At 70.0% G+C, this 113,488-nt stretch carries 99 protein-coding genes and 5 pseudogenes (2 of these 104 running past the window's edge); 40 read left to right on the top strand and 64 right to left on the bottom strand.

Annotated elements, in window-relative coordinates; translation table 11 throughout:
• The 3 genes from efeB to map form a co-directional block, all read right to left on the bottom strand.
• A protein-coding gene (gene efeB, locus LNW72_RS13280) for an iron uptake transporter deferrochelatase/peroxidase subunit (protein WP_250975598.1) crosses the window boundary here: on the bottom strand, window positions 1–821 show its 5' portion. Its footprint begins 502 nt before the window's first position; only the first 821 of its 1,323 coding nucleotides appear in the window; its start codon is at window positions 819–821; its stop codon lies beyond the left edge, outside the window.
• Between the two features lie 11 nt (window positions 822–832).
• Window positions 833–1,963: an iron uptake system protein EfeO gene (efeO, locus tag LNW72_RS13275; protein WP_250975597.1), complete on the bottom strand. Its 1,131-nt coding sequence runs from the start codon at window positions 1,961–1,963 to the stop codon at window positions 833–835.
• Window positions 1,964–2,131: 168 nt separating this feature from the next.
• A complete protein-coding gene (map, locus tag LNW72_RS13270; protein WP_250975596.1) occupies window positions 2,132–2,989 on the bottom strand; it encodes a type I methionyl aminopeptidase in 858 nt (285 codons plus the stop codon).
• Between the two features lie 67 nt (window positions 2,990–3,056).
• Here map and LNW72_RS13265 point away from each other — a divergent pair, with 67 nt between their 5' ends.
• Entirely contained in the window at window positions 3,057–3,305 is a 249-nt protein-coding gene (locus tag LNW72_RS13265) for a hypothetical protein (protein WP_138353788.1), read from the top strand.
• Window positions 3,306–3,365: 60 nt separating this feature from the next.
• Here LNW72_RS13265 and LNW72_RS13260 read toward each other — a convergent pair whose 3' ends face one another.
• On the bottom strand, window positions 3,366–4,682 hold the full coding sequence (locus LNW72_RS13260) for an MFS transporter (protein ID WP_250980136.1): 1,317 nt from the start codon (window positions 4,680–4,682) through the stop codon (window positions 3,366–3,368).
• A 188-nt stretch (window positions 4,683–4,870) separates the two neighbouring features.
• Window positions 4,871–5,554: a hypothetical protein gene (locus LNW72_RS13255; protein ID WP_250975595.1), complete on the bottom strand. Its 684-nt coding sequence runs from the start codon at window positions 5,552–5,554 to the stop codon at window positions 4,871–4,873.
• A gap of 98 nt (window positions 5,555–5,652) precedes the next feature.
• Here LNW72_RS13255 and npdG point away from each other — a divergent pair, with 98 nt between their 5' ends.
• Window positions 5,653–6,414 carry an NADPH-dependent F420 reductase gene (gene npdG / locus LNW72_RS13250; RefSeq protein ID WP_250975594.1) on the top strand — a complete coding sequence of 254 codons (762 nt, stop codon included), beginning with the start codon at window positions 5,653–5,655 and terminating at the stop codon, window positions 6,412–6,414.
• A gap of 89 nt (window positions 6,415–6,503) precedes the next feature.
• On the top strand, window positions 6,504–6,704 hold the full coding sequence (locus tag LNW72_RS13245) for a hypothetical protein (RefSeq protein WP_250975593.1): 201 nt from the start codon (window positions 6,504–6,506) through the stop codon (window positions 6,702–6,704).
• Here LNW72_RS13245 and LNW72_RS13240 read toward each other — a convergent pair.
• Entirely contained in the window at window positions 6,674–7,444 is a 771-nt protein-coding gene (locus LNW72_RS13240; protein ID WP_250975592.1) for a site-2 protease family protein, read from the bottom strand. The two genes, LNW72_RS13245 and LNW72_RS13240, sit on opposite strands and share 31 nt — an antisense overlap.
• A 68-nt stretch (window positions 7,445–7,512) precedes the next feature.
• Here LNW72_RS13240 and LNW72_RS13235 point away from each other — a divergent pair, with 68 nt between their 5' ends.
• Window positions 7,513–10,872, top strand: coding sequence for a BTAD domain-containing putative transcriptional regulator (locus tag LNW72_RS13235; RefSeq protein ID WP_250975591.1), 3,360 nt, complete (start codon window positions 7,513–7,515; stop codon window positions 10,870–10,872).
• A gap of 49 nt (window positions 10,873–10,921) precedes the next feature.
• On the opposite strand, the pseudogene LNW72_RS13230 reads toward LNW72_RS13235, so the two are convergent.
• The 6 genes and pseudogenes from LNW72_RS13230 to panB form a co-directional block, all read right to left on the bottom strand.
• Window positions 10,922–11,751: pseudogene (locus tag LNW72_RS13230) on the bottom strand (ABC transporter permease).
• Window positions 11,748–12,815, bottom strand: a complete 1,068-nt coding sequence (locus tag LNW72_RS13225) for an ATP-binding cassette domain-containing protein (protein ID WP_250975590.1) — start codon at window positions 12,813–12,815, stop codon at window positions 11,748–11,750. Before LNW72_RS13225 ends, LNW72_RS13230 begins: the two are co-directional and overlap by 4 nt.
• A gap of 132 nt (window positions 12,816–12,947) precedes the next feature.
• A complete protein-coding gene (locus tag LNW72_RS13220; protein WP_250975589.1) occupies window positions 12,948–13,739 on the bottom strand; it encodes a zf-HC2 domain-containing protein in 792 nt (263 codons plus the stop codon).
• Window positions 13,736–14,329 carry a sigma-70 family RNA polymerase sigma factor gene (locus LNW72_RS13215; protein WP_374117233.1) on the bottom strand — a complete coding sequence of 198 codons (594 nt, stop codon included), beginning with the start codon at window positions 14,327–14,329 and terminating at the stop codon, window positions 13,736–13,738. Before LNW72_RS13215 ends, LNW72_RS13220 begins: the two co-directional genes overlap by 4 nt.
• Entirely contained in the window at window positions 14,329–14,874 is a 546-nt protein-coding gene (locus LNW72_RS41620; RefSeq protein WP_308401934.1) for a hypothetical protein, read from the bottom strand. Before LNW72_RS41620 ends, LNW72_RS13215 begins: the two co-directional genes overlap by 1 nt.
• A gap of 148 nt (window positions 14,875–15,022) precedes the next feature.
• Window positions 15,023–15,886, bottom strand: coding sequence for a 3-methyl-2-oxobutanoate hydroxymethyltransferase (panB, locus tag LNW72_RS13205; protein WP_250975588.1), 864 nt, complete (start codon window positions 15,884–15,886; stop codon window positions 15,023–15,025).
• Window positions 15,887–16,046: 160 nt separating this feature from the next.
• Between panB and LNW72_RS13200 the strand changes: the two genes are divergently transcribed.
• From LNW72_RS13200 to LNW72_RS13190, 3 genes are all read left to right on the top strand, one after another.
• On the top strand, window positions 16,047–17,639 hold the full coding sequence (locus LNW72_RS13200; RefSeq protein WP_250975587.1) for an MFS transporter: 1,593 nt from the start codon (window positions 16,047–16,049) through the stop codon (window positions 17,637–17,639).
• Window positions 17,636–18,238, top strand: a complete 603-nt coding sequence (locus LNW72_RS13195; RefSeq protein ID WP_250975586.1) for a TetR/AcrR family transcriptional regulator C-terminal ligand-binding domain-containing protein — start codon at window positions 17,636–17,638, stop codon at window positions 18,236–18,238. Before LNW72_RS13200 ends, LNW72_RS13195 begins: the two co-directional genes overlap by 4 nt.
• Window positions 18,239–18,484: 246 nt before the next feature.
• Window positions 18,485–19,402 carry an endonuclease/exonuclease/phosphatase family protein gene (locus tag LNW72_RS13190; protein ID WP_374117407.1) on the top strand — a complete coding sequence of 306 codons (918 nt, stop codon included), beginning with the start codon at window positions 18,485–18,487 and terminating at the stop codon, window positions 19,400–19,402.
• Window positions 19,403–19,414: 12 nt separating this feature from the next.
• On the opposite strand, the gene LNW72_RS13185 is transcribed toward LNW72_RS13190, so the two are convergent.
• From LNW72_RS13185 to LNW72_RS13150, 8 genes are all read right to left on the bottom strand, one after another.
• Complete coding sequence (locus LNW72_RS13185) at window positions 19,415–21,178, bottom strand: NAD+ synthase (protein WP_250975584.1); 1,764 nt, start codon at window positions 21,176–21,178, stop codon at window positions 19,415–19,417.
• A 117-nt stretch (window positions 21,179–21,295) separates the two neighbouring features.
• Entirely contained in the window at window positions 21,296–23,011 is a 1,716-nt protein-coding gene (locus LNW72_RS13180; RefSeq protein WP_374117232.1) for a glycoside hydrolase family 13 protein, read from the bottom strand.
• A gap of 66 nt (window positions 23,012–23,077) precedes the next feature.
• On the bottom strand, window positions 23,078–23,968 hold the full coding sequence (locus tag LNW72_RS13175; RefSeq protein WP_250975582.1) for a carbohydrate ABC transporter permease: 891 nt from the start codon (window positions 23,966–23,968) through the stop codon (window positions 23,078–23,080).
• A gap of 15 nt (window positions 23,969–23,983) precedes the next feature.
• Window positions 23,984–24,961 (bottom strand): carbohydrate ABC transporter permease, encoded by a 978-nt coding sequence (locus tag LNW72_RS13170; RefSeq protein ID WP_250975581.1) that lies wholly within the window; start codon window positions 24,959–24,961, stop codon window positions 23,984–23,986.
• A gap of 110 nt (window positions 24,962–25,071) precedes the next feature.
• On the bottom strand, window positions 25,072–26,472 hold the full coding sequence (locus tag LNW72_RS13165; protein ID WP_250975580.1) for an extracellular solute-binding protein: 1,401 nt from the start codon (window positions 26,470–26,472) through the stop codon (window positions 25,072–25,074).
• A gap of 265 nt (window positions 26,473–26,737) precedes the next feature.
• Window positions 26,738–27,787 carry a LacI family DNA-binding transcriptional regulator gene (locus LNW72_RS13160; protein WP_138353768.1) on the bottom strand — a complete coding sequence of 350 codons (1,050 nt, stop codon included), beginning with the start codon at window positions 27,785–27,787 and terminating at the stop codon, window positions 26,738–26,740.
• A 114-nt stretch (window positions 27,788–27,901) separates the two neighbouring features.
• Entirely contained in the window at window positions 27,902–29,515 is a 1,614-nt protein-coding gene (locus LNW72_RS13155; RefSeq protein ID WP_250975579.1) for a multicopper oxidase family protein, read from the bottom strand.
• Window positions 29,516–29,606: 91 nt separating this feature from the next.
• A complete protein-coding gene (locus LNW72_RS13150; protein ID WP_250975578.1) occupies window positions 29,607–30,023 on the bottom strand; it encodes a DUF6153 family protein in 417 nt (138 codons plus the stop codon).
• Window positions 30,024–30,297: 274 nt separating this feature from the next.
• Between LNW72_RS13150 and LNW72_RS13145 the strand changes: the two genes are divergently transcribed.
• A complete protein-coding gene (locus LNW72_RS13145; protein ID WP_250975577.1) occupies window positions 30,298–31,659 on the top strand; it encodes a glutamine synthetase family protein in 1,362 nt (453 codons plus the stop codon).
• 76 nt (window positions 31,660–31,735) lie between these two features.
• Here LNW72_RS13145 and xerC read toward each other — a convergent pair.
• The 11 genes and pseudogenes from xerC to LNW72_RS13090 all read right to left on the bottom strand — a co-directional run bounded on the left by xerC (window position 31,736) and on the right by LNW72_RS13090 (window position 40,780).
• Window positions 31,736–33,000 (bottom strand): annotated as a pseudogene (gene xerC / locus LNW72_RS13140) (tyrosine recombinase XerC).
• Window positions 33,001–33,072: 72 nt separating this feature from the next.
• Window positions 33,073–33,309, bottom strand: coding sequence for a helix-turn-helix domain-containing protein (locus LNW72_RS13135; protein ID WP_250975576.1), 237 nt, complete (start codon window positions 33,307–33,309; stop codon window positions 33,073–33,075).
• 221 nt (window positions 33,310–33,530) lie between these two features.
• The gene (locus LNW72_RS13130) at window positions 33,531–35,351 is read right to left on the bottom strand and encodes a DnaB-like helicase N-terminal domain-containing protein (protein WP_374117231.1); all 1,821 of its coding nucleotides are present in this window, start codon (window positions 35,349–35,351) and stop codon (window positions 33,531–33,533) included.
• 88 nt (window positions 35,352–35,439) lie between these two features.
• A complete protein-coding gene (locus LNW72_RS13125) occupies window positions 35,440–35,802 on the bottom strand; it encodes a hypothetical protein (RefSeq protein ID WP_250975575.1) in 363 nt (120 codons plus the stop codon).
• A 1-nt stretch (window position 35,803) separates the two neighbouring features.
• The gene (locus LNW72_RS13120) at window positions 35,804–36,412 is read right to left on the bottom strand and encodes a hypothetical protein (RefSeq protein WP_250975574.1); all 609 of its coding nucleotides are present in this window, start codon (window positions 36,410–36,412) and stop codon (window positions 35,804–35,806) included.
• A 17-nt stretch (window positions 36,413–36,429) separates the two neighbouring features.
• On the bottom strand, window positions 36,430–36,624 hold the full coding sequence (locus LNW72_RS13115; RefSeq protein WP_250975573.1) for a hypothetical protein: 195 nt from the start codon (window positions 36,622–36,624) through the stop codon (window positions 36,430–36,432).
• Entirely contained in the window at window positions 36,615–36,917 is a 303-nt protein-coding gene (locus tag LNW72_RS13110) for a hypothetical protein (protein WP_250975572.1), read from the bottom strand. Before LNW72_RS13110 ends, LNW72_RS13115 begins: the two co-directional genes overlap by 10 nt.
• Before the next feature lie 140 nt (window positions 36,918–37,057).
• Window positions 37,058–39,226, bottom strand: a complete 2,169-nt coding sequence (locus tag LNW72_RS13105) for a cell division protein FtsK (protein ID WP_250975571.1) — start codon at window positions 39,224–39,226, stop codon at window positions 37,058–37,060.
• 74 nt (window positions 39,227–39,300) lie between these two features.
• On the bottom strand, window positions 39,301–39,687 hold the full coding sequence (locus LNW72_RS13100) for an RRQRL motif-containing zinc-binding protein (RefSeq protein ID WP_250975570.1): 387 nt from the start codon (window positions 39,685–39,687) through the stop codon (window positions 39,301–39,303).
• Window positions 39,687–40,517 carry a DUF2637 domain-containing protein gene (locus LNW72_RS13095; protein WP_250975569.1) on the bottom strand — a complete coding sequence of 277 codons (831 nt, stop codon included), beginning with the start codon at window positions 40,515–40,517 and terminating at the stop codon, window positions 39,687–39,689. Before LNW72_RS13095 ends, LNW72_RS13100 begins: the two co-directional genes overlap by 1 nt.
• Window positions 40,514–40,780: a DUF6284 family protein gene (locus LNW72_RS13090; protein ID WP_250975568.1), complete on the bottom strand. Its 267-nt coding sequence runs from the start codon at window positions 40,778–40,780 to the stop codon at window positions 40,514–40,516. Before LNW72_RS13090 ends, LNW72_RS13095 begins: the two co-directional genes overlap by 4 nt.
• Before the next feature lie 372 nt (window positions 40,781–41,152).
• Here LNW72_RS13090 and LNW72_RS13085 point away from each other — a divergent pair, with 372 nt between their 5' ends.
• The 4 genes from LNW72_RS13085 (at window position 41,153) to LNW72_RS41610 (ending at window position 44,331) form a co-directional block, all read left to right on the top strand.
• Window positions 41,153–41,536: a winged helix-turn-helix domain-containing protein gene (locus LNW72_RS13085; RefSeq protein ID WP_250975567.1), complete on the top strand. Its 384-nt coding sequence runs from the start codon at window positions 41,153–41,155 to the stop codon at window positions 41,534–41,536.
• Window positions 41,537–41,723: 187 nt separating this feature from the next.
• Window positions 41,724–43,142, top strand: coding sequence for a helix-turn-helix transcriptional regulator (locus LNW72_RS13080; protein ID WP_250975566.1), 1,419 nt, complete (start codon window positions 41,724–41,726; stop codon window positions 43,140–43,142).
• 44 nt (window positions 43,143–43,186) lie between these two features.
• On the top strand, window positions 43,187–43,870 hold the full coding sequence (locus LNW72_RS41615) for a dihydrofolate reductase family protein (protein WP_308401933.1): 684 nt from the start codon (window positions 43,187–43,189) through the stop codon (window positions 43,868–43,870).
• Window positions 43,867–44,331 carry a deaminase gene (locus LNW72_RS41610; RefSeq protein ID WP_308401932.1) on the top strand — a complete coding sequence of 155 codons (465 nt, stop codon included), beginning with the start codon at window positions 43,867–43,869 and terminating at the stop codon, window positions 44,329–44,331. The genes LNW72_RS41615 and LNW72_RS41610 overlap by 4 nt, the downstream gene beginning before the upstream one ends.
• 58 nt (window positions 44,332–44,389) lie before the next feature.
• Here the strand turns inward: LNW72_RS41610 and LNW72_RS13070 are convergent, their stop codons facing one another.
• Entirely contained in the window at window positions 44,390–47,146 is a 2,757-nt protein-coding gene (locus tag LNW72_RS13070) for a hypothetical protein (RefSeq protein ID WP_250975565.1), read from the bottom strand.
• A 722-nt stretch (window positions 47,147–47,868) separates the two neighbouring features.
• Here LNW72_RS13070 and LNW72_RS42065 point away from each other — a divergent pair.
• Window positions 47,869–47,955: pseudogene (locus tag LNW72_RS42065) on the top strand (glutamine synthetase); the annotation flags it as partial.
• Window positions 47,956–48,035: 80 nt separating this feature from the next.
• On the opposite strand, the gene LNW72_RS13065 reads toward LNW72_RS42065, so the two are convergent.
• From LNW72_RS13065 to LNW72_RS13055, 3 genes are all read right to left on the bottom strand, one after another.
• Window positions 48,036–49,415 (bottom strand): FAD-binding oxidoreductase, encoded by a 1,380-nt coding sequence (locus LNW72_RS13065; protein WP_250980133.1) that lies wholly within the window; start codon window positions 49,413–49,415, stop codon window positions 48,036–48,038.
• 259 nt (window positions 49,416–49,674) lie between these two features.
• Window positions 49,675–50,697: a TolB-like translocation protein gene (locus tag LNW72_RS13060; RefSeq protein WP_250975564.1), complete on the bottom strand. Its 1,023-nt coding sequence runs from the start codon at window positions 50,695–50,697 to the stop codon at window positions 49,675–49,677.
• 20 nt (window positions 50,698–50,717) lie between these two features.
• Entirely contained in the window at window positions 50,718–51,602 is an 885-nt protein-coding gene (locus LNW72_RS13055; RefSeq protein WP_285370286.1) for an alkaline phosphatase family protein, read from the bottom strand.
• A 337-nt stretch (window positions 51,603–51,939) separates the two neighbouring features.
• Between LNW72_RS13055 and LNW72_RS13050 the strand changes: the two genes are divergently transcribed.
• Window positions 51,940–54,903: a bifunctional [glutamine synthetase] adenylyltransferase/[glutamine synthetase]-adenylyl-L-tyrosine phosphorylase gene (locus LNW72_RS13050; protein WP_250975562.1), complete on the top strand. Its 2,964-nt coding sequence runs from the start codon at window positions 51,940–51,942 to the stop codon at window positions 54,901–54,903.
• A gap of 66 nt (window positions 54,904–54,969) precedes the next feature.
• On the opposite strand, the gene LNW72_RS13045 is transcribed toward LNW72_RS13050, so the two are convergent.
• The 6 genes from LNW72_RS13045 to LNW72_RS13020 all read right to left on the bottom strand — a co-directional run bounded on the left by LNW72_RS13045 (window position 54,970) and on the right by LNW72_RS13020 (window position 62,200).
• Window positions 54,970–55,842: a phosphatase PAP2 family protein gene (locus tag LNW72_RS13045; RefSeq protein WP_250975561.1), complete on the bottom strand. Its 873-nt coding sequence runs from the start codon at window positions 55,840–55,842 to the stop codon at window positions 54,970–54,972.
• Between the two features lie 37 nt (window positions 55,843–55,879).
• Window positions 55,880–56,971 carry a LacI family DNA-binding transcriptional regulator gene (locus tag LNW72_RS13040; RefSeq protein WP_250975560.1) on the bottom strand — a complete coding sequence of 364 codons (1,092 nt, stop codon included), beginning with the start codon at window positions 56,969–56,971 and terminating at the stop codon, window positions 55,880–55,882.
• 34 nt (window positions 56,972–57,005) lie between these two features.
• Window positions 57,006–58,700 (bottom strand): glycoside hydrolase family 13 protein, encoded by a 1,695-nt coding sequence (locus tag LNW72_RS13035; protein WP_250975559.1) that lies wholly within the window; start codon window positions 58,698–58,700, stop codon window positions 57,006–57,008.
• Between the two features lie 82 nt (window positions 58,701–58,782).
• Window positions 58,783–59,694, bottom strand: coding sequence for a carbohydrate ABC transporter permease (locus LNW72_RS13030; protein ID WP_250975558.1), 912 nt, complete (start codon window positions 59,692–59,694; stop codon window positions 58,783–58,785).
• A gap of 12 nt (window positions 59,695–59,706) precedes the next feature.
• Window positions 59,707–60,633, bottom strand: a complete 927-nt coding sequence (locus LNW72_RS13025; protein WP_250975557.1) for a carbohydrate ABC transporter permease — start codon at window positions 60,631–60,633, stop codon at window positions 59,707–59,709.
• A 271-nt stretch (window positions 60,634–60,904) separates the two neighbouring features.
• A complete protein-coding gene (locus LNW72_RS13020; protein WP_250975556.1) occupies window positions 60,905–62,200 on the bottom strand; it encodes an extracellular solute-binding protein in 1,296 nt (431 codons plus the stop codon).
• 340 nt (window positions 62,201–62,540) lie between these two features.
• On the opposite strand from LNW72_RS13020, the gene pulA reads away from it, so the two are divergent.
• The 3 genes from pulA (at window position 62,541) to LNW72_RS13005 (ending at window position 68,585) form a co-directional block, all read left to right on the top strand.
• The gene (gene pulA / locus LNW72_RS13015; protein WP_250975555.1) at window positions 62,541–67,952 is read left to right on the top strand and encodes a pullulanase-type alpha-1,6-glucosidase; all 5,412 of its coding nucleotides are present in this window, start codon (window positions 62,541–62,543) and stop codon (window positions 67,950–67,952) included.
• Window positions 67,953–68,070: 118 nt separating this feature from the next.
• Window positions 68,071–68,421 (top strand): type II toxin-antitoxin system Phd/YefM family antitoxin, encoded by a 351-nt coding sequence (locus LNW72_RS13010; protein ID WP_250975554.1) that lies wholly within the window; start codon window positions 68,071–68,073, stop codon window positions 68,419–68,421.
• The gene (locus tag LNW72_RS13005) at window positions 68,418–68,585 is read left to right on the top strand and encodes a hypothetical protein (protein WP_250975553.1); all 168 of its coding nucleotides are present in this window, start codon (window positions 68,418–68,420) and stop codon (window positions 68,583–68,585) included. The genes LNW72_RS13010 and LNW72_RS13005 overlap by 4 nt, the downstream gene beginning before the upstream one ends.
• A gap of 177 nt (window positions 68,586–68,762) precedes the next feature.
• Here LNW72_RS13005 and LNW72_RS13000 read toward each other — a convergent pair whose 3' ends face one another.
• A complete protein-coding gene (locus LNW72_RS13000) occupies window positions 68,763–69,293 on the bottom strand; it encodes a GNAT family N-acetyltransferase (RefSeq protein ID WP_250975552.1) in 531 nt (176 codons plus the stop codon).
• Here LNW72_RS13000 and LNW72_RS12995 point away from each other — a divergent pair.
• Window positions 69,292–69,846 (top strand): GNAT family N-acetyltransferase, encoded by a 555-nt coding sequence (locus LNW72_RS12995; RefSeq protein WP_250975551.1) that lies wholly within the window; start codon window positions 69,292–69,294, stop codon window positions 69,844–69,846. The two genes, LNW72_RS13000 and LNW72_RS12995, sit on opposite strands and share 2 nt — an antisense overlap.
• Here LNW72_RS12995 and LNW72_RS12990 read toward each other — a convergent pair.
• The gene (locus LNW72_RS12990; RefSeq protein ID WP_250975550.1) at window positions 69,843–71,816 is read right to left on the bottom strand and encodes a hypothetical protein; all 1,974 of its coding nucleotides are present in this window, start codon (window positions 71,814–71,816) and stop codon (window positions 69,843–69,845) included. The two genes, LNW72_RS12995 and LNW72_RS12990, sit on opposite strands and share 4 nt — an antisense overlap.
• 119 nt (window positions 71,817–71,935) lie before the next feature.
• Here LNW72_RS12990 and LNW72_RS12985 point away from each other — a divergent pair, with 119 nt between their 5' ends.
• Window positions 71,936–72,466 (top strand): DUF1203 domain-containing protein, encoded by a 531-nt coding sequence (locus LNW72_RS12985; RefSeq protein ID WP_250975549.1) that lies wholly within the window; start codon window positions 71,936–71,938, stop codon window positions 72,464–72,466.
• 18 nt (window positions 72,467–72,484) lie between these two features.
• Here the strand turns inward: LNW72_RS12985 and LNW72_RS12980 are convergent, their stop codons facing one another.
• Both LNW72_RS12980 and LNW72_RS12975 read right to left on the bottom strand, forming a co-directional pair.
• Complete coding sequence (locus tag LNW72_RS12980) at window positions 72,485–73,006, bottom strand: hypothetical protein (protein ID WP_250975548.1); 522 nt, start codon at window positions 73,004–73,006, stop codon at window positions 72,485–72,487.
• A gap of 54 nt (window positions 73,007–73,060) precedes the next feature.
• Window positions 73,061–73,708 carry a response regulator transcription factor gene (locus LNW72_RS12975; protein WP_250975547.1) on the bottom strand — a complete coding sequence of 216 codons (648 nt, stop codon included), beginning with the start codon at window positions 73,706–73,708 and terminating at the stop codon, window positions 73,061–73,063.
• A 263-nt stretch (window positions 73,709–73,971) separates the two neighbouring features.
• On the opposite strand from LNW72_RS12975, the gene LNW72_RS12970 reads away from it, so the two are divergent.
• Window positions 73,972–74,175, top strand: a complete 204-nt coding sequence (locus LNW72_RS12970) for a hypothetical protein (protein ID WP_250975546.1) — start codon at window positions 73,972–73,974, stop codon at window positions 74,173–74,175.
• A gap of 50 nt (window positions 74,176–74,225) precedes the next feature.
• Here LNW72_RS12970 and LNW72_RS12965 read toward each other — a convergent pair whose 3' ends face one another.
• The gene (locus LNW72_RS12965) at window positions 74,226–75,515 is read right to left on the bottom strand and encodes a sensor histidine kinase (protein WP_250975545.1); all 1,290 of its coding nucleotides are present in this window, start codon (window positions 75,513–75,515) and stop codon (window positions 74,226–74,228) included.
• Between the two features lie 216 nt (window positions 75,516–75,731).
• On the opposite strand from LNW72_RS12965, the gene LNW72_RS12960 reads away from it, so the two are divergent.
• Window positions 75,732–77,951, top strand: a complete 2,220-nt coding sequence (locus LNW72_RS12960) for an MMPL family transporter (protein ID WP_250975544.1) — start codon at window positions 75,732–75,734, stop codon at window positions 77,949–77,951.
• Window positions 77,952–78,032: 81 nt separating this feature from the next.
• On the opposite strand, the gene glnII is transcribed toward LNW72_RS12960, so the two are convergent.
• Window positions 78,033–79,052 carry a glutamine synthetase gene (gene glnII / locus LNW72_RS12955; protein WP_250975543.1) on the bottom strand — a complete coding sequence of 340 codons (1,020 nt, stop codon included), beginning with the start codon at window positions 79,050–79,052 and terminating at the stop codon, window positions 78,033–78,035.
• Window positions 79,053–79,185: 133 nt separating this feature from the next.
• Window positions 79,186–79,827 (bottom strand): rhomboid-like protein, encoded by a 642-nt coding sequence (locus LNW72_RS12950; RefSeq protein WP_250975542.1) that lies wholly within the window; start codon window positions 79,825–79,827, stop codon window positions 79,186–79,188.
• A 30-nt stretch (window positions 79,828–79,857) separates the two neighbouring features.
• Between LNW72_RS12950 and LNW72_RS12945 the strand changes: the two genes are divergently transcribed.
• The 3 genes from LNW72_RS12945 (at window position 79,858) to LNW72_RS12935 (ending at window position 81,686) form a co-directional block, all read left to right on the top strand.
• Window positions 79,858–80,217, top strand: a complete 360-nt coding sequence (locus LNW72_RS12945; RefSeq protein WP_250975541.1) for an isomerase — start codon at window positions 79,858–79,860, stop codon at window positions 80,215–80,217.
• Window positions 80,214–81,101 (top strand): Gfo/Idh/MocA family protein, encoded by an 888-nt coding sequence (locus tag LNW72_RS12940; protein WP_250975540.1) that lies wholly within the window; start codon window positions 80,214–80,216, stop codon window positions 81,099–81,101. Before LNW72_RS12945 ends, LNW72_RS12940 begins: the two co-directional genes overlap by 4 nt.
• A gap of 150 nt (window positions 81,102–81,251) precedes the next feature.
• Complete coding sequence (locus LNW72_RS12935; RefSeq protein ID WP_250975539.1) at window positions 81,252–81,686, top strand: hypothetical protein; 435 nt, start codon at window positions 81,252–81,254, stop codon at window positions 81,684–81,686.
• A gap of 17 nt (window positions 81,687–81,703) precedes the next feature.
• Here LNW72_RS12935 and LNW72_RS12930 read toward each other — a convergent pair whose 3' ends face one another.
• Together LNW72_RS12930 and LNW72_RS12925 are read right to left on the bottom strand one after the other, a co-directional pair.
• On the bottom strand, window positions 81,704–82,195 hold the full coding sequence (locus LNW72_RS12930) for a group II truncated hemoglobin (RefSeq protein ID WP_250975538.1): 492 nt from the start codon (window positions 82,193–82,195) through the stop codon (window positions 81,704–81,706).
• Entirely contained in the window at window positions 82,192–82,506 is a 315-nt protein-coding gene (locus tag LNW72_RS12925; RefSeq protein ID WP_250975537.1) for an antibiotic biosynthesis monooxygenase family protein, read from the bottom strand. Before LNW72_RS12925 ends, LNW72_RS12930 begins: the two co-directional genes overlap by 4 nt.
• A 221-nt stretch (window positions 82,507–82,727) precedes the next feature.
• Here LNW72_RS12925 and LNW72_RS12920 point away from each other — a divergent pair, with 221 nt between their 5' ends.
• On the top strand, window positions 82,728–83,753 hold the full coding sequence (locus tag LNW72_RS12920; protein ID WP_250975536.1) for an NADPH:quinone reductase: 1,026 nt from the start codon (window positions 82,728–82,730) through the stop codon (window positions 83,751–83,753).
• Window positions 83,754–83,872: 119 nt separating this feature from the next.
• Here the strand turns inward: LNW72_RS12920 and LNW72_RS12915 are convergent, their stop codons facing one another.
• Both LNW72_RS12915 and LNW72_RS12910 read right to left on the bottom strand, forming a co-directional pair.
• Window positions 83,873–84,922 (bottom strand): S66 peptidase family protein, encoded by a 1,050-nt coding sequence (locus tag LNW72_RS12915; protein ID WP_250975535.1) that lies wholly within the window; start codon window positions 84,920–84,922, stop codon window positions 83,873–83,875.
• Window positions 84,919–85,917 carry a DMT family transporter gene (locus LNW72_RS12910; protein WP_250975534.1) on the bottom strand — a complete coding sequence of 333 codons (999 nt, stop codon included), beginning with the start codon at window positions 85,915–85,917 and terminating at the stop codon, window positions 84,919–84,921. The genes LNW72_RS12915 and LNW72_RS12910 overlap by 4 nt, the downstream gene beginning before the upstream one ends.
• Before the next feature lie 65 nt (window positions 85,918–85,982).
• Between LNW72_RS12910 and LNW72_RS12905 the strand changes: the two genes are divergently transcribed.
• The 3 genes from LNW72_RS12905 to LNW72_RS12895 all read left to right on the top strand — a co-directional run bounded on the left by LNW72_RS12905 (window position 85,983) and on the right by LNW72_RS12895 (window position 88,963).
• Window positions 85,983–86,714 (top strand): helix-turn-helix domain-containing protein, encoded by a 732-nt coding sequence (locus tag LNW72_RS12905; RefSeq protein ID WP_250975533.1) that lies wholly within the window; start codon window positions 85,983–85,985, stop codon window positions 86,712–86,714.
• Between the two features lie 138 nt (window positions 86,715–86,852).
• Window positions 86,853–87,590, top strand: a complete 738-nt coding sequence (locus LNW72_RS12900) for a hypothetical protein (RefSeq protein ID WP_250975532.1) — start codon at window positions 86,853–86,855, stop codon at window positions 87,588–87,590.
• A 38-nt stretch (window positions 87,591–87,628) separates the two neighbouring features.
• Entirely contained in the window at window positions 87,629–88,963 is a 1,335-nt protein-coding gene (locus LNW72_RS12895; protein ID WP_250975531.1) for a HAMP domain-containing sensor histidine kinase, read from the top strand.
• A 116-nt stretch (window positions 88,964–89,079) separates the two neighbouring features.
• Here the strand turns inward: LNW72_RS12895 and LNW72_RS12890 are convergent, their stop codons facing one another.
• The gene (locus LNW72_RS12890) at window positions 89,080–90,324 is read right to left on the bottom strand and encodes an MFS transporter (protein WP_250975530.1); all 1,245 of its coding nucleotides are present in this window, start codon (window positions 90,322–90,324) and stop codon (window positions 89,080–89,082) included.
• Window positions 90,325–90,412: 88 nt separating this feature from the next.
• Here LNW72_RS12890 and LNW72_RS12885 point away from each other — a divergent pair, with 88 nt between their 5' ends.
• The 6 genes from LNW72_RS12885 (at window position 90,413) to LNW72_RS12860 (ending at window position 95,983) form a co-directional block, all read left to right on the top strand.
• Window positions 90,413–91,426, top strand: coding sequence for a DUF5937 family protein (locus LNW72_RS12885; RefSeq protein WP_250975529.1), 1,014 nt, complete (start codon window positions 90,413–90,415; stop codon window positions 91,424–91,426).
• 193 nt (window positions 91,427–91,619) lie between these two features.
• A complete protein-coding gene (locus tag LNW72_RS12880) occupies window positions 91,620–92,774 on the top strand; it encodes a GDSL-type esterase/lipase family protein (protein WP_250975528.1) in 1,155 nt (384 codons plus the stop codon).
• Between the two features lie 377 nt (window positions 92,775–93,151).
• Complete coding sequence (locus LNW72_RS12875; RefSeq protein ID WP_250975527.1) at window positions 93,152–93,523, top strand: hypothetical protein; 372 nt, start codon at window positions 93,152–93,154, stop codon at window positions 93,521–93,523.
• Window positions 93,524–93,686: 163 nt separating this feature from the next.
• Window positions 93,687–94,964 carry a daptide biosynthesis intramembrane metalloprotease gene (gene mpaP, locus LNW72_RS12870; protein WP_308401931.1) on the top strand — a complete coding sequence of 426 codons (1,278 nt, stop codon included), beginning with the start codon at window positions 93,687–93,689 and terminating at the stop codon, window positions 94,962–94,964.
• Window positions 94,965–95,060: 96 nt separating this feature from the next.
• Entirely contained in the window at window positions 95,061–95,231 is a 171-nt protein-coding gene (locus LNW72_RS12865; RefSeq protein ID WP_250975520.1) for a hydrophobic protein, read from the top strand.
• Between the two features lie 227 nt (window positions 95,232–95,458).
• Window positions 95,459–95,983: a hypothetical protein gene (locus LNW72_RS12860; RefSeq protein WP_250975525.1), complete on the top strand. Its 525-nt coding sequence runs from the start codon at window positions 95,459–95,461 to the stop codon at window positions 95,981–95,983.
• Between the two features lie 131 nt (window positions 95,984–96,114).
• Here the strand turns inward: LNW72_RS12860 and LNW72_RS12855 are convergent, their stop codons facing one another.
• A complete protein-coding gene (locus tag LNW72_RS12855) occupies window positions 96,115–96,756 on the bottom strand; it encodes a hypothetical protein (RefSeq protein WP_250975524.1) in 642 nt (213 codons plus the stop codon).
• Window positions 96,757–97,231: 475 nt separating this feature from the next.
• Here LNW72_RS12855 and LNW72_RS12850 point away from each other — a divergent pair, with 475 nt between their 5' ends.
• Window positions 97,232–98,353, top strand: coding sequence for an NADAR family protein (locus tag LNW72_RS12850; protein ID WP_250975523.1), 1,122 nt, complete (start codon window positions 97,232–97,234; stop codon window positions 98,351–98,353).
• 548 nt (window positions 98,354–98,901) lie between these two features.
• Here LNW72_RS12850 and LNW72_RS12845 read toward each other — a convergent pair.
• Complete coding sequence (locus LNW72_RS12845) at window positions 98,902–99,144, bottom strand: hypothetical protein (RefSeq protein ID WP_250975522.1); 243 nt, start codon at window positions 99,142–99,144, stop codon at window positions 98,902–98,904.
• A 1,176-nt stretch (window positions 99,145–100,320) separates the two neighbouring features.
• On the opposite strand from LNW72_RS12845, the gene LNW72_RS12840 reads away from it, so the two are divergent.
• Together LNW72_RS12840 and LNW72_RS12835 are read left to right on the top strand one after the other, a co-directional pair.
• Window positions 100,321–100,662 (top strand): MerR family transcriptional regulator, encoded by a 342-nt coding sequence (locus LNW72_RS12840; RefSeq protein WP_250975521.1) that lies wholly within the window; start codon window positions 100,321–100,323, stop codon window positions 100,660–100,662.
• A gap of 189 nt (window positions 100,663–100,851) precedes the next feature.
• The gene (locus tag LNW72_RS12835) at window positions 100,852–101,022 is read left to right on the top strand and encodes a hydrophobic protein (protein ID WP_250975520.1); all 171 of its coding nucleotides are present in this window, start codon (window positions 100,852–100,854) and stop codon (window positions 101,020–101,022) included.
• 301 nt (window positions 101,023–101,323) lie between these two features.
• Here LNW72_RS12835 and LNW72_RS12830 read toward each other — a convergent pair whose 3' ends face one another.
• Entirely contained in the window at window positions 101,324–102,712 is a 1,389-nt protein-coding gene (locus tag LNW72_RS12830) for a sporulation protein (protein ID WP_250975519.1), read from the bottom strand.
• A gap of 277 nt (window positions 102,713–102,989) precedes the next feature.
• On the opposite strand from LNW72_RS12830, the pseudogene LNW72_RS41175 reads away from it, so the two are divergent.
• Window positions 102,990–103,388, top strand: a pseudogene (locus LNW72_RS41175) (asparagine synthetase B); the annotation flags it as partial.
• 50 nt (window positions 103,389–103,438) lie between these two features.
• On the opposite strand, the gene LNW72_RS12820 reads toward LNW72_RS41175, so the two are convergent.
• The 3 genes from LNW72_RS12820 to glnA form a co-directional block, all read right to left on the bottom strand.
• Complete coding sequence (locus LNW72_RS12820; RefSeq protein WP_285370280.1) at window positions 103,439–103,771, bottom strand: CPCC family cysteine-rich protein; 333 nt, start codon at window positions 103,769–103,771, stop codon at window positions 103,439–103,441.
• Between the two features lie 363 nt (window positions 103,772–104,134).
• Window positions 104,135–105,307 carry a DUF6215 domain-containing protein gene (locus LNW72_RS12815; RefSeq protein WP_308401929.1) on the bottom strand — a complete coding sequence of 391 codons (1,173 nt, stop codon included), beginning with the start codon at window positions 105,305–105,307 and terminating at the stop codon, window positions 104,135–104,137.
• A gap of 391 nt (window positions 105,308–105,698) precedes the next feature.
• Window positions 105,699–107,108, bottom strand: a complete 1,410-nt coding sequence (gene glnA / locus LNW72_RS12810) for a type I glutamate--ammonia ligase (protein ID WP_250975517.1) — start codon at window positions 107,106–107,108, stop codon at window positions 105,699–105,701.
• A 213-nt stretch (window positions 107,109–107,321) separates the two neighbouring features.
• Between glnA and LNW72_RS12805 the strand changes: the two genes are divergently transcribed.
• Window positions 107,322–107,789 carry an RDD family protein gene (locus LNW72_RS12805; RefSeq protein WP_250975516.1) on the top strand — a complete coding sequence of 156 codons (468 nt, stop codon included), beginning with the start codon at window positions 107,322–107,324 and terminating at the stop codon, window positions 107,787–107,789.
• A 219-nt stretch (window positions 107,790–108,008) separates the two neighbouring features.
• On the opposite strand, the gene LNW72_RS12800 is transcribed toward LNW72_RS12805, so the two are convergent.
• The 4 genes from LNW72_RS12800 to lipB all read right to left on the bottom strand — a co-directional run bounded on the left by LNW72_RS12800 (window position 108,009) and on the right by lipB (window position 111,322).
• On the bottom strand, window positions 108,009–108,689 hold the full coding sequence (locus LNW72_RS12800; protein WP_250975515.1) for a DUF4191 domain-containing protein: 681 nt from the start codon (window positions 108,687–108,689) through the stop codon (window positions 108,009–108,011).
• Between the two features lie 182 nt (window positions 108,690–108,871).
• Window positions 108,872–109,114 (bottom strand): hypothetical protein, encoded by a 243-nt coding sequence (locus LNW72_RS12795; RefSeq protein WP_250975514.1) that lies wholly within the window; start codon window positions 109,112–109,114, stop codon window positions 108,872–108,874.
• Between the two features lie 203 nt (window positions 109,115–109,317).
• A complete protein-coding gene (gene lipA / locus LNW72_RS12790) occupies window positions 109,318–110,307 on the bottom strand; it encodes a lipoyl synthase (RefSeq protein WP_250975513.1) in 990 nt (329 codons plus the stop codon).
• Window positions 110,308–110,542: 235 nt separating this feature from the next.
• Window positions 110,543–111,322, bottom strand: coding sequence for a lipoyl(octanoyl) transferase LipB (gene lipB / locus LNW72_RS12785; protein ID WP_250975512.1), 780 nt, complete (start codon window positions 111,320–111,322; stop codon window positions 110,543–110,545).
• Between the two features lie 327 nt (window positions 111,323–111,649).
• On the opposite strand from lipB, the gene LNW72_RS12780 reads away from it, so the two are divergent.
• Window positions 111,650–113,170 carry a regulator gene (locus LNW72_RS12780; RefSeq protein ID WP_250975511.1) on the top strand — a complete coding sequence of 507 codons (1,521 nt, stop codon included), beginning with the start codon at window positions 111,650–111,652 and terminating at the stop codon, window positions 113,168–113,170.
• A 33-nt stretch (window positions 113,171–113,203) separates the two neighbouring features.
• On the opposite strand, the pseudogene LNW72_RS12775 reads toward LNW72_RS12780, so the two are convergent.
• Window positions 113,204–113,488 (bottom strand): annotated as a pseudogene (locus tag LNW72_RS12775) (NAD(P)/FAD-dependent oxidoreductase) (its annotated part continues 1,035 nt past the right edge of the window); the annotation flags it as partial.

Here is a 113,488-nt window from a genome sequence, read left to right as displayed (position 1 = left end):
TCGTCCTGCGTGGCCCGGTCGCTGCCCGCGACGTTGTGCGTACCGTCCTTGAACCCCATCAGGTTGCGCGGGGTCTGCTCGTCCGGCGTCGTCGAGGACGTCTTGCCGAAGCCCAGCTGCGACCAGCGCACGGCGACCTTGCCGAAGCCGATGCGCGCCAGGTTGCGGATCGCGTGCACGGCCACCTGCGGGTCGTCCGCGCACGCCTGGACGCAGATGTCGCCGCCGCTGCGGGTCGCGTCCAGGTTGTCGTGCGGGAACGCCGGCAGGTCGACGAGAGCGGTGGGACGCAGCGCCTTGAGGCCGAAGCGGTCCTTGCCGTCCTTCTCGAACAGCGTCGGGCCGAAGCCCACGGTGATGGTCAGCCGGGAGGACGGCAGGCCGAGCGCCTCGCCGGTGTCGTCCGGCGGGGCCTCGGGCAGACCGCCGACGGCGCCCGCGCCGACCGGCTTGCCGGCCGTCATCGCGGCGGCCGCCGCCGTCCACTCCTTCAGCAGCGCGACGAGTTCCGCGCGGTCGTCGGTCTTCACGTCGAAGGCAGCGAAGTGCAGCCGGTCCTGGACCGGGGTGGTGATCCCGGCCTGGTTCGTGCCGTGGAACGCGATGACATTGCCCGCGGAGGCGGCCGGCTGGACGTCGTTGCCGGTGCGCACCGCCGCCGCGGCACCACCCGCGGCGGCCGCGCCGAGCGCGATGCCGGCGCCGGTCCAGCCGATGACGGCCCGCCGGGAGACCGGGCCCCTGGCCCGTTCCGCCGTGCTGTCCCGGTCCGCCCCGTCCTGCTGGGGGGCGCCCGCTTCGGTGGTGTTCTCGTCAGCCATGGGGGACTCCGTTACTTCGCGACGGCCGCGGCGAGCTTGGAGAGCGGCTCGGCCAGCGCGTTGACGCCGTCCGAGAGCTCCTTGCGCTGGGCCGCGTTCACGGTGTCGTACGAGACGAAGGTGGCGCCGGTCCGGTACTTGTCGAGCAGCGTGTTGATCGCGGTGAACTGCTTGTCCAGTTCCTTGGCCAGCTCGGGGTTGTTCTGCGAGGCGACCGGCTTGAGCAGCTCATAGGCCTTCTGCGCGCCGCCGACGTTGGCCTTGAAGTCCGACAGGTCGGTGTGGCTGTAGCGGTCCTCCTCACCGGTGACCTTGCCGGTGGCGACCTCGTCCAGCAGCTCCTTGGCGCCGTTGGCCATGCTGGTCGGGGTGATCTCCGCCGTGCCGACGCGCTTCTGCCAGCCGGTGAGGTCGGTGAGGAGCTGCGCGGCGAGCGCCTTGTCGTCCGCGGAGATCGACTTGGTGACCCACAGGGACTTCTCGAGCTTGTGCCAGCCGGTCCACTTCTGGCCGGGCTCCAGGCCGTCCTCGCGGGTGTCCGTCTTCGGGTCGATGTCACCGAAGGACTCGGCTATCGGCTCGGTGGACTCCCAGCCGGTGCGGGACGGGGCGAAGGCCGCCTTCGCACCCTCGACGTCGCCCTTGATGACCGCGTCGGTGAAGACCTTGACCTTCGGGATCGTGGCGTCGGCCTCGCTCTGCGCCCACTTGCGGTACTCGGCGACGGCCGTGTCCAGCCGCGGGTCGTTCTTCTTCGGCGCGCCGGCGCCGGTGGCGCTGACCTTGGTGCGCAGGCCGTCGCCCTTCATCCCGGGCTTGCAGGTGACCTCGTAGTCGCCGGCCTTGAGCTCGGCGGAGATGTCGGCCTTGGTGCCGGGGCCGATGTTCTCCCGCTCGGTCACGATCTTGTCGCCCGGGGCGTAGACGTACAGCTCGTTGACCTTGGAGCCCTTGTTCTCGAACGCGAACTTCACGTGCCCGGCCGGGAAGCTGGTCTTCGAGACCTTGCAGGAGTCGTCGGTCGCGGTGACCTGGATCGCGTCGGACGCCTTGGCGTCCGTCTTCTCGGAGCAGCCGCTGACAGCGGCGAGCGCGGCGACGACCGCGACAGCGGTGACGACGGAGAGACGGGCTGCGGACATACGTGGCTCCAGGCTGCTCAAGGACGCTCAAGATGGGGATTGGCCGGTGAGGCTGGCCTAACTTATCTGAGCCTTGCCTTTGTAGTACCCGCGGGGTCGCATGAAGTCCAGTGATTCGGGTCTCACCGGTCGCATGCGGGGGCGCGCCGCGGCGCGCCCCCGCTCCCGTCAGGGCAGCGTGAGCACCTCTGCGCCGGTTTCGGTGACGACCAGGGTGTGCTCGAACTGGGCGGTGCGCTTGCGGTCCTTGGTGACCACCGTCCAGCCGTCCGCCCAGATCTCGTAGTCGTGGGTGCCCAGCGTGAGCATCGGCTCGATGGTGAACGTCATCCCCGGCTTGATCACGGTGGTGGCGTGCGGGGCGTCGTAGTGCGGCACGATCAGCCCGGAGTGGAACGACGTGTTGATGCCGTGCCCGGTGAAGTCCCGCACCACCCCGTAGCCGAAGCGCTTGGCGTACGACTCGATGACCCGCCCGATCACATTGATCGCCCGGCCGGGCTTGACCGCCTTGATCGCCCGGTTCAGCGACTCCTCGGTGCGCTCGACCAGCAGCCGGGACTCCTCGTCGACGTCACCGCACAGGTACGTGGCGTTCGTGTCGCCGTGCACCCCGTGGATGAACGCGGTCACGTCCAGGTTCACGATGTCGCCGTCGCGCAGTTCGGTCGAGTCCGGGATGCCGTGGCAGATGACCTCGTTGATCGACGCGCACAGCGACTTCGGGAAGCCCCGGTAGCCGAGATCCGACGGGTAGGCGCGGTGGTCGCACATGTACTCGTGCGCGACACGGTCCAGCTCGTCCGTCGTCACCCCCGGAGCGATGTGCTTGGCGGCCTCGACCATCGCCCGCGCGGCGATCTGCGACGCGATCCGCATCTTCTCGACGGTTTCGGCGTCCTGCACCTCCGGCCCGGTGTACGGAGTGGGCGCGGGCTTGCCCACGTACTCGGGCCGGGGGATCGAGGAGGGTACCGGGCGCGGCGGGGAGAGCTTGCCGGGAACGAGAAGCGACTGACCAGACATGCCGACGAGTGTATCGGCGGGCGATCGGGCAGGCTGGCGGCAGGTACTCGTACATCAGGAGGCAGTCATGGCGCTGTTCAGGGCGAAGAAGCCGGCCGGCAAGCCGGGCGAATGGTTCTACTGCCTGGAGCACAAGAAGGTCGAGGAAGGGCCCGACTGCCCGGCCAAGGACCGGTTCGGCCCCTACGCCACCCGTGCCGAGGCCGAGCACGCGATGCAGACGGCCGCCGACCGCAACCTCCAGTGGGAGACGGACCCCCGCTGGCACGACAAGGAGGCGGGCCCGGACGACGAGCCCGGCCCGTCCGGTCCCTGAGGTCCCGGCCACCCGGTGTCCCGGGGCCGGGATTCCGGGCCGCGGACTCCGGGCCCCGGGTCAGAGCGCCGAGGCCGCCGCGGACGCCGGCGACCCGGCGGGCGTGGCGGGCGTGGCGGCGGGTGCGGCCCGGGCCTTCCGCATCCGCACGGCGTGCTCGTTGGTGCGGGCGTCGTACGACAGCAGCTTCGGAAGGGCCAGGGCCAGCAGCCCCACCGCCGCCACACAGGCCACACCGCCGCTCCAGACCGAGGCACGGGCGCTGGTCAGCGCCGCCATGCCACCGGCCCTGACCTGGCCGAGCTGCGGCCCGACCGAGTACGACAGCAGCTCGATGCCGGCCAGCCGGCCGCGCAGCTCGTCCGGGATCGTCTGGTTCCACATCGTCATCCGGCCGAGGGCACTGACCATGTCGCAGCCGCCGGCGACCGCCAGCATCAGCAGGACCAGCCAGATGTTCCCCATCCATCCGGCGACCGCCATCGCCAGCCCCCAGCCGATCGCCGAGATCACCACCAGCCGGCCGTGCCGGTGGATCCGCGACGTCCAGCCGCTGGTCATGCTGACCACGAGCGAGCCGACCGACCCGGCCGCGTACATCAGGCCCAGCGCCCACGGCGCGTGCAGGTCGTCGGCGAGGAACGGGAAGATCGCGGTGGGGAAGGCGAAGAACATCGCCGCCATGTCGATCGCGTACGTGCCGAGCAGTTCCTTACGGCTCCAGGCGTAGCGCGCGCCCTCCGCTATACCGCGCAGCGACGGCTTGTCCGCGTCGCGCGCCGGGGGCGAGGGCCGCAGCCCCACGGTCAGGCCGACCGAGACGGCGAACGTCCCGATGTCGATCGCGTACGCCCACGACAGTCCGGCGAAGGCGATGAGCACCCCCGCGAGCGACGGTCCCGCGATGGCGCCGACCTGCCAGCGCAGCGCGTTCAGCGACGCCGCGGCCGACAGCTGGTCGTGCGCGACGATCCGCGGCACGATCGCGTCCAGCGCCGGACGCTGCAGCCCGGTCAGGGCGCTCGACATCGCCGCCACCACGTACAGCGGCCACACCATCGGATGCGGCAGCAGGGTGTTGGCCAGCAGCAGCGCCGACAGCAGGCCGAGCGCGGCCTCGCTGTACAGGATCAGCTTCCGGCGGTCCATGGCGTCGGCGAGCGCGCCCCCGTACAGCCCGAACACGATCAGCGGCACCAGCTCGACGGCGCCGATCGCACCGACGGCGACCGCCGACCCGGTCAGCTCCTTGATCTGCACCGGCAGCGCGACGAAGGTGAGGAAGGTGCCGAAGACCGTCACGACTCCGGCCATCCACATGAGGCGGAAGTCGCGGGAGGAGCGCCACGGGGCCAGGTCGGGGAGCAGCGCTCGCAGCCGGGACGGGGGCGGGCCGGGGTCGGGTTCGAGGTCGGGTTCGGGTTCGGGGTCGCGGCCGGGGCCGGGGCCGGAAAGGCTGTCGTTCACGGGTGTGCATGCTCCGCTTCCGGGCCGCGCGGGGCAAATGGTTTTGGGCCCGGTCCGGATCTTCGCGGGCGGTGCTCGAGGACCGCTGCCGTGCTCCGCTACCAGCGGGCCGGCGGCGGTGACGTCAGCTGATCTGCCAGCCGCGCCAGCCGGTCGCGGAACGAGCCGTGGCGGCGGGCGGCCGGCAGGCTGTTCTCCCCGGCCGCGGCGGCCACCAGGTGCTGCAGCAGGTCCATCCCCATCGGCGCGGTCTCCCTCGGTGGATCCGCTTCCGGGCGGGGCCCGGCGTCCGGTTCCGGCTCTGCTTCCGGAGCGCGGACCGCTGCCGCTTCCAGCGGTACGGTCAGCGCGTCGTGCGCCAGCTCGTGCAGTCCGGGGTCTCCGGCGTCCATCGCCAGCACCGTCGCGCCGGCCCGGCGGGCGTCCGCCACCCGCTCCAGGAGCGCGGCCCCCGGCGCCTCCGGGCTGACCACGAACACCGTCTCCCCGCGCCGCGCGGCCTCCAGCCGCCGCAGTCCCACGGCCAGATGCGCGGGCGCCCCCGCCGGAATCCGGAACCGCACCAGCGTCGGGGACAGCCCGGTCAGCCCGCTCCACGCCGCCTCGTCGTCCAGGTGCGCCGCCAGATGCCAGGGCTCGTAACCCCGGGTCCCCACCAGCAGCAGTCCGCCGGGCCGCCGGTGCACCGAGGCCCGCAGCGACCCCGCGAAGGACCGGGTGGTCTGGAGCCACTCGGTCCCCGCCAGTACTTCCCGCAACAGCGCCACCCGTACCGCGTCCATGCCGGGCATCCTGCCGGACCGGCGGCACAGCGCGGGTCAGCTCGCCGCACTTCCCCCGTAACGAGTGGCGGTTCGCGGGGCGTGGCAGGATCGCCCGCATGACTTCCCCTGACGATGTGAACAGCACCCCCGGGACCGCTCCCGCCGCCCCCGCGCCCGCCAAGGCACCGGCCAAGGACCCCTGGGACCTGCCGGACGTGTCCGGCCTGGTGGTCGGCGTCCTCGGCGGCACCGGCGACCAGGGCCGCGGGCTCGCGTACCGGCTGGCGAAGGCCGGGCAGAAGGTGATCATCGGATCGCGGAACGCGGAACGCGCGCAGACCGCCGCCGACGAGCTGGGGCTCGGCGTGGAGGGCCTGGACAACGCGGAGTGCGCCCGGCGCAGCGACATCGTGATCGTGGCGGTGCCGTGGGACGGGCATGCCAAGACCCTGGAGTCGCTCCGTGCGGACCTGGCGGGCAAGCTCGTCGTCGACTGCGTCAACCCGCTGGGCTTCGACAAGCAGGGCGCCTACGCGCTGAAGCCCGAGGAGGGCAGCGCCGCCCAGCAGGCCGCCGCGCTGCTCCCGGAGTCCCGGGTGACCGCGGCCTTCCACCACCTGTCGGCGGTCCTGCTCTCCGACCCGGAGATCGCGGAGATCGACACCGATGTGATGGTGCTGGGCGAGGTCCGCGCGGACACCGACCTGGTCCAGGCACTGGCCGCCCGCATCCCGGGGATGCGCGGCGTCTTCGCGGGCCGGCTGCGCAACGCGCACCAGGTCGAGTCGCTGGTCGCCAACCTGATCTCGGTGAACCGCCGCTACAAGGCCCACGCCGGGCTGCGCGTCACCGACGTCCAGGCCGTGTCGTCGAAGTAGCGCGACGGGCGGGTCGTGGGGCACGGCGGGGTGTGGGGGACAATCGTCAGGACCGTATGTCACCGGTTTCCGGACAGGAGCTCCTCCCCATGCCCCGCCTCGCCGTCTACGCCCTCGCCGTGTTCCTGCTCACGGTCGCCGCGGCCGTCGTCTCCTTCGCGAACGGCAGCTGGACCGGCATCGTCTGGATCCTGCTGGCGGGCCTGTCCAGCAACATGTGCTGGTACTACGTGCGCAAGGCGAAGGCCGACGCCAGGGCTCAGGACGACCAGAACCTGAAGAGCGTGTAGCCGTACCTGATCGCGCCCTCCGGGACGTCGAACCAGCCCATCACGGTGTAGACGAAGTCGAAGAACGCCACGTTCACCTCGGGGATCCACAGGCACCCGAAGACCGCCAGCAGACCGAACTGCGCGAACGGCTCCACCTGCCGGCGGAAGTCGTACGACAGCCACGGCTCGATGATCCCGTAGCCGTCGAGCCCCGGCACCGGCAGCAGGTTCAGCACCGCCGCCGTCACCTGGAGCATCGCCAGGAACGCGAACGCCGCCAGGAAGCCGACCGGCCACGAGTCCGTCGCGCCGAAGGCGAACGGCAGCATCAGGACGATCGCGAAGAGCACGTTCATCAGCGGCCCGGCCGCCGAGATCAGACTGTGCTTCCAGCGCCCCTGGATCCGGCCCCGCTCGATGAAGACCGCGCCGCCGGGCAGCCCGATGCCGCCCATGATCACGAAGAGCACCGGCAGCACGATGCTGAGCAGCGCGTGCGTGTACTTCAGCGGGTTGAGGGTCAGATAGCCCTTGGCGCCTATCGTGATGTCGCCGCTGTGCAGCGCCGTGCGGGCGTGGGCGTACTCGTGCAGGCACAGCGAGACGACCCACCCGGAGACCACGAAGAGGAAGACGGCGAAGCCGGGGCTCGACGAGAAGCCGCTCCACACCGCCCAGCCGGATACGGCCATGACCGCCGCGATCCCCAGAAAGATCGGGCTGATCCGGTGGTCACTGCGGGTGTCTGTGCTGCTCATACGGGGATCATGTCGCCGGGCGGCCGTAATTTACAAGCCTGTCCCGTGATTGAGGGCAAGATGGGGGCGTGCGTTACGCGATCCTCGGCACCACTCAGGCATTCCGCGACGACGGTACCCCCGTCCCGCTCGCGGGGCTGCGCCTGCGCGCGCTGCTGACCGCGCTGGCCCTGCGCCCCGGGCGGCTGATAACCGCAGAGGCCCTGATCGACGAATTGTGGGCGGACGATCCGCCGGCGAACGCGTCCGGAGCGCTCCAGGCGCTGGTCGCGCGGCTGCGCCGGGCCATCGGCCATGACGCCATCGGTTCCGCCGACGGCGGGTACCGGCTGTGCGCCGCTCCCGAGGCGGTCGACGCGCACCGCTTCGAGCGGCTGGTGGACGAGGGCGGCCGGGCGCTGGCCGACGGCGACCCGGTGAAGGCCTCCGACCTGCTGGAGGACGCCCTCGCACTGTGGCGGGGAGCGGCGTTCGCCGATCTGCCCGACCGGGACACGCTCGCGGTGCGCTGCGAGGAACTGCGGCTGGAGGCGGTCCGGCTGCGCCTCACCGCGGGGCTCGCGCTCGGCCGCGCGGCCCAGCAGCTGCCCGAACTCGCCGGCCTCGCCGCCGCCCATCCGCTCAACGAGTCGCTCCGCGCCCTGCACATCCGGGCGTTGCGCGACGCCGGCCGCACCGCCGACGCGCTCACCGCGTACGAGGACGTCCGCCGTGACCTCGCCGACGAGCTGGGCACCGACCCGAGCGCCGAACTGCGCGCGCTGCACACCGAACTGCTGAACCCGGCGCAGGACAGTGGCCGGGAACCGGCGCTCCCGGCGGGTGCCGAGCCCGCTCCCGGGCCGCCGCCCGTGCCCGCCGCCCGCCGCTCCGGCAACGCCCGCGCCCGCCTCACCAGCTTCGTCGGCCGGTCGGCCGAACTCGACGCGATCCGCGAGGACCTGGCCGCGGCCCGGCTGGTCACCCTCACCGGACCCGGCGGCACCGGCAAGACCCGGCTGTCGCAGGAGACCGGCGACCTGCTCCGCGACCGCTGGCCCGACGGCGTCTGGTACGCGGAACTCGCACCGGTCAGCGATCCGCGGACGGTCCCCGAGGCGGTGCTCACCTCGCTCGGCCTGCGCGAGACGCTGCTGCACCCCGCCAGCGTGACGGAGCAGGCGCTGGGTGCGGAGGGCAAGACCAAGGACCCGGCCAGGATGCTCGCGGAGTACTGCGCGAGCCGCAGCCTGCTGCTGGTGCTCGACAACTGCGAACACGTCATCGGCGCGGCCGCCGCCCTCGCGGAGCAGCTCCTCGCGCACTGCCCGGACGTCACGATCCTCGCCACCAGCCGCGAACCGCTGGGCGTCCCCGGTGAACGGCTCAGGCCGCTGGACCCGCTGCCGGACCCGTTCGCCCTGCGGCTGCTCGCCGACCGGGGCGCCGCCGCCCGGCCCGGGTTCACGGTGGAGGACGACCCGGTCGCGTGCGCCGAACTGTGCCGCCGGCTCGACGGGCTGCCGCTCGCCATCGAACTGGCCGCCGCCCGGCTGCGCAGCCTCACACCGCGCCAGCTCGCCAACCGGCTCGACGACCGGTTCCGGCTGCTCACCGGCGGGAGCAGGACCGTACTGCCGCGCCAGCAGACGCTGCGCGCGGTCGTCGACTGGAGCTGGGACCTGCTGGACCCGGCGGAACGGAGCCTGCTGCGCCGGCTCGCGGTCTTCGCGGGCGGCTGGACGCTGGAGGCCGTCGAGGAGGTGTGCTCCGGCGACGGGATCGACGCCGCCGACGCCGCGGCGCTGCTCGGGTCGCTCGTCGACAAGTCGCTGGTCCTCGCCGACCTCACCGACGACGGCGCCCGCTACCGGATGCTGGAGACCATCGCCGAGTACGCGGCCGAGCGGCTCGACGAGTCCGGTGAGCGCGCGGTCGTCGAGGGCCGCCATCTGCGCTGCTTCCGCGAGTACATCCGCATCGCCGACCCGAAGCTGCGCGGCTCCGAGCAACTGCTGTGGCTGGCACGGGTGGAGCGCGAGCACGAGAACCTGCGGGTCGCGCTGCGCCGCGCCGTCGAGCTGGGCGACGAGCAGGAGGCGCTGTACCTGCTGCTGGCCTGCGGCTGGTTCTGGGAGATGCGCAACTACTACACCGAGCAGCTGACCTGGCCGGCCGCCGTTGCGGCACTGGGACCCGACCCCTTCGACGAACCGCCCGTGCTGGAACCGGTGGAGCGCGGGCCGCTCGAGACGCCGCCGCCGATGGGCCGGGAGCAGCTGGACGAGGCGCGGCGCTGGGTGCGGATGATGCGGTTCGTCACCAACGAAGGCGGCATGGAGACCCGTTGGGGCGAGCCCGAGGTCGCCAGGATCGGCCGGGCGATCATCGAGGCCTATCCGCCGCACCTGCCGCAGACCGCCCGGCGGCCGGGACTGATGAGTCCCTTCGCGGCCTTCCTGTCCGGGGAGTTCGAGCGGCTGCCGGAGCTCGCGGACAACCTGGTGCTGAGCTGCCGCGAGTTCGGCGGGCCCTGGGAGCTGGCGTTCGCCCTGCAGATCCGGGCCAAGACGCTCAACGACGTGACGGAGAAGCTCGACCAGTCGATGGCCGACGTCCGGGAGAGCCGGGAGCTGTTCGCGCAGGTCGGCGACCGCTGGGGGATGACCGAGGCGCTCGCCGCCGAGGCCGAGGCGTGCTCGAACAGCGGTCAGTGGGAGCGCTCGGCCGAGTGCTGCCGCGAGGCGATCACGATGGCCCGGGAGCTGGGTTCGCACCAGCAGGTGCCGCTGCTCAAGGTGCGGCTCGCCGACATGATCGTCAACATCGGGGACGCCGAAGCGGGCGAGACGATGCTCCGGGCGGCGATCGAGGACGCCGACGAGATCGGTCCCGCCGCGGGCGGCTCCGCCTTCTACGGGCGCGTCCTGCTCTGCGCGATGCTGGCCCGCCGGGGGGACCTCGACGAGGGCCACGCCCTGGTCGACGAGATGCTGGCCGTCCCGCCGGTCGGCGTCCCGACGTTCATCCAGGGAATGCTGCGCGGGATCAAGGGCTGGCTGACCTGCCGGAGCGGCGACCCCGACGGGGGCCTGGCGCTGCTGCGCGAGGGGCTCGAGGAGTTGGGCAGCAGCACGCTGACCGAGGTCATCGCGCCGCGGATCGGCATGCTGCTGGTGCCGGTGGCGGAGGCGATCCTGGTCGCCAAGGCGTCCTCGGCGGCCACCCCGCAGGAGTCGGCGGCGTTCGCCGGCCGGGCCGCGACCATCCTCGGCGCGCACGACCGGCTGCGGCCCACCACCCCCTCCCCGCTGGAGCGGCTGGAACTGGCGGAGGCCGAGCAGGCCCTGCGGGCGCTGATCGGCGATGCCGCGTACGACGTCGCGTACGCCGAGGGCGATGGCCTCTCCGCCATGGAGACCATCGCCCTGATGCGTGCCGAGGACTGACACGGGTTCTGCCACGGGTGCCGGCCCGGACCGGGCCGGCGGGTGCCGGTCAGGTCTTGGTGCGGAACTTGCGGATGGCCAGCGGCGCCGTCACCAGCGTGATGCCGACCGACCAGGCCAGGGTGACCAGGACGGAGTGGGCGACGGGCCCGCCGTTCATCAGGTTCCGCGCGGAGTCCGCCAGGTTCGACAGCGGATTGACATCGGTGAAGTTCTGCAGCCAGCCCGGCATCGTCGTCGTCGGTGCGAAGATCGACGATCCGAACTGCAGCGGCATCAGGACGAGCATGGCCACCCCTGTACGGCCTGCGCGGTCTTCATCGTCAGCCCGAGCAGGATGAAGATCCACATGAGTGAAGCCCCGAAGACCATCGAGAGCGCGACCGCGGCCAGCAGGTGGAACACGGACGTGGAGATCGACAGGCCGAGGATGAATCCCATGATCAGCAGAATCGTGGTGGCGACCAGCATCCGGCCGATCTCCACGACGATCTTGGCGATCAGCACCGAGGAGCGGGCGATCGGCATGGTGCGGAAGCGGTCCATCACACCGGTGTTGAAGTCCTGGTTGACACCGCTGCCGACGGCCATCGAGATGTTCATGCCCATCATCGCCATCAGGCCGGGGACCACGTAGTTCACGTACTCCTGCTGATGGCCCTTGCCGGAGATCGCGCCGCCGAAGACGAAGACGAACAGCAGCGTGAAGATGATCGGCATCAGCACGGCGTCGAACATCGACTCCGGGTCTTCCTTGATCTGCAGCATGTTGCGGCGCGCGAGCGCCCCGATGTGCCGCAGATTGGCCCGGAACCCTATCCGGCCCTCGTGTGACTGCGCCTTGGCGGGCGCGGTGGTGGTGATGACTGCGGCGCTCATGCCGCTACCCCCTGTTCTGCGTCGGACTTCTCGGTGACGGACCCGGACTGCTCGCCGGGAACGGCCTGCCCGGCGCTGCCGGACGGCCCGTCCTGGTCCGGCTTCTGGCCGGTGATGGAGAGGAACACCTCGTCCAGGCTGGGGAGATGGGTCCCTATCCCGGCGATGCCGAAACCGCGGGTGCCCAGCAGCCCGACCACCGCGGTCAGTTGCTCGTCGCTGAGGATCGGCACATTGAGCACGCCCTCCGCGTGGTCGACGGTGGCGCCGGCCACCCCGTCGAGACCCGCGTCGGCGAGCGCCGCCGACATCGCGGGCAGCGTCAGCGTGTCGCTCGGCCGGATCTGCAGGGTCCGCCCGCCGACCTTGGCCTTGAGCTCGGCCACCCGGCCGTTGGCGATCACCCGGCCGCGGTCGATGACCGTCAGCTCGTCGGCGAGCTGCTCGGCCTCCTCCATGTACTGCGTGGTCAGCAGGACCGTCGCGCCCTCGGCGACCATCCGCTTGACCTCGGCCCACACCTCGTTGCGGGTGCGCGGGTCCAGGCCCGTCGTCGGCTCGTCCAGATAGAGCACCGACGGGTTGCCGATCATGGAGGCCGCGAGGTCGAGCCGGCGCCGCATGCCGCCGGAGTACCCGCTCGCCGGCCGCTTGGCGGCCTCGGTGAGCGAGAACCGCTCCAGCAGCCCGTCGGCGCGGGACCGCGCGTCCTTGCGGGACAGATCGAGCAGCCGCCCGATCATGTAGAGGTTCTCCCGGCCGGAGAGCTTCTCGTCCACCGAGGCGTACTGCCCGGTCAGACCGATCACCCGGCGCAGCTGCCGCGGCTGCCTGAGTACGTCGTATCCGGCGACCCGGGCACTGCCCGCGTCCGGCTGGATCAGGGTGGACAGCACCCGTACCAGCGTCGTCTTTCCGGCCCCGTTCGGCCCCAGCACACCGAGCACGGTGCCCTGCCGAACGTCGAGGTCGACACCGTCCAGGGCTTTCGTCTCGCCATAGTGCTTGACCAGCCCCCGTACCTCGACGGCGGCGCCCAACTTGTCACTCTGTCGCGTCGTCATGTGTCAACCATGGCGGGCCTCACTGACAGCGGACCGACATGCCACCGACACCGCCCCCACCGGGCTGACACCGCGATCACACGGCGATGACACGGTGATCGGCCGGCCGTCGGACCGGCGACCACACGGCCGTCAGGTGGTCGGAACGGTGACCAGGTGCTGCCCGGAGGAGGTGACGACGTCGAAGCCGGTGATGTCGGTGGGGGAGAGGGCCGCCGCACCCTGGACGGTGAGCGGCTCGGGCTGCGCGGTGGTGCCGTACCCGGCGGCCGGAACCGACCAGGTGGCGACGGTCTGCCGGCTGCCGTCCCGGCCCACGGCCACCAGACTGCAGGTCAGCGGGCCGTTGACGCCGGAGAGCTTGAGGTCCACCTGGGTGCCCCACTTCTTGCCGGTGACACCGACCGTGGCACTGGCCCCGGTCGCCGGGTCGCCCGCGGTGAACTGCGCGGCCGCCGCCGGCGCCCCGCCGTCCTGCTGGGTGACGAGGACCGCGACGGCCGAGCCGCCGAGGGCCAGCACTCCGCAGGCCGCCAGTGCGAGCACCAGCCGCCGGCCGCGGCCGGGCCGCCGCCTGGGACGGTGTGTCGCGATCTGCTGGGCCGGCTGTACGGTCCGCTGGGCGTAGGGCTGCGCGGCGGGCTCGGGGAACGGCTGCGGGAACGGCTGCGCAGGCGGCCGCGCGGACGTCGCGCCGGACGGCCACTCCCGCACGGGCTCCGGTACGCCGCCGCTCTGCCGCAGCTCACCGAGGAGCGGTACGAGTCCGCTCAGCTCGTCCAGCTGCCGTCCGCACTCCTCGCAGCCCGCGAGGTGCTGCTCGAAGCGCGTCATCGCGTCGTCGTCCAGCGCGCCGATGAGGTAGGCGCCGACGTCCAGGTGCGGGTCGGGGGGTGCCCCCGGTCCGGGTGCGTACTCCGTCATGAGGTGGTCACCCCTCTCTCCTCCAGTGCGTTCCTGAGCGCCCGCAGGGCGTAGAACACCCTGGAGCGCACCGTGCCGGGCGGTACGCCCAGCTCGTCCGCCGCCTCGGTCACCGTACGGCCCGCGAAATACGTCTCGATCAGCACCTGCCGGTGCGCCTCGGTCAGATCGCCGAGTGCGTCGGAGATCGTCATGAGCCGCAGCGACCGGTCGAGTTCGTCCTCGGCGGGCAGCTGGTCGAGTGCGGCCGGTGGTGCCTCCGGCGGACGGGACTGCCGGCTGCGATGGCCGTCGATCACGATACGTCGCGCGACGGTCACCAGCCAGGGCCGCAGCGAACGGGCCGCCGGATCCAGCCGTCCCGCGCTCTTCCAGGCCCGCAGCAGCGTCTCCTGGACGACGTCCTCCGCCAGATACCGGTCACCACCCACCAGGTTCAGCACAAAGCCGAGCAGCGCGCCCGCGTGTTCGCGGTACAGCGCGCGCATGAATTCCTCTTCCGGGAGCGGCCCGGTGGGATCCCCGTCCACGGCGGCATCCTGTCGTACCCGGCGCCGCGGCGCGAGTGTCGGCGATGAGTGGTTCTGCATCAGTACCCGTTCGACCCGGTATCGGACGGTGCGGGCGACTGCGCCGTACCGCCGGCCTTCGTGCCGTCGGGAGCCACCGCGAACCAGGTGCCGCCGACGCCCTGACCATGCGTGTCGCCGGCCTTGGCGTCACCGCTGTAGCGATACAGCGGCCAGCCGCCGAGAGTGGCCTGCTTGCTGCCGTCCGGGCGGGTGACCGTGCCGACGAGGTGCAGGTCGACGCCCTTGACGGTGCTGACCGCGGCGACAGCCGGCCAGATGGCCGCGCACTGTCCGGCGCAGTTGGACGTCGGCGGGGCGGCCTTGTCCTTGTCGAACCGGTAGAGCGTGAAGCCCTGGGCGTCCGTGACGATCGCGCCGAGCTTGGCGTCCTGCGCCGCCGCCAGCCCCGCGCCGGCCGTGGTCGACGAGGACGAGGCCGGCGGGGGCGGGGTGGTGTCGCCACCGCTGCCGGAATTCGAGGATCCGCATGCGCTGAGTGCCAGCAGCGCCGCGGCGGCGAAAGCTCCGGCCGCCGCCGTTCTGCTGGTGAGGGTGATAGGCATGATGACTTCCCGTACTGTGCGGGGTTCGCCGCCGCTGGCGGCGCTCACCCTGTAGTACGCATCCCGGGCCCGGACGACTCACCCGCCGGCGAACGAGTCGTCCGGATCCGGAACGGCCCTGCCTTACCCCGTCCTGCTGAGCCACGGCTTAGTGGAAGCTGTGCTCCTCGGCCGGGTACGCCCCGCCCGTCACGTCCTCGGCGAACGCCTTCGCCGCGTCACCGAGCGCCGAGCGCAGCTGCGCGTACTGCTTGACGAAGCGCGGCACGCGGTCGCCGGTCATGCCCGCCATGTCGGTCCACACCAGCACCTGGGCGTCGCACTCCGGGCCGGCGCCGATGCCGATGGTCGGGATGTGCAGCGACCGGGTGACCTCGGCGGCCAGTCCGGCCGGCACCAGCTCCAGGACGACCGCGAAGGCGCCCGCGTCCTGCGCCGCCTTGGCGTCGCGCAGCAGTTGGTGGGCGGCCTCGTCGCCGCGGCCCTGGACCCGGTAGCCCATGGCGTTGACGGACTGGGGGGTCAGGCCCAGGTGCGACATGACCGGGATGCCGGACTGCACGATCAGCTCGGTCTGGGCCAGCGAGCGCTCGCCGCCCTCCAGCTTGACCGCCTGCACCCCGGCCTCCTTGACCAGCCGGGTCGCGCTGCGCAGCGCCTGGACCGGGCCTTCCTGGTAGGAGCCGAACGTGAGGTCGCCGACGATCAGGGCACGGCTGGTGCCGCGCACGACGGCCGCGGACAGCATCGTCATCTGGTCCATGGTGACCGGGACGGTGGTGTCGTAGCCCAGGTGGCAGTTGCCCATCGAGTCGCCGACCAGCAGCACCGGGATCCCGGCCTCGTCGAAGACGGAGGCGGTCACCGCGTCGTAGGCGGTGAGCATCGGCCACTTCTCGCCGCGGTCCTTGGCGGCGGTGATGTCGCGGACGGTGATGCGGCGCGTGCCCGTGCCCCCGTACAGCGCGCGGACGCTGTCGGATTGCTTCTGGGCAGCCGGAATCTGCGTCATGGCAACGGCTCCTTCAGTCATCTCGAGGCACCCTGACGGCGTCCCCGGATCCCTTCCATGCTGGCACGTGCGGCCGCCTACGCAAAGAGCCCCCCTGTTTTTACCCCTGCTTTACGATACGAGACGGTCCCGTATCGGAAATGCGGGCTAGCGTGGAGCCATGTCCATATCCTCGAGTCAGTCCCGAGCCATCCCCGAGGCGATCCACCGCCGCAGGTGGGCGATTCTCACCGTCCTGCTGTTCAGCCTCCTGGTGGTGGTGCTGGACAACTCGATCCTCAATGTGGCGATGAAGACGATCGCCCAGCCCGCCCCCACCGGCCTCGGGGCGACCCAGAGCCAGCTCGAATGGGCGATCAACTCCTACACCCTGGTCTTCGCCGGGCTGCTGTTCACCGCGGGCCTGCTGGGGGACCGGCTGGGCCGCAAGAAGGTGCTGCTCTTCGGCATGCTGGTCTTCGGCATCGGCTCCGCGCTCTCCGCGGTGTCCGACTCGTCGGGGCAGCTCATCGCCTTCCGCGCGCTGATGGGCTTCGGCGGCGCGTTCATCATGCCCGCGACGCTCGCGATCATCATGAACGTCTTCGAGCGCGACGAGCAGCCCAAGGCCATCGGCATCTGGACCGGCGTGGTCGGCCTGGCCATCGCGATCGGCCCGATCACCGGCGGTGCGCTGCTGGAGCACTTCTGGTGGGGCTCGGTCTTCCTGATCAACGTGCCGATCGTGGCCGTCGCCCTGGTCGCGATGGTCATCCTGGTGCCCGACTCGAAGGACCCCAACCCGGGCCGTCTCGACCCCGTCGGCGTGCTGCTCTCCGTCGTCGGCCTGGTCGTGCTGATCTACGGGATCATCAAGGGCGGTCAGCTCGGCGACTTCACCCAGCCCAAGGTCTGGCTGACGATCCTGGCCGGTCTCGTGGTGATCGCCGGCTTCGTGCTGTACGAGAAGCGCAGCGACCACCCCGCCTTCGACGTCAACTACTTCCGCAACCGGCAGTTCTCCGCGTCGGTCGCCGCCATAGGACTGGTCTTCTTCGCGCTGATGGGCGTGACGTTCTTCGTCGTCTTCTACACGCAGAGCGTGCGCGGCTACAGCGCCCTGGAGTCCGGCGTGCTGCTGCTGCCGCTCGCCGCCGCCCAGATGATCTTCGCGCCGCGCGCCCGGCTGGTCGTCGACCGGTTCGGCCCGCGTGCGGTGTGCGCGACGGGCCTGGCGCTGACGGCCGTCGCGTTCCTCGGCTTCCTGCTGCTCGACCAGAACACCCCGATCTGGATCCTGGAAGTGATCTTCTTCCTGATGGGTACGGCGATGGCACACGTCATGCCGCCCGCCACCGTCATGATCATGTCGTCGCTGCCGCGCGAGAAGGCCGGCTCCGGATCCGCCGTCAACAACACCTTCCGGCAGGTCGGCGGCGCGCTCGGGGTGGCCATCCTCGGCTCGCTGCTCTCCACCACCTACCGGAACGGCATCGACGGCCACCTCGCCGGTCTCCCGGCGCCCGCCCGGCACGCGGCCGGTGAGTCCATCCAGGCGACGCTCGGCGTCGCGGAGAATCTGGGGCCCGCCGGCAAGGCCCTCGTCCAGCCCGCGAACAACGCCTTCATCCACGCCATGCACATCACCGCCATCGGGTCCGCGTCCGTCGCGGTGGTCGGCACCCTCGTGGTGCTGGCCTTCCTGCCGCGCAAGGACGCCGTGCCGGAGCAAGGCGGAGAGCGGGCCCCGGAGGCGGTCGGAGCGGAGCGATGAGCGACGCCGGGAGCGACGCCGCACCGCGCGGCCGCCCGCGCAGCGCCGCCGCCGACAGCGCGATCACCGAGACGGTGCTCCGGCTGCTGGAGGAGGGCGTCACGATCGGGGAGCTGTCCATCGAGGGCATCGCCCGTGACGCCGGGGTCGGCAAGGCCACCGTCTACCGGCGCTGGCCGGGCAAGAACGCTCTGTTGATGGACGTACTCAACTCGATCGACGAGCCGACGCCGGCACTGGCGGGGACATCGGTACGGGACGACCTGGTCACCATGATCGACGCCATCCGGCGGCGCGGTCTGGCCAAGCGCTCCTCGGCCGTGATGCGCAACATCCTCCTGCAGTTCCAGCAGGTCCCCGAGTTGTGGAAGCAGTACCACGACACCGTGGTCGTCACCCGGCGGGACGCCATGCTCGCGGTGCTGGAGCGCGGGGTGCGAACCGGCGAGATCCGGGCCGGACTCGACCTGGAACTGCTCGGCGACATCTTCGCCGGCCCGATGCTGAGCCGGGCCATGATGCGGCCGGGCGCGTCGCTGGAGGACGGGCTCTCGGAGCTGATCGTCGACACGGTTCTGGAGGGCGCGTGCCCGCGTTGACCGCGTTGACCGATATGTACGCGTCTTGTCACAGGGGACGGTGGCGGCGGGTTCCGGTGGAACCCGCCGCCCCTTCCGGCCCGTCGGTTCTTATGTCGATCCCTTAGGGTCGGCATTGCAATCGGCAAGGCAGTGAGGACCCCCCATATGACCCAGGCGCACATGACCGACGCGACCACGGACGGCCCCGAGCCGAACCGTTCGGCCTCAGGAGCGCGACGGCGCTTCGGCTGGCAGCGCGACGGCATGTGGCGCAGAGGCATCATCACCGCCGCGCTCGCGGTGATCCTGGCCCTGCTGTTGTCCTTCCACTCCGACGTACCGAACCGGATCGGCAACCTCGGCAGCCTGTTGGAGACGTTCCTGCCCTGGCTGGGCCTGGCCGTTCCGGTGCTGTTGGTGGTGGCACTGGTGCGCCGCTCGGCGACGGCGCTGATCGCCCTACTGCTGCCGGTCCTGGTGTGGTTCAACCTCTTCGGCGGACTGCTCACCGACAACGAGAAGTCCGGCGGCAACCTGACGGTGCTCACGCACAACGTGAACGCCGACAACCCCGACCCGACCGGCACCGCGAAGGACGTCATCGCCGCCGGCGCCGACCTCGTCGCGCTGGAGGAACTGGCGGCCGGTCAGGTCTCCACGTACCGGGCGGCGCTGGCCGGCGCCTACCCCTACCACTCGGTGCAGGGCACCGTCGGGCTGTGGAGCAAGTACCCGATCCAGGGTGTGCACGCGGTCGACATAAGGCTCGGCTGGACGCGCGCCATGCGGGCCGCCGTCTCCACCCCGCAGGGCCAGATCGCGGTCTACGTCGCGCACATGCCGTCGGTGCGGGTGAAGTTCAACGCGGGCTTCACCGCCGGGCAGCGCGACAGCGCGGCCGACGCGCTCGGGCAGTCCATCGCGCAGGAGTCGCTGACCAAGGTCGTGCTGCTCGGCGACCTCAACGGCACCATGAACGACCGCTCGCTGGCGTCCGTCACCTCACAGATGCGCTCCACGCAGGGCGCGGCGGGCAACGGCTTCGGCTTCAGCTGGCCGGCCGACTTCCCGATGGCCCGGATCGACCAGATCATGGTCAGGGGCATCGAGCCGATGTCGTCCTGGACGCTGAAGAAGACGGGCAGCGACCACCTGCCGGTCGCCGCCCGCCTGCAGATGTGAGCCGGGGGAAGGTCAGTTCTCCGCGCGGCCGGTCTCGCGCCACCGCGAAGTGATCGGCAGCCGCCGGTCCTTGCCGAAGCCCTTGGCCGAGATCTTGGTGCCCGGCGGGTACTGCCGGCGCTTGTACTCGGCCGTGTCGGTCAGCTTCAGGATCCGGGTCACCAGCTCCGGGTCGAAGCCCGCGCCGATGATCGCGTCCCGGCCCTGGTCCCGGTCGACGTAGAGCTCCAGCACCCGGTCGAGCACGTCGTAGTCGGGCAGTGAATCGGTGTCGACCTGGCCGGGGCGCAGTTCGGCGCTGGGCGGCTTGCTGATCGAGTTCTCCGGGATCGGCGGGGTCCCGCCCTTCGCCGCGGCCGACGCGTTCCGCCAGCGGGCCAGCCGGAAGACCGTCGTCTTGTAGACGTCCTTGATGGGCCCGTACGCGCCGACCGAGTCGCCGTACAGGGTCGAGTAGCCGACGGCCAGCTCGCTCTTGTTGCCCGGTGCGAGCACGATGTGGCCCTCCTGGTTGGAGATGGCCATCAACGTGGTGCCGCGCAGCCGGGACTGCAGGTTCTCCTCGGCGAGGCCGGTGAGCCCCAGCGCCGCCATGTACGCGTCGAACATCGGCGCGATGGGGACGGTCCTGAGGTTCAGCCCGGTGCGGCGGGCCAGTTCCTCGGCGTCACCGATCGAGTGCTCCGACGAGTACCGGGACGGCATGGCGACGCCGTAGACGTTGGCGGCTCCGAGCGCGTCGCAGGCGATGGCGGCCACCAGCGCGGAGTCGATGCCGCCGGACAGCCCGATCAGCACCGACCGGAAGCCGTTCTTCGTGACGTAGGCGCGCAGGCCCGTGACGAGGGCGGTGTAGACCTCCTCGTCGTCGGTCAGCCGCTCGGCGTAGCCGCCGGCCACCTCCGGCTCGTAGCGCGCGACCGGCTCGGTGGAGAGGATGACGTGCTCGATCTCCAGGCCGTCGTCCAGGACGCCGGACGGCACCGCGCCCGCGGCGGGCAGCTCCAGGTCGACCAGTACACAGCCCTCCTCGAACTGCGGGGCGCGGGTGATCACTTCGCCGGCCGCCGAGACCACGATCGAGTCCCCGTCGAAGACCAGCTCGTCCTGGCCGCCCATCATCGCCAGATAGGCGAGGGTGCAGCCGGCTTCCTGGGCGCGCTTGCGCACCAGCTCCAGACGCGTGTCGTCCTTGTCCCGCTCGTACGGCGAGGCGTTGACCGACAGCAGCAGCCCGGCGCCGGCGGCGCGGGCGGCGGGCACCCGGCCGCCGTCCTGCCACAGGTCCTCGCAGATCGCGAGCGCGACGTCCACCCCGTGCACCCGGATCACCGGGAGGGTGTCACCGGGGACGAAGTAGCGGAACTCGTCGAAGACGCCGTAGTTGGGAAGGTGGTGCTTGGCGAAGCGCAGCGCGATCCCGCCGCGGTACAGCACCGCCGCCGCGTTGCGCGGCGACCCGGCGGGCTGCCCGTAGCGCGGCTGGGCCTTCTCGCTGCGGTCCAGATAGCCGACGACGACGGGCAGTTCCCCGAAGCCCTCGGCGGCCAGCCGGCCGGCGAGCTCGGCCAGCGCGGACCGGCTGGCCTCGACGAAGGACGACCGCAGCGCGAGGTCCTCCACGGGGTAGCCGGTCAGCACCATTTCTGGGAACGCCACCAGGTGGGCTCCACGCTCGGCCGCATGCCGGGTCCAGTGCACGATCGACTCGGCGTTCCCGGCGATGTCACCGACGCAGGAGTCGATCTGATTCAAGGCGAGGCGAAGTTGAGGCACCCCTCCACTGTAATCGTCACACCGACGCGATGTCCTGGCCGAGAGGCGTGTCCGGCAGCACATCGCGTCGGCCCGACACGTCCCGCACCCGTGTCCCGCAGGGCTCGCCAGGTCCCGTCAGGCGTCGGATTCGTCCCTGGTCCGCAGCCAGACGGCGGTGTCCGACGGCAGCAGATCGCCGGTGAGCGGGCCGCTGGCCAGCAGGACGGCGGTGTCCACCGGTAGCGCGACGGCCTGGTCGGAGAGGTTGACGACACAGGTGAAAGCGTCCGTCCGGCGGAACGCCAGCACCCCCGCGGCACTCCCCAGCCAGCGGATCGGACCGTCCCCGAGACCGGGCTCGGTCGCCCGGAGCCGCAGCGCGAAGCGGTAGAGCTCCAGCATCGAGCCGGCGTCACCGGTCTGCGCCCCGGCCGTGCGGTCCGCCCAGTCGGCGGGCTGCGGCAGCCACGGCGGCCGCGCCGCACCGTCGGGACTGAAGCCGAACGGCGACTCCTTCCCCGACCACGGCATCGGGACCCGGCAGCCGTCCCGCCCCGGCACGGTGCCGCCGGAGCGCAGATACATCGGGTCCTGCAGCCGCTCGGCCGGTATGTCCTCGACCTCGGGCAGCCCCAGCTCCTCACCCTGGTAGATGTAGACCGAGCCGGGCAGCGCCAGCGTCAGCAGCGCGGCGGCGCGCGCCCTGCGGGTGCCGAGCACCAGGTCGGTCGGGGTGCCGTGCGCCTTGGTCGCGAAGTCGAAGCCGGTGTCGGAGCGGCCGTAACGGGTCACCGTGCGGGTGACGTCGTGGTTGGCCAGCACCCACGTGACGGGCGCGCCCACCGGCTCGTGCGCGGCGAGCGTCGTGTCGATGGACGCGCGGAGCAGACCCGCGTCCCAGGGGCACGACATGAAGTCGAAGTTGAAGGCGGTGTGCATCTCGTCGTGCCGCAGATACCGCGCGAACCGCTCCGCGTCGGGCATCCACACCTCACCGATCAGCGCGCGGCTGCCGGGATAGGAGTCGGCGATCCGGCGCCAGGAGCGGTAGATGTCGTGCAGCTCGTCGCGGTCGTCGTAGGGGTGCGGGCCGGCCCGGTCCTCGGTCAGGTCCGGCAGGGCCGGGTCCTTGACGGGCAGGCTCGCGGAGTCGATGCGCACCCCCGCCGCGCCCCGGTCGAACCAGAAGCGCAGCACGTCCTCGTGCTCGCGCCGCACGTCCGGGTGCTCCCAGTTCAGGTCCGGCTGCTGGCTGTCGAACAGGTGCAGATACCAGTCGCCGGGGGTGCCGTCCTCGTTCACGGTCCGCGTCCAGGGCACCCCGCCGAACTGGGACGGCCAGTTGTTGGGCGGCAGTTCGCCGTGCTCGCCGCGGCCGGGCCGGAACCAGAAGCGTTCCCTGGCCGGACTGCCGGGGCCGGCCGCCAGCGCCTCGACGAACCACGGGTGCGCCGACGAGACGTGGTTGGGGACGATGTCGATGATGCTGCGGATCCCCAGGTCCAGCGCCTCGGAGATGAGCTTCTCGGCCTCGGCCAGGGTGCCGAACACCGGATCGATGTCCCGGTAGTCCGCGACGTCGTAGCCGCCGTCGAACATGGGGGAGGGGTACCAGGGGTTGAACCAGAGGGCGTCCACGCCCAGCTCGCCGAGGTACGGCAGCTTGGCCCGGACACCGGCGAGGTCTCCGATCCCGTCGCCGTTGCCGTCGGCGAAACTACGCGGGTACACCTGGTAAATGACCGCGTTGCGCCACCAGTCGCCCGCAGCGGGGTGGTGGTCGGAGACGGGCGGGCGGGTGTCTGCCACGGAGACGTCCTTTCGGGCAGGAGGGACCCCGCCGCCGGCCATTCAGCGGGGATGGGGCATGGGACCGGCGGCGGAGTTCTGAGGGGTTCAGTCCTGGTGAAGCGCTGGTCAGCCCTTGAGGCTGCCCGCGGTCAGACCGGACATGATGTTGCGCTGGAAGAGCAGGAAGATGGCGATCGTCGGCAGGGCGGAGATGGCCAGCGCGGCGATGAGGACGTTCTGCGGCACGCCCTGCGACAGGGAGTTGATCCCGATGTTGATCGGCTGCTTGTCCGTGTCGGGCTGCACCAGCATCGGCCAGAGGAAGTCCTTCCACACGTTGACCACCGCGAAGATGGACACCACGCCGAGGATCGGTCTGGACATCGGCAGCACGATCGACCACAGGGTCCGCAGCGGGCTCGCCCCGTCGATCGCCGCCGCGGACATCAGGTCCTCGGGGATCGAGTCGAAGAACCGCTTCAGCAGGAAGATGTTGAACCCGTTGGCGACGGTGGGCAGCCAGATCGCCCAGGGCGTGCCGATCAGATTGATGTGCAGCAGCGGCAGGTCGAGCACGGTCAGGTACTGCGGCACGATCAGCACGGCGGCCGGGATCATCAGCGTGGCCAGCATCATGCCGAGGATCAGATTCCCCAGCACCGGCCGCAGCTTGGAGATCGCGTAGGCCGCGGCCACGTCGAAGACCAGCTGGAAGGCGAGTGCGCCGAAGGCGTAGTACATCGTGTTGAACAGCAGCCGGGCGATCTTCAGCTGGCTCCACGCGGTCTTGTAGGTGCCCGGCTTCGGGTCCTTGGGAAAGAGCGTCGGCGGATTCTGGAGCACTTCCTGCGCGGATTTGAAGCCGCCGGAGACCATCCAGTAGAGCGGCCCCAGGAAGACCAGGGTGAAGACCACGACGGTCAGCGAGAGAACGGTCCAGTAGATGAATTTCCCGCGGGGCCTGTTCAGCGCGGCCGCGGATATCAGGGTGCGCTGCTGCGGTTGGTTCGCTGCCATGTCCTTCTCCCCGTCCTAGTCGCTGTCGCGGCTGAGCCGCGCGTACAGGCCGGAGAATCCGCCGAGTACCACCAGCATGATGAGTCCGAGCGCCGAGGCGCTGCCGAAGCTGTCGTAGCGGAACGCGTACTGGTACACCATGTAGACCACGGTCCCGGTGGAGTTCTCGGGGCCGGCGCCGCCGGTGAGCAGATAGACGTTGGTGAACTCCTGCATCGTCGCCACGATCTGGAGCAGCAGCATCAGCGACAGGACCGGCCTGGTCTGCGGGATGGTGATGTGCCAGATCTTGCTCAGCAGCCCGGCACCGTCCAGGTCGGCGGCCTCGTACAGCTCACCGGGCACGTTCTGCAGGGCGGCCAGGTAGATGAGGGTGGCGCCGCCGGCGCTCATCCAGGTGGCCGCGATCACCACGGAGATCATCGCGGTGCTCGACGAGTCCAGCCAGGCCTGTTCCGGCAGGTGCAGGAAATGCAGGATGTGATTGAAGAGGCCGTATTCCGGGTTGTAGAAGTACTTGAAGAGCAGCACCCCGGCGACCGGTGGCAGCATCACCGGCAGATACACCAGGATGCGCAAGTACGCCTGGGCGTGCCGGAATTCGTTGAGGACGATGGCGATGACGAACGGCACCGCGAATCCGATCACCAGCGCGTACAGCGTGAACTGCATCGTGTTGCGCCAGGCCGGCCAGAAACCCGGGTCGTTCCAGACCGTTTCGAGGTTCTTCCAGCCCACCCAGGTGGTCTCGCCGCGCTTGGTCTTCTGGAAGCTCATGATGACTTCGCGGACCATCGGATACCAGGAGAAGAATCCGAAGCAGAGCACCGCGCCGATCATGAATGCATGCGCCTGCAGATCGCGGCGCAGTCTCCGGCCGAACCCCGCGCGGGCGTTCCCGTCCGGAAGTCCCGGACGGCGCCGGGAACCTCTCGGCGACGCATGCCCGGAACCGCGTTCTGCCTTGTTGTGGGAGACGGTGGTCGCCGTCATGAGAACTCCTCGACTGGGGCCGGGGGCATCCCCGGTGGGCGCAGCTGCTGATCGGCGGACGGTTGCCGCGGTGCGGGGGCCGGCGCTCCGGCCGGCCCCCGCGCTCGCTGCTACTGGCTGGCGGCCAGCAGCGTGTTGACCTGCGTCTCAGCGGTGGAGAGGAGCTTGCCGACGTCGGCGTTCTTGTTGGTCAGCGCACCCGACATCGCGTTGTCCAGGACCGTGTAGATCTTCTGGGCGTTCGGCGGCTCGGGCTTCACCGGGACCTGGGCGGCCACGTAGGTGGCGAAGTTCTCGACCGGTACGGTCGCGCTCGCGGTCTTGGTGGAGGTGTCCTTGTCCTTCGACGCGCCGGTGAAGAAGAACGGCTGCGGCAGTCCGACCGGGATGCCGTCCGTCTTGTTGCGGGCGTAGTTGAACTGGCCCTTCTCCAGGGTCAGGAACTTGAAGTTGACCCAGGCGATGCCGGCCTTGATCTGGTCGGGTGTGGACGACTTCTTGAACATGTAGTCGGCGCCGCCGAACAGCGAGGTCTTGCCGCCGGGGATCGGCGCCATGCCGAGGTCCTCGAACTTGGCCTGGTACTGCTGGACGACGAGCGGGATGTCGTCAGGAGCACCGACGTACATACCGACCTTGCTGGTGCCCATGGCCTTCTGGACGTCGCCCCACGCGAGTCCTGGGGTCGCGGGCAGGCTGTTGTCGGTGAAGCGCATGTCGTGCAGGGTCTGCAGGAGGGTCTTGCTCTCGTCGGTGTTGAAGGCGGCCTTCTTGCCGTCCTCGGAGGTCACCTGGCCCCCGAGCCCGTAGAGCTCCGAGGTGAAGTGCCAACCGCCCTGGTTGCCGCCGGCGTTCTCGATGAAGCCGTGGATGCCCTGGCTGCCCAGCTTGTCCTGGATGGTCTTGGCCGCGGCCCGCACGCCTTCCCAGGTGGTCGGGGGCTTGTTGGGGTCGAGCCCGGCCTGGGAGAAGATCTTGCGGTTGTAGATCAGGCCCATCTGGTAGTTCGAGGTGGGCAGGCCGTACAGCTTGCCGCCGTCCTTCAGCACGTTCATGACGTTGGGGTCGATGTCGTTGAGGTTCGGGACGGTCTCCGGCGTGACGTACGGAGTGATGTCAGCGGCCTGACCCGCGTCCAGAACCTGGTCCTTGTCGGTCATGTACGTGTAGAAGGTGTCTGTTTGCGTTCCGCCCTTCATCATGGCCGTGAACTTGGCCGGATCCTCGCAGGGGAATCCGTCCTTGCTGTTCACCGTGACGTTCGGGTACAGCACCTTGAACGCGGCTATGTCGTCGGTCCACTGCTTGCGCTCGGCCGCCTTCGTGGTGGGCGGCATGCAGTCGACGCTGATGGTGACCTTGGTGCTGGGATCCAGCTTGGCGCTCGCGCTCTTGTCGCCTGAGCCGGGGTCCTTGGCAGTGTCCTTGCTGTCGGAACACGCCGCGGCGGTCATACCGACGCCGGCGACGAGCACGATGGCCACCAGCGTCCGGTAGCGGTTTGTCTTCATTGATCAACCCTTCCCCTGAACCACTGCGCGACGATGCTCCGCGCTCTGAGATCTGCGAACCCTGCGCGGTTGCGTGGCGCGGGGTGTGCGCCGCCGTCTCGGGTGGGCTCAAGGTACTGAACCCGATAGATGTCCGCAAGATTTCGCGCGAAGCTCGCAAAGACACGACTTGATTACGAAGCCGTTTCCCAGTCAGTGGTGTCGGGGAGGGTTGCCAACGAGATTGCCAACGAGATTGCCAACGACTGCCGGAGCCGGACCGGCGCTACCTGCTGGTCGCTTCCACCCCCGGCTGCTGGGGCTGTGCGGCCCGCGGCGCGGGACCCGTGGAGCCGCGTACGACGAGCTCGGGCTCGAAGAGCAGCTCGTCGTGGTCGACCGGAGTGCCGCTGATCTGACCGCTCAGCAGGTCGACGGCGGCCCGGCCCATGGCTTCGATGGGCTGGCGCACGGTGGTGAGCGGCGGATCGATGCAATTCATGAACATCGAGTCGTCGTAACCGATGACGGAGAAGTCCTGGGGCACCGACAGCCCGCGGCGGCGGGCGGACCGGATGGCGCCCAGGGCGATCGGGTCGCTCGCGCAGATGACGGCGGTGACGCCGCGCTGGATCAGCCGGCTGGCCGCGGCCTGCCCGCCCTCCAGGGTGAACAGCGCGTGTTCGACGGCGGTGTCCGGGAGTTCGCCGCCGCGCTGTCCGATCCAGCGGCGGGCCGCGGCGAGCTTGCGGCGCGACGGAACGTGGTCGGGCGGGCCCAGGATCAGGCCGATCCGCTCATGGCCGAGCGATGCGAGATGGGTCATCCCCTGTTCCACGGCGACCGCGTCGTCGCAGGACACCCTCGGGAAGTCGAGATCGTCGATGGCGGCGTTCATCAGCACGGTGGGCAGATTGCGCTCGGCGAGCCGGGCGTAGTGCTCGTGCGACGACTCGGCCTGGGCGTACAGGCCGCCGAAGAAGATCGCCCCGGAGACGTGCTGCTGCAGCAGCAACTCCACGTAGTCGGCCTCCGACACCCCGCCGACGGTCTGGGTGCAGAGCACGGGTGTGAACCCCTGCTGTGCCAGGGCGCCCCCCACCACCTCGGCGAAGGCCGGGAAGATCGGATTGGAAAGCTCCGGGAGAACGAGCCCGACAAGCCGGGCACGCTCCCCGCGCAGCTGGGTCGGTCGTTCGTAACCGAGCACATCGAGTGCGGTCAGCACTGCGGCTCTGGTCGCATCGGAGACTCCGGGCTTCCCGTTCAGCACTCGGCTGACGGTCGCCTCGCTCACCCCGACCTTCTTTGCCACCGTGGCAAGTCGTCGTGTCATGACGTCAACTCTAGTACAGGTTTCGCAAGTTTCTTGCAGGAAATTTGCGCCAATCCTGCAAGGTTCCGCGTCCGGTCCGGTGTCCGGGGGAGCACCCCGGACACCGGGGATCCGCTACTGCCGGTAGCCGAGGACCGTCATCATGCCCGCCTCCGCGTGGTAGACGTTGTGGCAGTGGATCATCCACAGTCCTGGATTGTCCGCGTCGAGATCGACGCTGAGTGTCCGTCCGGGCAGCACGATAGCGGTGTCCTTGCGGGCGCCGCCGTCGGTCAGCGAAAAGGTGTGCCCGTGCAGATGCAGGGGATGCCACATCCGGGTGTTGTTCGCGATCGTCACCCGGACCCGTTCGCCCTGCCGCACGTCATGGCGGACCGCCGGATCGTAAGCCGCCCCGTCGAAGGCCCAGTTGTAGTTGGCCATGCTGCCGGTCAGCCGCAGCTCGACCGTGCGGTCCGGCGTCCGGCCGGGGTCCCGCAGCGCCACCGACGGGTCGGGCCGCAGATCGCCGGCCTGGAGGAGCTGCCCGGACAGCTCCTTCGGGCGGTCGGCGGCGGTCGGCGCCGTTCCGCCGCCGGTGCGCAGCACGTCCAGCGCCGCCGCGTCCTTCCCCTCGGCGAGGGCGACCAGCGGGAAGACCCCGTCACCCGCCGTGACCAGCACGTCGTACCGCTCGCCCATGCCGATCAGCAGCGCGTCGGTCGCGGCGTGCACCACGGGGTAACCGTCGGTGTGCGTGATGGTCATCCGGTGCCCGCCGAGCGCGACACGGAAGGCGGTGTCGCCGCCCGCGTTGACGAAACGGATCCGGATCCGGTCACCGGGCTTGGCGGTGAAGCCGCGCGGGGCTTGCGGGGTGCGCCCGTTGACGAGGTAGTACGGGTACTTCACATCGCCCGGGTCGCCGCCGAGCAGCTCACTGGTGGCGCCCGTCAGCATCCGGCTGGGCCCGGCCGGGTCCCCGCTCGCCGGGCCGTCCATCCCTTCCATGCCGTCCATGCCGCCCATGCCGGAGTGGTCCGTCCCGCTCTGGCCGCTGCCGTCGGCGGCCGTGGTGCTCGCGCCCTTGGTGAGCTCGGCGAGGACCGCGTCCGGGGTGCTGCCGTCGACCCCGTCCACCCAGTCGTCCAGGACGACGACCCACTCCAGGTCGTACTGCAGCGGCTCCTTCGGGTCCTCGACGATGAGCGGCGCGTAGAGCCCGCGGTCCAGCTGCACACCGGTGTGCGGATGGAACCAGTACGTGCCGGGCCGGGCGACCGCGAAGCGGTACGCGTAGTCGGCGCCGGCCTTGATGGCGGGCTGGGTCAGCCCCGGTACGCCGTCCATGTCGTTGCGCAGGGCGAGGCCGTGCCAGTGCGCGGACGTGGCCTGCGGCAGATGGTTGGCGAGCGTCGCGGACAGCGTGCCGCCCGCCGTCACCCGGATCTCCTTGCCGGGCAGTTCGCCGTCGTACGTCCAGGTCTTGACCGTGGGCCCGCCGAGGTCCACGACGCCTTCGACGGCGGTCAGCCGGACCTCGCTGACCGGACCGCTCCCGGCTCGCGCCTTCTCGGCGGCGACGACCTCGGGGCCGTCGGGCGCGAGGTATCCGTCGCCCGCGGACTGGGAGTTGCCGTGCCCGGGATGTCCTGACGTGGCGGCTCCGCCGGAACAGGCGGCGAGCAGGCCGCCTCCGGCGACGGCGATTCCCGCGCCGAGCACGGCGCGGCGGTGGTAGGTACGCATGCTGAATGCACCTCATGGGTGTCGATGAGTGGGCAGGACGGACCGCGTGACCGGTCCCGGGGCGCAAACCCCGGGGCGGCCGGGCGGCGTCCTATATGCGCAGCACCGGCAGACGGGAGAGGGGTATCCGTGGGGGCGGCGGCCACGGCCACCTGCCCCGGGGGAGAAGGGAGCGGGCCGCCGCGACGGAGCCGGGCAGCGGGCCGGCGAGCAGGCCGAGGGCGGCGAGCAGGACGGCGAGCAGGACGACGGCGGCGGTGCCGAGCACGGCCAGGCAGACCGTCAGCGGGCTCGTGTCGTGCGCGGGCCGGTGCGCGGGTGCCGGCTCGTGCCGGTCGGCACCCGTTTGCGCCATTCCCATGGCATGAGGAGAGGCGCCATGCTGGGAGGCCCGGTCCACCGCGGCGGACCGCGTCCCCTGATGGTCGCCGCCCGCCGGATGGCCCACCGTGTGCATGGCGAATATCCCGAGGAGGAGAGCGGCGAACAGCAGCATCCGGCGCGTCATCGCATACCCCTCTCCGGTATCGGAACCTGACAGGACCCTACACAAGCGCACCGACAACCGGGCGTTGGTCCCCACAGGTGTCCGACGGATCACCGGCGCCCGTTACGCAGGGCGCAAAACAGCAGGCAGTATGGGCACAGCAGTACGCCCCCACCGGCTCGTGCGTTCGGACGAGGTCCGAAACGTGCCAGAAACCGTGTGGTGGGATGCTCATGTGCCCCGAGGTGCCCCGCGGCGCGGGAGCAGGCAGCCTGATCAGCGAGGATGGGTGGAAATGGATAAGCAGCAGGAGTTCGTGCTCCGTACGCTCGAAGAGCGCGACATCCGCTTCGTACGGCTGTGGTTCACCGACGTGCTCGGCTATCTGAAGTCGGTCGCCGTCGCCCCCGCCGAACTCGAGCAGGCCTTCGACGAGGGCATCGGCTTCGACGGCTCGGCGATCGAGGGCTTCGCCCGGGTCTACGAGTCGGACATGATCGCCAAGCCCGACCCCAGCACGTTCCAGATCCTGCCGTGGCGCGCCGAGGGCCCCGGGACCGCGCGGATGTTCTGCGACATCCTCATGCCGGACGGCTCGCCCTCGTACGCCGACCCGCGCTACGTCCTCAAGCGCGCACTGGCCAAGACCTCCGACCTCGGGTTCACCTTCTACACCCACCCCGAGATCGAGTTCTTCCTGCTCAAGGACAAGCCGCTCGACGGCAGCATCCCCACCCCCGCCGACAACTCCGGCTACTTCGACCACACTCCGCAGAACGTCGGCATGGACTTCCGCCGCCAGGCGATCACCATGCTGGAGTCGATGGGCATCTCGGTGGAGTTCTCCCACCACGAGGGCGCGCCCGGCCAGCAGGAGATCGACCTCCGCTACGCCGACGCCCTGTCCACCGCCGACAACGTCATGACGTTCCGGCTGGTGATGAAGCAGGTCGCGCTGGAGCAGGGCGTGCACGCGACCTTCATGCCCAAGCCGTTCTCGGACTTCCCCGGCTCGGGCATGCACACCCACCTCTCCCTCTTCGAGGGCGACCGCAACGCGTTCTACGAGTCCGGCTCGGAGTTCCAGCTCTCCAAGGTCGGCCGCTCCTTCATCGCCGGCCTGCTCAAGCACGCCGGCGAGATCTCCGCGGTCACCAACCAGTGGGTGAACTCCTACAAGCGCATCTGGGGCGGCTCGCAGCGCACCGCGGGCGCCGGCGGCGAGGCCCCTTCGTACATCTGCTGGGGCCACAACAACCGGTCCGCGCTCATCCGCGTCCCGATGTACAAGCCCGGCAAGACCGGCTCCACCCGCGTCGAGGTCCGCTCCATCGACTCCGGCGCCAACCCCTACCTCGCCTACGCGGTCCTGCTGGCCGCCGGCCTGAAGGGCATCCAGGAGGGCTACGAACTCCCGCCCGGCGCCGACGACGACGTCTGGGCCCTCTCCGAGGCCGAACGCCGCGCCCTGGGCATCGAGCCCCTCCCGCAGAACCTGGGCGAGGCCATCACCCTGATGGAGCGCAGCGAACTGGTCGCGGAAACGCTCGGCGAGCACGTCTTCGACTTCTTCCTCCGCAACAAGAAGCAGGAGTGGGAGGAGTACCGGAGCGAGGTCACCGCCTTCGAGCTGCGGAAGAACCTCCCGAACCTGTAGGCGCAGGTCAGCAGGGGTTCCCCTCGCTGTAGTGACATCCGGGCCAGCAGCACCCTGCCGCTGGCCCGGAGTCGTCTCACAGCTCCTGGGCCGTCTCTGGGCCGTCCGGCACGGATCCGGTGGCTTCGTAGACGCTGTCGACGGCCTTCCGGGTCCGCCCCTCGCTGCTGGGCATCAGGTGCGTGTAGACCCGGAGCGTGAACCCCGGATCGCTGTGTCCGAGGTAGTGGCTGAGCGCCTTCACGTTCTCGCCAGCGTCCAGCAGGACCGAGGCGTAGAAGTGCCTGAGAGCGTGCATGCCGTGCTCGCGGGCCGCTTCGTGTGTCTCGCCCTTCTTCGGCACCGGGATCACCCCTGCCGAGACGAGGGCGGGTTTCCACATCCGGGTGTTGAAGTCGTTCCGCCTGACTGCGCCACCGTCCGTCCTGGAGAACATGAGCCGCTTGGTCAGGGGCGGGCCGTCCGGCGTGAGCCAGGGGAGCGTGACCGCGATGGGCGGGAAGCGCTCTGCGTGAGTCTTGAGCACCTGCCCCACGCGCTCGGGCAGCGGCACGTCACGTTCCTTGCCGCGCTTCGGCGGCGCGAACACCAGCTTTCCGTTGATCAGCTTCACCTGGTAGCCCACGTGCAGCCATCCCGTGAGGAACCCGACCTCGTCAATCGGAAGCCCGAAGATTTCCCCCTGCCGCAGCCCACACCCGCCCCCAGGTCCGTCATCGCCTGAAAGCGGTCCGGCAACCCGGCGCGAACAGCGAACAGCCGATCGGCAGCCCACGGGGTTACCCGCGGGGCGGTCGATTGCGGTGCCCGGACGGATTTCGCGCGGCATGGATTCTTCGGCAGGTGCCCGTCATCCACGGCCGCGGAGAGCACAGCCGAGACGCTGCTGAAGATGACACGGCGGTAGGACGCGACAGGGAGTGCGCTCTCCAGCCTGCTCAGCCACTCCCGGATATGCTCCGGCAGGAAGGATCCGAGCGGGCGTGACCCGATGTACGGGAAGGCGTGCAGACGGAGTTGGACCTCAACCACCGTGCGCGTAGCCATATCCGTGGCTTGCGACGCAATCCACTTCTCGCCGTATTGCTGGAAGGTGGTTCTGCCGGCGGCCGGGTCGATGTACTGACCGCGCGACATGTCCGCCTCGATCCGCGCAAGCCACTGTTCCGCCTGACGCTTTTGCTTGTCGGGGAAGGACTGGCTTTTCTCGGTGCCGTCCGGACCGACGTACCGGGCGCGGTAGCGGAGCCCGATGCCGTAACGGTCACTCTTGACGCGTCGGGGAACCCCGCCCGCGTCCTTCTCGGTCTTGTACCAACGGTCTTGGATGTGGCCAGCCACGTAGAGCTCCTTGGGGCGTGACGGGCCAGGGGCCCGACCGGTGTGGTCGTGCCCCTGGCGGTTGGGGTGGGGCTAGGCGGCGTCTCTGGCGCTCTGCTGGGCGACCCAGGCTTGGACAACAGCGGGGTCCCAGCGCAGGTGCCGACCGACACGGAATGCGGGCGGTCCGAGGGACTTCTTGCGCCAGGTGTAGAGCGTTTCGACGCTCGGGATGCCGAGCAATTCCACAAGGTCTTCGGGGGTGAGGTAGCGGTCCGGGAGACCGGAGCGCAGGGCGGTACGCGGGTCACTCGTGGCGGGCGTTGCCATGGTTCGGTGTCTCCTCGGGGTGTGGAGTGAGGCGGAAAGGTCCGGAAAGGTCGGAAAGCCCTCTGGCCTGCGGTTTTGGTGGGGCGGAAAGGGGTCCGCCAGGGGGTCCGCTAAGTTCGGCCGCTGGAATGCCCAGACTTTCCGGACCTCCTAGCGGACCCCTTTCCGGACGGGTGTTTTCGCAGGTCACTGGGCTTTGCGACCTTTCCGGACCTTTCCGGCTAACCCGTGTAGGCGAGAACGGTGGTGGAGCGTCCTGCGGTGGGGCGCTGGCGCCGGATGTACCCGGGCTGGTCCAGCAGCGCGGCGACCAGTCCGTCACGTTCGTTCTTGCGGTCTTTCTTGAACAGGCGCTGGATGTCGGCCCCGGTCAGCCCGTCGGGTCCTGCCTTGCGTACTGCGGTGGCGAGCTTGTCGACTTTGGGGTTGGCCGATGTGGTCCCGAGCAGGTGTGCGGCGGACGCGCGGGCGTACTGGATGAGGCGGTAGGCCGCGTGCATGTGCTGGAGGTGGATGGTGTCGCTGTGGTCGCACAGGGCGTAGACCATGGCGACGCGTTGGACGTAGGGGGCGGCGCGGGCGGTGAACTCCGCGAGTGCGCCTTCCGTTTCGTCGTCGGTCAGCGCGGGATAGATCTCATCCCGGTACAGCGCCCGTGCATCGTCATCGACTTGCACTTCATCGACGTTGGCGGCGTCGTTTAGGACGGTCCGCCAGTCCTGGGCGAGGCTGTCGATGAGCTGCGGCTCCGCTCCCCGGGATTCGGGGAGTACGAGGTTGCGGTGGCAGAAGATCGGGAGGAACCGGTTGTAGGTTCCGCCGGCCATTTCGGAGTCCTGCATCTTGGAGCGGAATTCCAGCGGGGTGATGTGCCCGAGGATCGCGATGTGCGGGTTGGTGGCTTTCATCGACTCCCGCACCATCGACCCGAGGTCTTCCCCGTCCCAGGCTTGTCGCAGGACCCCGGGAAGGCTGCTGCCTTCGCGGCGGCCCCGGCTCATGGTCACGGCGTATTCGGATTCCACCACCCACAGCCGCTTGTCCAAGCTGGCGGGTGAGGCGTCGTCGCGTGCGTCGTCCTTGACGTACTCGATGAGCCCTTCACCGGAGTTCAGGCCGCGCGGGGTGTGGTCGGGCCCGAAGAACTCCGGGAACGCCACAGCCAAAGGACGACGCGCGGTCGAGGTGGCAGAGCCTTTGCGGCCTGCGGAGGTAGCACCGATAGTCAGTGCCCACACCAACGCGGGATGGCGGTCGTTGCCGACCCACAGATGTGGGCGGCGGCCGATGATGGCGCCTGCGGCGGAGATCAGGTTGACCAGAATCGCGACCGGGTCAGCCTCGGTACTGGCGTCCAGCCGCTTGACGGTCTCGCCCAGCCATCCGCAGAACACGTCCGGATGCGGAGTAGGTCCGGGGCGGTGGGGGCGCCTGAGACCAGGCTGAGCGTCGTACAGCGGGTTGGGTGCGGCGGTGTTGGTCTCATCGTCTGGGGTGTCGTCGTCCAGTACCGCGGGGCGGTGGGTGGTGAGTTCGGTGACTTCCGCCAGAGCGGCGGCGCGCAGCGTTTCGGGGTCGGTGTCGGGCGCGGATGCCATTTGCGCGAGGCGTGTGCCGGCCTCGATCAGGCGTCGCCGCTCGGCTTTCTCTCGGACGATTTCCGCGTAGTACTCGGCGTTCGCGGCGGTGGGCACCGCGTTGACGAGGGTGTGCAGGTAGGCCGCCCCGCCCGCACGGTCGATGTCGCCGCACCTCGTGAGGCGGTCGGTCAGCGTGATGGGGTCGGCGGGCTGTCCGTCGTGGTGCAGGTCGCAGATCGCGCGGTGAATGATTTCGTGCGCGGGACGGTAGTAGTCCCCTGCGTCCAGCATGCCCACCACATCGGCGATGGCATCGACGGACAGCAGCATCGCCCCCAGCACCGACTGTTCGGCTTCAAGGTCCTGAGGTGGCACGCGATGCATCGACGCGTCGTCGACAGCGTGCAGTGCCCGGGTGGTCCCCCGGTCGGGGTCCTCCCGGTTGGTACGACGTTGGGTCATGCTGGGAGTGCTCCTGTTCTGTCGAACGGGCAGTGAGCCGGGGCGACCGCGCATCTTTGGCGAGAGCGGGCGGTCGCCCCGGGCGCATTCAGTTGTCGATGTCGTCGCAGAAGCCGATGGGTGAGAGCGCGTTGTGGGCCTGGTCGAGTGCGTTGGCGAGCATGCCGGCGTAGCGGGAGGCTTCGGCCAGCGCGGCCACTGCCTCGCCTACGTGATCGGCCACTCGCCCGTAGTCGGCGGTCAGGGTGCCATCGGCGTGCAGGCGGTTCAGTGCGCGACTGGTCTGGTCGAAGGACTGCGGCAGCCGCTGTGCCATGACCTTGAACGAAGCGACGCTGTGATACGCCTGCACGGGGTAGAGCAGGTTCCCCGGGAAGGTGGCGTGGTTGTACGCGCGGACCGCTTCGGCAGCGGTATGCGCGCTGTCCTGCGGGGTGCGGATTGCGGCCATGTCAGTGCTCCCATGTGGCGTTGGTGGCGGGCAGTTCCGGCAAGCCCGAGCGGGTGAGAGCGGCCGGGTCAAAGCCGGGCAGCGTGGCGCGGGCGGTCAAGGCTGCGGCGAGCGCGGTGGCGTAGGCGCCTCCGGCTTGTGCGCTTTCGACCTGGGCGCGGGCCCGGATGACTTCCACGGTCTCGACGTGCCGGTGGTCATCGTGCCGCTCCACGGTGCGCCGGTCGTAGGCGACGGTTTCGCGGCGGTCGGTGCGCCAGTACCGGGCTGCCAGCGCGTAGGCCAGCACCGTGGCGACAGCCCACAGCAGCAGCGGCAAGGGCAATCCGTCGGCGTAGGCGGCGACGCCGACGAATGCGAGCGTGCCGGATGCGGCGAATGCGGTTCCGGCGAGCGTGCTGTCTCCGTTGCGGCCGGACGCGGCGGACCCGCCCGCGATGGCCGCGCCGGTGGCGAGGGTGCCCATGAGCCACGCGTCACCGACGCTGTGTTCTGCCCCGTTGGCGTTCCAGATGCGGGCCAGGATCAGCACGGTTGACGTGGCGATGGCCGGGGCGGCTTTCGGTAAGGCAGCCATGATGCGGCGCCCTGTCGTGTTGTGCTGGTCCATCGGTTCTCCGTTCCGGGTCAGGGGTGCCACTGGGCGATGGTGTGGGCGGATCCGTCGATGGCGTGGTTGATGGGTCCGGATGCGCCGGTGGAGGCGAGGAGGAACCCGAACATCACGGCGACGAAGCAGACCCCGGCTTTGATGGAGCCGACCTTGAGTAGGAAGGCGAGCAGGGCGCCGAACAGCAGGACGAGGGAGACGGTTACGACCACGGGCGGGACTCCGTTCGGGTCGGGGTCCCCGGCTGGGCGGGGGTGTCGGTGGCGGCGTGGCGGGTGCGGGTGAAGGCGTTGAACAGGTGGCGGCCGGTGCGTATGCGGATGCCGTTGCCGTGGCAGCGGCGGCAGTGCTTGCCGCGCCGGGGCTTGCCGGTACGGGTGTGGGTGAGCTGGAAGCCGAGTCCGTTGCACTTGCGGCAGCGGCCGAACGGCTGGGCGGCGCACAGGGCGGCGTAACCGAGGGTGAACAGCAGGATCAGGGCGATAGCGAGCGCGGGCAGGGCCATGACGGGCCTCCTGGGCCGGTTTCGGGCAAACTCCAGGTCAGGGCGCTAACCACTAGCGTCCTGATCAGGGGCGTGAGGGGGGTCTAACAGGGGCCGCTAGCGCTAGCGGGGGTCACCGCTAGCGCCAGCGGCCCACGGGACTACCCGGCGTCCCGATTTCGGTCACGCTCCGCGACCGCACCGAGGATCGCGTCCCGCTCCACACCGCGCCGGTTGACGACCTTCCCGTCGATGCGGCGGCCGACCTGGACCGTGCGGATGCCGCGCGGCTTGAGGACCATCACCAACTGATCCGGCCCCCAACCGGTGTAGACCTCCGGGCGCAGCAGCGCCAAGGCGGCGGTCAGCGTCTCGGACCACACCTTGTTCTCACCCGCCGGCCAGATCGCCACCAGGTCATCGAGCAGGTTGTCCCCCTGCGCGGCCGGGTCGGCGGTGCTGGTGTTCTCTCCGGCGGCGTGGCCGGTGACGGTCCCGGCCGCCTTGCGCATCGCCAACGCCCGCTGGGCGATGGCGTCGGCGGCGGGGGTGTCGAGGTAGGCGGTGCGGACCACCGTCGGCACGTCCAGCGCTCCGGCCAGGTAGCCGATGCCTGCGTCGACCTTGGGGCGGAAGGTGGTGGCGCGGATGCCGTTCTTGTAGGCGCTGGTCCCGAGGATCATGTCGTTCTCGACCTGACCGGCGACCCGCAGGCAGAACCGGATGGACACGTTGCCCGAGATGCCGGTGGGCAGGGAGTCCTTGTCCGGGCGCTGCGTGGCCAGTACCAGCACGACCCCGAGGGCGCGGCCGACCTTGATGATGAACTCGGCGTCCTCCCCGGCCTGCTTGCCGTACTTGGGGTGCGCGAAGACGTTCTGGCACTCATCGAAGATCGCCAGCAGCACATGCAGGCCAACCTTCATGTCCGCGATCTGCCGCGTCACCCGCTTGTCCGGGCAGATGTCACGGGGCAGGCCCTTGAGGATCGGGCCGCGCCGCATGACCTCTTTCCGCAGCAGGGCCAGCGACTCGGCGGCGTAGGCGATCGCCTCGTCGTCAATGCCGGACACGAACCGGTGCGAGACCGGCTCATGGGTGTCCAGGTCACCGGTGCCCTTGTTCTCGTGCAGCCACAGTTCCACCGACGGATCCAGGGACGCACCGCAGACCAGGACCCGAACTGAGCTGGTCTTGCCCTGGCCGGGCTGGGAGCCGAACAGGTAGTTGTGTTGGACGATCGGCACCGCCACCGCCCGCCCGCGCGGGTCCACCCCGAACGGCAGGTCACGGAAGATGTCGTGACGGCCCTTGGTCGCCAGCGGCCAGGGGATCAGGCCTTGCTTGGCGATGTCCCGGTCACCGACCCACAACACCAACCGGCCCTCATGCAGGTCCGCGTCCCCTTCCGGCCACACGGTGCCCAGCGGGCGGCGCAGTCCGGAGGCGAGGCGCTTGCGGCGTTCCATGATGTCGCCGGCGGTGACCCCGCGCGGCAGGTCCACCGTGGCCCGCCACCCGGGCCCGTCCTGCCGGATCGGGTCCGGGAAGGTGATCTCCCCGCGCCCCATACCCCCGATGCCCAGGGACAGCAGGGCCTGTTCGACCTGGTCGGAGGTGAGGCGGGGCAGGATGTGCTTGGACACCGCCCGGGTGATCAGCGGCCGGTCCGCCGGCCGCCCGTACAACCCGAGCAACAGCATGGCGCCGAACCCCACCGCCGCAAGCTGCGCGGTCGACAGGATCACCCACAGCACCAGTGCCAAGACCAGCCCGAACACAGCGGCCAAGGCCAGCATGACCGAGCGGGCGCGGACCCGGTCATCGCGCTTGCGGGACAGCTTGAGGTACAGCTCAGCGTCCTCCCTCCGCACCGAGTAGGCGCGCATCGGGGCGCCTTCCGCGTCCGTGGCCCACCTTCCCGCGCTACCGACCAGCCGCACCATTCCCCGCGGGGAACGTCCGGCGATCCGGGCCACGTAGAGCGGACTGCGCACGGCGTGGAACCCGGCCGCGTACGCGGTGTTGTTCATCGCGCGGGCAACGGCGGCCTTGAATGTCGCCCGGTCCCTGGCCCAGCCGGGTACGACCGGCCGGCGCACGGTCGGTTGCGCGTCGTCGGGCACGGTGCCGGAGGTGGCGGTGTCCACCATCGCCGCCGGGCCCTCGTCGGTGTCGTCGTCCTCGTCGGCCAGCAGGGACGGGGCCCCCTTGGCCCCCTCGTCGCGGGCGGCGCGGGCCTTGTCCAGGTCCACCAGCTCACCGCCGGAATCGGCGGCCATATCGTGTTCCAGGCGGTTGAAGAGTTCGTTTTCGTCGTCGTGATTCACTTCAGTTTCCTTCCAGAAACGGGAGGGTCGGCGGGGTCCGGTCACTGCTTTGGTTGGGAGAGACCGGACCCCGTTCAAGCGACGCGCTGTTCGGGATAGGCGCAGCTCACACAGCACCCGAGTGACGTGGGGATGACGTATCCCGCGTCGGTGTGGCATTCGGGGCAGATACGGCGGGCGGTGTTCGCCAGTGCAAGCGCCGTCCACTTGGCCGGGGTCATGGGCCGGACCGGCTTGGCCAGGTCGATGCGGTAGAGGTAGGCGACTAGCGGGCCGCGCCGGTAGCGCGGCCGGAAGACTTCCGCCTGCACGCCCTGACCACCCGGACGCAGCCCCAAGGCCCGTAACTGGCGACGCGTCGCCAGACCGTCGGGTGCGCAGCGCCACACGTGGCGTGGCAGCGTGCTCGGCGGGCCCGGTATGCGCGCTGAGTTGAGGCACTTTCCGTAGACGAGGGACATCAGGACACCGCCTCAGCAGCGGGTCCGTCGGCGGTGCGCTCAGCCTTCAACGCGTCACGCACGAGCCGGGCCTTAGCCGGTGCGGTCCGTAGTTCCTTGCGGATCGCCTCGGCGGTCAGAGCATCGTCGGGCCATGCTGCGGTGGCCTCGCGCCCCTCGATCAGGAGCTGTTCGGGGGTGCGGGTCGGTCGGGGGTTGCGGGCCGACTGCGGCACTCGACCGGTCGCCCGACGGGGCGCCTGCACCGCCGCCGCGACCGGCTGAGCGATCGGGGCCGGGGTCGGCGGGTGGTCGGCCGACTCCAGCGCCGCACGAACCGGCGCTTCCGGCATGGCGGGCGGGGTCGACTCTTGCAGGTCAGACACCGACTGATTCGTCAGTATCACAGATGGTTCATCCTGGTTTGCGGGTCGGTGGTGCAGCACCTTCGCGACCAGGTCGGAGCCGAAGAAGATCGACCCGACCGGCAGCGAGGTGGCCAGCAGTACCAGCGCCCAATTCGCAGGCGCCCACTCAGCGAGCACCATCCGCGATCCGCCGGTGTGCAGCGCGGGCACCAGGCCGTGTACATAGTTCAGGACCAGCGACGCAGCGGTGTAACCCGCCAGCACCCACCGGGCGGTAGTGCGGTCCTGGCCGGTCAGTACGAGCGTGGCAACGAGCGCTAGCGCCATGAGGCCATCGACGACGAACGGGTACAGCAGGGAAGCCGTACCGTCCGCCCCGACCGTGGCCGCGACATCCCGTTGCGCGTTCCACGACACCCGAAACGCCATCCCCACCACACCAACAAGCGCCAGGACCAGCAGGGTCTTAGGGAGCCGCTTCATGCTCCGACTCCCGCCGGAGCCTGCCGGCCGAGGTTGGCCAGCCGCCGCCGCTCAGCGAGTACCTTGCGCTGCGCCCGCCGGATCCGGCGTGTATCCACCTCGGAGGTGGGCCGGTCGAGCGTCATGATCTGTGCGTCCAGCAACTCGACTTCCGCCAGGATCACGGGCATCTCAACCTCGATGCCCGCAAGCTCAGCGACCGTCGGCTCCCGGTCGAACTCTGCGGCGGTAACAACCGCCTGAACAGTGCCGATGAACCTCATGGGTCGTAGTTCCTTCCAGGTAGGACGGCCCTAACAGCGGCTCCGGTGTTCGCGCACCGGAGCCGCCCTGCGTCCACCCGTCGAATGACGAGTGGCCATGACCCCCGACGCGCCCCCGAAGGGGCTCGCCGAGGATCAAAAACACTCGTATCGATCAACGCTCTGTTGAGTTGTCAAAGGTCAGACGCTTCCTTCGACCCCGTTTCACGGGCGGCCTCCGGGCGTTACCGTCCTGCATGTGCGCCAGCATGAACGGCCTAGATGGGTAACCTAGGTTTCTTGCTTGAACGTCAAGCTACCTAGGTTGGTTTCCGTGTGTCAAGGTCTCTCGCCCAGAAGAGGCAAATGACCTAGGTCAGGTAAGCTTTAGGAATGGATGCGAAGCCTGAGAAGAAGCCCAACGCCAAGGAGATCGCTGCTACGTTCCGCAACGACATCGCTGACGGGGTGTACGGCCCTGGTGCGCGGTTGCCGGGCGCCAAGGGCTACGCCGGAAAGCTCGGCGTAGCGCTCATGACTGTGCAGAACGCGTACGGACGGCTCGCGGAAGAAGGCCTGGTTGAGGGCCGCCAAGGGAGCGGCACCTATGTCGTCGACCCGGCAGCGGGGGAGCCCACGGCGCAGCAAGCGGCTTCGAGCATCCGCGAGCTTCAGGCTGAACTGACGCATGTCACGTCCCAGCTCTCCGAACTGCGTAGCCGGGTGGAAGCCCTGGAAGGCGGCGGCTCCGTCAATCCGGCTGGACCCGCCGTCTGAGCCCGTCCGTTGAATCCCGGCTGTGTTCATATCGCCTCCTCTGCACTCAGCACGTGCGGTCTGTTGGTCTGCGTCGATAGGCTGGAAACTGCCTCTGCAACCTTTGTAACCGGGCTGCCTGACTGACCGACAGATGCTCAATGTGGCCACCCGTGGGCGGTCACATAGGCCTCATGGGGAGGACCGCGTGGGACAGCGTCCGAACGATCTGACACCGCACGCCAGCCCTCAGCACTACCTCGGCGCGGAGATGCGTTCGTGGCGAAGTCAGCGCGGTCTGTCCCTGGGGAAGCTGAGCAAGCTCATCCGGTTCAACACCAGCTACATGGCCCGTGTGGAGCGCGGCGGCCAGGCCGCGTCTGTCGAGCTGGTGAAGGCGTACGACCGGCAACTCCAGGCCGGCGACTCGCTGAACCGGATCCAGCGCTCGATCCTTGAGGGCGCCAGCCTGGACGTGCTGCTTCGTGGCCATGTGGCTAATCCGGGGACTCATGTGGCCAAAGAGCCTGTGGCCCTGGCCGCGCAAGCGGCCTTAGAGGCACCGTCGGCGGAGGGGATCTCCGTCCCCGTTCGTACCGACGACGGAAGGATCATCTTCGTGTCACTGTCTCGCCGCGCCATGATCGGGGCTCTTGGAGCAGGGGCCGCGCTCGCTGCCACGTCTGACCTTCCGGCGGCTGCAAGCGTTCCCCGGCAGCCCAACCTCCTGTTGTCAGGCGCGGACCCGATCCAGCACCTTCGCGAGACCCGGCGAGTGCTCATCGACAACGACAACCTGTTCGGCCCACACCGCGTGATTCCGCTGGTACAGCAGCAAATTGCTGCCATCAAGGCGCTGAGGGCCGATAGGCGCGGTACCGACCGTCGTCAGCTCATCCAATTGCAGACCCAATATTCGGAACTCTGCGGATGGCTCTACCAGGACGTCGGCGACTTCCGCGCCGCTCAGCACTGGATGCATGAGGCGCTGGAAGCGTCGCACATGTCCGGCGACCCGGAATTGACCGTCTATGTGCTTGCCCGGCGCGGTCAGCTCGCGGGCGACATGCGGGACCCCGTTGAAGCCGTAGACGTGGCCGAGGCTGCCGAGGACCTGGCCGCCCCTCGTAGCCGGCTCGCTGCCGTGGCCGCGACCTACGCTGCTCACGGGCATGCCTTGCGCAACGACCCGGCAGCCTGCCAACAGGCGTACGACCACGCACGCGATCTGTTGGGAACCATGGACAGTGACCCGGCTTCCCCTTGGGGAGTGTGGCTCGACGCTCCCTACATAGAGGTTCAGCGTGCCCACAGTCTCGCCATCCTCGGTGACCACCGCGCCGCCGCAGAGGGATTCCGCAGTGCGATCGTTAGGCTTCCCCCCGGATACCACCGTGACCGCGGGGTCTATCTGGCCCGAGAAGCCGTAGCTCATGCGGGAGCCGGAGAGGCGGAGCAAGCGGCGACGGTAGGCGCTCAGGCCCTGAGCATCGGGATCGAGACGGGATCCGCGCGAATCACCCAGGAGCTTGCACGGCTCGATGGCGATCTCGATAAGTGGCGGGCCGTACCCGCCGTTGCAGACTTCAAGACCGCGATGGACGACGCTCTGATCCACCAGGCATGATCTCGGCTTCCGAGCGCCCGCACTGAACATCTAGGAGACCCGCCATGCCCCGCCCGTACGTGCTTCTAAGTGCCGCTACCTCGGTTGACGGCTACCTAGACGACTCCAGCGCCGAGCGACTGCTCCTCAGCAACAGCGCCGACTTCGACCGGGTAGACCAGGTGCGCGCGGAGTCGGACGCCATCCTCATTGGCGCCGGCACGATGCGCGCCGACAATCCGAGGTTGTTGGTCAACAGCGCGGAACGGCGTGCCGCCCGAGTGTCCGCCGGCAAGCCTGAGTACCCGCTGAAGGTCACCGTCTCCGCGAGCGGGAACCTAGATGCCGATTTCAAGTTCTGGCACCACGGCGGCGAAAAGCTGGCCTACACGACCGATACAGGAGCGGAGGAGCTGCGCGAGCGGCTGGCAGGTCTGGCCGATGTCGTGTCTACCGGTGCTGACATCGACTTCGGCAGGCTTCTCGATGACCTCGGAGCGCGGGGAGTCGAGCGGCTGATGGTGGAAGGCGGCGGACAGATCCACACGGCGTTCCTCTCGCAGGGCCTCGCTGACGAGATTCACCTTGCCATTGCACCTCTTGTCGTTGGGGACCCTCAAGCTCCCCGGTTTCTCCAGGCTGCCAACTATCCTGGCGGGTCCACACGCCGGATGCACCTGGCGGAGGCTCGGACCATCGGTGACGTAGTGCTGCTCCGTTACCTTCCCAAGCAGGAGAGCAACGCGTGACAACGACCGACGATCGACACTGGATGACCGCAGCAATCGAACTGTCCCGCCTGTGTCCGCCGGCGGAAGGTGCCTACTCGGTGGGGGCCATCATCGTCGATGAACACGGCGAGGAGATGGCACGGGGGTACTCACGAGAGACCGATCCGCACGTGCACGCCGAGGAGTCAGCACTCGCGAAGCTCGCGCCCGATGATCCTCGACTGCCGGGTGCCACCTTGTACAGCACCTTGGAGCCTTGCAGCCAGCGAAAGTCGCGCCCTCTCACCTGCACGCAACTGGTCCTGACGTCCGGGGTCGGCAGGGTCGTCATCGCGTGGAGAGAACCGCCCCTATTCGTTGGCGATTGTGTCGGGGTTGAGACGCTGCGCGAAGCGGGTGTCATCGTGGTCGAACTACCTGACATGGCACCCCAAGCGCGTGCCGTTAACGCGCATCTATCCGGCTTGAGTGACGAGTAGCCTGGCGGAGGCTTCAGAACGAATTCCTGTTAAATAAAGTTACGTGCGGTATGTGAGATCACGGCGAACTTGGAGTACTCGAAGTGGGGCGGGGCGAAGTCGTGCCGTCTGGCTCCAAACCGTTTTTCAGAATCAACTGCAAAGACTCATTTGCTGTATTCTTCCCTGCCAGGGTCATCAACGGTCGAATGTCTCCCGCATCGACGGAAAGGCGGGCCCAATGCTCAGCTTTTGAATGGTCGCCATCTTTCAGGTCAAAGTCCATTAAATACGAAAGCGCCAAGGTCTCTCCGTCCTGAAAGAGTCTCATCGCGGTATTCCGTGCGATCTCAATATCACCTCGTTCTGCCCGATATTCTGCAAGCTTCAGAAGAGAATAGCCACTGAGGCGACTATCGCCCGGATTGGAAGCCATGGACTCTGCCTCGGCGTGTTCACCAATCCGTTCGAAGTAGAAGGCTATATCAACCGACGGTCGCAATCCTCCCATTTCCTTTAGCCGTTGGATAAGGCGACCCGCTTCGTGATCATCCCCGTTTCGAATGCATTGAATGGTCACAATTTCCAAACTCTCAAAAAACCCACGTTCTGCGGCTTCGTTCGCGATTCGTTCTGCTTCTTCAAGGTCGCCAGAGCTTGCGCGGCCCCAAGGTAAAAAGGTTGCCGTCCGCTCCTCCCCTGCTTCCACTAGCTGCCAATATACCGTTTCTGCATCCTCCTTCCTTCCATGCCTTTCATGCAATAGCATCAAATCCAGGAGAGTTCCGTGGTCGAGTGCAGGTGTAATGCCCAGGCGAATCTCATCGGCCTTGGAAGTTTTTCCATTCGCTTCATTAATCTGCGCCAGGGCATAGGCCGACTGCACATCCCCCAGTTGCATCCCTTTTTCGTATATCAATTCGGCCTCTTCGGTCTGCCCCATTTCTTGAAGCAGGGAAGCCAGGCCATAGAAAGAAAGGGTGTCCCCTCTTTCTATTAGGAGGCGATAAAGCCAAATGGCTATCTCTTGCCTGTCATTGATGGCTTCAGAGTCTGCCCATTGTCGCAGTTCGACAAGTTGTCCTAAATCTGCCGCCTTTCTGTACATCTCCCGCGATCCTTCGATGTCGCCGGCATCTTGCTTCTCTGTAGCAAGGGCTACCCAGGCCGCAGGCTCTCCCGATACGGCAATTCGGAGAAGCAGTTCCTGTGATTTTTCGGCATTTCCGAGCTCGTAGCTTTGATGGGCTAGCTCCCATAGGGCTTCGCTCTCGCCGAGCGCGGCAGCCGTATCAGCTAAGGCTGCTCCATGGCGAACTCGCAGGCGGTGGATTGCGGATATCGCCAGACGGTTAATATCGTGAGCGGAGGATATCAAGGAAGTCGCCGCTTCCCAGAATGAATTAGGTGGGCACTTCGCCCTACGTGTTTTGCGGCTGTAGTGGTGCAGATAATCTGCGAGATCAATCACTCCAGGTTCGGGACCAATTCCGCTGGACTTGGGAACTGGCGAGAAGGCGGAGGCTACGCTTTTAATTCGGCGTTGAGTGTAGATTATGGCATTCTCTTGCCAGTCGTCAGGGGCTTCTGCTCGCTGTGAGTCAGTCAAGTACCCTGGTGCGGCAGCAATTAGGAAGTCTAAAGGCAAAGGGGCGGTCGCACCGAGACGCCGAGCATCCATCGCGGCTGTTATGAGTGCTTTCCCATAACAGCCGTAGGGGCCGACTGGGTGCTCATAATGGTCAACAAGGTCAGGGCCAGCTGCCAGGATTTGAGTGACCCGGCCAGTTTCACCACTTGCGCGATGGGCGGCGGCCAACGAGGCGTCGCTATCGGTTTCGTCGTTCAAGACGGAAAGTTCTGCAGCGCTCAGTTGGTTGGGCACGACGTGAAGGGATGTTTGATCAAGTAGGGCTGTAACGTGAGCGGATCCTCCCGGATGGGAAGAAGCATCTGAAGCTAAGGATCTGTAATGCTCGGGCCACAAGGTTAGAATTGCAACAGTGGGTCCTGCCCCTTCCAATCGGCGGCGCAGAGCTGCTGCGGATGACTCGCTCCCCTCTCCAGACAGATAATGCTGTGCCTCATTCAGCCACAAGACAGTCTTTGCCCCAATGGCGCCAGCATCTAGAGCCGCGGTCAGACTGGCCGAATCCTTTGGGAATAGCAGTTGCCAATCAGGAAGACAAGAGAGAACGGCTTCATATGCACTGCGCGTCTTTCCCGTGCATGATTCGCCGCGAAGTACGATTATTTCAACTCGCTGGCTAGTTGCGATAGAACGCAGCAAATGTCTCAGTTTCTCATCGTGCGTCCGCGGGATATATTTCGGCAGAACGAATCCTCCCGCTTCATCCCCAAGTCCAGCAATGGCTGGGTGAACGCCGAGTTGGGCCGGCGTCCAGTCGTGCACAGGACGTGGGATGTCAGCTAAAGCGTCCGTGCGGGACTGCTGAACTTGTCGGAAGATCTCAGCTTCGGCGTTGGCGCGCTCAACTCGCCTGCCAGTGAAGATTGCTCGCTCTTGCAGCACAGCCCTGTGGCGATTACCCCAGATTTCCCCATCCAGCAAAGGGCTGGTCTCAGTGCTCAGTCTTCTGCGCTGCTCTGCCTCTGTCCGTAGAATCCGGACCACGGCCACGATTTGCTCCGGTTGCTGCGGAACCTGGGCACCTTCGAGCCACTTGCCTACCGTTGTCGGCGAAACGCCTACCGACCGGGCAAGGGTTCGGGCTGATGGCTGGCGTCCAAGGACATCTCTGTGCATGGCTCCCAACGCCCGAAGGGCTTGGATGAAGTCCCTCTCAGCAGAGCCGATGCCGTCCTCGGATTCCAAGTTGCTACCTCGACACTCGTGTCCGGTGTCCAGTTGTGTGACTGGACACTGAGAGCGTACGACGAACACAGCCGAGTGGAGTGCAGTTCAACAGGCAACGTCTGTCCAGTCAGCGACGAACGGGTGCGCTACAACTCGGTGGACGGACAAGGTCGATGGCATTCCGTGCAACAGCTTGACCATCGGGAGTGACAGTGTCCGCAGAACAGGTCCTCAGCGCCTTGCTCGCCCTTTCCGTGGCTCTCAACGTGGGCTTCATTTCAGGCTTCACTGCGACACGGACGGGTGCAGGCCTTGCACAGGCGGTGCTCGTTGGTGGTGGTGGTGCAGGAACTTGCCTGGCCCTCGCCATCGCAGCGGTCTCTGCGTACCGGTGAACGAACAGGGCCGGGTCCTTGGTCAGCCGACGCTGATAGATAGAGGAGCATGGCTTCCGGAGCCATGGCTGACATCAGCGGATGATCAACAACGCCGTATGGCTGGCTACAGTCCCGCCTGCCTGTTCAGGCACGGTACCCACCGACAGCGCCCAAGCAACGACATCGTTGGAGCGATCGGCGGTTGCGTGCGCCTGGGGGGGCAGGGCGTCTGCACACCAGGGCCGTCCTGGGGCCGTGCGAGGCCGACTTGGGGCCGCCGACAACGACCGATGACAACCGTTCGTCGTCAGCTCAGGGGCTGGTCAACGCAAGAGTGCGCACCTCGGCACTCCAAGGTGTCAGTTCCTGCGCAACAAGAAGCAGGAGTGGGAGGAGTACCGGAGCGAGGTCACCGCCTTCGAGCTCCGCAAGAACCTCCCCAACCTGTAAGAGGGAGTCACCTCCCTGACGGCATCCGGGCCGGCGGCGTCATGCCGTCGGCCCGTTGTCGTTCGCGTTGCCCCTGGTGGCTACGGGGCCGGCTCGATGTTCTGGTTGGCGTGGAAGAGGTTGTTCGGGTCGTAGGTGTGTTTGATCGACGCGAGCCGGTCGTAGTGGTCGCCGTAGGTGGCTCTGACGCGGTCCTGGCTTTCTCCGGCGCCGATGAAGTTGACGTAGCCGCCGCCCATGGAGTGCGGGTGCAGGTCCTCCCAGTAGTTGACGCACCAGTCCTTGACGGTCCCGGCGTTGGCCGGGTCGGGGTCGATGCCGCCGATGACGCCGGACCACATGGCGTCGCGGTACGCCCATGCCGTGTCGCCCGGGGCGACGCGGTGCGCGGCTCCGTCGACCGGGTAGAGGTGCATGGTCGACAGGTCGGTGGGGAGGTTCTCGGCGTACTTGGCGTGCACGCCGATGGCGTCGTCCGTGATCCGGTCGAAGAAGTCACCGCGCCAGTACCACTGCAGGCCCTTCGGGATCAGCTCGTCGAACATGGTCTGCAGCATGGGGTAGGGCATCGGCGTCGAGAAGTGGAAGGCCGGCGTGCCCGCGTCGTTCACGGGGGCCAGGGCCTGCTCGATGCCGTCCGGGTCCCCTGTCCAGCACCACACGACACCGCACATCTTGCGGCCGTGGATCTCCTCGGGGAACGGGGGGCCGGGCGGGACGGAGAGGACGGCGAAGAAGCCGTTCAGGTCCTCGGGCGCCTGCGGCAGGAAGTCGCGGTACCAGCGCAGCACCTCGTGGATGTGGTCGACCGGCCAGAGGCTGATCGCGAGACCGACGGTGTGCACCGGGTGCAGCCGGAAGCGGAACGAGGTGACGATGCCGAAGTTGCCGCCGCCGCCGCGCAGCGCCCAGAACAGGTCCGGGTTCTCGCTCTCGCTCGCGGTGACGAAGCTGCCGTCGGCGAGCACCACGTCGGCCGCCACCAGGCTGTCCATCGTCAGACCGTACTTGCGGGTGAGGTGGCCGTGGCCGCCGCCGAGGGTGAGCCCGCCGACGCCGGTCGTCGACATGATGCCGGCGGGTACGGCCAGTTCGAACGCGTGGGTGGCGTGGTCCAGATCGCCGAGCTGGGCCCCGCCGCCGACCCGGGCGGTCTTCGCGGCGGGGTCGACGCGCACCCAGCGCATCGGCGACAGATCGACGGTGACGCCGTCGTCGACCAGGCACAGTCCGGCGCCGCTGTGTCCGCCGCCCCGGACGGCGAGTTCCAGTCCCTGCTCGCGGATGAAGTCGACCGCGGCCATCACGTCCGCCGTGTCGGAGCACCGCACGATCGCGGCCGGGTGCTTGTCGACCATGGCGTTGTAGACCTTGCGGGCCTCCGGGTAATCGGGATCCTGCGGAGCGATGACCGGGCCGCGCAACGCGGTCCGCATCGCCTCAAGAGTGCTGCCGTCCATGGCGATCTCCTCGGCGAGACTCGGGCCGCCTCCTCCACCCGGCCGCTCCCCGGCCGGGCCGCCGGTGGGCGGTTGTGCGCCGACGCCCTGGGCACCCTCCATCAGCCGTGGGGCATGGCGGACCCCAGGCCGATACATCCAGCATCCCGCCGGTCGGGGAGGACCGCATGTTCACCCGGATGCCGGGTTTGGGCCGGAAGCGCACCATGAAGGTCCACTGCCTTCCGGACGACTGACCTGCGCGGGGGTGGTCCGCGTGTCAGCCGATGTAGGCCGGGGCGAGGGCCGCAGGGGTCAGGGTGCGAGGAGTGCCGGTGCCGTCGGCGGGGACCGTGTAGAGGTCCGCGCCGAAGTCGCCCGGCAGCGAGTAGGCGACGGTGCGGTCGTCGGTCCAGACGGCCTGGTCGTCGACGCTGCGGGTCTCGGCCAGCGGGGTCTCGCGCAGCGTGGCGAGGTCGAGGGCGTAGAGCCGCCAGGGGGCGTCGGGGGACAGGCCCGGGACGCGCTTCTTGAAGACCAGGCGGGTGCCGTCGGGCGAGAGCGACGGGCACTCCACGTTCGGGCGCAGCGTCGTCACGGTGCGGGCCGCGATGTCACCACGGATGAGATACGTGCTGCCGCCGGTGGCGAGCGTCGCGTAGAAGTGCCCGTCGTCGGCGAAGGTGACGCCCCAGAAGTTCACGTCGGCGGCGCGGTAGCGGTGGCCGTCCTTGAGGATCGTGAAGTCCTCCAGGCTGGCGTCGAGTGCGCCGGTCCTGACGTCGAGGAGCGAGGTGCGGGTGGAGAAGTCGGTGCCCGCGTACGAGTCGCCGCCGACGAAGACCGTCCAGGCGGCGAGGTGGCCGCTGGGCGAGACCCGGGCGCGGGTCGGGATCCCGTTCAGCGGGTAGTGCCGGGTCTCCTTGAGGTGGGAGTCGAGGACGACCGCGCGGTAGGTGTCCTGGACGGTGCCGTGCACGGACTGCAGACAGATACCGGTGCCGGCGGCGGCGTGGAAGCGCAGACAGCGGACGCCCGAGGCGGTACGGGTCGCCCCGGGCGAGGCGGCGGGCACGGTGGCCAGTTCATCGCGGTGCGGACCCCAGGCCATGTTGCGGAAGACCATGAGCCGGGGGCCGGCCGGGGCCAGCGACACCGCGCCCTGGACGACCGGCGGGCCGCCGGCCTGCTCGGTGTTCCTGCGGGCGGCCCGGTCGGAAGCGTGCCAGACCGCCGCGCCCGCCACACAGGCGAGCACGGCGGCCGCCGCGACGAGGATCAGCAGCCGGTTCCGGGTGCTCATGGGGCCGGCTCCGGTCACGGTCAGCTGGTCCAGATGCCGGTGATGTCGGACGCGGAGGCGGCGTTCCCGGCGTGCGAGGTGCCGAACATGTCCTCAAGGGTGCGCAGCAGGTTGTAGTGGTTGTACGTGGTCGGCGAGGTGCTGCCCGGGGTCACGCGCTGTCCGTAGAGGACGGTGGGGATGCGGTTGCCGGCCAGCCGGTTGTCCTCGTCGAAGGTGACGATGAGCAGGCTGTTGTGGGTCTTGGCCCACGTGGCGTAAGCGCCGAGATTGTTCTTGATCCAGGTGTCACCCGTGCCGACGGAGCAGTCGTGCATGTCGCTGCACAGGTTCGGCACGACGAAGGAGACCTGCGGCAGCGTCGAGTAGTCCGAAGGGAACTGCGCGAACGTCTTGGCGCTGGAGGTCGGCACGTTGCTGAAGCCGAACCAGGGGTTGTGCTTCTGCGCGTACTTGCCGCTGCTGCACGTGGTGGAGCCCTGGCTGGGGAGCGTCTCGTTGTAGCTGCCCCAGGTCTTGCCCGCGGCGATCAGCTCGGAGGCGAGGTTGGGCGCGGAGCTGAAGCCGGGGGTGACGCAGCTGTCGCCGGTGACGCCCTGGTTGCTGCCGGAGAACACCTGGTAGTAGTTCGGCTGGCTCGGGTGCGTGACGCCGTACGAGGCGGTGAGGTTCGCGCCGCCGGTCTTCAGCGAGTTGATGTAGGGGGCGCTGGAGCTGCCGATCACCTGGTTGTACGCGTGGTTCTCCATCATCACGACGATCACGTGGTCCGGAGTGGGGACGGCGGCCGCCGCGTGCGCGGTGGACGCGCCGCCGAGGCCGGCCCACAGGCCGACGGACGCGCCGGCCAGCCCGAGGGCGGCGGCGAGGGCGGTGAGGGGGCGACGCGGTACGGATATCGACAAGCCGGGCACGGCTTACCTCCGGTGTGGGGGTATGGGGGCGCAGAGCGCTGTCAGCGTAGGAGCGGCCGGCGGAAGTGAGAAGATCCGCCGACGTGAATGGCCGGGAAACGAACGGTGCGGGCCCACCGGGACGCGCGCGGCCTGCAGCCCGGACGGGTCCGCAGTCCACTCGGACGGGCTCCGCAATCCACTCGGACGAGTCCTGTCGTCCGCCCGGACCGGCTCCGCCGTCACCCGACGGCGCGGGAACCGTCCGGTGCACGCCGTTCCAGGTCGGCGGCCGGGCGGTTACGCTCAGCTGGGACCTTGATCGCAGGCATGACGTACCGGAGGCGAGATGTCACTGCCGCAGGGGCGCCGGAGCAGCACGTTCTCCCGGCTGCTGCGCCACGGGTTCACCGATCCGGCGGCGGCCGAGGTGCTGGTGGAGGCCGCGGGGCTGACCGCGGTGCGGACCGATCCGGTGCTCCTGGAAGCGCTCGGCGCGACGGCGGACCCCGATCAGGCGCTGCTGGGCCTGGTCCGGCTGGTGGAGGTGCTGGACGAGGGCGAGCGGCGGACCCTGCTCGACACCCTGACCAGCGCCAAGCCGCTGCGCGACCGGCTGCTCGGGGTGCTCGGCGCCTCCGAGGCGCTCGGCGACCACCTCGCCCGGCACCCGCGCGACTGGCACGCCCTGGTGACGTACGAGTCCGCCGACCTGCACCCCGGCGTCGCCGAGTTCGAACGCGGGCTGGCCTCGGCAACCGACCCCGACCTGCTGCGCGCCGCCTACCGCCGCTGCATGCTGGCGATCGCCGCCCGCGATGTGTGCGGCACCAGCGACCTGGCGCAGACGGCCGCGGAGCTGGCCGACCTGGCCACCGCGACGGTGCGCGCGGCCCTCTCCATCGCCGCCGCCGAGGCACCGGAGGATGCGGCGCTGTGCCGGCTCGCGGTGATCGGCATGGGCAAGTGCGGCGGCCACGAGCTGAACTACGTCTCGGACGTCGACGTGATCTTCGTGGCCGAGCCGGCCGACGGCGCCGAGGAGGCCGGGGCGATGCGGGCCGCGACACGGCTGGCCGCCCGGATGATGCGGGTCTGCTCCGACACCACCGCCGAGGGCACCATCTGGCCGGTCGACGCCAACCTGCGGCCGGAAGGCAAGAACGGCCCGCTGGTACGCACGCTTTCCAGCCATGTCGCGTACTACAAGCGGTGGGCCAAGACCTGGGAGTTCCAGGCGCTGCTCAAGGCCCGGCCGATGGCGGGCGACCGTGAACTGGGCCTGGCGTACGTCGAGGCGCTCTCGCCGATGGTGTGGCAGGCCGCCGACCGCGACCACTTCGTCACCGACGTCCAGCAGATGCGCCGCCGCGTCGTGGAGGGCATCCCCGCCGCGCACGTCGAGCGGGAGCTGAAGCTCGGCCCCGGTGGGCTGCGCGATGTCGAGTTCGCCGTGCAGCTGCTGCAGTTGGTACACGGCAGAACCGATTCCTCACTGCGCAGCGGCACCACCCTCACGGCGCTGGCCCAGCTCGTCGCCGGTGGCTACGTGGGCCGCGCCGACGCCGCCTCGCTCGACGCCGCCTACCGCTTCCTGCGGCTGATGGAGCACCGGATCCAGCTGTACCGGCTGCGCCGCACCCATCTGGTGCCGGACGACGAGGCCGGGCAGCGCCGCCTGGGCCGGTCACTGGGCTTTCGCGCCAACCCCGTCGCCGAGCTGAACCGGGAGTGGAAGCGGCACGCCGTCGAGGTGCGCCGGCTGCACGAGAAGCTCTTCTACCGGCCGCTGCTCGACGCGGTCGCCCAGCTCGAGCCGGTCGAGACCCGGCTCAGCGACAACGCCGCCATGCAGCGTCTGCAGGCGCTCGGGTACGCCGATCCGGCCGCCGCCTACCGTCATCTGGAGGCACTGGCCAGCGGCGTCAGCCGCAAGGCCGCCATCCAGCGCACCCTGCTGCCCGTCCTGCTCGGCTGGTTCGGCGACTCCGCCGACCCGGACGCCGGGCTCTTCGGCTTCCGCAAGGTCTCCGACGCGCTCGGCAAGACCCCCTGGTACCTGCGGCTGCTGCGGGACGAGGGCGCCGCCGCCGAACATCTCGCCCGGGTGCTCTCCTCCGGCCGGCTCGCCCCCGACCTGCTCATGCGGGCTCCCGAGGCGGTCGCCCTGCTCGGCGCCCCGGAGGGCCTGCGGCCGCGGTCCGCGGCGGCGCTCGAACAGGAGGTGCTGGCCGCGGTCGGCCGCGCCGACACCCCGGAACAGGCGGTCACCGCGGTCCGCGGCGTCCGGCGCCGTGAGCTGTTCCGGACGGCGGCGGCGGATGTCATCGGCGAGCTGGACGTGGACGCGGTGGGCACCGCCGTCACCGACATCAACGCGACCACCGTCGTGGGCGCCCTGCGGGCGGCCGTGAACGCCGTCGAGGCGGCGGACGGGCCGCTGGCGACCCGCTTCGCCGTCATCGGCATGGGCCGCTTCGGCGGGCGCGAACAGGGCTACGGCTCGGACGCCGACGTGATGTTCGTCCATGAACCGCTCGACGGCGCCGAGGAGGCCCGGGCCGCCGGCCAGGCCCTCAAGATCGCCAACGAACTGCGCCGGCTGCTGCAGATCCCCACCGCCGACCCGCCGCTGATCATGGACGCGGATCTGCGCCCGGAGGGCAAGAGCGGTCCGCTGGTGCGGTCGCTCGGCTCGTACGCCGCCTACTACCGGCGCTGGTCGCTGGGCTGGGAGAGCCAGGCGCTGCTGCGCGCCGACCCCATGGCCGGGGACCAGGGCCTCGGCGAGCGCTTCATCGAGCTGATCGACCCGCTGCGGTACCCTGCCGACGGGCTCGACGAGGACGCGGTGCGGGAGATCCGGCGGCTCAAGGCCCGGATGGAGTCCGAGCGGATGCCGCGCGGCGCCGACCCCACCACCCACGCCAAGCTCGGCCGCGGCGGGCTCTCCGACGTCGAGTGGACCGTCCAGCTGCTGCAGATGCAGCACGGCGGGCGGCGGAAGGAACTGCGCACCACCCGGACCCGCCGGGCGCTGGACGCCCTGCGCGCCGCCGGTCTGGTCGGCGCCGACGACGCGGCCGTCCTCGACGAGGCGTGGGTGCTGGCCACCCGGGTCCGCAACGCGGTGATGCTGGTCCGCGGCCGCCCGGGGGACACCTTCCCCGGCGACGGCCGGGAGCTCGCCGCCGTGGGGCGCTACCTCGGCTACTCGGCCGGCCACGTCGGCGACATGGTCGAGGAGTACCGCCGGACGACCCGGCGGGCCCGCGCGGTCGTCGAGCGGCTCTTCTACGAGTACGAGGCGTGACGGTGCGGGGCGTGAGGGTGCGGGGCGTGAGGGTGCGGGGCGTGCCGGCCGGCCGTGGAGACGGGCTCAGCGGCGGCGGGCGGTGGCCGGGTAGCGCGGCAGGTGGTAGACGAAGCGGCCGTAGACCGCGTAGACCAACGCGAAGCCGGCACCCAGGCACACGGCGCCCCCTATGGCGTCGAGCCAGAAGTGGTTGGCCGTCGAGATGATCACGACCAGGGTCGCCAGCGGGTAGAGGATGCCCAGCACCTTCGCCCACAGCGGCCGGGCGAGCATCGCGACGGTGATGCCGCACCACAGCGACCAGCCGATGTGCATGGACGGCATCGCGGCGTACTGGTTGGACACATGTGCCAGGTCGCCGGAGGCCATCGAGCCCCATGTGTGGTGCGCCTTGACCGTGTCGATGAAGTCGATGCCGTGCATCAGCCGGGGCGGGGCGAGCGGATAGAAGTAGAAGCCGACCAGCGCCATGCCGGTGGTGATGAAGAGGACCGTGCGGGCCGGGCCGTAGCGGCCCGGATGTCTGCGGTAGAGCCACACCAGGACGCCGATGGTGATGATGAAGTGCAGCGTCGCGTAGTAGTAGTTCATCCCTACGATGAGCCATGTCACCGAGTTCACGGCGTGGTTGACGCTGTGCTCGACGGCCAGGCCGAGGTGGTTCTCCACCTTCCAGATCCAGTTCGCGTGCCGCATCGCCGCCGACTGCTGCTCGGGGACGGCGTTCCGGACGAGCGAATACACCCAGTAACTGACCGCGATCAGTGAGATCTCGAACCACAGACGCGGTCTGCGGGGGGTGCGGAGCCTCGACACGAGGGTATGGCGGGGTGCCGTAGGGCCCTCGCTCGGCGCTCCATCGGAATCAGCGGAACCGATGGAGCGCGGCGGGGCGGCCGTACGGCCAGCCAGGATCTTCGCGGTCGGTTCCCCCATGGAGGAATAGTCTGCCAGACCCACGCGAGCTCGCAGATCAGACTCCGGTCGGATCCTGGGCATTCGATGTATGCCTTCCGGCCGACTGCTGGACCAGCTGCGGCGGTGTCTGGCCGCTGGGCACCGCGGCCGTCGAACCGCGTACGACCAGCTCCGGGAGGAAGACGAATTCGCTGTGCGGAGCGGGGGTGCCGCCGATCTCCTCCAGCAGCGCCCGCACCGCCGCCTGCCCCATGGCGGCCACCGGCTGCCGGATGGTGGTCAGCGGCGGATCGGTGAAGGCGATCAGCGGGGAATCGTCGAAACCCACGACGGAGACGTCTCCGGGCACCGACAGGCCCTGCTGCCGGGCGGCCCTGATGGCGCCCAGCGCCATCATGTCGGACGCGCAGACGATCGCGGTGCAGCCGGAGGCGATGAGCGCCGTCGCGGCCGCCTGGCCGCCCTCCAGCGTGTACAGCGAGTGTTGGATCAGTTGTTCGGACTGCTCGGCGGTCAGGCCCAGCACGTCCTCCATGCTGCTGATGAAGCCCTGGATCTTGCGGAGCACCGGTACGAAACGCTTCGGTCCGACCGCCAGTCCGATTTTCTCATGTCCGAGTGCCGCCAAATGGGTGACGGCCAGCCGCATCGCGCCCCGGTCGTCCGGAGACACGAACGGGGCCTTGATCTTGTCCGAGAAGCCGTTGATCAGCACGAACGGCACACCCTGGCCGTGCAGCCTGGCGTACCGCTCGGTGTCGGCGGTGGAGTCGGCGTGCAGGCCGGAGACGAAGATGATCCCGGCGACGCCGCGTTCCACGAGCATCTCGACCAGCTCGTCCTCGGTCGAGCCGCCCGGCGTCTGGGTGGCCAGCAGCGGGGTGTACCCGTCGCGGGTCAGCGCCTGGCCGATCACCTGCGCGAACGCGGGAAAGATCGGGTTCTCCAGCTCCGGGGTGATCAGACCGATCAGACCCGCGCTGCGCTGCCGCAGCCGGACCGGCCGTTCGTAGCCGAGCAGATCGAGTGCGGCCAGCACGGATTCACGGGTGGTGGCGGATACGCCGGGCTTGCCGTTGAGGACCCGGCTGACCGTTGCTTCGCTGACACCCGCCTGGGTTGCGATGTCAGCAAGCCTTGCGGTCACAGCACCGGATGCTAGGGGACGGATGGCAGCCACGTCAGATCGCCCACCAAATCGTGGTGTCAGCGGGGATGACGGCGTCGGCTCCGTCCACGGTGAAACCGGCGCCGGAGAGCAGCGCGCGGCCGGGGGCCGGGATCGTGACGGGGGTTCCGCCGACGTTCGCGGTGCAGACGAACGAGCCCTCGGCGCTGTCCCGGCGGAACGCCAGCACGCCCTCCGGCGCTGCCAGCCAGGTCACCTCGGAACCCGCGCCCAGGGCGGGGTGTTCGCGGCGGACGGCCAGCGCCTCGCGGTAGAACTCCAGTGTCGAGGCGGGGTCGCCCTGCTGGGCCTCGACGCTGAGGCCGGCCCAGGCGTCGGGCTGCGGCAGCCAGCTGGGGCCGCCCTCGACCGGACCGAAGCCGTACGGCGCCCGCGTGCCCGACCACGGCAGCGGTACGCGGCAGCCGTCACGGGTGCCGTCCTGGCCGGCGTTGCGGAAGAACGCCGGGTCCTGGCGCACCTCGTCCGGCAGGTCGGTGACCTCGGGCAGGCCCAGTTCCTCGCCCTGGTACAGGTAGGCGGAGCCGGGCAGCGCCAGCATCAGCAGGGTCGCGGCCCGCGCCCGGCGCAAACCGAGCGCCTGGTCGCCGTCGGCGAAGCGGGTGGAGTGCCGCACCACGTCGTGGTTGGACAGCACCCAGGTGGCGGGCGCGCCGACCGAACCCATGGCGGCCAGCGAGGTGTCGATGACCCGGCGCAGTACGGCGGCGTCCCAACTCGACGTCAGGTACTCGAAGTTGAACGCCTGGTGCAGCTCGTCGGGGCGCAGGTACAGGGCGCTGCGCTCGACGGTCGGCGTCCACGCCTCGGCGACGGCGATGCGGTCACTGGGGGCACCTCCCGGCCGGAGGTCGGGGGAGTACTCGTCCAAGATGCGGCGCCAGCTGCGGTAGATCTCGTGCACGCCGTCCTGGTCGAAGTACGGCATCGACGCGGTGCCCAGCAGCTTGAGCTGCTCGTGGGAGCCGATGTCGGGCAGGCCCGCGGCCTTGACCATGCCGTGGGCGACGTCGATCCGGAAGCCGTCGATGCCCAGGTCCAGCCAGAACCGCAGGATCGAGCGGAACTCGTCGTGCACGGCCGGGTGGTCCCAGTTGAAGTCCGGCTGTTCGGGGGCGAACAGGTGCAGGTACCAGTCGCCGGGGGCGCCGTCAGCGTTCACGGTCCGCGTCCAGGCCGGTCCGCCGAAGATGGACTCCCAGTCGTTGGGCGGGAGTTCACCGCTGTCGCCCTTGCCGGGGCGGAAGTGGAAGCGCTCGCGGATCGGCGATCCGGGGCCCTCGCGCAGCGCCTGCTTGAACCACTCGTGCTGGTCGGAGCAGTGGTTGGGGACCACGTCCACGATGACCCGCAGATCCAGCGCGTGGGCGGCCCGCACCAGGTCGTCGGCGTCCGTCAGGGTGCCGAACATCGGGTCGACGGCGCGGTAGTCCGCCACGTCGTAGCCGCCGTCGGCCTGCGGGGAGGCGTAGAACGGCGACAGCCACACGGCGTCCACCCCGAGCGCCCTGAGGTAGGGCAGCCGGGCGGTGATCCCGGGCAGGTCGCCCATCCCGTCGCCGTTGCCGTCGGCGAAGCTGCGCGGGTAGACCTGGTAGATCACCGCGTCACGCCACCAGTCTCTGCGCCCGGCGTCGGCGGCGTTGTCGGCGGCGGAGCGGGGCGCGTCGGTGAGGTGCTGGCTCATGACTTCCTTTTGATCGTGCGGGCCTTGATGTGTGCGGGGGAACGACAGGTGGCGTGGGTGTGCGCGGTGCCGCTGCGCTGGATCAGGACTTGGCGGCGCCGGCGGTGAGGCCGGAGACCAGGTGGCGCTGGACCAGGAAGAAGACGAGGGCGGCCGGGATGGCGATGATCACCGCGGCGGCGGTCAGCGAACCCCAGTCCGCGCGCTGGTCGGTGGCGAGGGTGCGGATGCCGGCCGCCAGCGTGAAGTTCTCGTTGGTGGTCATGAACTGGCTGGCGTAGGCGACCTCGCCCCAGGCCGTCAGGAAGCTGTAGAAGGCGGTGACGGCCAGCCCCGGCCGGGCCAGCGGCAGGATCAGCCGCCAGAACGTGCCGAACGGGGTGAGCCCGTCGATCCGGCCCGCCTCGTCGATCTCGTGCGGGATGGTGTCGAAGTACCCCTTGAGCATCCACGCGCAGAACGGCACCGAGATCGTGCAGTAGGTGACGATCAGACCGAGGTAACTGTCCAGGAGGCCGAGGGTGCCGAGCAGGTTGTACAGCGGCACGATCAGCACGGCCATCGGGAACATCTGCGTGGTCAGGAACATCCACATCAACTGCTTGTGGCCCGGGAACTTCATCCGCGAGATGGCGTAGCCGGCGCTCGCCGACAGCATGACGCCCAGCACGGTCGTCGCGGCCGCGACGATCACCGAGTTGAGGAACCACTTCGGGAAGTTGGTGTGCAGGATGTTCCGGTAGTTCTGCAGGCTCAGATGGCCGAGGATCTCACCCGGGTCCGTCCACGCGGTCTTCGGGCCGAACGAGATGAACGCGATCCACAGCGCCGGAAAGATGGCGACCGCGCTGGCGATCAGGAGCGTGGTGTGCAGGGCGAGCGAGGCAGCGCGGCTGCGTTCGCCGCGCTTGCGGCCCGGGCGGCGGGCGGCCACCGCGGCGGAGCGGGACGTGCCGGCGGTACCCGCCTGGCTGGTGGAAGCTGTCGCACTCATCGTCATGGCTCCTTACGCCTGCTCGGTCTTGGCCTGGTAGCGCCGGTAGAAGGTGGAGAAGACCAGCAGGATGGCGAGGATGACCATGCCGTACGCCGCGGCACCGGAGTAGTCGGACACCCCGGTGAACGCCAGGCGGTAGGCGTAGGTCACGAGGATGTCGGTGTCCCCGCTGGTGTTCTGGCCCAGCAGCAGGAAGATGATCGGGAACATGTTGAAGGTCCAGATCACCCCGAGCAGGATCACGGTGTTGCTGACCGGGCGCAGGCCCGGCAGCGTGATGTGCACGAACCGCTTCCAGGGGGAGGCGCCGTCCATCTCGGCGGCCTCGTAGAGCTCCTGGGGGACGGACTGCATGCCGCCGAGCAGGGCGACCATCATGAAGGGTACGCCCACCCAGACGTTGACCATGATGACGGCGACCTTCTGGGCGAAGGGCGTGCCGAGCCAGTCCTGGGCCGGCAGTCCGACGTGCGTGAGGATCGAGTTGAACACGCCGAACTGTGAGTTGAGCATCAGCCGCCAGGCGAAGACGCTGACGAAGGCCGGAATGGCCCAGGGCAGGATCAGCGAGAGACGGTAGAAGAGCCGGAACTTCACCGGGCGGTTGAGCAGCAGCGCCATGCCCATGCCGATGCCGTAGGTGAGGGTGACGCAGGACAGCGTCCAGATCACCGTCCAGGCGAGACGGGGATAGAAGTGGCCGTCCTGGCCGGAGACGATCTTCCAGTAGTTGTCGAAGCCCACGACGTCGTACGAGGCCGCGATGTGCACGGGGCCGATGTTCTTGGCGACGGTCAGTTCGGTGGCGTTGGTGAGCGACAGATAGACGCCGTAGCCCAGCGGGTACAGCACCAGGACGCCGATCACGATGACCACCGGGGCGACCATGGCCCAGGCGTACCAGTGCTTGTCCCACGACCGCTTGAAAGACGTCATGAGGCCGGCGCGCGGGGCCGTGCCGCGCGATTGCCTGTCAATGGTTGCGGTGGTCATCACTCATCGGCTCTTTCCACGATTACGGATGATGGTGCGAGTGGTGTCGCGGCCCCGGAGCGCCCCTCGGAACGGGGCGGGCGGGGTGGCTCGTTCCCCGGGGCCGCGCGTTCGGCCCGGCCCGGACGGCCGGGCGCGTGGGCCCCGGCCCTCCCAGGGGGAGGACGGGGGCCCCGGCCGACCGGACCGGAGTCTGGTGCCTGTGGAGCGGTGGCTACTTGGCGACCGTGAAGCCTGGCAGGAGCTTGCCGAATTCGGCCGCGGCGGCGTTCAGTCCGGCCTGGACCGAGACCTGGCCCTGCAGGATCTTCACGTACTGCTGCTGGAGCGGGGTGAAGAGGCTGGCGACCTGGGGGAGCGCCACCCGCGGGCGGGCGGTGTCCATGATGCTCTTGAAGCCGGCGATCTTCGGGTCGGCGGTCACCGCGGGGGTGTAGGCCGAGGTCCGGGTCGGCAGGGTGCCGGTCTTGGTCGCGATGGTGACCTGGCTGGCCGAGGAGGTCATGAACTCGGTGAACAGGTAGCTGGCGTCCAGGTTCTTGGAGCCCTGGTAGACCGCGAGGTCATGACCGCCGGTCGGCGCCTGCGGCTTGCCGGTGGAGCCGGCCGGGACCGGGGCGTAGCCGAGGTTCGACTCCTTGCCCTTGAAGGCCGAGCCGCTGATGTCGTCACCGACCGACCAGGGGCCCTGGATCAGCATGGCGACCTTGCCGTTCTTGAACGAGGTCTGCATGTTGTCGTAGGCGCTGGCGAAGTCGACCTTCTCCGACGAGGTGTCGTAGATCTCCTTGGCCTTGGTGACCGCCCTGACGGCCTCCGGCGAGTTGACCGTGATCTTCTTGGCGGCCGCGTCGGCGAGGTCGGTGCCCTCGCCGAAGAGCAGCGGCATCAGGAAGTACGTGTCCGGGTTGACGTAGGTGCCGGCGACGCCGGTCTTCGCCTTGATCGTCTTCGAGACGGAGATGAACTCGTCCCACGTGGTCGGCGGCTTGGTGATGCCGGCCTTGGCGAAGAGCTCCTTGTTGTACAGCAGGCCCAGGGTGTCGGTGACCGACGGGACCCCGTAGGTCTTGCCCTCGTACTTGGTGGTGCTCAGCGGGCCCTGCGTGAAGTCGCCGGTGTCCTTGAGGGCGGCGGTGCCGTCCAGCGGGGCGATGTAGTGGTTGGAGGCGTACTCCGGGATCAGGCCGACATCGGCCCGGACCACGTCGGGGGCGCCCTTGCCGCTCTGCGCCGCCGTCTTGAACTTGTTCTCCACGTCGGAGAACGGGACGTTGACGTACTTGACCTTGATCTTCGGGTACTTCGCCATGAAGTCCTTGATCAGGCTCTGGTAGACAGGCGCCTCGTTGGTGGCGTCCGAGGTGTCCCAGTACGTGATGTCCCCGGAGACTCCGGCCGGGTCCTTCGCCGCGTCCCCGGTGCTCTTGTTGTCGCTGCTGCCGCCACAGGCGGTGGCCCCGAGAACGATGGCCGCGGCCATCGCCACGGCGGATATGCCGCGTCGCATACCTGTCTCCTTGATGAGGGTAAAACCCGGTTCACCCTGGAGTGGGTGATGCGCGCCGCTTGTGCTGTACGGCTGCTCGGGCTGGGCAGGAACGTAACAGCGATGTAAGACCTTGCGAAAGAGCCTGCAAGAAAGTTTCCGCAGGGTCCGCCGAATGTGACGTCCCCGTTACCTGCGGATGTCCGGTGCAGGCCCAGGGCCTGAAGAAGTCCGTTGCAAGGTCTTGCTGCAAGGAGCGGGCAGCGATAGCGTCCGCAGCGCCCGGCGGTGCTGCCGGGCGGCCGCGGGACTCGGCGCGTAGTGCCCCGGCACGAGCTTTCCGTATCGAGGAGACCCGCCCGTGTCCGTACCCGCACGCATACGACGTGTGGCAGCGACGGTGGTGTCGGCGCTGCTGCTGGCCACCGTGCCGGCCGCCGTGCCCGCCCTGGCCGCCGCGCCACCCGCCCCGCCGTCCGACGCGGCGCTCGCCGCCCAGCCGGCCCGCCACGACCTCACGCGTGAGCAGTTCTACTTCGTCCTGCCGGACCGCTTCGCCAACGGCGACCCCCGCAACGACACCGGCGGGCTCACCGGCTCCCGGCTGGTCACCGGCTACGACCCCACCGACAAGGGCTTCTACCAGGGCGGCGACCTCAAGGGCCTGACCGGGAAGCTCGACTACATCAAGGGGCTCGGCACCACCGCCATCTGGATGGCGCCGATCTTCAAGAACCAGCCCGTGCAGGGCACCGGCAAGGACGCGTCGGCCGGCTACCACGGCTACTGGATCACCGACTTCACCCAGGTCGACCCGCACTTCGGGACCAACGACGACCTGAAGAAGCTCATCGCCGCCGCCCACGCCAAGGGCATGAAGATCTTCTTCGACGTCATCACCAATCACACCGCCGACGTCGTGGACTACAAGGAGAAGGCGTACTCCTACCTCTCCAAGGGCGCGTTCCCGTACCTGAGCAAGGACGGCACCCCCTTCGACGACACCCGGTACTCGACGGCCGCGGCGGGCAAGGACTTCCCGGCCGTCGACGCCGACTCCTTCCCGCGGACGCCCGTGGTGGCGCCGGAGAAGAAGAACGTCAAGGTGCCGGCCTGGCTCAACGACCCGGCGATGTACCACGACCGGGGCGACTCCACCTACGCCGGGGAGAGCACCGACCAGGGCGACTTCTCCGGCCTCGACGACCTGTGGACCGAGCGTCCCGAGGTCGTCCAGGGCATGGAGAAGATCTACGAGAAGTGGGTCAAGGACTTCGCGATCGACGGCTTCCGGATCGACACCGTCAAACACGTCGACCTGCCGTTCTGGACCCAGTGGGCCACCGCGCTGGATCAGTACGCCGCCCAGCACGGCCGGAAGAACTTCTTCATGTTCGGCGAGGTCTACTCCGCCGACACCGCGATCACCTCGCCCTACGTCACCCAGGGCCGGCTCGACGCGACCCTGGACTTCCCCTTCCAGGACGCCGCACGCTCCTACGCCTCCCAGGGCGGCTCCGCGGCCAAGCTGTCCGGCCTCTTCGCGCAGGACTACCGGTACACCACCGACAAGGCCAACGCCTACGAGGCGGTGACGTTCCTCGGCAACCACGACATGGGCCGGATCGGGACCTTCCTCCAGCAGGACAACCCCGGCGCCACCGACGCGGAGCTGGTGCGCCGGGACCGGCTCGCCAACGAGCTGATGTTCCTCAGCCGCGGCAACCCCGTCGTCTACTACGGCGACGAGCAGGGCTTCACCGGCGCGGGCGGCGACAAGGACGCCCGGCAGACCATGTTCGCCTCCCACGTCGCCGACTACCTCGACGACGACGAGCTGGGCACCGACCGCACCCACGCCAGTGACGCCTACGACACCGCGGCGCCGCTGTACCGGACGATCGCCGCGCTCTCGAAGCTGACCAAGGACAACCCGGCGCTGCGCGACGGCGTGCAGACCGAGCGGTACGCGGCCGACGGCGCGGGCGTGTACGCGTACTCCCGTACGGACCAGAAGACCAGGACCGAGTACCTGGTCGCGGTGAACAACGCGCCCGGGGCGAAGACCGTGGCGGTACCGACCGGCGCGGCCGGGGCGGACCTCCGCGCGCTCTACGGCGCCACCGGCACCGTGCACAGCGGCGGCGACGGCAAGGTCACCGTGACCGTCCCCGCGCTGTCCTCCGTCGTCTACAAGGCGGACAAGCCGCTCGGCGCTCCGGCCACCCGGCCGTCGATCGCGCTGCACGCCCCCGCCGCCGGTGCCACCGGCACCGTCGAGATCTCCGCCGGCGTGACCGGCGGGCAGCTCGACCGGGTGGTCTTCGCCGCCCAGGTCGGCAACGCCAGGTGGCAGGTGCTCGGCTCCGCCGACCACGCGCCCTACACCGTCACCCAGGCGCTCGACGCGGCCGTCCCCGCCGGGACCGCCCTGCGCTACAAGGCCGTGGTGACCGACTCCGCCGGCCACACCAGCAGCGCGACCGCCGCCACCACCAGCGGCGCACCCGTCGTGCCGACGCCGCCCAGCGCCGTCTCCCGCGACTACGCGGTCGTGCACTACCAGCGCACCGACGGCGACTACACCGACTGGGGCCTGTACACCTGGGGCGACATCGCCGACGGCGAAGGCACCACCTGGCCGGCCGGCAAGCCCTTCTCCGGGCGCGACGCCTACGGCGCCTTCGCCTACGTCAAGCTCAAGCCGGGCGCGTCCAGCGTCGGCTTCATCGCCGTCGACAAGAACGGCGTCAAGGACACCGACGCGGACCGGGCCGTCGACCTCACGAAGACCGGCGAGGTGTGGATCAAGCAGGGCAGCCCCGAGGTGCTCAACGCGCCGCCCACCGGCGCCTACCCGCCGCAGGACACCACCAAGGCCGTCCTGCACTACCAGCGCGCCGACGGCGACTACGCCCACTGGGGCCTGCACACCTGGACCGGCGCCGCCACGCCCACCGACTGGACCAAGCCGCTCCAGCCGACGCGGATCGACGCCTATGGTGCGGTGTACGAGGTGCCGCTCGCACCGGGCGCCACCTCGCTGAGCTACATCCTTCACAACGGCGACGCCAAGGACCTGCCGTCCGACCAGTCCCTGGACCTCGCCTCCAGCGGGCATGAGGTGTGGCTGTTGGCCGGCACGCAGAAGTACCTGCTCCCGCAGCCCAAGGGCACGGGCGGCGACCTCGACCTGAGCAAGGCGCAGGCGCAGTGGATCGACCGCGACACCGTCGCCTGGCACACCGACGCGAGCGCGTCCGCCAGCCAGCAGCTCGTCTACGCCCCCGACGGCGGCATCACCGTCAAGGACGGCGCCCTGTCCGACGAGGGCCACTGGCTGCGGCTGTCCCCGGTCGCCGGCGGCCTGACCGCCGCCCAGAAGGCGAAGTACCCGCAGCTGAAGGAGTACGCGGCCTTCACCGTCGACCCGCGCGACCGGGACCGGATCGGCGCCGCGCTGCCCGGCCAGCTCATCGCCACCCAGCGCGCCGCGAACGGGGCGCTGCTCGCCGCCACCGGTGTGCAGACGCAGGGAGTGCTCGACGACCTGTACGCCGCGAAGGCGCAGCGCGCGACGCTCGGCCCGGTCTTCGACCACGGCCGGCCCGCCCTGTCGGTCTGGGCGCCCACGGCGCACGGCGTCGCGGTGGAGATCGACGGCAGGACCGTCCCCATGCGGCGCGACGCCGGCAGCGGCGTCTGGTCGGTGACCGGCGGCCGCGACTGGACGGGCAAGCCGTACCGGTACGCGGTCACCGTCTGGGCGCCGAGCGTCCAGAAGCTGGTCACCAACCTGGTGACCGACCCGTACTCGGTCGCCCTGACCGCCGACTCCGCCCGCAGCCTCCTCGTCGACCTGGCCGACCCGAAGCTCGCCCCCAAGGGCTGGCAGCGGCAGGCCAAACCGGCGGCCGTGCCGCTGGCCCAGGCGCAGATCCAGGAACTGCACATCCGTGACTTCTCGGTCGCGGACACCACCGTCCCGGCCGCGCAGCGCGGCAAGTACACCGCCTTCACGGCTCCGGGTTCGGCGGGCATGACGCATCTGCGGGCGCTGGCCAAGGCGGGCACGGACTATGTGCACCTGCTGCCCGCGTTCGACTTCGCGACCGTCCCGGAGAAGACCGCCGACCAGGCGGTCCCGGACTGCGACCTCGCCTCCTTCCCCGCCGACTCCGAGAAGCAGCAGGAGTGCGTGGCCAAGGCCGCGGCCAAGGACGCCTACAACTGGGGCTACGACCCGTACCACTACACGGTCCCCGAGGGCTCCTACGCCACCGACCCGGACGGCGCGGGCCGCACCACCGAGTTCCGGCAGATGGTGCAGGGCCTGAACAACGCGGGGCTGCGGGTGGTGATGGACGTGGTCTACAACCACACCGCCGCCTCAGGGCAGGCCGACACCTCGGTCCTCGACAAGATCGTGCCCGGCTACTACCAGCGGCTGATGCCGGACGGCTCGGTCGCCAACTCCACGTGCTGCTCCAACACCGCGCCGGAGAACGCGATGATGGGGAAGCTGGTCGTCGACTCCCTCGTCACCTGGGCGAAGGAGTACAAGGTCGACGGCTTCCGCTTCGACCTGATGGGCCACCACCCGAAGGCGAACATCCTCGCCGTCCGCAAGGCGCTGGACGCGCTGACCCCCGCCAGGGACGGCGTCGACGGCAAGAAGATCATCATGTACGGCGAGGGCTGGAACTTCGGCGAGGTCGCCGACAACGCCCGCTTCGAGCAGGCCACCCAGGCCAACATGGCCGGCACCGGCATCGCCACCTTCAGCGACCGGGCCCGCGACGCCGTACGCGGCGGCAGCCCGTTCGACGCCGACCCCGGCGTGCAGGGCTTCGCCAGCGGCCTCTACACCGACCCCAACTCCTCGACCGCCAACGGCACTCCCGCCGAACAGAAGACCCGGCTGCTGCACTACCAGGACCTCATCAAGGTCGGGCTCACCGGCAACCTGAGCGCGTTCACCTTCACCGACTCCGCCGGCAAGCAGGTGCGCGGCTCCGAGGTCGACTACAACGGCCAGCCCGCCGGATACGCGGCGGCCCCGGGCGACGCGCTCGCCTACGTCGACGCGCACGACAACGAATCGCTGTACGACGCCCTGGCCTTCAAGCTCCCGGCCGCCACGACGGCCGCCGACCGGGCCCGCATGCAGGTGCTCGCCGAATCGACCGCCATGCTCTCCCAGGGCCCGGCGCTCTACCAGGCGGGCAGCGACCTGCTGCGCTCCAAGTCCCTGGACCGCAACTCCTTCGACTCCGGTGACTGGTTCAACGCCATCCACTGGGACTGCGCCACCGGCAACGGCTTCGGCCGCGGCCTCCCGCCGGCCGCCGACAACCGGCCCAAGTGGCCCTTCGCCAAGCCGCTGCTCACCTCCCCGGCCCTGCACCCCGGCTGCGCCGAGATCACCGGCGCCTCCGCCGCCTACCAGGACCTGCTCAGGATCCGCTCCACCGAACCGGCCTTCGCCCTGACCTCCACCACCCAGGTCCAGGACCGGCTCTCCTTCCCGCTCTCGGGCCAGGACGAGACCCCGGGCGTCATCACGATGCGCCTCGGCGACCTGGTCGTGGTCTTCAACGCCACGCCCACCGCCCGGACCCAGCGAGTCCCCGCCCTCTCCGGCACCCCCTACGCCCTCCACCCGACCCAGTCCGCCGGCTCCGACCCGATCGTCAAAACCGCCACCTACGACAAGACCACTGGAACCTTCACGATCCCGGCCCGCACGGTCGCGATCTACACGAAGCGATAGCCGCGGGGAACGACGGAAAGGGCCCGCCTCCCCGCCCGGGGAGGCGGGCCCTGTTTGTACCAATTCCTGTACCAATTTCTGTACAGATATCGGGACAGAAATTCGGTATGGTGGATGTATGAAGGTTCCCGAGGTTGTCACTGTCAGCGATGCCCGCGCTCACCTCTCGCAGATACTGACGGTGCTGTCGGAGGACGGAGCCGCCGCCGACCCCGTCCTCATCGGTGCCCACCGCAAACCGCAGGGCGTGCTGCTCTCCGTCGAAGCGTTCGAGGCGCTGACCGGACGGGCGCAGCGCCGCGACGCGGTTGAATCCGCCACAGGATCGATCGCGGCCGAAGGGCTTCAGGCCTCCGCGGAGGCCGATCGGGACGCCGAGTCCTACGTCCGCGGCGGACTCGACGCCGATGAGCTCGTAGCCCGTGCGATCGCCCGCCATCGCGGCACGTCGGATCGGCAGGCCGGGTGAGTGACCCCTATGTGATGCCGAACGGCGTTCTGCGCAATAACCTCGGCATCACGGATCAGACCCTCCTGGACCAGGCCGAGGCGGACATCACCCGTGCCCGGCTCATCGCCCTCGCGGCCGACCCACCGACCGGTGGATACGACCTGGAGCACCTCTGCCGATGACATCGGACGATCTTCGGCGACATCTACCCCTGGGCGGGGGAGCTGCGCACGGTGGACATCGCCGAGCACACCCCGTTCTGCCCGGTGATGCACCTGCGGTCGTATGCGGACGAGGTCTTCGGCCGCCTGCGTTCCGCCGACCAGGGGGGCCGCTCGAAGCGATGCTCGCGGAGCTGGTCAGCTGACGAGCCGCTTCTCCAGGAGGGTCACCGCGTACCTGCTGCCCTTGCCGCCGTCCTTCAGGGGTTGTTCGCCGGTCACGGTGTAGCCGGCCGACTCGTAGTACGTGCGCAGGCGGGGGTTGGTCGCGACGCAGTCCAGACGGCTCAGGGAGCGGCCGGTTCGGGTGATGCGGTGTTCCGCGTGGGTGAGCATCGCGCGGCCGAGGTGGGGCGGGGCGGTGGCGCGGTCGGTCATCAGGCGGTGGATGTAGCCCGCGACCGGGGGCTGCGGGCCCCAGGCGGGCTCGTCGTCCCACCACAGTTCCCAGCCGCCGACCGGGGCACTGCCGCCGGTGTCGGCGAGCCAGACCTCGCCCTCCTTCAGACGGAGCAGGAAGTGGTCCTCGCTCTTCTGGCCGGGCTTCCACTGGTCGATGCCCTGCCGCTGCATCCAGCGGGCGGCGCCGTCGTACAGGGCGACGAGGGCGGGTACGTCGTCCTCGGTGGCCTGCCGGAAGATCACACCGTCTCGTTGAAGATCGCTCATGACCGACCTTCTCACCCGGAGCCCCAGGACCGGAACCGGCCGCCCCCGAGGGGACGTCCAGGGGATCATGAACTCCCCATCCGTCACGATCCGTGACGCCGCCCCCGGTGACCTGGACGGCATCGCCGACGTGCACCGCGGGGCCCGCGCCACGTACTACGAGGGGCATCTCCCCGAGGAGGCGTACAACGGCCCCGACGAACTGCGCCGCTGCCGGGAGGGCACCGGGCGCGCGATCGGGTCGGCCGACCGCAGGGTGCTCTGCGTGCTGCGCGAGGACCGGGTCGTCGCCTTCGCGGTGCTCGGCTTCAGGACCGGCGAGGAGAAGCTCTTCCAGTTCCACGTCGACCCGGAGCTCTGGCGGGCGGGACTCGGCAGCGTCCTGCACCGGGCGTGCGTCACGGCCTGGCGGGACGCCGCCGTGACCGCCGCCCGGCTGGAGGTCTTCGGGCCGAACCGGCGGGCCCAGGCGTTCTACGCCCGCCAGGGCTGGGTCGAGGACGGTCATGCCGACGACCACGTCACGATGTCCCTGGCCGTCGACACCCTCTAGCCCAGCGCGTTCAGGGTCCTGCCGGTCGTCAGCCGGCCCGTCAGCTTGGCGTTCGCGCCGCGTTCCGCGCGGACGGCGAGCAGCTGGCCGTCCGCGCTGGCGCGGACGCCGCCGGTGGCCGAGACCTTGGTGACATCGCGGCTGCCGGCCGCGAGCAGGAACCAGTGGCCGGCCGGGGACTTCCACATGACGCCGGCCAGCACGTGCTGGCCGAACCGGCTGCACGCGTTGGTGTCCTGGGCCTGCGCGGCCACCGCCGCGAGAGCGGTCGGCGACGAGCCGGGGGGCTGGAACTGCACCATCGCCTGCCCGGCACCGCGCCAGGTGTCCGTCCGCGTGCACACCCAGGACGCGGCGGCGCCGCCCTCGGGCAGCCGCTGCTGGGCGAACTCCCAGTTCTCGACGGCCCGTACGCCCTGGCCGCGCAGCGCCCCGAGCCGGCACGCGCTGTGCGCCCAGTTCAGCAGGGCCTGCGACCCGGTGGCCTCGCGCGGCTGCCGGGCCGGGGCGGACGTGCCGCCCGGGGGAGGGGTGTAGGTGAGATGGACCGGGGTCAGATCGCCCAGATCGGTCAGCAGGAACGAGTGCTGCTCGACGATCTTCGCCGAGGAGCGGAACTGCAGCACCGGCCACGCCGTCCCGCACTGCCCCGCCGGGGCGCCCGCGCCCGGGGTGCGGACCGGGTCGGTGACCCCGTCGGCCGCGACGTGCAGCGGCTGTCCTGCCCGGTCGGGCTGGAGCAGGTCGCGGGTCTGCGCGTCGTCGACCCAGGGCGCGGTCAGGAAGCGGGTGTTGCCGTCGACACGGCCCACGACGACGGCCGCACCGGTGGTGACGTCCGCGTCGTCCACCCGCGCGAAGTCCAGCGCGGCGAAACCCTTGCCGTCCTGCGGCTCCGCGTACCGGACGATCCGCATCCCGTCGTAGAGCACGACCACCGCCGCCTCGCCCACATCGCCCGCGTACAGCAGCTGCGGGGGCTGGGCGGGCAGGCCGCGCGAGGTGCCGGGGGTCGCCGAGACCTGCACGCGCTCCCCGGGCCGGGACCACACGGCGAGCGCACGGCGCAGCAGTTCGGTGTCGTCCTTCCGGCCGCCCCGGGCGGGCCAGGCGGTGAAATCCATCCGTGACGTGTGCTCCCACAGGGCCGCGTCGGCCCGCACCAGTGCCGACGACTCCAGCGGGCTCGCGGATCCGGCGGGCGTCCCGGCCGCGTACGAACCGGGGTCGCCGTCGTCGGAGCCGGCCAGCGGCAGCAGCACCGCCGCGACCACCACGGCCGCGACCGCGAGGCCCGCGGCCCGCATGTGCTGCCGTCGGCGCAGCAGATCGGTCGGCCGCGCCTGCACCGTGCACGGGTCGAACTCGCCGCCGCCGAGCAGCGCACGGACCGGCTCGCCGCCCTCACCGGCGGCCGCGGCCGCCTCGGCGACAGCGGTGCGGGGATCGGCGACGCCCGCCGCGGCCAGCACCTGCCGCACCTCGCGTTCGGCCAGCCCCTCCAGGGCGCTCAGCGCGAACGCCGCACGGGCGGGGCTGCCGAGCTCGGACAGCGAACGGTCCAGGGCGAGTTCGTCCGTACCGCCCGCCTTGGGGTGCAGCCGCAACCCCCACACATGCGGCAACGGCAGCCAGCCGCGCGCCTCGTGGGCCCGCTTCCGCCACCCGTCCTCAGCGCCGTGCGCCACCGCGCCGCGCAGCACCTCCTGGCGCACCAGCGCGTACGCCGGATCGGGCGGGCCACCGCGCGGGCCGCCCGCGTCCGCGGCGACCGGGTCGGGCGCGTGCCGCCCGCGCGGCAGCGCCCGCTGCACGAGGGTGTGCGCGGCCAGCACCCTGCGGTGCCGGCCGAGGGCGGCCGGCAGCGTCAGATACGCCAGCCGCACCAGGTGCGGATAGTTCTCGACGATCGAGGCTTCGGCCTCCTCGACCTCCACGGGTCCGGCCGCTGTCGCTTCCGATGTGTCCACATGCCGTCAAACGAGTGAATGGTGCGATGGTCACTCAATGCGCCGCGCGCCGGGTCCCCCCACAGCGCCACGTCCGATTCCCGCCGGATTCCGGCCGCGTCCCGAGCGATCGTTGACCCATGACCATCACCCGCGAGACCACGGCCTTCCACACCTCCGCCATCGATCCGGCCCTGCTCACCCGCCTGCGGGACACCGACGACGCGGGCCTGGCGCCCGAGCTGAGCACCCACGAGGAGGGCGGCGCCCCACTGCGCTGCTGCCTGCGGCACGCGGCGCCCGGCGACCGGATCGCGCTGCTCTCGTACGCCCCGCTGCGCCACTGGGCGGCGGAGACCGGCGCGAACCCGGGCCCGTACCTGGAAATGGGGCCGGTGTTCGTGCACGCCGACGCCGACGCCTGCCCCGGCCCGCCGTCCGGCGACGGCTACCCGCTGCCGATGCACGGCACCGACCGGGTCTTCCGCGCCTACAGCGCCGACGGCCGCATCCTGGGCGGGCGCCTCGTCCGGCTCGGCCACGACGAGGCGGCGGCGGGCGCCGCGGACGCGGAGCTGGCCGCGATGTTCAGCGACCCGGAGGTCGCCCTGGTGCACGTCCGCGCAGTGGAATTCGGCTGCTTCCTGTTCGCGGTGCGCCGGGCGGGATGATCCGCCCCGATCCACGTCCTAGTGGCCCGCGGTGAGCTTGACGAGTACGACGGCCGCGCCGATCGCCGTGTCCAGCGTGCCGGCGACCAGCGCGGCCAGCAGGCCGCCGCCCATCCGGACACCGGCGAGGAAGCCCCAGGCGAAGAGCCCGACGACATCGACCGTCGCGGCGGCGACCAGGGCGGTGTGCAGGGCCATCGCCCCGGTCGCGGACACACCGATCAGGATCAGCGGTCCTGCGGCGCTGAGCAGCAACGGACTGCTGACGTACAGCAGTCGGCGGAACTCCGGCCAGGTGGTGGAGCGGTGGTGGACGGCCCGGTGCCCCTGGTCGTCCGCGACGAGGGTGGCCAGCCACAGGCCGAGCGACGTGGCGGCGACGGACACGGCCGCCTCGCCCGCCGCCAGGTCGTCGACCATGGTGAGGCCGACGACGACGGCGATCATGGTGATCGTCGCGTAGATCCGTTCCTTGAGCCGTTCCGCCATGGTCTCGGTGACGTCCTCGGCAGGGACTCCGGGGGGAGGTGTCTCGTGCATCCGGTCAGTCGAGCACGGCGGCGTGCCCACCGGGCGGCGCCGCGCAAAAGCAGATCAGGAACGGTCCAGGTAGGCCAGCACGGCCAGCACCCGGCGGTTGTCGTCGTCCGACAGCGTCAGGTCGAGCTTGGCGAAGATGTTGGACGTGTGCTTGGCGACGGCCCGTTCCGTCACCACCAGCCGCTCCGCGATCGCGACGTTGGACCGGCCCTCGGCCATCAGAGCCATCACTTCGCTCTCGCGGGGCGTCAGCTGTCCCAGCGGCTCGTTGCGCACATTGCGGGCCAGCAGCTGCGAGATGACCTGCGGATCCATCGCCGTACCGCCGCCGGCCACCCGCCGCACCGCGTCGATGAACTGGTCCGCGTCGAACACCCGGTCCTTCAGCAGATAGCCGACCCCGCCGCTGCCGTCGGCCAGCAACTCCCGGGCGTACAGCTGCTCCACGTGCTGGGAGAGCACGAGCACCGGAAGGCCGGGGATCTCGCGCCGGGCGTGGAGCGCCGCCTGCAGTCCCTCGTCGGTGAACGACGGCGGCAGCCGCACATCCACCACCGCCACGTCCGGCCGCAACTCCACCAGGGCGCGCTGCAGTTCCGGCCCGTTGTCGACCGCGGCGGCGATCTCGAAGTCGTACGCCTCCAGCAGCCGGACCAGTCCGTCGCGCAGCAGGAAGAGGTCTTCGGCGAGAACGACGCGCACGGCAACTCCAGGATGGCGGGGGGCGGGACGGTGCTGGGCCCCGCCGCGCTGTCGGCGGGGCCCTCCCGGCGCAGCCAGCGCTGATGGGATACGGCCCACCGTAGCGGCCACCTCTGACAACCGGTCCGCGAAGGCGGATCCCACCCTGCCCCTTCACACCCGTCACACCACCTCACAGCCGTCCCACAGGCGACAGTGAATCTTCATCCGCCTCTTAATCCCGGCTCACACGGCTGTCACACCGGTGCCCCACAGTGAGGGACATGTCCGTCCCGCCGCCGTCCGCCGCCGACCAGAGCCCGGTGTCCGCGGCCAACGAGGCGATCCGCCGCTTCGTCCGGGAGCGCTCCAACGTGGCCTGGACCCGGGCCGAGCTGGCCGAACTCGACCGGCTCCGCCGCGCCTGGCGCCGCGCCGGATGCGGAGACAGGACCCCGGACAGGACCGGAGACCGCGGCGGCCCCTGACCCGATACGGGGTCAGGGGCCACTCGTCACGTGAGTTCAACGGTCCGGCGCTACCGCACCTGGTTCGCCGCCGGGGCCGCCGGCGCGCACGGGAGTTCCATCGTCACCATCGTCGGGCCGCCCACCGGACTGTTCACGGCCAGGACACCGTCGAACGCGCCGAGCCGGCGTTCGATGCCCTGCAGACCGGTGCCGCGGGAGACGTCGGCGCCGCCGCTGCCGTCGTCGGTGACCGAGATCCGGAGCATGCCGTCCTCGTGCCGCAGGTCGATCCAGATGCGCTCGGCGCCCGAGTGCTTGGCGGCGTTGGTGAGGAGCTCGGAGACCGTGAAGTAGGCGGCCGACTCCACCGGCGCCTCGAAGCGGCCGGCCAGATCGACGTTGACGTCGGTCGGGATCGGGCCGCGCAGCGCCAGCGCCCTGACCGCGTCGCCGAGTCCGCGCTCCGCGAGGACCGGCGGGTGGATGCCGCGCACCAGGTCGCGCAGTTCGGTGAGGGCGTCGGCGGAGGACTGGCGGGCCTCGGAGAGGATCTTCCGGGCCTTCTCCGGGTTCTGCTCGAGCAGGTGCTCGACGATGCCGAGGTTCATGCCCATGGCGACGAGCCGGGCCTGGGCGCCGTCGTGCAGGTCCCGTTCGATGCGCCGGAGTTCGGCGGCGGAGCTGTCGACCGCGTCGGAGCGGGTCTCCGCCAGCCGGGCCACCCGCCGCTTGAGCGCCGCCTCCTGCGCCGCCGGGGTGGGGGCGAGGAAGGCCCGGGTGAGCAGGGCGTGGCGGTGCAGCAGCGTCGGGGAGAAGCGCAGGCCGAGCAGGATCCAGACGGTGCCGAGCAGGGCGGCCAGGACGGCCGTCGTCTGGTCGGAGACTGGGATGAACGCGTACCAGTAGGTGCCGCCCGCCGACACGATCGGCCGCCACACGGCGGCGGCGAGCACCCAGCCGAAGGCGCCCTCCAGGAACAGCCCGGCCGTGATGTACGCGAGGATCGCGCCCGCCGTCATGTCGACCAGCAGCCACTGCAGGTCACGCCAGGTGGCGGGGTCGGTCAGCACCCACTCCAGACGCCGCCAGCTGCCGGCGACCCCCGGCCGGAACTCCGGTGCGGGGCGGTACGGGCGGGCGATCTCGACACCCGACCAGCGCAGCGCCAGCTCCCGGCGGTGGTCGGCCCGGTCCCGCACCCTGGCGATCATCCACGGAGTGGTGAAGATGCCGATGCCGATGCTGATGAAGGAGATCGAGACCACGGCGAACACGAAGAGGACGATCGACTCGACGAGGCCCAGTACTGCCAGGGCGAGCCCCCTGATACCTGCGAGTCCCGCGTTGCGGATGTTCATGGCCGCCCTCCCCGTTCGGTCAACCGTCTGCGTCGCCATCTTGGCATCACCCAGTCTGCCGACGGCGTCCGCGCAGGTCACTGGCGGTGGCCCCCCAAGGGGGTGTACCTGGCGACACCATCGGGACCGGGGGTCTGGACGGCTGGGGCCCGCCGCCGCGAATTCCTACCTTCAGGGGGTCGGAGAAATCTACTGAATCCTTGGGGGAGCGACGAGATGAAGGACAATCTCGCGGCACGGCTCGGTGCGTGGAGCGCCGGTCACCGCAAGACGGCGATCATCGGCTGGCTGCTGTTCGTGGTGGTGGCCTCGGTCATCGGCGGCATGGTCGGTACGACGCAGATGAAGTCGTACGAGAACGGCGCCGGCGACTCGGCCGCCGCCGACCGGATCCTGGCCGAGCACGGCCTGGAGCACCCGGCCGGGGAGATGGTCCTGGTCCGCTCCGAGGGCCCGGGACAGTGGAAGACGGCGGCGAAGGCGGTCGCCGAAGGGGTCGGCGCCACCGGCGAGGTCGGGGCCGTACAGGCGGCGCTGCCGTCCCAGGACGGCCGTTCCGCGCTGATCCGCTTCGAGATGAAGGGCAAGCAGGAGGACGCGGGCGACCGGGTGCAGCCGGTGCTCGACGCGGTGCAGAAGGTCCGCGACGGCCACCAGGACGTCCTCATCGACGAGTTCGGGGACGCCAGCGCCGGCAAGTGGCTCGGCGATGTCATCACCAAGGACTTCGCGAAGGCCGAGTGGACGGCCGTACCGCTCGCGCTCGGCATCCTGCTGGTCGCCTTCGGCGCCCTGGTCGCCGCGCTGCTGCCGGTCGGGCTCGCGGTCACCGCGTTCATCGGGGCGAGCGGCCTGCTGGCGGTCGGCAGCCACAAGCTGCACATCTTCGAGTCCACCAGCTCCGTGATGCTCCTGATGGGGCTGGCCGTCGGCGTCGACTACTGCCTGTTCTACCTGCGCCGCGAGCGGGACGAGCGGGCGGCGGGACACGACGCCGAGACCGCGCTGCGGATCGCCGCGGCCACCAGCGGCCGGGCGGTACTGGTCTCCGGGCTGACGGTCATGGTCGCGATGGCGGGCATGTTCCTGTCCGGGCTGCTGCTCTTCAAGGGCTTCGCGATGGCGACGATCCTCGTCGTGTTCACCGCGATGCTCGGCTCCGTGACGGTGCTGCCCGCCCTGCTGTCACTGCTCGGCGACCGGGTCGAGCGGGGCCGGCTGCCGCGCTTCGGCCGCGCCTCCCGGGCCCGCCGTGCCCACAAGCCGCGCCGTCAGGCAGGCCGTGTCTCCGGTGCCGTCCTGCGGCCCGTCATCGCCCGGCCGAAGATCTTCGCGGTGCTGGGCGCCGGAGTGCTGCTGGCGCTGGCCGTCCCCGCGCTGGGGATGCACACCGAGTCGCTGGGCATGGACAAGCAGCTCCCGGCCGACGCCCCGCTGCGCACCGCGTTCGAGCAGATCACCACGGCCTTCCCGGGCGGTCCGGCACCGGCCAGGATCGTCGTGCAGGCCCGGGACATCGAGGCGCCCGGCGTCAGGGCCGCGATCGCCGGCTTCACGGCGAAGGCCGCCGCGTCGGACGAGTTCGGCAAGGGCGTCACCACCGCGGTCCACGCGGACCAGGACATCGCGGTGATCGAGGTGCCGCTCGCGGGGAACGGCAGCGACGCCGTCTCGAAGCACGCCCTGGCCACCCTGCGCGACGACCTGGTGCCGCACACCCTGGGCCCGGTCGCGGAGCACGCCTACGTCACCGGTGACCTGGCCGGTTCCGTCGACTTCAACGGCCAGCTGAAGAGCGGCATCGTCCCGGTCTTCGTCTTCATCATGGGCGTGACGTTCCTGCTGATGCTGTTCAGCTTCCGCTCGGTGACGGTGGCGGTCACGTCCATCCTCCTCAACCTGCTGTCGGTGGGCGCCGCGTTCGGTGTCATGACGGCGGTCTTCCAGCACGGCTGGGGCGCGTCCCTGGTCGGCACCGAGTCGGTGGGCGCGATCGAGGGCTGGATGCCGCTGTTCGTCCTGGTGGTCCTGTTCGGCCTGTCGATGGACTACCACGTGTTCGTCGTGTCCCGGATCCGTGAGGCCCGCGACCGGGGGATGAGCACCACCGAGGCGGTCCGCGACGGGGTGCGCTCCACGGCGGGCGCGGTCACCAGCGCCGCCGCGATCATGGTCGCGATCTTCGCGGTCTTCGCCACGCTGTCGATGCAGGACATGAAGCAGATGGGCGTCGGCCTGGCCGTGGCGGTGTTCCTGGACGCCACCGTGGTGCGGGTGCTGCTGCTCCCGTCGGTGATGGTCCTGCTCGGCGAGCGCAACTGGTACCTGCCGCGCCGGCTGGGCTGGCTGCCGAAGGTGTCGCACGGCGAGGAGGCCGTCCCGGCCCCGCCGGCCCGGGACGTCTACGCGGCGGGTGCGCCGACCGGCGTCCGCTGAGGTCCGCGGACGGCGGTACAACGGCTGAGGGGCCCGTCGACTCGACGGGCCCCTCAGCCGTTGTCATTCACCGGTGAAAGCTCAGACCTGGCCGGCCTTCTCCAGCGCGGTGCAGCAGGTCTCGACGATGAGGCGGGTCACGACGTACGGGTCGACGTTCGCGTTCGGACGCCGGTCCTCGATGTAGCCCTTCTGCTCGACCTCGACCTGCCACGGGATGCGCACCGAGGCGCCGCGGTCGGAGACGCCGTAGCTGTACTCGTTCCACGGGGCGGTCTCGTGCAGACCGGTCAGGCGCTCGTCGATGCCCGCGCCGTAGTTCTTGACGTGGTCGAGCGGCTTGCTGCCCTCGCCGAGGGACTCGCAGGCGGTGATGATCGCCTCGTAGCCCTCGCGCATGGCCTTGGTGGAGAAGTTGGTGTGCGCGCCCGCGCCGTTCCAGTCGCCCTTGACCGGCTTCGGGTCGAGGGTGGCGGAGACGTTGAAGTCCTCGGCGGTGCGGTACAGCAGCCAGCGCGCGATCCACAGCTGGTCGGAGACCTCCAGCGGCGAGACCGGGCCGACCTGGAACTCCCACTGGCCGGGCATGACCTCGGCGTTGATGCCGGAGATCGCCAGGCCCGCGGTGAGACAGTTCTCCAGGTGCTTCTCGACGATGTCGCGGCCGAAGATCTCGTCGGAGCCGACACCGCAGTAGTAGCCGCCCTGCGCGGCGGGGAAGCCGGCGACGGGGAAGCCGAGCGGCCGGGCGCCGTCGAAGAAGGTGTACTCCTGCTCGATGCCGAAGATCGGCTCCTGGCCGGCGAACTGCTCGGCGAGCGGGGTGAGCAGCGCACGGGTGTTGCTCTCGTGCGGCGTCATGTCGGTGTTGAGCACCTCGCACATGACCAGGACGTCAGCGCCGCCGCGGATCGGGTCCGGGCAGGAGAACACCGGCTTGAGCACGCGGTCCGATGCGTGACCCACGGCCTGGTTGGTGCTGGATCCGTCGAAGCCCCAGGTCGGGAGCTCGGCGCCGTCGGCCAGGATCCTCGTCTTGGAGCGAAGCTTGGCGGTCGGCGAGGTGCCGTCGATCCAGATGTACTCAGCCTTGTAGGTCACGGGGCGCCATCCTTAACAAGCCACTGTCTTCGCGGGTGCAGTAGTGCACTGAAACGAGGGGTGTCGGCCGAGCGCCGTTGATCGAGCCGGTGGCAGCATGGCAAGAACGTTTTTCCCGGCTGTGTCCCTTGTGTTAACCCCGTGTGAACGCACCCGTGCGACCTGCGCCCAGACCGAGCAGTAGCGCCGCCAGATGTCCGGCGTCGGTGAACGTCCGCCCCTCCCGCACCAGGGGTCGCACGACGAGACCCAGCACACCGGCCGCGGCCACCGCCCGTGCGGCGCGGTGCGGGAGCGAGACGGCGGCGGCCCCGAGCACCGCGTTCAGGCCGTAGCTGGCTCCGACGTCCACCGCCGACCGGGTCTCCTTCGAGGCGTCCGTCGCGCGGAGCCCGCCGTATACCAACAGGCTCGCCCCGAGGTGGCCGACCGCGAACACCGCGGCCGTCCGGCGCGACCCCCAGACGGCCTCGGCCCCGCCCAGAACGCCGAGCAGTATCGCCCCGTACGCCGGATCGAGCGGCCGTTCCACGAGAAAAGCACTGGTCAGGAGGGTGTGCCAGCGACCGGCCCGCAGATTGTCGACATTGGTGGAGTGCGCGCGCAGCACCGCCTCACGGTCCGCCTCCGGCAACGGCCGCAGGATGTACGCGCCGGACTGCACGGCGGCCACATAGGCCGAGGCCGCCCAGGGCGCCCTGCGGGCGGGCGACCGGGTGCCGGGGCGGCCTCCAGAGGTTCTGGGGCGGCGTCCGAGGAGATCAATGGCGGGCATCGGCCCATCATCGCTGAGTAGGCTGCCGACATGCCGCACATAGCCGTGGACTACTCCGCCACCCTCACCGACACCTTCGACCGCCAGGGCTTCGCACAGGCCCTGCACCCGCTGGTCGCCAAGATCGCGGACGCGCAGGTGTCCGGCTGCAAGACCCGCTTCCGCCCGCTGGACGAGATCGTCATCTCGGACGGCGGGACCGACGAGGCGATGATCCACATCCAGGTCGCGCTGCTGGACGGCCGCACCCCCGGGACCAAGCTGGAGCTGAGCACCGCGGTGCTCGCGCTCGTCCGCGAGCACACCGCCGCGACGCCCGGCCTGACCGTCCACAGCTCCGTCGAGATCCGTGACCTCGACCGCGCCAGCTACCAGCGGCACTCCTCATGACGTTCCGCGTCGGACTGCTGGGCACCGGCCCCTGGGCGGAGATCGCCCACGCGCCCGCCCTGAGCGCCCACCCCGGGGTCGAGTTCACCGGCGTATGGGGCCGCAGGCCCGAGGCCGCGGCCGACCTGGCGGCGCGCTTCGACACCCGCGCCTATGACGACGTGGACGCCCTGATCGCGGACGTGGACGCCGTCGCGATCGCGCTGCCCCCCGACGTCCAGGCCCCGCTGGCCGCCCGCGCCGCCGCGGCCGGCCGCCATCTGCTGCTCGACAAGCCGCTCGCGGCGACCGTCGGCGAGGCCCGCGCGGTCGTCGAGGCAGCCGAGGCGTCCGGCGTCGCGTCCGTCGTCTTCTTCACCGTCCGCTTCGACCGGACGACGGGGGAGTGGGTCGACGAGCAGGCCGCCGCGGGCGGCTGGTTCACCGGCCGCGCCGACTGGCTCGGCTCGGTCTTCGCCGGCGGCGACAGCCCGTTCGCGGCCTCCCCGTGGCGCCGCGAGAAGGGCGCGCTGTGGGACGTCGGACCGCATGCCCTGTCCGTCCTCCTGCCGGTGTTCGGCGATGTCACCGATGTCGCGGCCGTCAGCGGCAGCGGCGACACCGTCCATGTGGCGCTGCGCCACGCGGGCGGGTCGGCCAGCACGGCCACCCTCAGCCTGACAGCGCCGGAACCGGCCGCCGGAGTCACCGTCGAGCTGCGCGGTGAGCGCGGCGTGCGCACGCTCCCCGAACTCGGCGAGGGCCCGGTGGAGGCGCTGCGGAACGCCACCGACGCCCTGATCACCGCCGCCCGCACCGGACAACCCCACCCCTGCGACGCGCGCTTCGCGCTGCGCGTCACCGAGACACTCGCTTTGGTGGAGGAAGCGCTCGGCAAGCGCTGACGGAGCGGAGGCCGGGCGGGTTGCAACAGGCAACCCGCCCGGCCGACGACCCTCCGGGCCTAGGGTCTGTCGTCTGGATCTCCGCGACGCCGCGGAGATCCAGACGACAGGCCCTAGCCCTCCGCCGCCCGCGTGTCTATCGTCGAAGGCATGGCTGCGGACTGGTGGTCGATCGAGATCCTCAACGCCAGGACCTCCGCCGCACAGTGGCGCGACGCCCATGCGGAGTCGCTCATTGAATCGGCGGTCACCAACGGCGCGTTGAGCTGGGAGTGGCATGCCCACTCCTGGGGCGTCGTGCTCGAGGTCCGCTTCCGCGAGGAATGGCAGTGGGAGTCCTGGCGGCAGCTGCCCGGCACACTGGCCGCGCTCGACGCCGCACCCGACCCGGTCAACGGCCTCCTGGTGCACCGCGGACACGGCGGTGCGTCCGGCGACCGCTCCCCGCGCCGGCCCCGCATCACACCGAGCGCCGGAGCCGTCGTCCTGCCGGAACCCGAGGCCGCCGACTTCGCCCCGGAGCCGCTGTACAACACCGCGCAGCCCGCCGGCGGACTGTTCACGGCGGCGTCTTCCCGGTCCTAGGCTCTGCCGGGAACGGCCTAGTGCTTCTTCAGTCCGTCCCAGCCCCACTGCGGCACCGGACCCGGGTTGCCCGGTTCGACGCCCGGCTGCGAGACCGACCGCGCGATCCGCGTCCCCCACTCGATGTACTCGGCGAAGCGCTGCTGCAGCAGCTCGTCGTCGGGCAGTTCCTTCGCGGCCGTGGCGATCATCAACTCGGCCCAGCGGGCGCGCTGTTCCTCCGTGATGGACAGCCCCAGGTGGTTGCGGATCAGCCCGGGGTGGCCGCCCAGCTCGGCGGTGTAGCCGGCCGGGCCGCCGAAGACCTCGGACATCCACACCGCGACATGCTCGACATGCGTCGGGGTGAAGTGCGCGAAGACCGGCGCGAGCAGCCGATCGGCGCGGACCACCGCGTAGAAGGACTCGGTCAGCCGGCGCAGGCCGTCGATACCGCCCAGCGCCTCGTAGAAACCGCCGCGCTCCGCGCCCCCGTTCGTGCCGCCGGACGCGGCCGCCCCGGCGCTCATGCCCGGTCCCCGGAGACCACGGAGGTGCGCTCGTAGTGCTTCATCTCCTCGATGTCGCCGATGTACGGGCGGATCGCGGCCAGGAACGGCGGGAACTGCGGTCCACCGCGAAAGCCCTGCTCATGGGCCTCCACCGAGGTCCACTCGATCCGCAGGACGTAGCGGTCGGACTCCTCGACGCCGTGCGAGAGCTCGTAGCCCAGACACTGCGGCGCGAGGTCCAGCTGCTCGGCGGCGGTCGTGTACGCCTTCTCGAATGCGGGACGGCGTTCGGGGTCGGTGATGCGGTAGCGGATGTATTCGACGGTCATCGGGCATCCTTCTTCGCTCAGGGTCGGGGACCCCGCGACGGGATCTCGGCGGGATCTTCGGCCAGGATCACTCGCCGGGCCCCGGACACCACGGTCTTTCGCGGTCGGCGGATCAAGCGGATGGCGGGAATCCGCCCTATGGAGCCCTCGCGGAGGCCCTATGACGCCGGATCGCGGGAAGAAGCCGCGGGCTCCGGGCCTTGTAACCGGGTATGACGGCTATGAAGGCAATCGTTCACACAAGCAGCGGCGGACCGGACGTACTGTCCCTGACCGAGCGGCCGATTCCGGCGCCGGGACCCGGGGAGGTCCGGGTCAGGGTCCATGTCTCGGGCGTCAATCCCACGGACTGGAAGTCGCGCCAGGGCGCGACGGGCGGCCCGGCCGGCGGTACCGAGCAGGTGCCGAACCAGGACGGCGCCGGGGTGATCGACGCGGTGGGCGAGGGCGTCGCGGCCGAGCGCGTCGGACAGCGGGTGTGGATCTGGGAGGCGGCCTGGCAGCGCAGCGAGGGCACCGCGCAGGAGTACGTGGTGCTCCCGGACCGGCAGGCCGTGTTCCTGCCCGACGAGGCGTCCTTCGACCTCGGCGCGAGCCTCGGCATCCCGGCGCTGACCGCACACCGCACCCTCACGCTCGCGGACGGCGGCCCCGACCGCCTCGCCCCCGGCTCCCTCGACGGCCGCACCGTGCTGGTCGCGGGCGGCGCGGGCGCGGTCGGCAACGCGGCGATCCAGCTGGCACGCTGGGCCGGAGCCACGGTGGTGACGACGGTCAGCAGCACCCGGAAGGCCGAACTCGCCCGTGCCGCCGGCGCCCACCACGTCATCGACTACCGCACCCAGGACGCCGCCGCGACGATCCGGCTGCTGGTGCCCGACGGCGTCGACATCATCGTCGAGGTCGCCCCCGCCGTGAACGCCGTCATCGACCACGCCGTCGCCGCGCCGAACGCGGTCATCGCGTTCTACGCCAACAACGGCGGCGACGAGATCACCGTCCCGGTCCGGCAGGCGATGGTGCCCAACCTGCGCTGGCAGGGCGTCCTCGTCTACACCGTCCCCGAGCGTGCGAAGGCCGACGCCGTCGCCGACGTGTCGGCCGCCGTCGCGGACGGCGCGCTGCGCGTGGGCGAGGACGCCGGGCTGCCGCTGCACCGCTTCCCGCTGGAGAAGACGGGCGACGCGCATGCGGCCGTCGAGAACAACGCGGTCGGCAAGGTCCTCATCGATGTGGCCGCCGGATGAGCGGCACCGCTCGGGCACGGCTCGGGCACGGCTCGGAGCGGCATGACGCAGGAGCCGACGCATGAGTCAACGCATGAGTCGACGCATGAGCCGACCAAGGAGCCGACTCAGTACCCGACTCAGTAGCCGACCGTGATGCGCCGGGCGGGTCCGTCGACCCGGATCCGCCCGCCGTACGGGATGACGACCTGCGGGTCGGTGTGCCCGAGGTCCACGTCGAAGACCGCCATCGCCTCCGGCGCGTACTCCGCCAGCGCCCGCAGGACCGCGGCCCGTTGATCGGCGCGGAAGCGCTCCCGGCCCGCCGTGTCGAGCTGGTCGGGCCGGCCGATGCTCCAGGCCTTGGCGCGTCCCATCAGCAGCGCGGGGAACTGCCGCAGCAGCCCGCGCTCGCCCATGTTCCGCAGGATCCGGTAGACCTCCACCGCCGGCGGCATCTCCTCCGACGTCTCCAGGAAGAGCACCTGGCCCCGGTGGCTCCCGGCCGGCGCCGTCTCCCGTCCCGCCATCAGCAGCCACGACAGGATCTCCACGTTCCCGCCCCAGCTCGTGCCGTCCACGACGCGATCCGGCCGGTGCCAGGTCCAGCCCTCGCAGGGCGTCATCCGCGGCGTCTTGTCGAAGGTCGCCGGATCGGCCCAGTCCCCGTTGACCTCGTTGAACTCACCGACCGGCGCCAGCTCGTACTCGCCCGAGGTGAACAGGGCGGCCCGCAGCGAGTCCGCCGTCACCGGGTGCATGGCCCCGGGCCGCCCGAACTCCACCATCACCGAGCCGCCGTGGTAGCCGACGATGCCGAGCCCGTACAGGTGGTGCAGCAGGCAGGTGTTGTCGCTCCAGCCGAAGAACGGCTTGGGGTTCGTGCGGATCAACTCGTCGTCCAGGTACGGCAGTACGGTGATCTGGTCGTCGCCGCCGATGCTCGCGATCACGGCCTTGATGTCCGGATCGGCGAACGCGGCATGCAGATCGGCGGCCCGCTCCCGCGCGGTGGAGCCCATCCTCCGGGTCGCCGGATACTCCACGACCCGCAGGCCGAACTCCTTCTCCAGCCGGTTCAGGCCGAGTTCGAACGGCAGCGGCAGCAGGCCCGGCAGGCCGGACGACGGGGAGAGCACCGCGACGCGGTCGCCGGGACGTGGTTTGGCGGGGTACCGGGGGCTGGTCATCGGCCGAGCGTAGTAGCGGTTGCCCGGGCCGGTCGAGGCGTTTCCGGGGCGGCGCGGACCACCGTGGCGCCGGTCCCGTTCCCCGCGCGCCGCCGTCCGACGGCGACGCCCAGCAGCACGACGAGCGCCCCCACCGGCTGGTTCCACGTCATGCCCTCGCCCAGCAGCACCGCCCCTGCCACCACCGCGACCAGCGGCATCAGATACGTGACGGTGGACGCGGCCACGGCTCCCGCGCGGCGGATGATGCGGTAGTTGAGCAGATACGCCACCCCGGTGCCGAGCACGCCGAGCAGCAGCAGGGCGACGACGGCGGACGGCGTCCAGCCGTCGGGGCCGGCGGCCGGCAGCCCGCCGGAGACGAGCGGCGCCAGGGCGGCGGCCTCCACCGTCGCCACCACGACCTGGGCGGCGGAGAGCGAGACGGTGGACTCGGGGCGCCCGGCCAGGAACCGCTGCGCGTACGGGAAGCCCACCGCGTAGCAGCCGGCCGCCGCGAGGCAGGCCAGCTGGCCCGCCAGGTCCGAGCCGTCGGCGCCGCGCCACACCCCGAGGACCACCAGGACGCCCGCGAAGCCGATCGGCATCCCGAGCAGCCGGCGCGCTCCCGGCCGCTCCCCGGGCAGGACCACGGTCACCACCAGCATCGTCAGCAGCGGTGTCGCGGCGTTGAAGATCCCGGCGACGACCGAGGAGACCCGCTGCTCGCCCCAGGCGAAGAGGGTGAACGGCGCGACGTTCACCAGCGCCCCGGTCACCGCCAGATGCCCCCACACCCCGGCGCCGCGCGGCAGCCGGCCGCCGGTGGCCCGCAGCCACACCAGCAGCGTCACCGCGCCGACGACCAGCCGCACCAGCGTCACGTAGGCGGGCGGCAGGACGCCCACACCCACCTTCATCAGCAGGAAGCTGCTGCCCCAGATCACCGAGAGCAGCACGAGCGCGTCCCACCAGCGCTCCCGGGCCTTTTCGCCGCGCGTTTTCATGAAGTCCATGCCGGAAAAGTAGGGGCGGGACGTTTCGGCGGGTGCCGAAGTGTCGCGGGGCGATGATGGGCGGCATGACCGGTCCGCGCACACCCACCACCCTGGCCGCCCTGGCGGCGCTGCTCGCCGACGAGACCCGCGCCTCCGTCTGTCTGGCCCTGCTCGACCGCCGCGCCTGGACGTCCGGCGAGCTGGCCCGGCACTGCGGTGTGGCGCCGTCGACCATCAGCGAGCACCTCACCCGGCTCGTCGACGGCGGCCTGCTGGTCCAGGAGCGGCAGGGCCGACACCGTTACGCCCGGCTCGCCGACCCCGACACCGCCCGCATGATCGAGGACCTGGCGGCCCACGTCACCCCGCGGAAGGCGCCGGCCGGCGGCGGGCTGCGCGCCCATTCGGCGGGCCAGGCCCTGGCCAGGGGCCGCACCTGCTACGACCATCTGGCCGGCCGGCTCGGGGTCGCGATCACCGACGCGATGACCGGGCGCGGCCTGCTGAGCCAGGACGCCGGCTTCTCCCTCACCGGGCCGGGACTGGTCTGGCTCACCGGCCTCGGCGCCGACCTGTCCGCGTACGACAGCCCCGCCCCGCCCTCCCGCCGGCCGCTGGCCCGGCCCTGCCTGGACTGGACGGAACGCCGCCCCCACCTGGCCGGCACGGCCGGCGCCGAGCTGTGCCGCCTGGTCCTCGACCGGGGCTGGGCCACCCGGATCGGCACCCGCCGGGCCGTCCGCGTCACCCCGCTGGGCCTGGACGAACTGCACCGGACGCTGGGTATCGAGCCGGACCTGCTGGAGGTCGCGTGACCACCGGCACACCTCCGCGCCGGGCCCGCGGCACGAGGCTGTCGGACAATGGAGCTGGATCATCGCGATCGGTGCCCCGATTCATGTTCCGATCCGCGCTCCGATCCGCCACCGCCCCCGACCGCCGCAGGGAGAGACTTGTCCGCCGTCCGCACCGCGCTCGCCCTGCTGGGGACGGGCGCCGCCGTGCTGATGACCGGGTGCTCCGCGACGAATGACGCCGAGAGCGCCGGGCCGACGCCGGTCGCGTCCGCCCCCGCCAAGCTGTGGCCGAACCGGCCGCCGGCCACGGAGCCGCCCGGGGACTCGGGAAACGAACGGCCCGTTCCGGTGCCCGGCATACCCAAGGTGACCTCAGGGGACATCAGGAGCGTGGACCCGGTCGCCGTGATCCAGGCCGAGATGGCCGCCGCTCCTGACGCACTCTCCGGCGCGGACGCGCTCGACGAGGAGACCGCGGCGAAGGCCGCCGCCTGCGAGGCGGGCGCCGCCGGGCGCACCGGATGCCCGATCCGCAGCCCCGAGTACTACGACCTGACGGGCGACGGCAAGGCCGACGCCGTCCTCGGTGTCGACATGGTCGACGGCTTCCTCGCACTGCGCTGCTACACGCTCCACAACGGTGTGCTCACCCGCATCCTCGCCACCGTGACGAAGCCGATGTCCGTCCAGGTGGCCGGTGGGGACCTCATCGTGCAGGAGCCCACCCCCTCCGAGGGGTACGAGCAGCGCACGGTCTACGCCTGGGACCCGCAGACGCGCGCCATGGCCATCCAGAGCGACGACTACCGGCGGGCCACTCCGCCCGGCCACGGCCGCCGTGACCACGCGCCGGACAGCGGCGACACCGACTCCTCGTGGAAGCGGTCCCGATGACGCTGCGCGGACGCCTGACGAGGCCGCGCGAAGGCCCCATGAGGCCGCGCGGACGCCGGACGCGGCTGCGCGGGCGGCTGCCGGCCTGGACGGCGACCCTCTACTGGAAGGCAGCCGTCTTCATCACCGCGATGTGCTGCGTCGTCGCGGTGGTCCTCGGCACGCTCGTGCACGTCATGGTCACCCGGCAGACCGTCCACCAGGCCCGCACCGCCGCCCTGAGCAGGCTCGACACCGCCACCCAGGCGTACATTGCGGGCGACCCGCTGCGCCGCGGCACGGCGCTGAACCCGCCGGACCTTCCCGACCGGCTCCGGGACCTCGCGCTGCGCGGCGAGCGCGGCACCATGTTCGGCGACGTCGACGGCCGCCGCACGATGTGGGCGGCGGGTCCGGCCGGCGGGAAGGCGCTGGCGGTACCGCTGGACTACACGCGCAGCGCGGAGAGCATCCGCGGTCTTGACCGGGCGATCATCCTGTCGTCCGCCCTCGCCATCGGCGGCACCCTGCTGATCGGGATCTTCGCCGTCTCGCGGGTGACCCGCCGGCTGCACCGGACCGCGGCCGTCGCCCGACGGATCAGCGCGGGCGACCTCGACGCCCGGGTGGCCGACCCCCGCACCGCCGGTCCCACCAACGCCCAGGACGAGGTCGCCGCCGTCTCCGCGGCCCTGGACGCGATGGCCGCCTCGCTCCAGCTCAGGCTGCAGAGCGAGCAGCGCTTCACCGCCGACGTGGCCCATGAACTGCGCACCCCGCTCGCCGGTCTGCACGCCTCGGCCGAACTGCTGCCGCCCGGCCGCCCCACCGAGCTGGTCCAGGACCGGGTCCAGGCGCTGCGCCGGCTCACCGAGGACCTGCTGGAGATCTCCCGGCTCGACTCCCGTACCGAGAAGGTCGAACCGGACGCCCACTACCTGGGGCTGCTCGCCGAACGCGCCGTCGCCGCCTCGGGGCCGGCCGCCGAGGTCCGCGTCGTCCGCGACATCTGCCTCATCACCGACCAGCGCCGGCTGGAACGGGTCCTCGGCAACCTGATCGGCAACGCCCACCGGCACGGCCGTCCTCCGGTGGTGATCACCGTCGATGGTCCCGTCATCACCGTCCGGGACCACGGCGACGGCTATCCCGGCTATCTGATCGACCACGGCCCGCAGCGCTTCCGTACCGAGCCCACCAGTAACGGCAACAAGGGCCACGGTCTGGGTCTGACGATCGCCGTCGGGCAGGCCCGCACCATCGGGGCCGAGCTGCGCTTCGCCAACGCGCCCGACGGCGGCGCCGTCTCCACCCTCACCCTCCCCACCCCGGAGGAGATCGCGGACCCCGGGGACGATGCGGGGGCGGGCACGGGCGCGGGCCCGCTGTCCTGACGCCACCAAGTGCGGAGGTCCCGCCCGGTCGGATCCTCATCCCGCCCGGTCGTGTCCGCATCCCGTCCCGGCGGCCTCATCCCATCGGGGCGGCCTCATCCCACATCGTGGCGGTCTCAGCCCGTCCCGGCGGCCTCCGCCGGGCTCAGCCGGGCGCCGCGGGACTCCCGGGCCAGGTAGCCGGCCATGCCGAGCGACGCGATACCGGCGAGCGAGATGGCGGCCCCCACGGACACCACTTCGGCGGCCGCCCCGAAGACCGCGGGCCCCACCCCCTGCACGGTCATCATGCCGGAGCTGAGCAGCCCGAACGCCTGCCCGCGGCTGGCCTCCGGGAGCGCGTCGAGGAACGAGCGCTGGAGCCCCAGGCTGTACGCGAACCCGGTACCGGTGACCAGCAGCAGGACCGCGCAGACCGGCCACGGCGGGCCGAAGGCGAAGCCGGCCAGCGGCAGACCGATGACCGCGACCAGCACGGCGACCAGACGTTCCCGGGTCGCGGGCAGCACGAAGCGGCCGACGACCAGATTGCCGACGAGCATGCCGACCGGCAGGCACGCCAGCAGGAACCCGGCGGTTCCGTCCGGGAATCCGCGCCGCCCCGCGAACGGGACGACGAGGCTCTCGGCGCTGGCCGCGAAGGCGGACGGCAGCCACTGCGCGAGCAGCAGCTTCCGCACCCGGCGGTTCGCGAACAGCGCCCGGTTGCCCGACCAGCTGTGCCGCACCAGGGAGCCGGCCCCGGACCCCTTGTCGGGGGCCGGCAGGTCGGGCAGCCGCAGCCGTACGGCCACCGACGCGACGAGGTACGCGGCCGCGCTCAGCAGCAGCGCGTGCCGCGAGCCCAGGAACGTCACGGCGATCCCGCCGCCCGCGAGCCCGAGCAACTGGGCGCCGGACGACGACATGCTGGACAGCGACCGCCCCAGAACGTACGCGTCGCCGGTCAGCGTGTCGGCGACGAGGCGGTTGGACGCGCCCTGGAAGACCGGCGTCAGGAAGGCCACGACGGCGACGAGCAGCAGGATGAACACCACCGGCAGATGGGCGAGCGCCATCGCGACGGCGGCGGCGAACTCCAGCAGATAGCCCGCGGCGATCAGCCGCCGCGGCCGGACCCGGTCGGCGAGCGAGCCGAGCAGCATCGAGCCGGCGAGCTGCGGGAGGAAACCGATGCCGAACGTCAGGGCGCCCATGAGCGGTGAGCCGGTGGTCGCGAAGATCAGCACCGAGAGGGTCAGGATCCGCAGGGAGTCGGCGGTGATCGTCACCGTCCTGGTGACGAAGAGCAGCCGGAAGCGCTGGTCCGCGAGCACTTCCCGATAGGTGGTGCGCCGGGGCTGGGCAGGGGTGAACGTCATACGGGCAGCCTGTTCCCGGCGCCCCCGCCGGGGCGATTCTTACGTCACAGGACGTAAGCCCGCCCGCCGGCGGACGTAGGCTCGTGGCATGCGGCGATTCGAGTTCGGTACCGACGACCTGCTGCGCAGCAGGTTCGCGCTGTCGCCGGCCTTCGAGCTGTGCAACCTCCTGCGGTATCTGGAGGGCCGGTCGCGGCAGCGGCTGCCGGCCGCCTGGTCGGCCCGGCTGATGCCGGCCTTCCAGCGGCTGCGCCGCGACACCGACATCGACGCGGTGCTCGCGCTCCACACCCGTACCTTCGGCGCCAACTTCGTCGCCCTGCCGCCCCGCGGCCTCGCCCAGACCTGGGACGACGACCTCGCCGCGATCCGCGCCACGAGCCTGTCCCAGGCCCACGAGGAGGCCGAACTCTGCCTCGCCGCGCGTCCGTCCCGCGATCCGCGCGTGCTGGCGACGCTGCGCGGCGACGCGGTCGTCGAGCGGGTCGCCGACGCCCTGGACCAGGCCTGGCACGGTCTGCTGGCCCGTGACTGGCCGCAGCTGCGGGCCATCTGCGAGCGCGACGTCGTCCACCGGGTCGGCCGGCTCGGCCGGTCGGGCTGGGCGGCCGCCCTCGACGGCCTCCACCCCGACGTGCGCTGGCGCGACGGCGGCATCGACATCCTGCGGACGTCGTCGTCATCGGCCAGCGTCACCACGCTCGCGGGGGAGGGGCTGCTGCTCATCCCGTCGGTCTTCGTCTGGCCCCACTTGGCCACCTACGTCGACGACCCCTGGCCGAAGGCGATCATCTACCCCGCCCGGGGCACGGCCGCGCTGTGGGAGACGCCCGACTCCGTCGAGCCGGACGCCCTCGCCGGACTCCTCGGCCGTTCACGTTCCCGGTTGCTGTCCGCCCTGGACCAGCCCGCGAGCACCACGCAGCTCGCCCAGAGCCTGCGCCTCGCCCCCGGCGCGGTCGGCGACCATCTGACCGTCCTCCGCAAGGCCGGCCTCCTGCACCGCGCCCGCGCCGGCCGCTCCGTCCTCTACTACCGCACCCCGCTGGGCGACGCCCTCGCCGCGGGCACCGACCAGGGCCTGTTGTCGGACGGGGCCTGACGCCCGGGGAAACGGTGGGGGGCGCCTCGCGACTGATCTGAACCGGTCGGTAACAGAGCGAGAAAGGTGCTGCAGCTACCTAGCGGTAACCACGTGGGGCGTGTCACATTCCTCGCGCCACCGGCCGGCGGCCCACCGTCACCCAGAGCCTCCTGACCCCACGGTGCGGGAGGCCGTCCGCAGGAGTTCCGCCGTGCCTGAACGCTGTCACAGAACCAGCAGAACAAAGCGACTGCTCGCCGCGGTCCTCGCCCTACCCCTTGTCGCCGCCGGCCTGCTGGCCGTCGCGGCCCCCGCTCAGGCCGTCACCGGCCCGGTCGTGAGGGTGTCGATGGGCGACAGCTACATCTCCGGAGAGGCCGGTCGCTGGAAGGGCAACAGCGACACCACCGGCGGCAGCCGCGACGGCACGGACCGCGCCTGGACCGGCAGCGGCTACGACCCTGCCACGGTCTACGGCAGCACCTACGCGAGCGGGTGCGACCGCTCGGACTCCGCCGAGATCAACAGCCTGGCCGGAGCGGTCGACCTCGCCTGCTCCGGCGCCACCACCGCCAACGTCTTCCGGGCGGGCAACGGCGGCCAGTCCCTCAAGGGCGAGGCGCCACAGGCCGACCAGCTGGCCTCGGTCGCCGCGAACAACACCGTCAAGCTGATCACCCTCTCGATCGGCGGCAACGACCTCGGCTTCTCGGACGTCATCTCGACCTGCGTCAAGGACTACCTGATCTGGTACTCCTACTGCCACACCAGCCAGCAGAGCGTCATCGACTCCAGGATGAGCGCGGCCATGGCGGGCGTCGGCAAGTCGATCGACGAGATCCGCGCCGTGATGACCGCCGACGGCTACGCGCCGGGCGACTACCGGATCGTGCTGCAGTCCTACCCGTCCCCGATCCCGCGCAGCACCGAGATGCGCTACCCGGAGAGCGGCTGGAGCCGGGCGAGCACCGGCGGCTGCCCGTTCTGGAACGGCGACGCCGACTGGGCCCGCGACTCGATGGTCCCGCAGATCTCCAACGCGCTCGCCGGCGTCGCGGCCACCAAGGGCGTGCAGTTCATGGACCTGCGCGACATGCTGCAGGGCCGCGAGGTCTGCGCCAAGACGTCCAGCCTCGCCACCCCGGGCACGGCACCGTCCGCCACCACCAGCGAGTGGGCGCGCTTCGTCGACGCCGGCCTGAGCAGCTCCCAGGGCACCGTCCAGGAGTCGATGCACCCGAACTACTACGGCGAACTCGCCCTCGGCAGCTGCCTGACCCTGCTGAACACCCACCCCACCGGCAACTACTCCTGCCGCAACACGGCAGGCCGGGACTCCGGAGGGATGTACCTGACCACCAAGTGACCCACCGCCACCAGCGGAGGGCGCCACGCACCGAGCCCTGGTGCTCTCCTTGAGGAGAGCACCAGGGCTCAGTGATGCGCACTATTCCCACGGTTACTCTTCGTGTATCATGTGTCACGCTATATAGTTGAGATGTGCGCATAATGCGCTTTTCTTTTCTCGCCCGGCTGGCGTGAACGCAGGCGTATCAACAGCGCATTCACTGCTCAGAGTTCGCCGGCGAGCCTGCGTCGCGACACATGTTCACCTGCCGCGGCGGCATCTCGCGCCCGGCACCCCCAGCATCATCTCGCGGCATCCGAGCGGGCGACGGCGCGGTGCGCCGTCCGTACGCCGCGTTGGTGATTCCCCGTCAAACCGAAGGAAGAGGTGGCGTTATGGAGTCTGTGCTCAAGCCGTGCGAACTGGAGTTGGAGATCGAATTCCTGGAGCAGCTCGACGCTCCTGCCGACGACGGCCCAGGCCCGTTCCGAATGGGCGTCAACAACCTGTTCATGTCTGTGGAGAACGCGTTCGGAGCGGCAGAGAAATCCACGATGAACCCGCAGTTCGGCGCCGCCCAGTCCGCTGTCGCCTCAGGTCGATTCCTGGTCAACGCCGGCGCTGACTTCTTCAACTCCGCGCAGGCCAACTTCTTCCCGCCCGCGCCCATGGGCATGCAGCCGGGCATGATGCCGCCCGGGATGATGCCGCCGGGCATGATGGGCGGCGGGATGATGCGTCCGGGTATGGGCATGCCCATGGGCTAGACGCAGCCGATGACGACCGGAGAGCGGTGGGCAGGCGGTCGCATGCCGAACGGTGCCCGGCTGCCCGGCCGCCGAGCGGGACACCCCAGCGGCAAGTGCGCCAGGCTCCGCGCGCGGCAGGCTCCGCGCCCGTCAAGCGGGCCGTTCACGATGAGGTCACAGCATGTTCACGCGCAAACCCGGGCCGCCCGAGGCCTGCCGCCCTCCGGTTCCCGGCCCGCCCGCACCGCCCCCCGGCCGTCCGCGCCTGCGCGACGGAGTGGAGATCACCCAACGGCCGGACGGCGCTGGGGCGGTGGTGAGTCTGCCTGGCGGCACCTATCTGAGGATGGGCGGGGACGCCGTCCGCCTGCTGCGCACGCTGGACGGCACGCGGACCCCGGACACGGTCCTGGCCGACTGGTCACCGATGCTCGGCCGGCCGCGCGCAGCCGAGACACTGACCCGGTTCGCCGCCGCCGGTCTGCTCGACACAGGCGGCGCGCTCTCATCGGCGGCGCCGCGGCGGCTGGTCTTCCGGAAACCAGCGATGCTCCAGCTCACCCTCTACCAGCCCGACCGCCTCAACGGCGTCCTGCGATCGGCCGGCGCTGTGCTGGCCCGCCGCCCCGTGATCGTGGCCTACGCCGCCTTGCTCTGCGCGGGTCTCGTCACCACGGTGGCCAACGCCGGCCAGCTGCACGACGCCATCATCCACCGCTCCCCCGGCACATGGCTGCAGGTCTACGCCACGATGATCGCGGTGAACGTGCTCCACGAGTTCGGCCACGCCACGGCCCTGTCGTACTTCGGCGGACGGCCCCGGCGGATGGGCATCATGCTCCTGTACTTCTCACCCGCGTTCTTCTGTGACGTCACCTCCAGCTGGCGGCTGCCCCGACGGCGCCAGCGCGCCGCCGTCGCGCTGGCCGGCGTCGCGGTCAACGCCGCGGTCGCCGCGGTCGCAGCCCTGGCCGGCGCCGCGGATCTCGGTGGCCGGCGGCAGTACTGGTGGCTGGTGGTCCTGGCCAACGCCATGACGATCACCTTCAACCTCCTGCCCTTCATCAAGCTCGACGGCTACCTCCTGCTGCTGGCCGCGGTCGACAAGCCGTTCGTCCGCCACCTCGCCATGGCCGACGCACGGTCCTGGCTGAGCCACCGCGTCTACCGACGCCCCGCACAGCCGCGGCAACTGGACCGCCCTTGGAGCGTCCCCTACGGCTTCGGCGCCTTGGTCCTCCCTCCGCTGCTGATCACCTCGGCCCTGCTCAGCGTCCAGCGTTTCCTGTGGATGGGCGGACCGGTGGGCGCGGGCATCTGGTACGCCGCGGTACTCCTGGCCTTGGCGCGACTGCTGTACGGCGCCTACACCGTCGCGTTCCCCAAGATCCCCGCGGCGGCGCGGCCGGGAGAGCCGGATGCCGGCACGGACGCCGCCGAGCGAGCCCTCCCTGCTTGACGACCTCCCGAACGGGCCGCGAGACCTCGGGTGGCGGCAGCGGGGATGCATGACCCGTGCACGACAGGGCATCCGCTGGTCAGGAGGTTGATAACCATGGGTCCACTGCTTTTGGTTCTACTGCTCGCGCTGATTCTGTTCGGTGCCGGCTTCGCGCTCAAGATCCTCTGGTGGGTCGCGGTCGTGGTGCTGGTCGTCTGGCTGCTCGGCTTCGTCATGCGCGGCACCCACTCGTCCGGCAGCCGCCACCGCTGGTACCGCTGGTAACCACGACAGGCGCGACAGGCGCGTGAACACGGGAAGAGGCCCGGCGGACCATCCGCCGGGCCTCCGCCATGCCAGGGGTCAGCGCGCAGCGGCATGGGTAGGGGCCCGGAATTCGCGTGCGTGAGGTCGTCTTCAGCTGCTGGGCCGTGAGCCTGACGTGGAGGAACGGGCCACATACCCATTTTGTGAGCTTAGGGCGTGATGCCCGCGCCACGGAGGAGGACGCCATGGAGTTGGCGCTCCACCCGGTGATCCACACCAAGTATGGGCGCGAGGCAGAGACACTCGACCTCGTCATGCAGCACATGCCGCACGCCCCGCTGCCGCAGCTCGACCTCACCATCGGCACCACCGCGAAGTGGCACCACGTGGAGATGACCTTCGAGGAAGCCGACCGGCTGCGGGCCTGCCTCAATGAGTTCATCGCGCAGGGGCGCGAGTACGCACGCCCGGACTCCGTCGCATCCCTGCGGGAACTGGTCGACTACTGCGGTGCGCGGATCGTCGAGCACGGAAGCGACGTCAAGGGCTTCTTCGGCCACGCCGTGGGCGATACGCGGCAAGGCGGCCCGGTCTGGGTGACCGTCCCCCACGGGACCGCCGGCCCGCGTCTGGAAGACCGAGTGAAGCATCTGCTCGCGGAGATCCATGAGACACAACGAGAACTGACCGCTCAGGACGGTTCCACGGTTCGAGAGGCGGGCGCCCCGCCCGAGCTGCCCTCATGGCCGGCAGGCCAGGCAGCGGCGTGAACCCTTGAGGCCAGGGCGTCGTACGTCATGAACACCGACACGGCGCCCTGGTCCTGGCGCCCTCCGTGAGGAGAGCACCAGGGCTCAGTCAATATATCTGACTCTTCGTCAGTAATCGCTCTCCACTCCACTCAGGAGTTCGGGGCAAGGGGATGGTAGACCCGCTGTCGTTCTACGGGAGCGGAGCCGAAATCGCCTGACCCGTTGATGACTTCTCCGACACCGAGCCGGATGCCTTGGGCCCGGCCGAACCCTTTGAGGACGGCTCCACGTCGGTCGGGGTTGGGATGAGCGTGCGTTGCGCCATCGGCCAGGGATACCGACCGGGCCGAGATGGGCCCGAGGATCTGGCAGCCCGTGCCGATCCGACTGTGTCCGAGAACCTCGGCGCCGTTGACGATCCGGACACCGTCACCGATCGAGACCTCGGAGTCTGCGGTCGTTGACTTGATCTGGGCACCGCCTTCTCCGATCACGGACCTGTCTCCGATCGTGATGCTTCCGCCCGCGCTCGCAGCGATGCGCGTCCCGCCATGGAATACGGTGTCGCCACCGATGACGCAATGGCTTTCGTCGTCGCATTCGATGACCACACCGGGATAGAAGAGATTGCCCGGGCCGATGGTGACCTGCTTGGACAGGATCACCGAAAACGGGTCGAGTACGACAGTGCCGCTATCGGCGAGTTCCAGCAGTTCAGCAGGTGTCAAGAAGCCCGACGCGCTTCTCATCCGGTCGAATTTGTCCCATAGCGATGCCGATCCCATGATCATCCGACCAATGATTGGTCCCTCTCGACGCCGTGTCCAGTCATCCGGGCCGGGCTGGGGCGCACCGAACACAGCGAGGCCGCCGCACTCTTCGACGGTGGCTCTTCGTCAGGCGTTCCGTCCTTCGGTGCACCGCTGGTGCACCTGGGGGTGGAAAGTATCGTGATCGGGATCGGAGCAAAGCTCCAGATTGGGTGATCGGATAGATCACTTGCTGAGTGGCCGCCTGTGGCAGGTCTTCGCGTTGTCGACGGCTCAGCGCGGCATGTACCCCTGCTGTGCAGTCAGCGGCGCCAACTCCGGGAAGAGCGCCTCCACGTCCACAGGCTCGTGCGGTGTCGCGCGGGGCATTGTGGTCTTCGGCATCTCAGCTCGTACGGCTGCGGATGACCGCAGGGCCTGCCGCTGACGACCAGGGTGCCCTGCGACCTGGAAATGGCCGAGCCTGCGACCTCGCGGCACGCCTATGCTGCCCAACATGCCCCAGCACCGCACATACCGTCACGTCGACGGCGAGCAGATACCCGGAATCACCCGGCCCGCGTTCATCCGCAACGGCAGCTACTACCTGACCGACTTGATCATCTATGCCGACGGCTTGATCGATTGCTGGGGCCTGGTCGACTTGGCTGAGTTCGAGGAGAAGCTCCGCTCTGGATGGGTCGCCACAACACTCGAAGAAGGAGCCCGGGCCTCGGTCCATCACCTTGCTGTCTGGAAGTTCGCCGAACCGCAGTCCAGGGTCACCCCCGAGACGCTTCTCGGTGAGGTCCGCGACGAGATCGACAAGCTGAACGATCGCCCCGATTCGAGGGGCCGCTGCCGGGCCGCCGTCAATGGCTACTTGGCCGACCGCACTGAAGATCGTCGGCAGCGGTTGCTGGACGCCTACCTGGCGGTTCCCGAACATCTGCGCCGCTACCTGGGCGACATGGACAGCAAGGACTGGCCCGTCCAGGTCCTGGCAGTGGGCATCGGAGGTCGGATGCCGCGCAACCAGGAGGTCGTCACCGAGAAGATGCACGCCTCGGCGCTCGACTACTTCGCCCAGAACAACACCGCCAGAGCTGACTACGCAGTCAGGCACGAGGCCTTCGGCCCCGTCCAGCCGCAGGCCGCAGCGATCACGCTCACCCAAACGGTCGGAACGAAGGACTGGCCGGAGAATCCCGGGCTCCTCGCTCTGCGAAACGAGTACCCGTGTCCGGTCAACGTATGCGGGGTCGAGTACCCGAACGTCGACCGTGCCTACCTGGCGCTGTCCACCGACGACAAGGCCCAGCGCCAAGCCGTACTCAGCGCCGAGAACGACCGGGCCGCCCAGCGAATCGCTGAATCCACTCCTCGACGGCCAGGCTGGGCCGAGGCTCGACCCGCCGTGATGGCAGAGCTGATGCGTGCCAAGTACGCCCAGCACCCGGCGCTCGCGCAGCTTCTGCTCGGCACAAGTGATGCCAAGATCCTCTACTCCAGTTTCGACTCGCTCTACTGGGGTGAAGCCGGCGAACGCGGCCGGAACTGGGTCGGACGCCTGCTGGAGCTGATCCGCAGCGAACTTGCCGCCGAGGCTGCCGGCCTCGGACCTGCCGGGCTCGATTGATCCCGCAGCCTTGAGACGGATGCACCCGTCCGGATCCTGACGCTGCCAGGCAGGTGAACGCGCAGACAGCACTTCGCGCACAGCACTGAGCCCTGGCGCCTTCCCTACGGAGGGCACCAGGGCTCAGCCAATGTGATCGCGCCAGGTGGGCGGACCGGACCGGTTAGAGGTCGAAGTACAGCTGGGAAAGCTTCCTGAGCTGCACAGATAGGGATCCTTCGACGCTCCGGTGCACGCAGGGTGCACGCAGGGTGCACGCGGGGAGCAACCGGGGCACCCGTTCTGGTGTCGGAATGGCTGGGGCGACGCGAGGCGGACTCAGCCCATGGCGCATCGCCAACTGGCTGAGCACGCCAGCGCCGATACTTCACTTGAAGGGTGCCGTAGAGAGCTGGAAGAGCCACCGGCGCCGTCTCCACCCGCAGCCTTGGAATGGCTAACAGCCCGCAACACCCTCGCCGCCGGCGTACGAGCAGCCCCCGCGCCGGCCGACACGCACCGGCCGCGCCGCCGATAGAACTGAAGGACGCGCGAGCAGGCGGGTCGACTCAGCCGGCTTCGGGTGTCTGCGAGTCCTGCTCGTACGGTTGCCAGTCGCGGTGCTTCTTCCAGGCCAGGGCGCGCTGGATTTCCAGAAGGCTCAGGCCCGTGGCCGCCGACAGGGCATCCCGGGTGAGTGCCTGGGGGTGGTGCTCCAGCGCGCGGTCGATCTGCCCGGCCCACAGTTCCTCGGGCACGTACGGGCGGGTGCGGTACTCCTGCTGGAGGACGGCCAAGCGCTCGGGGAGCACGCGACGACCAGCCGCCGGCCGTCGCGCGCCGGGCTGCGGGCGTGGATCGCGGAGGAGTCCGGGACGACGCCCAGCTGGCACCCCTTGGTGAGCCGTCGGGCGCACAGGTCGCAGATGTCCGTCTCCGGAACCGGTGAGCGGTCACTTCGCATGCCCGTTCTCCTGCCCCTTCCGTGCCCTGACGCATTTTCTGATCGTGCCGGTAGGGCGCAGTATGCCTGCTCCCCGCTGGGCCGAAAATCTATCCTGACTGCGGTAGACATTCGCGTCGGGGTGTGGGTAGTGTTCCTGTCGTAGCCAAGAAGACAGCAGGGCGCGGCAGACACGAACTGGCGCGCAGAGTGTGTGGCACGGTGATGGAATCCGGCGGCCGTTCAGTGCACGTGGCCGCAGGGTTGGTTGCCGGGCCAGGTGACCCGCACAGGGGTCGCCGTGCAGGACCGCAGTAGGCATAAACGCAGTACAGCAAGTGCAGTTCTGACAGCAGTACCAGCACTACCAGCAGTGGATGAGTGGTCTCTTGGTGAAGGCGTCGGCTGCGGGCGCGCGCACCAGGAGGTTCGGCAGTGGGGTTCTAAGCCAGAGCAGTTGCAGGACAGGCGACGGGGCTGGCTGCCGGACGGTGGTGCGGTGAAGGCCACCAGCAGGTCGCAGTATCAGCAGTTCGGTTGTTCACGTAGGTACGGCACGGCAGTGGAATCCGGCGGCCGCTTCATGCGGGAGGGTCGCAGGGGTTGATTGCCGGGCTGGGCGGCCCAGAAGGGGCCGCCACGCAGGTAGCAGTTGGTGAAACACAGCGTGTGAAGTGCAGTTCAGTTGTGACCGCAGGACCGCAGTATCTGAAGTACCAGCAGGTCAGTAGTTTTTCGTCGTTCAGGTACGAGCAGGAAAGGTTCGGAGCGACACCATCAGGATCGCCCGCACGGCAGGTGTGTGCGGGCACTCGCAAGGCCCCGGATTGGAAGGTGGTCCCCGGTCAAGCATTCAAGATCCCCGCACCCCGCGTTCCCCCTACGCGGCACTGCGGATACGGCAGGACCGGCACGCACACGCCGGTAGTAGAAGTAGATGGTGTTTGAATCCGCCCCATGGGGCCCCGGAAGCCAGTACGGCTCCCGGGGCCCCTCCACGCGTTTCCCCAGGAGGCCGCATGACCATCAGACACGAAGAGGCGTAATGACCGACCAGCCCCCTACGAATCCCGCCGGCCCGAGCCCGGCCGACCGGTTCGACGACGAGGACTACCCCGCCTACACCATGGGCCGCGCCGCCGAAATGATCGGCACCAACGCAGCGTTCCTCCGCGCGATCGGCGAAGCCCGCCTGATCACCCCCCTGCGGTCCGAGGGCGGCCACCGCCGCTACTCCCGCTACCAACTGCGCATCGCCGCCCGCGCCCGCGAACTCGTCGACCAGGGCACCGCCATCGAAACCGCCTGCCGCATCGTCGCCCTCGAAGACCAACTCGAAGAAGCCCTCCAACTCAACGAGAAGCTCCGCAACAACGCAGCCAACTGACCAGGGTGCCAGCCGAGACCGCCCCGGTCCCCCGCCTCCCCTTCCACGGCTCTGGGATCGCCGGCATACCGCCAGCGCACCTGCCGGGATCGCGGTCGATGCCGCTGCCATGACGGTTACCAGTGTCCAGATTTTGGGATGCATGACCCGTGCACGACAGGGCATCCGCTGGTCAGGAGGTTGATAACCATGGGTCCACTGCTTTTGGTTCTACTGCTCGCGCTGATCCTTTTCGGTGCCGGCTTCGCGCTCAAGATCCTCTGGTGGGTCGCGGTCGTGGTGCTGGTCGTCTGGCTGCTCGGCTTCGTCATGCGCGGCACCCACTCGTCCGGCAGCCGCCACCGCTGGTACCGCTGGTAACCACAACAAGCGCGACAGGCGCGTGAACACGGGAAGAGGCCCGGCGGACCATCCGCCGGGCCTCCGCCATGCCCACCCTCGGACCGCCGGCCCCGGCGGGCGCAGAGCCGCCGAGGGGTCAGCTCGGAACGGCATGGGTAGGGGATCGGTGTCCGGGGGCGGCGCGGGACGCGTGACCCATGCACGCGAACCTCCAGTTCACCCACCCCGCCTCCGGACACCGCCCGGCTGATCTACGCCTCGTCGATCGCGTTCCATTCCGCTTATCGCGCGGGAGGGCGCAGCCCGCTTGGCGGTGTCGTCAGGCGGCGATGCCGAGGTCCTTGCGGGTGCGGTGGAGGAACTCTCGTACGGCTGGTTCGCGTCGCCAGGGGGTGAGGGCGGTGTTGAACTCGCGTACGTAGTCCAGTGCTCGGGCGGACTGGACACGGGCGAGGATGTCGACGGATCGGTTGCCGAGTTCCAGGCCGTGGTCGAGGTCCCGGGCCTGGAGGTGGGCGGTGCCGACGATGGCCAGGCGCATGCCGACCGAGCGGGTGAAGACGCCGGTGGGCATGGCGGTTGCCTGTCGGTTCCAGGCCAGGGCCGCCTTGGGGTTCTTCAGGTCGCGGTACACCTCGGCGGCGTCCGCGGACAGCCGCGCGTGGTTGTAGAAGTCGATCCAGGCGGGCTCCGGGCCGCCGGTGCGCGCCTGGCCGAGGAGGTTTTCGGAGGCGGCCAGGGCGGCGGAGGCGGCTCGTGCGTCGTTGGTGCGGGCGTGGGCGCGGGCCTCGATGAGTTTGGTGAAGGCCAGCACCCGTGGGGCAGCTTCGCTCTTGGCGCGTTCGAAGGCGCCTTGGGCCATGTCGACGGCTTCGTCGGCGAAGCCGCGCAGCAGGGATTGCATGGCCATGGTGGTCAGGACGTAGCAGCCGAGTTGTACGTCGCCGCCAGCCCGGGCGAGGCGGAGGGCTTGGATGAAGTGGCGTTGGGCGGCTTCGTGCTGGCCGACGTCGAAGGCTGTCCAGCCTGCCAGGCGGGAGAGCTCAGCGGTGACGGAGAACAGGTCGCGGCCGACGCCGTCGGTGAAGGAGCCCTGCAGCAATGGGGTGGCGCGGTGTTCGAGGCAGGCGGTGACGGAGTTGGCCTTCCAGTTACCGCCGCCGTATTTGGAGTCCCAGCGCCGGGCGTCGTCGGCTGCCTCGCGCAGTTCGTCGAGGTCACCCTGGCCGACGCGGACGCCGCCGCGGTGGGCGGCGGCTCCGTCGGCAGGGTTGACCAGCCAGCGCGTGACGGGGGTGGTGAAGGCGGAGACGGCGAAGCTGCTGCCGGTGAGGAAGTCGCGGCGGTTCACGGAACTCCAGAACGAAGTGGCGACGCGGACGGCGTCGGCGGGATCCCTGGGGAAATCCAACCCCACATCCGGGTCCGCTGTCTCCGCCTCGCCCATGGCGATCTCGGCCAGCCGCACCGGTCGTCCGAGGCGTTCGCCGATGGCCTGGGCGAGGAGTTGGGGCACCGGCCACTTCGGGGTCATGCCGCGCCGGCACCAGTTCGCCACCGAGGTATGGGAGTAGTCGGTGGTCAGCCCGGCCTGGTGAGCGAGCTGGTTGATGCGGTGGGCGAGGGCTTTGCGGCTGACGCCGCTCGCTTCGATGAGCCGGGCCAGGTCCGCGTTGGGCGGCAGGCTCCGGCGGGCGGTCGACGTCATGGCGTCCCCCTCTTCCACTCCGGAGAGTTCTGCACGCGACCCCGTACTCCTTTGCAGCAAGAAGTCGTACGCCAACCACGTGTGGTGGGTCACCGAGGGTATTGCCTGGCCACCGGTACGTGACCCCCGCCCGCGAGTTGCAAGCCCCCTTGCGAGCCCTCCCGGCCGCTGGTCGGACCCGGTTGTCTGAGGGCAGGTCGCCGTCGGGAAGGGCAGCACTCTCCCGGCGGCGGCCGTCACCGATGGGTTCCACCAATCACGCTCGGGGGTGAACCAGATGTGCGGAATCGCAGGACTGGCAGGACCGGACGCCATCCGGCACGAAGCAACTGCCGGTGCCATGGGCCGGTCCCAGCGCCACCGCGGACCGGACGGCACTCTCCACGCCGCTTCGACCGATGGGAAGGCGGTGCTGGCCATGAACACCCTGCTGGTCGTCGACCCGGACACCCAGCCCGGCCCCTATCTCGACCGGCACAGCGGCGTCCTGCTGACGTTCAACGGCGAGATCTACAACTACCGCGCCATGGCCGCCGCCTGGGGGATCGAGCTGTCCGCCGGGCAGAGCGACGCACACCTGGTCCTGCGGGCCTGGGCCAAGATCGGACCGTCCTGCCTGGAGGGGTTGGACGGCATGTTCGCCCTGGCTGTGTACGACCCCCGCCTTGGGCGGCTGTTCTCCGGTCGCGTCGTCCAGCTGCTGGACGAGCGCCTCTATGTGGGAGGTCATGACGCGGAGCGGTCGCGACGCCAGAACGTGGGGAGCCACCAGCAGAGCACCGACCGATCGTCGGGCCACGGGGTGCGTTCGGCAGCGTCCCAGTCCTCGAAGGAGTCACGCGTCAGATCGATGGGGCGCCAGGCGGGGTCGAGCGGCTCGTCCTCGGCCGGAGGGCGTGCGTACTGCCGGCCGTGCTGGTCGCAGGCACCGAATTCCTGGTAGTTGAGCTGAGCCTCGATCAAGGAGACCTTGTTCGCTCCGCCCATGGTCGGCCAGCGGAACTGGACCCCGTCGTCCTCCCAGAAGCAGACAGGGCAGATCTCGTAGGAGCCGGGCATGTCGTCGAGCACGCGGTGCCCGCAGCAGGGACAGGGGTAGGAGTCGCTCACCTGTGCATTCTCGTCGCAGGTCCCGCCGGTGTGCCATGGAATTCTCTGGCCTGGCACACCCGGCCAGTCCGCAAGGAGTCCGCAGGACACCCGATTGCGGCCGTCGCATGCCGTCGTAGGCCAACCATGAATTGCCTGCTCAAGAGCGTATGGGGCGTTCCGTCGCGGGTCGGGATCGGCAGGCAGACATTCTGCTTCAACGTGTACCGGGCGTAATGCCACCACGTCGCTCTCTCCGGAGTCGGGCCCCTGGCTTTTTCCCGTGCCGGGATGGTGGCGAGATAGCTGACCCCTCGTCACCCCTGCTCACCTCTACCGTGCTGGGATCGTGCTGGGATGCCGCTGCACCCCCTGTGAGGGGACACCGGTACTTCCTCTTCCGTGGACAGCTCGATCCAGCTCCACGGACAACGTGTCGACAGGTCCGTTCAGGATGGCCACGCTGCCGCCGGCTCCTTGTGCCTGCTTCCCGCGAAGGACTTTCGGCGTCTCACCGGACAGTCCATCCGGGGAGCGTCGGAAGAACCTTCTCGGCGATGCCGAGGAGAGCGCGGTCGTCGGGGAGAGCGCCGGACTTGCTCCACACGGTGACTTCGCAGTAGCCGCCTCGGTCCGTCCGGTCGAGGGCCACGGCCAGATTCCTGGACGGGGGCCTTGTGTGACGGGTCCGCTGGATTTGCCACTGCCGAAACTGAGCTCGAACTGCATGGTGTGGTCCGAGTACAAGACCGCGGGCCGGCCAAGAACCGTGAGCGTCTTGATGTCCTGCTCGCCGCCGAACTTCATCAGCTGCACGTACTGGGCGGTCGACAGCTCGTTGTAGGCGGCCGAGACGTTCACGGTGTACGTGCCGAACCTGACCTCGGCCTCCGGCTGGGCGACCTTCCTGTTGGGAGAGACGTTGTTGCTACCGGAAGCCGTGGTCACGACCTCTCCAGGTGTACCGAGCAGCTGGGCCAGGTCGGGCCGATTGAGCGCCTCGCACAGCTCGTCACCTGTCATCGGCCGGGGCGTGGCCCGGTATGCCGTCGGCAGCTCCTCTTTCTCTCCGTCCGCACACGAGGCGGCCCGGGACCGCGTGCCGTCATCGGAGGGCAGTACGCGTGGGCCAACCCACAGCGCGGCGCCGAGTGCCCCGACCACGGCCACGGCCGCGATGGCCTGGCCCCACGCGTTGGGCCCCTTCTGCGGAGCGTTCGGGCCGGGACGCGGCCCAGCTCCAGCCTGGGCGTGGGCGGTACCTTCGACCGCCACCCCCTGTACGGGAGCCGCCGGACTCAGATGCCGGCGTAGGCGCAAGGCACGGATCACCACAGAGACGCGTATCGCGGTGAACACGAGGAACACCACGCCGAGACCAGCCGCAACGCGGTCGTGATCGGTGACGGCGAGATACATGATGCGTACGCCGAGAACGGACCCGATCGCGATGAGTAGCGGTTCGCGGACCCAGAACGGCAGGAGACGAATGAGGAAACCGAGCATCCGGTGATCTCACCATGACAAGATCATGTCCGCCGTGGTGGAAGTCACAGTTGCAGGAACGTACGGGGCTTTGCCATGGAGGTCGTTCCAGCGCCGCCGCTCGTCGGAGGTGAAGTTGAGATCATCGCGGAGGTGTGCCAAGGCCCGGCCGATATGGCGCCTCGTCGGGGAGAGCACTTCGCGCACAGCACTGAGCCCTGGCGCCCTCCTCGCGGAGAGCACCAGGGCTCAGTCAATGCTTCTGACTCTTCGTCAGGCGTTCCACCCTTCAGTGCACCAGGGGTGCACCTGGGGGTGGGAAGAGGTCGTGATCAGTGGAAACTGATGGGGACTGTTTCCGCAGGTCAGGGGGCCTCTGGGGGGATCGCGCCTGGTTGGCCGACCGCAGGTCTTAGAGGTCGAAGTACATCTCGAACTCGTGCGGGTGCGGGCGGAGGGCGATGGGGGCGATTTCCTGGGTGCGCTTGTAGTCGATCCAGGTCTCGATCAGGTCGTTGGTGAAGACACCGCCGGCCATCAGGTACTCGTGGTCGTTCTCGAGGGCTTCGAGGACGGCCGGGAGCGAGGTCGGGACCTGGGGGACGCTCGCGTGCTCTTCGGGGGCGAGCTCGTAGAGGTCCTTGTCGACCGGCTCGGCCGGCTCGATCTTGTTCTTGATGCCGTCGAGGCCGGCCATCAAGAGCGCCGAGAAGGCCAGGTACGGGTTGGACGACGGGTCCGGCGCGCGGAACTCGATGCGCTTGGCCTTCGGGTTGGCGCCCGTGATCGGGATGCGGATCGCGGCGGACCGGTTGCGCTGGGAGTAGACCAGGTTGACCGGGGCCTCGAAGCCGGGCACCAGACGGTGGTACGAGTTCACCGTCGGGTTGGTGAAGGCGAGCAGCGACGGGGCGTGCTTGAGGATGCCGCCGATGTAGTAGCGGGCGGTGTCCGAGAGGCCCGCGTAGCCCTGCTCGTCGTAGAACAGCGGCACGCCGTCCGTCCACAGCGACTGGTGCACGTGCATGCCCGAGCCGTTGTCGCCGAAGATCGGCTTCGGCATGAAGGTCGCGGTCTTGTTGTTGCGCCAGGCGACGTTCTTCACGATGTACTTGAAGAGCATGAGGTCGTCGGCCGCTGCGAGCAGCGTGTTGAACTTGTAGTTGATCTCGGCCTGGCCGGCCGTGCCCACCTCGTGGTGCTGGCGCTCGACCTGCAGGCCGGACGCTTCCAGCTCCAGGGAGATCTCGGCACGGAGGTCGGCGAAGTGGTCCACCGGCGGGATCGGGAAGTACCCGCCCTTGTAGCGGACCTTGTAGCCGCGGTTGTTGTCCTCGGAGCCCGTGTTCCACGCGCCGGCCTCGGAGTCGATGTGGTAGTACGACTCGTTGGCGTTGGTCGCGAAGCGCACGCTGTCGAACACGTAGAACTCGGCCTCGGGGCCGAAGTACGCGGTGTCGGCGATGCCGGACGACGCGAGGTAGGCCTCGGCCTTCTTCGCCACGTTCCGCGGGTCACGGCTGTACTGCTCGCCGGTGATCGGGTCGTGGATGAAGAAGTTGATGTTGAGCGTCTTGTCCTTGCGGAACGCGTCCAGGCGCGACGTGGTGAGGTCGGGGACGAGCGCCATGTCGGACTCGTGGATGGCCTGGAAGCCGCGGATCGACGACCCGTCGAACATCAGCGTCTCGGTCGGGTCGAAGGTACTGACCGGGACCGTGAAGTGCTGCATGACTCCGGGCAGGTCACAGAAGCGGACGTCTACGAACTTGACGTCCTCGTCCGCGATGAACTTCTTGACGTCGTCGGCGTTCTGGAACATCCAACTCCTCCTAGACCCGGCTCGAAGAGTCCGGGATGGCAACACGAGGCGCGGCCAGTGCGATGGCGCACGCTGGCCCCGACCATAGGGATCGGGGATTTCCCAAGCATGACCCATTTGTTTCGACGAGGTTAACCGCTAGGTCGTAGGCGGCGCGCGCGGGCGGCGAAGGCACCGTACGGGTGACCCGGGGCGGCACAGTACGGTGGACGGGTGGACAACAGGGATGCACTCGGGTCGTGGCTCTCGGGACCGCGCGCGGCCGCCGAGCAGATGGGCACGGATTTCGGCTACCGGGGTGAACGGCTGGGGCTGCCGAAGGACGGGCCGGGCTCGCTGGCCACCGTCGGCCGGCGGTTCGCGGCGGTGTTCATCGACTGGATCCTGTGTCTGGTGATCGCATACGGCTTGATCGCGCATCGTGACGTCCAGGGGTCCAATCCCTGGACGCTGGCCCTCTTCGGAGCCCTGAGCGTCGTGACCCTCGGCAGCGTCGGAAGCACGCCCGGTAAGCGGCTGCTCGGCCTGCGGGTGGTCCGGGTCGACGGCGGGCGGCTCCGCATCGGCCCGGTGGTGCTCCGTACGGTCCTGCTGCTGCTGGTGATCCCGGCGCTGGTGTGGGACCGCGACGGCCGCGGGCTGCACGACAAGGCGGCGCAGGCCGTCCAGGTCCGGATCTAGCCGGTAGAAGGCCCTGCCCGACCGAAGGCCCTGCCCGACGGAAGGCCCGGGCTGGCAGAAGGCCCGGGCTGACTGAAGGCCCTGGCCGACGTAAGGCCGAAGGCCGGGCCCCACAACCGTCGGCGACGACCCCCCGACAACGTGAACGCCCTCGTGGGCCTGGCCGAGCCGCATTCGGCTCGCCCGGCCCACGAGGGCGTTGTGGTCGGTGTTCGGGGTTCAGCGGCCCTTCGGCATCCGCATGCCCTTCGGCATCGGACCCTTCGGGATCGGCATGTTGCTCATGAGGGTGCCGAGCGACCGCAGACGGTCGTTGACCTCGGTGACCTTCGGGCCCGCCAGCACGCGCGGCAGCTTGAGCAGCGTCGTACGGACCTTCTTGAGCGGGATCTGGCCCTCTTCGTTGCCGACGATGAGGTCGGTGATCGGCACGTCGAACACGACGCGCGCCACCTTCTTCTTCTCGGCGGCCAGCAGGGCCTTCACCCGGTTCGGGTTGCCCTCGCCGACCAGCACCACGCCGGCCTTGCCGACCGCACGGTGCACCACGTCCTGGCTCTTGTTCATCGCGACCGCCGGGGTCACGGTCCAGCCGCGGCCCACGTTGTCCAGCACCGCCGCGGCGGCACCCGGCTGGCCTTCGAGCTGCCCGAAGGCGGCCTTCTCGGCCCGGCGGCCGAAGACGATCGCCATCGCGAGGAACGCGAACAGCAAGCCCAGGATGCCCGCGTAGATGGGGTGGTCGATCAAGAAGCCGAGGGCGAGGACGACACCGAAGGTGACGATTCCCACAGCCGCAACGACGAGCCCGACCTTGGAGTCGGCCCGCCTGGTCATCTTGTAGGTCTGAGCGATCTGCTGAAGCCGCCCAGGGTTCTCGGATGTTTCCTTCCTCGCCATGCGGCACAGGATACGTGGCCCGCGCGCCGGTGGGCGCATCGGTGGCCCCCAAGGCGCCGGTACCCCCGTCAGGGGGAAGCCGGTGCTGTGCTCGGAGGGAGCGGAGCCCAGCGCTCAGCCTGCGCTCGGAAGGAGCGGAGCCCAGCGCTCAGCCTGTGCTCGGAAGGAGTCGGGACCAGTGCTCAGAAGGAATCCGGCCCCGTGTTACGGCCGGCGGTGGGCGCGTTCAGCGCCTCGATCACGTGCTGCACCTCACGCCGGTCCTTGGCCCGGCGGCGGTCCTCGACCACGGCCGACCAGGCGTTGCGACGGGCGGTCTGCTGGCCCCCGCCCAGCAGCAGTGCCTCCATGGCGCGCAGGGCTCCGGTGACGGTGACTGTGGGGTGGAGGGTGCTCTGGCGGAGTTGTGCGGACTCGACCTGCATGGGGGTCCCCCTCAGGACGCCTCGGAATCGCAATCGCATGGGTGTGCGTGAACCAGGCTCGCCACATTGTGTTACCAGCCGGTGACCGCACGGTCAATCTCGCATGAAACCTTGCCGCGACCCTGATTCCGCTTCGCCGCGCCGCATGCCTGGCGGGAGGTGGTGACGCGGTGCGTGGCCGCACCGCGTCACCGTGAGGGGTCTCACACGGACTGTGCCGCCACCGGCTGCTCGCCCGACTGCTCGCCCGTCTCCCGGCGGCGGTCCATCGCCTGCTGGAAGAGCCGGCCGGCACGATACGACGAACGGACCAGCGGCCCGGACATGACGCCGGCGTAGCCGATCTGGTCGGCCTCGTCCTTGAGCTCCACGAACTCGTGCGGCTTCACCCAGCGCTCGACGGGGTGGTGCCGCGGCGAGGGCCGCAGGTACTGCGTGATGGTGATCAGCTCGCAGCCGGCGTTGTGCAGGTCCCGCAGCGCCTGGCTGACCTCTTCGCGCTCCTCGCCCATGCCCAGGATCAGGTTGGACTTGGTGACCAGCCCGGCCTCGCGAGCCTTGGTGATCACTTCCAGGGAGCGCTCGTAACGGAAGCCGGGGCGGATCCGCTTGAAGATGCGCGGCACGGTCTCGACGTTGTGCGCGAGCACCTCGGGCCGGGACGAGAAGACCTCGGCGAGCTGCTCGGGGACCGCGTTGAAGTCCGGGATCAGCAGCTCGACCTTGGTGAAGCCCTCGGCCCGCTCGGCGGTCTGCGCGTGGATCTGGCGGACGGTCTCCGCGTAGAGCCAGGCGCCGCCGTCCTCCAGGTCGTCGCGGGCGACGCCGGTGATCGTGGCGTAGTTCAGGTTCATGGTCACGACGGACTCGCCGACACGGCGCGGCTCGTCGAGGTCCAGCGCGGCCGGCTTGCCGGTGTCGATCTGGCAGAAGTCACAGCGCCGGGTGCACTGGTCGCCGCCGATGAGGAAGGTGGCCTCGCGGTCCTCCCAGCATTCGTAGATGTTGGGGCAGCCGGCCTCCTGGCACACGGTGTGCAGGCCTTCGCTCTTCACGAGCGCCTGCATCTTCGTGTACTCGGGGCCCATCTTCGCCCGGGTCTTGATCCACTCGGGTTTGCGCTCGATGGGGGTCTGAGCGTTCCGGACTTCCAGGCGCAGCATCTTGCGTCCGTCGGGTGCGACAGCGGACATCGTCCGGTACTCCCCTTCCACCAGCGTGTCTTCGAATCTTCGGCGAACCCCAGGGTACGCCCGTTGTTTGTACCTATACGAACAGAGCCAACCAACAGGCTCATGGGGGCATTCCCCCAAGGGGGTGAGGGTCAGGGTGAAGGCCAGGAGTGGTCCCGCACGGCCCCCGAGAGGACCGTCGTGCCCGGCACCGACCCGCGAGCCCGCGAACGGCCCGTCGTGCCCTGCCCCCGCCCTACACGGCGCGCGGGAGCGGCTCCGCGGTCTCCAGCACCGCCCGCAGGTGCTTCTCGATCACCGGCACGACGTCGGTGACGGAGATGTCGCGGCCCAGCTCGTTGGAGAGCGAGGTGACCCCGGCGTCCCGGATGCCGCACGGCACGATCCGGTCGAACCAGGTGTTGTCCGGATCGCAGTTGATCGCGAAGCCGTGCATCGTCACGCCCTTGGCGACCCGGATGCCGATGGCCGCGAGCTTGCGGTCCTCACGGCGCTGGCCGGCGTTGGACGGCGCGTACTCAGGCCCGTTCAGCCGCGGGTCGAACTCGTCGTCGGCGAGCCGGGGGTCGAAGTCGAGGGTCAGGCCGCCCGCCGGGCGCTGCTCGACGGGGTCGCCCAGCACCCAGACGCCGCTGCGGCCCTCGATGCGGGTGGTCTCCAGGCCGAACTCGGCGCAGGTCAGGATCAGCGCGTCCTCGAGCCGCCGGACGTGCGCGACGACGTCGACCGGACGCGGCAGCTTGAGGATCGGGTAGCCGACGAGCTGGCCGGGGCCGTGCCAGGTGATCTTGCCACCGCGGTCGACGTCGACGACCGGGGTGCCGTCCAGCGGGCGCTCATTGTCGGCGGTGCGGCGGCCCGCGGTGTAGACCGGCGGGTGTTCGAGCAGGAGGCAGGTGTCGGGGATCTCGTCCTCGAAGCGCGCGGCGTGCACCCTGCGCTGCTCCTGCCATGCCTCCTGGTATTCGACGGCGTCCGCCCCGAAGCCCAGGTGGACGAAGTGCAGGTCAGTCACGTCAGCTCCTCGTAGTCGCCTCGTTGGCGCCCCTGCAACTGTACGACCGGGCCGGAAGCTGCCTGCATGGGGCCGGGGGAGGGCTGGGGCGGGTGCGGGCCAGGAGCGGGCGGAAGTGAGCCGGGAGTGGGCTGGGAGCGGGCGCGGGGCCGTTCGGGGTGGGCGTCGTTACCACGGTCGGTGACCGGAAGATAGGGCTTTGCAAGTCAATGGGGTGGGCTGTCACCCATTCGGGGGAATCTGAGGCTCTGGTGGTGAGCGCGGTACTACAGGCCGTTACATTCACGCCGTTCCGGAGTCCTTCGAAGGAAGTGGACCGCACAGCCGATGACGGACCGATCCCCGCAGCGTTCGCCCAACCGCCAGCTCGCCACCCTGATCACCGAGGCCGGCTTCTCCAACGCGGGGCTCGCCCGCCGGGTCGACCAGCTCGGGATCGAGCACGGCCTGGACCTGCGCTACGACAAGACCTCCGTGACGCGCTGGCTGCGCGGCCAGCAGCCGCGCGGTACCACTCCCGCGCTCATCGCCGAGGTCTTCACGCGACGGCTGGGGCGGCGGCTGTCCGCGCAGGATCTCGGGCTCGACGCGTGCGCGCCGGTCTACGCGGGCCTGGAGTTCGCCGCGGGACCGGAGGAAGCGATCGACATCATCAGCGGACTGTGGCGGAAAGACACCGGTAGCCAGGCCGAGCTGCGCAAGATCGCCTTCACACCGGCCGGGCTGGTGGTGCCGAGCCGCGACTGGCTCATCGGGCGGGCCGACGAGCACGTGGCGCACGGGGTCAAGGCAGGGGACGGTGTCACCGGGGCCGGAGCCGGAGCCGGGGTCGGGGTCGGTTTCGGCGGATCGGAGGCGGAGCGCGCCGGCCGGGCCCGGATCCCCGCCCAGACGCGCGGCGGCCACGGGCCGGCCCGCGCCGCCGTCCCCCGCCAGCGCGTCACCATGGGCGACATCGCCGCGCTGCGCTCCGTCGGCGACCTCTTCCGGTCCCTCGACAACACCTACGGCGGCGGCCACGCCCGCCAGGCGCTCGTCCGGTACCTCGAGCACGAGGCCGAGCCGATGCTCCGCGGCACGTACGGCGAGGCCCTCGGACGGCGGCTGTTCGGCGCGGTCGCCGACCTGACCCGGCTGGCCGGCTGGACCTCCTACGACATCGGCGCCCACGGCCTCGCCCAGCGCTACTTCGTCCAGGCGCTACGGCTCGCCCAGGCGTCCGGCGACCGCGTCTACGGCGGCTACGTCCTCGTCACGATGAGCCGTCAGGCGGTCTACCTCGGGCACGGGCGCGAGGCGGTCCAGCTGGCGCGGGTGGCGCAGCAGGGGGTCGGCACGAGCGCGCCCGCCGTCGTCCAGGCCCTTCTGCACGCGGCGGAGGCGCGCGGCCACGGGCTGCTCGGTGAGATGCGGGCCTGCTCGGCCGCGCTGGCGCGCGCGGAGCGCTCGCTGGAGGCGGCGCGGGCGGGGGACGAAGTCCCGTACTGGGCACGGTTCTTCGACGAGGCGCAGCTCGCGGACGAGTTCGGCCACTGCCACCGGGATCTGCAGCAGTACCGGGCGGCGGCCCAGTACGCGGAACGGTCGCTGCAGCTGCGCGGCCCGGCGTACGCACGGAGCCGGGTGTTCTGCCGGACGGTGCTGGCCTCTGCGCGGCTGGGGTTGGGGGAGGTGGATCTGGCGTGCGCGCTGGGGGGAGAGGCGATGCAGCAGGCGACCGAGATGCGGTCGACCCGGGCGGTGGAATACGTCCGGGACTTCGGGCGGCGGTTGGAGCCGTTCCGGGAGACGGTGGCGGCGCGGGGGTTCTACGAGCGGGCGGCGGCGCTGGGGTTGGCCGTGGGCTGAGGTGCTCTCCCGCTCCCGGAGGCGTGTCGTCGTTTATGCCGCCTCCTCCGCCGGCTGCGGCGATGTCACCACTGCCGGGTGGAGGCCGAAGTCCGCCAGGAGGTGGGTGGCGGCACGGCGGCCGGAGAGCAGGGCGCCCTGGACGGTGCTGGTGTCGCGGTGGTCGCCGCAGACGTAGAGGCCGCACAGGAGCCGGACGGGGCGTCGGAGGTCGTGGGGAGCGGTCATCACGGGGACGGCCTCGGGGTCGTGGTGGGTGGCGAGGGGTTCCCAGTCGTCCGTCGAGGTCTCGTACAGCTCGGCCAGGTGTTTGCGGAC

The sequence above is a fragment of the Streptomyces sp. RKAG293 genome (genome assembly GCF_023701745.1).
Classification (GTDB): Bacteria; Actinomycetota; Actinomycetes; order Streptomycetales; family Streptomycetaceae; genus Actinacidiphila.
This window is presented reverse-complemented; position numbering and strand designations above follow the sequence as displayed.

Bases quoted from the DNA above. Each gene is read 5' to 3' on its own strand.
- efeO (WP_250975597.1), bottom strand. From the start codon at position 1,963: ATGTCCGCAGCCCGTCTCTCCGTCGTCACCGCTGTCGCGGTCGTCGCC.
- map (WP_250975596.1), bottom strand. From the start codon at position 2,989: ATGTCTGGTCAGTCGCTTCTCGTTCCCGGCAAGCTCTCCCCGCCGCGC.
- LNW72_RS13265 (WP_138353788.1), top strand. From the start codon at position 3,057: ATGGCGCTGTTCAGGGCGAAGAAGCCGGCCGGCAAGCCGGGCGAATGG.
- LNW72_RS13255 (WP_250975595.1), bottom strand. From the start codon at position 5,554: ATGGACGCGGTACGGGTGGCGCTGTTGCGGGAAGTACTGGCGGGGACC.
- npdG (WP_250975594.1), top strand. From the start codon at position 5,653: ATGACTTCCCCTGACGATGTGAACAGCACCCCCGGGACCGCTCCCGCC.
- LNW72_RS13245 (WP_250975593.1), top strand. From the start codon at position 6,504: ATGCCCCGCCTCGCCGTCTACGCCCTCGCCGTGTTCCTGCTCACGGTC.
- LNW72_RS13240 (WP_250975592.1), bottom strand. From the start codon at position 7,444: ATGAGCAGCACAGACACCCGCAGTGACCACCGGATCAGCCCGATCTTT.
- LNW72_RS13225 (WP_250975590.1), bottom strand. From the start codon at position 12,815: ATGACGACGCGACAGAGTGACAAGTTGGGCGCCGCCGTCGAGGTACGG.
- LNW72_RS13220 (WP_250975589.1), bottom strand. From the start codon at position 13,739: ATGACGGAGTACGCACCCGGACCGGGGGCACCCCCCGACCCGCACCTG.
- LNW72_RS13215 (WP_374117233.1), bottom strand. From the start codon at position 14,329: ATGCAGAACCACTCATCGCCGACACTCGCGCCGCGGCGCCGGGTACGA.
- LNW72_RS41620 (WP_308401934.1), bottom strand. From the start codon at position 14,874: ATGCCTATCACCCTCACCAGCAGAACGGCGGCGGCCGGAGCTTTCGCC.
- panB (WP_250975588.1), bottom strand. From the start codon at position 15,886: ATGACGCAGATTCCGGCTGCCCAGAAGCAATCCGACAGCGTCCGCGCG.
- LNW72_RS13200 (WP_250975587.1), top strand. From the start codon at position 16,047: ATGTCCATATCCTCGAGTCAGTCCCGAGCCATCCCCGAGGCGATCCAC.
- LNW72_RS13195 (WP_250975586.1), top strand. From the start codon at position 17,636: ATGAGCGACGCCGGGAGCGACGCCGCACCGCGCGGCCGCCCGCGCAGC.
- LNW72_RS13190 (WP_374117407.1), top strand. From the start codon at position 18,485: ATGTGGCGCAGAGGCATCATCACCGCCGCGCTCGCGGTGATCCTGGCC.
- LNW72_RS13180 (WP_374117232.1), bottom strand. From the start codon at position 23,011: ATGGCCGGCGGCGGGGTCCCTCCTGCCCGAAAGGACGTCTCCGTGGCA.
- LNW72_RS13175 (WP_250975582.1), bottom strand. From the start codon at position 23,968: ATGGCAGCGAACCAACCGCAGCAGCGCACCCTGATATCCGCGGCCGCG.
- LNW72_RS13170 (WP_250975581.1), bottom strand. From the start codon at position 24,961: ATGACGGCGACCACCGTCTCCCACAACAAGGCAGAACGCGGTTCCGGG.
- LNW72_RS13165 (WP_250975580.1), bottom strand. From the start codon at position 26,472: ATGAAGACAAACCGCTACCGGACGCTGGTGGCCATCGTGCTCGTCGCC.
- LNW72_RS13160 (WP_138353768.1), bottom strand. From the start codon at position 27,787: ATGACACGACGACTTGCCACGGTGGCAAAGAAGGTCGGGGTGAGCGAG.
- LNW72_RS13155 (WP_250975579.1), bottom strand. From the start codon at position 29,515: ATGCGTACCTACCACCGCCGCGCCGTGCTCGGCGCGGGAATCGCCGTC.
- LNW72_RS13150 (WP_250975578.1), bottom strand. From the start codon at position 30,023: ATGACGCGCCGGATGCTGCTGTTCGCCGCTCTCCTCCTCGGGATATTC.
- LNW72_RS13145 (WP_250975577.1), top strand. From the start codon at position 30,298: ATGGATAAGCAGCAGGAGTTCGTGCTCCGTACGCTCGAAGAGCGCGAC.
- LNW72_RS13135 (WP_250975576.1), bottom strand. From the start codon at position 33,309: ATGGCAACGCCCGCCACGAGTGACCCGCGTACCGCCCTGCGCTCCGGT.
- LNW72_RS13130 (WP_374117231.1), bottom strand. From the start codon at position 35,351: ATGACCCAACGTCGTACCAACCGGGAGGACCCCGACCGGGGGACCACC.
- LNW72_RS13125 (WP_250975575.1), bottom strand. From the start codon at position 35,802: ATGGCCGCAATCCGCACCCCGCAGGACAGCGCGCATACCGCTGCCGAA.
- LNW72_RS13120 (WP_250975574.1), bottom strand. From the start codon at position 36,412: ATGGACCAGCACAACACGACAGGGCGCCGCATCATGGCTGCCTTACCG.
- LNW72_RS13110 (WP_250975572.1), bottom strand. From the start codon at position 36,917: ATGGCCCTGCCCGCGCTCGCTATCGCCCTGATCCTGCTGTTCACCCTC.
- LNW72_RS13100 (WP_250975570.1), bottom strand. From the start codon at position 39,687: ATGTCCCTCGTCTACGGAAAGTGCCTCAACTCAGCGCGCATACCGGGC.
- LNW72_RS13095 (WP_250975569.1), bottom strand. From the start codon at position 40,517: ATGAAGCGGCTCCCTAAGACCCTGCTGGTCCTGGCGCTTGTTGGTGTG.
- LNW72_RS13090 (WP_250975568.1), bottom strand. From the start codon at position 40,780: ATGAGGTTCATCGGCACTGTTCAGGCGGTTGTTACCGCCGCAGAGTTC.
- LNW72_RS13085 (WP_250975567.1), top strand. From the start codon at position 41,153: ATGGATGCGAAGCCTGAGAAGAAGCCCAACGCCAAGGAGATCGCTGCT.
- LNW72_RS41615 (WP_308401933.1), top strand. From the start codon at position 43,187: ATGCCCCGCCCGTACGTGCTTCTAAGTGCCGCTACCTCGGTTGACGGC.
- LNW72_RS13065 (WP_250980133.1), bottom strand. From the start codon at position 49,415: ATGGACGGCAGCACTCTTGAGGCGATGCGGACCGCGTTGCGCGGCCCG.
- LNW72_RS13060 (WP_250975564.1), bottom strand. From the start codon at position 50,697: ATGAGCACCCGGAACCGGCTGCTGATCCTCGTCGCGGCGGCCGCCGTG.
- LNW72_RS13050 (WP_250975562.1), top strand. From the start codon at position 51,940: ATGTCACTGCCGCAGGGGCGCCGGAGCAGCACGTTCTCCCGGCTGCTG.
- LNW72_RS13045 (WP_250975561.1), bottom strand. From the start codon at position 55,842: ATGGGGGAACCGACCGCGAAGATCCTGGCTGGCCGTACGGCCGCCCCG.
- LNW72_RS13035 (WP_250975559.1), bottom strand. From the start codon at position 58,700: ATGAGCCAGCACCTCACCGACGCGCCCCGCTCCGCCGCCGACAACGCC.
- LNW72_RS13030 (WP_250975558.1), bottom strand. From the start codon at position 59,694: ATGAGTGCGACAGCTTCCACCAGCCAGGCGGGTACCGCCGGCACGTCC.
- LNW72_RS13025 (WP_250975557.1), bottom strand. From the start codon at position 60,633: ATGACGTCTTTCAAGCGGTCGTGGGACAAGCACTGGTACGCCTGGGCC.
- LNW72_RS13020 (WP_250975556.1), bottom strand. From the start codon at position 62,200: ATGCGACGCGGCATATCCGCCGTGGCGATGGCCGCGGCCATCGTTCTC.
- LNW72_RS13010 (WP_250975554.1), top strand. From the start codon at position 68,071: ATGAAGGTTCCCGAGGTTGTCACTGTCAGCGATGCCCGCGCTCACCTC.
- LNW72_RS12995 (WP_250975551.1), top strand. From the start codon at position 69,292: ATGACCGACCTTCTCACCCGGAGCCCCAGGACCGGAACCGGCCGCCCC.
- LNW72_RS13000 (WP_250975552.1), bottom strand. From the start codon at position 69,293: ATGAGCGATCTTCAACGAGACGGTGTGATCTTCCGGCAGGCCACCGAG.
- LNW72_RS12985 (WP_250975549.1), top strand. From the start codon at position 71,936: ATGACCATCACCCGCGAGACCACGGCCTTCCACACCTCCGCCATCGAT.
- LNW72_RS12980 (WP_250975548.1), bottom strand. From the start codon at position 73,006: ATGCACGAGACACCTCCCCCCGGAGTCCCTGCCGAGGACGTCACCGAG.
- LNW72_RS12970 (WP_250975546.1), top strand. From the start codon at position 73,972: ATGTCCGTCCCGCCGCCGTCCGCCGCCGACCAGAGCCCGGTGTCCGCG.
- LNW72_RS12965 (WP_250975545.1), bottom strand. From the start codon at position 75,515: ATGAACATCCGCAACGCGGGACTCGCAGGTATCAGGGGGCTCGCCCTG.
- LNW72_RS12960 (WP_250975544.1), top strand. From the start codon at position 75,732: ATGAAGGACAATCTCGCGGCACGGCTCGGTGCGTGGAGCGCCGGTCAC.
- LNW72_RS12950 (WP_250975542.1), bottom strand. From the start codon at position 79,827: ATGCCCGCCATTGATCTCCTCGGACGCCGCCCCAGAACCTCTGGAGGC.
- LNW72_RS12945 (WP_250975541.1), top strand. From the start codon at position 79,858: ATGCCGCACATAGCCGTGGACTACTCCGCCACCCTCACCGACACCTTC.
- LNW72_RS12940 (WP_250975540.1), top strand. From the start codon at position 80,214: ATGACGTTCCGCGTCGGACTGCTGGGCACCGGCCCCTGGGCGGAGATC.
- LNW72_RS12935 (WP_250975539.1), top strand. From the start codon at position 81,252: ATGGCTGCGGACTGGTGGTCGATCGAGATCCTCAACGCCAGGACCTCC.
- LNW72_RS12930 (WP_250975538.1), bottom strand. From the start codon at position 82,195: ATGAGCGCCGGGGCGGCCGCGTCCGGCGGCACGAACGGGGGCGCGGAG.
- LNW72_RS12925 (WP_250975537.1), bottom strand. From the start codon at position 82,506: ATGACCGTCGAATACATCCGCTACCGCATCACCGACCCCGAACGCCGT.
- LNW72_RS12920 (WP_250975536.1), top strand. From the start codon at position 82,728: ATGAAGGCAATCGTTCACACAAGCAGCGGCGGACCGGACGTACTGTCC.
- LNW72_RS12915 (WP_250975535.1), bottom strand. From the start codon at position 84,922: ATGACCAGCCCCCGGTACCCCGCCAAACCACGTCCCGGCGACCGCGTC.
- LNW72_RS12910 (WP_250975534.1), bottom strand. From the start codon at position 85,917: ATGGACTTCATGAAAACGCGCGGCGAAAAGGCCCGGGAGCGCTGGTGG.
- LNW72_RS12905 (WP_250975533.1), top strand. From the start codon at position 85,983: ATGACCGGTCCGCGCACACCCACCACCCTGGCCGCCCTGGCGGCGCTG.
- LNW72_RS12895 (WP_250975531.1), top strand. From the start codon at position 87,629: ATGAGGCCGCGCGGACGCCGGACGCGGCTGCGCGGGCGGCTGCCGGCC.
- LNW72_RS12890 (WP_250975530.1), bottom strand. From the start codon at position 90,324: ATGACGTTCACCCCTGCCCAGCCCCGGCGCACCACCTATCGGGAAGTG.
- LNW72_RS12885 (WP_250975529.1), top strand. From the start codon at position 90,413: ATGCGGCGATTCGAGTTCGGTACCGACGACCTGCTGCGCAGCAGGTTC.
- LNW72_RS12875 (WP_250975527.1), top strand. From the start codon at position 93,152: ATGGAGTCTGTGCTCAAGCCGTGCGAACTGGAGTTGGAGATCGAATTC.
- mpaP (WP_308401931.1), top strand. From the start codon at position 93,687: ATGTTCACGCGCAAACCCGGGCCGCCCGAGGCCTGCCGCCCTCCGGTT.
- LNW72_RS12865 (WP_250975520.1), top strand. From the start codon at position 95,061: ATGGGTCCACTGCTTTTGGTTCTACTGCTCGCGCTGATTCTGTTCGGT.
- LNW72_RS12860 (WP_250975525.1), top strand. From the start codon at position 95,459: ATGGAGTTGGCGCTCCACCCGGTGATCCACACCAAGTATGGGCGCGAG.
- LNW72_RS12855 (WP_250975524.1), bottom strand. From the start codon at position 96,756: ATGATCATGGGATCGGCATCGCTATGGGACAAATTCGACCGGATGAGA.
- LNW72_RS12850 (WP_250975523.1), top strand. From the start codon at position 97,232: ATGCCCCAGCACCGCACATACCGTCACGTCGACGGCGAGCAGATACCC.
- LNW72_RS12840 (WP_250975521.1), top strand. From the start codon at position 100,321: ATGACCGACCAGCCCCCTACGAATCCCGCCGGCCCGAGCCCGGCCGAC.
- LNW72_RS12835 (WP_250975520.1), top strand. From the start codon at position 100,852: ATGGGTCCACTGCTTTTGGTTCTACTGCTCGCGCTGATCCTTTTCGGT.
- LNW72_RS12830 (WP_250975519.1), bottom strand. From the start codon at position 102,712: ATGACGTCGACCGCCCGCCGGAGCCTGCCGCCCAACGCGGACCTGGCC.
- LNW72_RS12820 (WP_285370280.1), bottom strand. From the start codon at position 103,771: ATGCCCGGCTCCTACGAGATCTGCCCTGTCTGCTTCTGGGAGGACGAC.
- LNW72_RS12815 (WP_308401929.1), bottom strand. From the start codon at position 105,307: ATGCTCGGTTTCCTCATTCGTCTCCTGCCGTTCTGGGTCCGCGAACCG.
- glnA (WP_250975517.1), bottom strand. From the start codon at position 107,108: ATGTTCCAGAACGCCGACGACGTCAAGAAGTTCATCGCGGACGAGGAC.
- LNW72_RS12800 (WP_250975515.1), bottom strand. From the start codon at position 108,689: ATGGCGAGGAAGGAAACATCCGAGAACCCTGGGCGGCTTCAGCAGATC.
- LNW72_RS12795 (WP_250975514.1), bottom strand. From the start codon at position 109,114: ATGCAGGTCGAGTCCGCACAACTCCGCCAGAGCACCCTCCACCCCACA.
- lipA (WP_250975513.1), bottom strand. From the start codon at position 110,307: ATGTCCGCTGTCGCACCCGACGGACGCAAGATGCTGCGCCTGGAAGTC.
- LNW72_RS12780 (WP_250975511.1), top strand. From the start codon at position 111,650: ATGACGGACCGATCCCCGCAGCGTTCGCCCAACCGCCAGCTCGCCACC.